This window comes from Mesoplasma seiffertii ATCC 49495 (genome assembly GCF_000518725.1).
In the GTDB taxonomy this organism is placed as follows: domain Bacteria; phylum Bacillota_I; class Bacilli_A; order Mycoplasmatales; family Mycoplasmataceae; genus Tullyiplasma; species Tullyiplasma seiffertii.
On sequence record NZ_KI912486.1, the window covers coordinates 175,929 to 287,278 of the forward strand.

Consider the following 111,350-nt stretch of genomic DNA (forward strand, 5'->3'; position numbering starts at 1 on the left):
GTAGCAGGACGCATCAAACTTTATCGTGAAGCTGGTAAAAAAGCCGCTTTCGTAAATATTGATGATCAGGATAGTTCAATTCAACTTTATGTAAGAATGGATGAAATTGGGGAAGAAGCGTTTAATGATTTTCGTGAGTTAGACTTAGGAGATATTATTGGAGTTAAGGGAATTATGATGAAAACTGATCATGGTGAATTAACTCTTAGAGTTAAAGAATACACATTACTTTCTAAAGCGTTAAGACCATTACCAGATAAACATTCAGGAATTCAAGATATTGAAGAAAAATATCGTCGTCGTTATGTTGATTTAATCACTAATCATGAAGTTCGCCAGACATTCCAAAAACGTTCTAAAATTATCCGCACAATGCAAAACTTTTTAGATTCAAAGGGTTACATTGAAGTAGAAACTCCAATTTTACACTCTGTAAAAGGGGGAGCAGCAGCGAAACCATTTATTACTCACTATAATGCTTTGGATACAGATGTTTATCTACGTATTGCAACTGAACTACATTTAAAACGTTTAATTGTTGGAGGGTTTGAAGGAGTTTATGAAATTGGTCGTATCTTTAGAAACGAAGGAATGAGTACTCGCCATAATCCCGAATTTACAAGTATTGAACTGTATGTAGCTTATGAAGATATGAATTTCTTAATGGGTTTAACAGAAGAAATTTTCAAAATTTGTAATCAAGCTATTGGTAATCCAGATGTAATTACTTATGGTGGGCATAAAATTGATTTGTCAAAACCATTTAAAAGATTACATATGGTAGATGGAATTAAAGATATTACCGGAGTTAATTTTTGAGACCAAATGACAGTTGAACAGGCGTTAACTTTAGCAAAAGAACATAATGTTCATGTCGAAAAACATCAAGAAACTGTTGGACATATTATTAACTTATTCTATGAAGAATTTGTTGAAGCAACAATAATTGAACCAACGTTTGTTTATGGACATCCAAAAGAGATTTCACCACTATCAAAAACAAATCTTGAAGATCCACGTTTTACAGATCGCTTTGAGTTATTTATTATTGGAAGAGAGTATGCTAATGCGTTTTCAGAATTAAATGACCCAATTGATCAATATGAAAGATTTAAAGCTCAAATTGAAGAAGAAGCAGCAGGAAACGATGAAGCAAATGATATGGATCTTGATTTCATTGAAGCATTAGAACATGCAATGCCGCCAACTGCGGGAATTGGAATTGGAATTGATCGTTTAGTAATGTTACTAACAAATTCTGAGTCAATTAAAGATGTGTTATTATTCCCTCAAATGAAGCCAAAAGAATAATTGCAGAACTGCGAATTTTCGCAGTTTTTTTATTAGTTGATAATAAAATAGTTTATCATTGGTAACGGTTTTAAAATGATTAAGATTAAGTTATAATTTATTATGCGAGTTAATTACACGGATTAACTCCTTGGCTTAACGGCCCACAAGACCATAAGGAGAATTTAATTATGATTAGAAAATATGAAATTATGTATATTCTTGATCAAGACGTTAAAGACGCTAAAGAATTATCAGACAAATTGAATGGTATTTTAGCTGAAGGTGGAAAAATTGTTGAAAGTAAAGATTTAGGTTTAATGAACTTTGCTTACGAAATTAACCACAAGAAAAAAGGATTCTATACAGTAGTTATTGTTGAAGCAACAACAGCTGCAGTTGCTGAATTTGAACGTGTTGCGGGAATTGACAAAAACGTTGTAAGAACATTAGTATTAAATACTGAAAACTTACAAAACTATGAACAAACAACAGAATTATCAAAAACAGATATGACAAAATTTGAAGAAGAACGTCGTGAAAGAAGAAACTTCAAAAAACCATTTAACAAAAACTTTAATAGAGATGAAGCACCAAAAGCTGAAGCTCCAAAAGCTGAAGAAGTTAAATAGTATTAATTGTAAGAAAGAGAAGGGGACAACCATATGAACCAAGTTAGTTTAATTGGTAGATTAGCCAGAGATCCTGAACTAAGAGAAGCTGGAAATGGATCTAAATTTGTAGGTTTCACATTAGCAGTTTCTGAATTTAGTCGTGATAAAGAGTTTACAAACTTTATCCCATGTGTAGCATGAGATAAAGCTGCTGAAAATATGGCTAAATTTTTAAAAAAAGGTAGCTTAATTGCAGTTACAGGAAGAATTTCAGTGAGATCAAACAATACAAACGGTAAATACGAAACTATCGTTAATGTAAACGCTGACCGTGTACAATTCCTTGAATCTAAAGGTAGCAGCAATTCATCAACTACTTCAAGCCAATCACCTCAACCTGATTCAAACTTTGATTTAGATCAAAATAATGGTTATGGTCAACAAGATCAACAACCAGTTGGGAACCTTTCTAATGAAGATGAAATCATTTTAAGTGATGATGATTCTATATTATGAGATTAATAACAGAAGGAGTAAAATTTTATGCAAAAAAAATTCGTTAAAAAAAGAAAAAAAGTTAATTTCTTTGCTAAGAATAATATTAAATACATCGATTATAAAGATGTTGAAATGTTAAAAAAATTTATCTCAGGAAATGGCCAAATCTTACCAAGAAGAGTTACTGGTACATCTCCAAGAGACCAAAGAGTTTTAGCTTTAGCTATTAAAAGAGCACGTCAAATGGCTTTATTACCATACGTTGTTGAATAATAGTAAATGTATTTAAAACCACTTTTAGTGGTTTTTTTATTTTCCCCAGCAATCGCCTTAATAAGTCAATGTTTTTATAATAAAATAAGAATAAGAAATGGAGCTGATTATATGAAAGTTATATTTTTAAAAGATGTTAAAGGTCAAGGAAAAAAAGATGAGGTTAAAGAAGTTTCTGATGGATATGCAAGAAACTACTTACTACCAAATGGGCTTGTTAAATTAGCTACTGAAAATAGTATTAAAACATTAAAAACAAAACTTCAAACTGCTAATGAAGAACAAGAACTAGCAAAAGCGCAAACAATGCTAATCAAAAAAGCAATTGAAGAAGTAACACTTAAATTTAAGTTACAAGTTATTGATGATAAAGCATTTGGTTCAATTTCAAATCAAGATATTGCTGAGCAATTGGCAAAAGTTTATCACATTACTGTAGATAAAAGAAAGTTTATTAACTTTAAAAATTTAAACCAAATTGGGTTACATTATGTTCGTATTAAATTAGAATTTGGAATTGAAGCCAAATTGAAAGTAGAAATTAAGGAAGCGTAAAATGGAAAGTCAAACACAGCAACAATTTGAGGTATTGGATCAAGCAGAAAAAATTGTGCTTGCAATTGCAATTCATTCTCCTAATGCATTACCTGATATTTTGGTGCGTTTAGTAAGCGATGATTTTTACAGAAGTGCTCATAAGTTAATTTTTAATGCAATTATTGAGTTAAACCAAAACTCAAAGGAACTATCAACGACAACTGTCGCAATGCACTTGGAAAGTAAAAAACAATTAGAAAAAGCTGGTGGAGCTGAGCAAATTTCTGAAATTGGAAATTATTTTTATACTGATGAAGGTGTAGAAGATTATATTGATATTGTTTTTAAAGCAAGTATGTCAAGAAAATTCGATTCGACACTTATGAAAATTCAGGAGCTACGTAAAAGCAACTCTAGTCTAGAAGAAGTTTTAAATCAAGCTCAAAGAGAATTATTAGAAATAGATTTGGAAGCTAAAAAAACTGAAATTGCTTCAATTGGACTTGCTGCCAAAGAAGTTATTAAAAAGATTAAAGATTTAGAACAACGTGAAGAAACTTTAACTGGGGTTACAACTGGATTTGCTAAATTGGATAAAATGACATCAGGATTGCAAGCCTCAGATTTAATTATTTTAGCGGCTCGTCCTTCAGTTGGGAAAACAGCTTTTTCATTAAATTTAGCTTACAATGCTGCCAATCAAGGGCGCAAGGGAGTGGCAATTTTTTCAATCGAAATGCCAAAAGAACAATTAACTCAAAGAATTTTAGCAACGATGACGCAAATTGATTCTACAAAATTGCGTACAGGAAAAAACTTGCAAAAAGATGACTGATTAAAAATAACAAGAGCAGATGATCGTTTGCAATCAACAAATATTTTTATTGATGACACACCAGGAATTACAATTCAACAAATTCAATCAAAATTACATAAATTAAAGCGTGATCATGAAGTTGAATTATGTATTATCGATTACTTGCAATTGATTACAACACCAGGAGCTAGTGGTAATGATCGCCAAAACGAGATTTCTAATATTTCACGACAATTGAAACGCATTGCTCGTGATACAGGAATTCCAATTGTTTGTTTATCACAGTTATCACGTGGAGTTGAAAAACGTGAGGATAAACGACCATTAATGTCAGACTTACGTGATTCAGGAGCAATCGAACAAGATGCCGATATTATTATGTTTTTATTCCGTGATGATTATCAAAATCACAATCGTACTCCAGAGCAAATTGAAGATCCAATTTCAGAAGTGGAGCTAATTATTGCTAAACATAGAAATGGTTCAACTGGAACAGTAGAATTATATTTTGATAAAGCGCATGGTAAATTTACCGATAGAAACTAAGGGTCTTTTAAAACTCTTTTTTATTGTTATAATATATATAATTGTGCTTTAAAGGCAAAATATCTAGAAAGAGGATACTATATGAAAAAAATATTGGGACTTTTAATGTCAGCAACAATTGTTTCAGCAGGTACAGCGTCTGTTATTGCGTGTTCAACACCCGTTAAAAATATTCCTACATATTTTGCGAACTCTGAAAACATGTTGAATGAAGCTGACTTTGTTAAATGAGATAAAGAAAATAATAAGTATATAAACGATGCAGAGGCGTTTAAGGAATGAAAAGAAAAGAAAGCCGTTGATCAAAAAGAAGCGATTAATATCGGGTTAAATGGAAGAACTGGAGTTTTTAACCGTTTACGTTCAGACATTTCGAATGTTTTGACTTATAGTGGTCGTGAAACAACCCAAGACCAATTCTTATCACACAAAAAGATTTTTGAAGGAAGCGATGAAGGAACTAGCGTTGACGGAATTTATAATGAAATTTTAGGAACACCCGAAGAATATTATGGTAAATTTCAAAATACTGAAATCTCATCTTTATTAGGTCTATATCAATTACAAAAATTTGTAGATGATGGAAAAGTTGATGAAGAAATTGCAAAAAAAGCATCTGGTGGTAAACTGGAAGTTGTTGAAGATAATTTGGAATTCTTCAAATCAGTTGCAAGTGAGGGTGAATATAGTTCAAAAAATGGGTCTTTTACAAAAATTGAGTATAGTTTTGAAACAGCTAATGCTGATAACAAAATTGCTTATTTGGAAAATGCTGAAACAATTGAAAGCGATAAGTTGGCAGTTGGTGAATATTTATCTCCCGAAACAAATGTTTATGAACTAACAGAGGAATCAGCAAATAAGGCTAAAGGGCAAACTGGAAATGCAGCTTATGATCCTTTTGGTCAAAAAACGATTTCACAAGATACAGTTGTAGCAGCTGACATTTTCAAGGATGCAGAGTTTACTAAAAAAGAAAAAACTGATGAGTTTAGAAAAGAATACTTAACAGTTACTCCCGATAAACTTGATGATTTGAAGTTTGAGTATGTGGCTACTAAAGATAAAGATAAAGAGGATAAATTTTCTTTAACAGTTAATAATAAATTATCTTATGTTACTGCACCAACAACAATTGATGTTAAATATGTTTATAATACTGACGTTGAATTAAAAACAGGTGAAGAAAAAGGTCAAACTTACACACTTGAAGCAAAAGTTGAGGGAATTAGAGCAGTCTACCGCCCATCAGTTGCTGGAGTTAAAGTTGAAAAAGATGGAAAAGCAAAAACTCAATTTGGTTGAGTATTGGTAGGATATCAATTTAATGGTGATAAAGATTCACAAGTAACAGAGAACGGTCAAGGGCTTGAAACTGCTAATAAAAAAACAGGGACAATCAATTTCCATAACAAGTTTAAAGACTTTAAATTAACTAATTTACAAGTTTCTAAAGAGGATAAACTTAAATAAATTTTAGGATTTGACAATATAGCTTAATGCTATATTTTTTATATCTTAAAGTTTAGTATATAAATTGGGTTAAAAAACCAATATAATTAATATTAACTAAGATTTTTAAACAATATGTTATTCTTATGATAAAAGGAGTGAATTTATGAGAGCAGTTAGTGACTACTTATTACAGGGCCATAATTTAGCAATTCTTGCGACATGATTCACATTTACCATTGCAGCAGTTTATGCTGGGGGACAAGGATTTATTTATAAGTATAAAAAACGTCGTAATATTCCTTATACTGGGATGAAATTTAATACTAGAAATATAACTTATATTTCAATGATGGTCGCTGTTTCAGTAGCAATTACTGTTGTTATTTCTTTAACTTTACCAATTACTGTATTTCCACCAATAAGGGTCGCTTTCGAAGGAATCATGATTAAGATTACTGGAATGATTTTTGGACCAATAGTAGGTATTATTGTTGGACTTGCAACCGAAACTTTGACGATGATGTTTGTGCCGTCATATATTCACGTGGCTTATTTTTTAGTGGCAATTGGATTTGGGTTTTGATCAGGTTTATGTTCTTATGCATTTAAATGAGTAGGGAAACGTCGTATTTTTTCAATTTCATTAATTACAGGAGTGATTGTATTATTCACAGGAATTATGTGATTTATTTTTAAAAATGTTACTTTAGAAAACATTAGTTTTTTAGGTATTGAAGTTAACCCGTCATTTTACCCATACTTATTTTTAATTATGATGAGTTTGACGTTAATCGTTGTTTATATTTTATGCGCGGTACTTTATTTAACTAAAAAAACTTATTGGTTAGATACAGTTTTACCAGTTGTTTTAATTTGTGTTGTAACAGAATTAATTTGTACAATTATTATTTCAGCTTGAGGAGATTCAGGATTTTTTGCTGCAGGTGGTTCTAATGCTTATATTTCCATGGTAGTTTTACGTGTTCTTCAAGTGCCATTCAAGATAATCTTTAATACTGCTGTCTTGACTACTGTATATACAGTTTTAAGACCATTAATTAAAAATACTAAATAGGAGGGCTCAATGAAAATTTATGATTCTCTAACTAGTGAAAAAAACCTTTTACCAACATCAAAAATTAATATTTATTCTTGTGGACCAACTGTTTATAACTACATTCATATTGGAAACGCACGCCCAGCAATTTTAGTTGATGTTCTAACTCGATATTTGAAAAGCCGAAACGTTGAAGTTAATTACTTGCAAAATATAACTGACGTTGATGACAAAATTATTAAAAAAGCTATTGAAGAAAATTTGACTGAAAAAGAAGTTTCAGAATTCTTTACTAAAGCCTATATTGACGATTTAAAGTCTATGAATGTTGCAATGCCAACTAAGTTAATCCCAATTAGTGAGAAATTGTCAAATATGTTAGCCTTCATTGAAAAACTTGTTGAAAATGATGATGCTTATGTAGTTGATGGTGATGTTTATTTTAATATTAAAAAATGAACTCAAACTTATGGAAAATTGTCAGGACGTAAAATTGAAGAGTTAATTTCTGGAGAGCGAGTTGAGATTGATTCTAAAAAACGCGATCCATTAGATTTTGTACTTTGAAAAAAAACTAATGTCGGAATTAAATGAGAATCAAAATTTGGTGAGGGGCGTCCTGGATGACATACTGAATGTGCAGTCTTGATTGACGAGTATTTTAATCATCAAACAGTTGATATTCATGCGGGGGGTGTTGATCTAAAATTTCCTCATCATGAAAATGAACGAATTCAATATATTGCTCACAATGGTCGAGAAATTGCTAATAGTTGAATGCACAATGGTCATTTAACACTAGAAGATGAAAAAATGTCAAAATCATTGGGAAACACAATCTTGGTTAAAGATTTTGTTTTGAATAATGGTCCAGATTTATTACGCTGAATTTTTCTGACTTCTCAATATCGTCAACCGTTAAATATTGGTCAGGACATTATTGAACAAGGTAAAAAGTTTTTTGAAAAAGTTGAGAATTTGCGTAAAAAAGTTTTGAGTATTTTGCTATTAAGTCAGCAAGACTTTGCTAGTGAAATTGATAAATCAATTATTGAGGAGTTTAATGACCAAATGGACAATGATTTAAACACAGCTTTGGTTTTAACAATTATTGACCGAGTTATTAAAGAAATTAATAAGGAACTTAATAACCCTGATCAAACTGAATGAATTAGTAAGTTTAACAGTCTTAAGAAAATTTTTAGTATTTTGGGGTTTACTGATTTATTAAATATTGAGTATACTGGCGAAGAACAAGAAATTTTTAAAGCTTGAAAATTAGCTCTTGCAGATAAAGATTTTGAGGTAGCTGACAAATTGCGTGAAGAACTAGTAAGAAAGAAATTGGTGTAATGATGGAACAATTGAATTTAATATATGGTAGACATGCAATTGAAGAGTTTGTTCAAAAACACCCTAAAATGATTCGTAAAATTTGAGTAAAAGATTTTAAATATTTAGAAAAATTTACAAGTCTTGATCAATTTGGAATTAAGGTGATTAAAACTACTGATGAACAGTTAGATAAAATGTTCTATGAATCAGTTAATCATCAAGGAATTGTTGCAGAAGTTAAAGAATACAATTATGTACCATTTGCTGAAGCACTAGACTCATTAAAAGAAAAAGCAACGGCAATAGTTTTGATGTTAGATCAAATTCATGATTCACACAATTTTGGAGCGATTTTAAGGTCAGCAAGTTTATTGGGAGTAGATCAAGTTGTTATGCTTGACCGTAAGCAAGTATCAGTTAATTCAACAGTTGTAAAAACATCAGCAGGAACAGTTTATGATTTAAACATTTCTAAGGTAAGTAATTTAAGTAATGCAATTAAAGAATTACAACAACAAGGGTTTTGAGTTTATTCAACAAATCTTAATAAAGATTCAGTTGATGTTCGCAAAGTCGATTTCGCTCAAAAGTCTGTATTGATTATTGGAAATGAGCAAAAAGGCGTTTCGGAGCTAGTTACTAAAAATAGCGATATGAATATTTTCATTCCGTCAACAAAGACAATTGATTCATTTAATGCTTCAGTGGCTGCTGCAATTGTTTTGTTCGAAGTTGCCAATAAAATTGGAAAATTAGATTAAGTAGGGTTATAAGTTGCTTAAAAAACTGCTTTCTATATAATATAAATGATGAGGGGGATAACAATATGGGTTCAAATAGTCGAAAAATTATATTGGTATGTGAAGATTGTTTGAGTAGAAATTATTCTCTTACAAAAAGTACTCTAACTCAAAAAGAAAGATTACAAATTAAAAAATTCTGTACAACATGTAATGCACACACACTGCACAAGGAAACAAGATAGTATGGCAAAACACGATAAACAATTAAAAAAAGAGTTAAAAGCTCAAGCAAAGTTAGCTAAAATGGCGAATAAGCAATCATTAACAGGCAATGAAGACCAACTAAATAGTGGTAAACAGTCAACCAAAAAAGTGGCTACAAAAATATCTAAAGAAACAAAAGCAAAAATAAAAGTTAAACCGGAAAAAGAAAAAGTTGATATTAAATTGGCATTTAAAGAGTTTCCAATTAAAATGGCAAAAGAAGTCAATAAAATTAAATGATCAGGTCGAGAAAATTTAACAAGAAAGTTTATTATCGTTATTTTATTTATGTTATTTTTCGCAGTCTTATTTTTCTTTGTTGATTGAGGACTACAACAATTATTTGTATTAATTAAAGTTATATAAGGAGAACAAAAATGTCAAACATTGATTTAAAACAGTTAGAAGATGAAATCTTAAGCGCAAAGGGACAATGATTCGTTGTCAATTCACAAACTGGTCATGAAGATAAAGTTTTAGCTGATTTACAACAAAAAATTAAATCATCAAACTTAGAAAATGAAGTTTTTGATGTAAGAATTTCAAAAGGATCAACAACAACTAAAACTGGGAGAAAAGCAGTTAAAAACCGTTTTCCAGGATATATTTTTATTAATATGATTATGTCTGAAAAAGCTTGATTCATCGTTAGAAATACTCCTGGGGTGACTGGATTTATTGGTTCTTCTGGAAGAGGAGCGAAACCATTTCCATTGGCAACTGAAGAAGTATTAAGAATGTTAATGCCTGAAGAAGAAGTTGTAGAGTTAGATATTGACACTACTGATACAAAAGTTGAAGCAAAAACTGAAAAAGTAAAAGGCGAAGCAGTAGCTAAAAAAGAATTAAAAACTGCTAACTTTGAAGTTGGAGAATTAGTAGCTATCAAAGAAGGTATTCATGCTGGTGAAGAAGGACTTGTCAAAGAAATGGATTATTCAAAAGGGGTAGCGTTAGTTTCAATTGAAATGTTTGGACGTTACACAACTTTAGAAATGATGTTTGAAAACCTAGAACCAGTTAAGGAATATTAATAAATAATCAAAAAGTGCAATGTGCACTTTTTCTTTTTTTGTATTATAATTATTAAAGGCCGATTTTTATTGTGGGAGAAGAACTATGAAGTTAGTATTCACATGAACCACAGCGAGTAAAAACCAGTCAACTAAATAAATATTAGGAGGACAAACCCGTGGCTAAAAAAATCACACGTATCGCAAAATTAGAATTCATGGCTATGCAAGCTAAACCAGGAGCTGAATTAGCATCTCTAGGAATTAACATGCCTGAATTCACAAAACAATTCAACGACGCAACTAAAGAACGCGCTGGAGATATTGTTCCTGTTGTTATTACAGCTTATGATGATAAATCATTTGACTTTGTTTTAAAAACAACACCTGCTGCAGCGATGTTAAAAAAAGCAGCAAAAATTGAAAAAGGTGCTCATAACACTGGAAAAGAAGTTGTAGCAACAATCTCAGCAGACGAAATTAGAAAAATTGCTGAATACAAAATGGTTGACTTAAATGCAAATACTATTGAAGCAGCTATGAAAATTATTGCTGGAACAGCAAAAAATATGGGAATCAAAATTGAAGGTATGGAGGAAACTAAATAATGGCTAAAGTTACAAAAAGATTTAAAGAAGCTGCAGCTAAAGTTGAAAAACAAACAGTTTACTCAGTAAAAGATGCTTTACAATTAGCAAAAGATACAGCAACAACTAAATTTGATTCAACTGTTGAAATCGCTTTCAACTTAAACATTGATCCAAGAAAAGCTGATCAACAAATTCGTAGTGCAGTAGTATTACCATCAGGAACAGGGAAAACTCAAAAAGTTTTAGTATTAACAAATACTAAAGTTAAAGAAGCTCAAGATGCTGGTGCTGACTTTGTTGGTGGAGAAGATTTAATTGCAAAAATTCAAAAAGAAAACTGATTTGACTTTGACGTAATTATTGCTACACCAGAAATGATGGCTAAATTAGGAGCAATCGGGAAAGTTTTAGGACCAAAAGGATTAATGCCTAACCCTAAAACTGGAACTGTTACAATGGACGTTGCTAAAGCAATTGATGATGTTAAAAAAGGGAAAATTGAATTCCGTGCTGATAAAGAAGGAAATGTTCATGCTATTCTTGGAAAAGCATCATTCTCAGTTGAAGCATTAGAAGAAAACTTTAAAACAATCGTTTCAGAAATTAAAAAAGCAAAACCTCAAACAGTTAAAGGAGAATACGTACTTAACGTAACAATCTCAACAACAATGGGGCCTGGAATTAAAGTTAACATTAACTAATTAACAATTTAATTACTAATTTAAAAGACCTTTGGGTCTTTTTTTGTTTGCCAATTTTGAATACAAAAAGTTTCTTTGGTTTCTAATTTATAAATCTTTGTTTGCTACCAATAAGCAATCTAATAAGTAAAAATTATAAATGGTTAAAACATAGTTATATTTAGGAGGCTTATATGAAAGTAGCAAAAGTTTGTTTATATAGCTTAATATCATCAATTTATATGTTTGGAACGATATTCTGTCTAGGATTTTTAGGAGTGAATTATATTTTTGATAGTTTTTCTTGAGGTTCATTTATAATGTTATTTATTTTAGGAGGTTGTGTTATTGGTTTAATTGGTAGTTTTGCCTTTACGACAAAATATCTTAAATATCTTCAATTTTTATTTTATATACTGCTACCGTTAACAATTCCATACTTAATCATTTCTCTTAATGATAAAACCAAGCATTTTGAAGTTACAGAACAGCAAGCTCAAAAAATTACTTTTGTAATATGACTTTTAAACTTAATAACAAATTGAACGTTGATTTCAATAATGGCATTTTTTATGTTCTTTTTGAGTATTGCTAGTCATTACTATGAAATTAGAGTTTACTTTTGATTTTGAATAGTCAACCAAGAGGCGGCAAAGGCTTTAATATGAATTTTACATTGTTGCTATATTGTTGGAACAGCTATGTCATGTATTGCTTTAGTTAAGGCAGTTAAAAAAAGCAAAATTTCACGCTGTTTAAACATTATTAATGCGTTTATCCCTCAACCATTAAGTGCATTTTTATTGTTTTATAATTTAGTATTAAAAACTAACAAGATTCAAAAAAGCACTAACAATTCGACCGAAACTGTTAAATAACAATTAAGGAAATTTCATTGATAAGTATAGATGCGTGATCGTAAATTAAACAAGTTAATAAAATGCTAGTTATATAAAATAAATAACTTTTTTAGTTTTTAAGTTCTCTTTATTTTTAAAATATTTAATTGCAAATAAGGGTGAGAGAAAATTATAGTATAAATGTAAGTTAATCTGCTAGCTACTACCAATCAGCCATAAAAGATTATTAGAACTACTTAAGCACATTAAAAAAATAGCTCACTAATTGCGATGTCAGTTGACTTTATTTTTAGAAAGGAACAAAAATGAAAATAGCAAAACTATGTTTATTTGCAGTTATATCTTCTTTATATATGTTATCAAGCGTGTTTTACATAGGTGCGTTTCTTATTGACTTAAGGTACAACTCATGAAACGCGAATTCATATGGAGCACTTGCCATGGAAGTCATATCAATTCTTGGTTTATTAGGAAGTTTCGCATTTGCCAATCAAAAGTATCAGTTCTTTAAAATATTCTTTTATATATTGTTTCCACTGACAATTCCTTATTATATTCTTGAAACTATGGAAAAAAAGAAAAATTACCCAGTTACTCGTGAACAAATTAATTTAACAATTTGAGTAATGGGGATTATAAATTTGGCTATTCACATACTTTGGTTTTTTGGTTTCATTGTTACAATATTCATTTTTAAATTGCTAAGAGAAAATGCAAAAACAAATGTAGATCTAACATTTTTAATATTAATTCAAATCACATATTCTATCGTCTTTTGTTTAAGCTTTACACTATCAGTTATCTTATTTACAAAGATCATGTATAAGAACAGAATACCAAAAGGTGTATTGATTGCTTATTCATTAATACCAGTTCCGCTGAACTCATTTTTACTATTCTTTGATATAGCAGTTAAAAATGAAAATGCACGTGAACTAAAAAAGAAGCATTAATAGTCATTGAAGCATTAAACTAATTGTGGTATTATTTTATTGCTATTAGTACCGAAGAAAGTAACTGGGTTCGCCCTTAATTTGTTACCGAGGAAAAATGTTTTTACTTTAAAAAAACTTTTTTGTTTTCCTCGGTTGAAAAATCGAGGTTTTTTATTAGGTTAACAAAATAGAACAAGGAGGAATGTCAATGTCAAATACAAGACCCGCACATGCTAAAAAAGCAGAAATAGTTGAAGAAATTATTTCAAAAATGCAAAATGCGCAAGGAGTTGCTGTTGCTGAATACAAACACTTAACTGTTGCTCAAATGACTGAATTTAGACGTGAAGCTTTAAAACAAAATATTGAAGTTAAAGTTTACAAAGATTCATTAGTTACAAGAGCAGCTGAAAAAGCTGGATTTGAAGACTTAAGTGAATTCTTAACTCAACAAAACGTATTCATCTTTTCAAATGATGACGCAATTGCTGCAGCAAAATTAGTTTCAAACTTTGCTAAAACAAACAAAGATATGAAATTAAAAGCTGGTATCTATGAAGGAAAAGTTATGGATACAGCTGCAATTAACGAAATTGCATCTTTACCTTCAAAAGAAGAACTATACTCAATGTTTGCTTCTGGATTGATCTATCCATTACGTCAATTCATGTTATTAACAAAAGCAATCGCTGAAACAAAAACAAACTAATCAATCAAAAAACACAAAGTGTATTAGTGGCGCAAACACAAACATAAAAAAAGAAAGATAAAAGGAGACATATATTATGGCTATTACAAAAGAACAAATTATTGAAGCATTAGAAGAAATGAAGTTAGCTGAATTAAACGATTTAGTTAGAGCAATCGAAGAACACTTCGGAGTAGTTGCAGCAGCAGCAGTTGCAGCACCTGCAGCAGGAGCAGCAGACGCTACACCTTCAGAAGTTTCAGTATTATTAACATCAGCAGGATCACAAAAAGTTCAAGTTATTAAAGTTGTTAAAGAATTAACAGGTTTAGGATTAATGGATGCTAAAAAATTAGTTGATGGAGAAATGCCAGTAACTGTTAAAGCAAACGTTAAAATTGAAGACGCTGAAGCAATGAAAGCTCAATTAATTGAAGCTGGAGCATCAGTAGATTTGAAATAATTTTAAAATACTTAAAAATAATTAACAGACATAAGTCTGTTTTTTGTTTTTTATATCATTTAAATAGTTGCCCAAAAAAGTAAATTTTAAAATTTACTGTGGAAAACTTATTTTAATAGTGTTAAAATCTAATAAATTGAGTGTAGTTTAGTTAGTTAAGAGCTTCTACTATTCTCTTAGTCTTATTTTAATAAAGATGAAGGGGAAGGTTTTGTGATAGGTTTAGATTATTTTTTAGACGACAAATCACTAAACAAGATACTAAAAGATTTAGATAACGGGATATATTACTCATCCATACCAAAGACATATAAAGAAAAGATTCGATTCAATTTGAGTGAACAAATTGAAGGTGATCGTTACCTTTATAATTATTTGAATGCTTACAACATTAAAAAGATGGATTCGGCAAGTAGCGAAATGAGAGTATATGACTTATCTAGTCTTTTAATTCTTGATGGTGGTTTTGAAAATTATACTCCTAAAGAAGTTAGGAAAACGGTAGTTGAAATGATATCTGGTCGACGACCAGTGAGCAAAGACGAAAAATTAATTTGAAACGTTGTAGAAGCATACAACTTGATTCAACAAGATAAGTTTGAAATTAATGATGATAACTATGAACTTTTTATTCACGTAATTTTTAGAAATATTGGACTAGATTTAGATAATAAGCGCAATTATTATCGTAACTCTTTGAAGGACAAAACATTTTTGAAACAGACGGTCAAGATTGAAAAAATTGACGAAGAATTGCAAGCTTTATTTGATTATATATATGCACTGCGTAAAACACCATTAGCAGGATTTACTCAAGCTTATTTGATTATTATTTCAGTGATGATGATTAGTCCTTATAAGAAACACAATTTGATCATTGCTGTATTGTTGTCGCAATGATATATGCATCAAGCAAATGGACAGTTGCAATTGATCTTTCCAGGATATGCAATTGGGAATAAAATTTCAGAATTAATAAAAACAATTGATGAAAGTTTTAGTAATCGTATGAATATTTCAGAACCATTAAAATTATTAAAAAAATTTGCTAAACGCGAAATTAATGTGACTTATCGTTTACATATGTTGAATAAATGAATTGCTGAAGAACCAATTAAACGCCAAAAATTGGTTAGTGATAATGAAACATTGATGGTATTATTAACAATTTTAAGTATTCGTGATAAAGAAGTTAGTTTTAGTCGAATTAAACAAGATTTGATGATTGGAACTTATGAGGTCCTCAATAAAGAGCAACTTCAAAAAAGCCTTACTAAGTTGGAGAACAATCAACTATTAGTTAAAAAAGGAACAGCATCTGCTAAATATTTATTGAATGACGATGATTTGTATAAAATTAAGCGTCTATTAAAAGATTAGCAATTGATTTAGGCATAAAAAATAATTATAATTATTATTATGCGCTTTATAGTAGAACTCGAAAGGAAATATAAAATGACATATAAAATTAAAACAGTAAACCGTGGTGTTGAAAGACGTGATTATACTAAGGTTTCAGGAGATTTACCATTACCAAACTTGATTGAAATTCAAACAGATACATTCAAGTGATTTAAAGAAAAAGGAATTCAAGAAGTATTTGAAGAGTTCTTTCCAATTCTGTCTACAGATGAGACAGCTATTTTGACTTTAGAAAATTGAGAATTTAGAGAACCGAGAATTACAATTGCAAGAGCAAAAGAGGAATCAAAAATCTTTGAAGCTCCAATTTATGCTAATTTAAAGTTATCAGTAAATACAAAAGAAGAAATTTCTAAAGAATTCGATGAAATTATTGAAAAAGATGTTAAAAAAGTTGTAACAAACTGATTAAAAGACAAAGTTGAAAGTAAGTCAGTGACTTTTAAAAAAGATGCTGGAGATTCTTTCTTCTTTGAAGTAAAAATTAAAAATTCTGATAAACCAGACATGGTTCAAATTGATATTGTTGAAAACAAAGAAGATATGATTTTGGCAAACGTTTCAATTTATAAATCAGGAGAAGTTTTCCTAGGAGAATTCCCATTGATGACAGATTCAGGAACATTTATTATTAATGGTTCACAAAAAGTAATCGTTTCTCAATTAGTAAGATCACCAGGGTCATACTTTAAAAAAGAATTAAACCGTAAAAACGGGGAAACAATTTATTATGCAGATATTATTCCTTCACGTGGAACATGATTAGAATTTGAAACAGAAACTAAAAAATCTGTTGATAATAAAGCAACAAGCGCATTTTATGTAAAAATCGATAAATCAAGAAAAACTACTGCAACATCTTTATTGACTACTTTAGGTCTTAAAAAAGATGCTGTGTTAGATATTTTTGACAACGAAGAATTAATTGCAAGTACATACGAACAAGATAACTTAACAGGTGATTGAGACACTGATTGAGATAATCAAGTTCAAGAAATTTATAAAAAAATTCGTCAAGGTGAAACAGCAACTGCTGAGGGAGCTTCTAAGTTCATTTACGGAATGCTATTTGAAAAACGTAAATACGATTTAACAAAAGCTGGAAGATTCAAATTACAACAAAAATTAGCAATTAAAAACAGACTTTTAGGTCGTGTTTTAGCTGAAGATATTGTTGATACAAAAGGAAACGTTTTAGTAGCAATGGGAACAGAAGTTACTAAAGCAAACTTTAGAACTGTAGCTGATGCTTTAGATGCTGGAGCAATGATTTCAAAAATTGATTATGCTCCTGGGATTGCTGGATCAAGAGAAATTCAAAAAGTTAAAGTTTTTAAAGATAATGATACAAGACAAGAAACTGTGACTTTAGTAGGAATTACTAAAAAAGCAAGTGATGAATTTATTAACGTTCCTGATATTTTGGCAACAATTTCATATGCAATTACATTAAAAGACAACATTGGGGAAGTTGATGATATTGACCACTTAGGAAACCGTCGTGTTCGTACAGTTGGGGAATTATTACAAAACCAATTCAGAATGGGTATGAGCCGTATTGAAAAAAATGTTAAAGAAAAATTGGCAACTTCTGATTTATACAAAATTAGAACATCAACAATTATTAATAAAAAACCTTTAACTGCGATTATTGGAGAGTTCTTCAACTTATCACAACTATCACAATTTATGGATCAAATTAACCCATTATCAGAATTAACAAATAAACGTAGATTAACAGCATTAGGTCCCGGAGGTCTTTCAAGAGATAGAGCCGGACTTGAAGTTCGTGACGTTCACCCCTCACATTATGGAAGAATTTGTCCGATTGAAACACCAGAAGGACCAAATATTGGTTTAATTAACAACTTATCAACATATGCAAAAGTTAATGAGTATGGATTTATTACAACTCCTTACCGTAAAGTTGTGGATGGGGTAATCCAAAACAATATTGTAGAATACTTAACAGCAGATGAAGAAAGAAACTTTATTATTGCTCAATCAAATGTTCAACAAGATGAAACAGGAAAAATTTTAGATGAAGTTGTAGTTTCACGTTATAAAGGTGATGACTACATGGCAAGATTAGAAGAATTAGATTACATTGACGTTTCACCAAAACAAATCGTTTCAGTGGCAACAAGTGCGATTCCATTCTTGGAAAACGATGATGCCAACCGTGCCTTGATGGGAGCAAACATGCAACGTCAAGCAGTACCGTTAATTAATCCTGAATCACCAATTGTTGGAACAGGGATTGAATTTGAAGCTGCTCGTGACTCAGGTTCTGCTGTAGTAGCAACTGAATCAGGAATTGTTAAGTATGTTGATTCAAAAATTATTACTGTTGAAGCAAAAACTGGAATTAAAACATACACACTTTCAGATTGAGAAAGATCAAACAATGGGTCTGCTTTAGTACATTTCCCAATTGTTAAAGCCGGAGATAAAGTTAAAAAAGGTGAAATTATTGCCGATGGACCATCAATGGAAAAAGGAGAACTAGCAATTGGGCAAAACGTTGTGGTTGCGTTCTCAACTTATAATGGATACAACTTCGAGGATGCGATTATCATGTCTGAAAGAGTTGTTATGGAAGATCGTTTTACTTCAGTTCACGTGGATGAATACACAATTGAAGTGCGTAATACAAAACAAGGTGAAGAAGAAGTAACTAGAGAAATTCCAAATATCTCAGAACAAGCTAAAAAATTCTTAGACTTAGATGGAATTGTTGCTATTGGAACTGAAGTAAAAGTAGGAGATATCCTAGTTGGAAAAGTTACACCAAAAGGACAAGCACAATTATCACCAGAAGATAAATTGTTACATGCTATCTTTGGAGAAAAATCTCGTAATGTTAAAGATAACTCATTAAAAGTACCAAATGGTGGAGAAGGAATTGTTCAAGCAATTAAACGTTTCAAAGCAAAATCACCGTTAAACCCAGATGGAATTGAATTACCAGCAGATGTAATGGAAGTTATTAAAGTTTACATCGTGCAAAAACGTAAAATTCAAGAAGGGGATAAAATGTCTGGACGACACGGAAATAAAGGAATTATTTCACGTATCTTACCAATTGAAGACATGCCTCACTTAGAAGATGGAACACCAGTTGATATTATGTTGAACCCACAAGGGGTACCTTCACGTATGAACATTGGACAAATCTTGGAAATTCACTTGGGAATGGCTGCTAAAAAATTAGGAGCAAAAATTGCAACTCCAGTATTTGAAGGATTAAACGAAACTGAACTAGATGAAATTATGGCAGAAGCTGGAATGGATAACTACGGAAAAGTTAAATTAATCGATGGTCAAACTGGTGAAGCAATTGATAAACCAATTGCTGTTGGGGTTATGTACATGTTGAAACTATCACACATGGTAGATGATAAATTACATGCTCGTAACGTAGGACCATACTCATTAATTACTCAACAACCATTGGGAGGAAAAGCCCAAAATGGGGGACAACGTTTCGGAGAAATGGAAGTTTGAGCGTTAGAAGCTTATGGAGCTGCACATACATTGAGAGAAATCTTAACAATTAAATCAGATGACATTAAAGGTCGTACAAAAACTTATGAATCAATCGTTAGATCAAAACATATTCCTGAACCAGGAATTCCTGAATCATTTAACGTTCTTACAAAAGAAATTATGGGATTAGGATTTGATATGTACATGATCGATGACAAAGGAAATAAATTGGCAATCAACGCTTATGATGATGCTGAGGACTTTGATGTTGAAGGATACGATGATGAAATCAGTTATGTATCAGCTGAAAAATTAACATTAGATAACGATATCTTAATTGAAAACTTAGATAGCTTTGAAGAAGTTGACGAAGAAGAAATTAACCAAGATTTCGTATCAGAAGAAGAATAAGGATGGGATTAGAAAATGGAATTTAACAAAAAAAATAAATCAATTAAAATTGAATTAGCAAGTCCAGAAACTATCCGTTCATGATCACACGGGGAAGTTAAAAAACCTGAAACAATTAACTACAAAACATTAAAAGCAGAACGTGAAGGTCTATTTGATGAAAAAATCTTTGGACCAACAAAAAACTTTGAATGTGCTTGTGGTAAATACAAAAAAGCTAACCCAATGAATAAGGGAAAAATTTGTGAAAAATGTGGTGTTGAACTAACTGAATCAATTGTTAGACGTGAAAGAATGGGGCATATTGAGTTAGAAGAACCAGTTACTCATATCTGAATGCTAAAGGTTGCGCCATCAAGAATTGCGGCGTTACTAGACTTAAAAACTAAAGAATTAGAAGAAGTTGTTTACTTCGTTTCACATATTGTTTTAGAAGCTGGAAATTCAAAATACTTCAAAGTTAAAGAAGTTTTGGATTTAGGTAATACTAAAGCTACAAAAACTCGTGAAAAATTAGGACTAGCTTTACAAGAAGTTATGGAAATTATTAACGATGAATCATTAAGAGATCACCGTAAAGTAGTTCGTTTACTTGAAGAGTTAGCAAACCCAAACATTCCTTTCTCAATTGATGAAGCAACTGCATTAATCGCTAAATATACAGAAGCTAAATTTGGAATTGGAGCAGAAGCTGTTGAGTACTTATTAAAAGCAATCGATATGCCAACAGAAATTGCAATTTTAAAACAAGAACTTAAAGATAAAAAAGTTCCTGCTGATCAAACAAGAATTATGAAACGTTTAGAAGTTTTAGAAGCTTTAAAACGTTCAAATCAAAAACCTGAATGAATGGTATTACATACAATTCCTGTTATTCCACCAGATATCCGTCCAATTATTCAATTAGATGGAGGACGTTTCACAACATCTGAAATTAACGACTTATACCGTCGTATTATCATTAGAAATGAACGTTTAAGAAAAGTTAAAGAAATGGGAGCACCATCAATTATTGTTAACAACGAAAAACGTATGTTACAAGAAGCTGTTGATGCGTTAATGGATAATGAACGTAAACCTCGTCCAATTCAAGGAAAAGATAAACGACCATTAAAATCATTGACTTCTGTTCTTAAAGGGAAACAAGGGCGTTTCCGTCAAAACTTATTAGGTAAACGTGTTGATTACTCAGGGCGTTCAGTTATTGCGATTGGTCCAGATTTAAAAATGTACCAAGCAGGATTACCAAGAGAAATGGCAATTATTCTGTTTAAACCATTTGTAATTCAATGATTACAAGAACATGATTTTGCAGAAAACGTAAAAGTTGCTGAAAAAATGATTCAGCAAAACGATCCAAAAGTTTGAGAAGCTCTAGAAAAAGTTATCAAAGATCGTCCAGTTTTATTAAACCGTGCGCCAACACTTCACCGTTTAGGGATTCAAGCATTTGAACCCAAATTGGTTAAGGGAAAAGCAATTCGTTTACACCCATTAGTTACTACAGCGTTTAACGCCGATTTCGATGGGGACCAAATGGCAGTCCACGTTCCAATTACTAAAGAAGCAATTGGAGAAGCACGTGCATTAATGTTAGGTTCAAACGCAATTCTAGGACCAAAAGACGGAAAAGCGATTGTTACTCCAGGACAAGATATTATTCTTGGAAACTATTATGTAACAACTGAAGAAAAAGACGCAAAAGGTCAAGGAATGATGTTTGCAACAATTGGAGAAGCAATTAGAGCATATGAAACAGAAAGTATCAGTTTAAATGCGTTAGTGGGAATTGCGGTTTCAGCATTACCAGTTGAAAAATTCACTGATGCACAACGTCAAGGATATTTATTAACTACAGTTGGTAAAATTTTATTTAATAAAATCTTTAACAATGAATTCCCATGAATTAACTCACCAAAAATTAATTCAGCTAAAGAAGCAGTTAACGACTTTATTTTTGACTTCAACATCGATATTAATGAAGTAATCGCTAAAACTGAAATTCAACAACCAATTAAGAAAAAAGAATTATCATTAATTATTGAAAAATACTTTAATGAATATGGATCAAGAAAAACTGCAGAAATGCTAGATAACATGAAAGATTTAGGATTCTTATTCTCAACAAAATCTGGAACTACAATTTCAGCTGGAGACGTTGTTGCCTTTACTCACAAGTATGATGAGTTTGAAGCAGCAGATAAAAAAGTTGCTCAAATTACTGATTTCTACCAAATGGGAATGTTGACTGCAAATGAGAAAAAACGTCGTGTAATCGAAGTTTGATCTGCAGTTAAAGATAACATTCAAAAAGAATTAGAAAAAGTTTTACGTCAAGATGTTAAAAACCCAGTTTTCGTAATGGCGGATTCTGGAGCTCGTGGTAACGTATCGAACTTTACTCAACTTGTAGGGATGCGTGGATTGATGAACGATACTAAAGGGGATATTAAAGAAATTCCAATTAAGTCATCATTCCGTGAAGGTCTAACAGTTTCTGAGTACTTCGTTTCAACTCACGGGGCTCGTAAAGGGATGGCTGATATTGCCTTAAAAACTGCCGATTCAGGATACTTAACTCGTCGTTTAGTTGACGTTTCACAAGAAATTGTTGTTAATAACGAAGATTGTGAACCAAACAAAGGATACCCAGTATCAGCGATTGTTGATACAAAACACGATAACATTATTGTTCCGTTAAAAGATCGTTTAAATGGTCGTTTCAGCTTTGCTGATATTGAGGACGAAAAAGGAAACGTTATCGTTCCGGCAAATACATTAATTACTGCGGACTTAGCAAATGCTGTAACAGCTGCGGGAATTAAAACAGTTTTAATTCGTTCAGTATTAACTTGTGATAATAAAAAAGGTGTTTGTCAAAGATGTTACGGACGTAACTTGGCAACTGGTCAATTAGTTAAAATTGGAGAACCAGTTGGAGTTGTTGCAGCTCAATCAATTGGGGAACCAGGAACACAACTTACAATGCGTAACTTCCATACCGGAGGGGTTGCGGGGAATGCCGATATTACTCAAGGATTACCACGTATTAAAGAGTTACTTGACGTTACAACACCAAAAGGTTCAGTCGCAATTATTTCTGAAATCGCTGGAGTTGTTACTCAAGTTGAAGATAATGAAGGAATTTACACAATTACTGTAAGCGGAGCTAACGAAGATGTTAGAAAATACCGCACTCATTTCAATGCTGTTTTAAGAGTTGAAGAAGGATCTACTGTAAGAAGTGGTCAAAAATTAACTGAAGGAGCAATTGATTTACATCAATTACTAGAATTCTCTGGAATTGAAGATGTTCAAAATTATATTTTAAAAGAAGTTCAAAAAGTTTATCGTTTACAAGGAATTGAAATTTCAGATAAATATATCGAAATCATTGTTAAACAAATGTTGAACAAAGTTAAAGTTATGGATTGTGGAGACTCTGAACTATTGCCTGGAGAAATTATTACTATCCAAGCATATAGAGAAGCAATTGCCAATGCAATTATGAATGGAAAACAACCTCCATTAGCAAAAGCACAAATTTTTGGTATCAAAAAAGCACCATTAGAATCAGAATCATGATTATCATCTGCATCATTCCAAGATACAGCTCGTGTATTAACAAAAGCAATTATTCATGGAAAAGAAGATAAACTTGAAGGTCTGAAAGAAAACATTATGCTAGGTAACCTAATTCCTGCGGGAACTGGATTAACTGGAGCTGATGAAGTTATGGCTATTGGTGAAAACTACCATAAGAATGAATATTAGTAGAAAATAGACATTAGTCTATTTTTTTATTGCAATAAAATCAACAATTTTATATAATTCCTTTAATGTGTAAAACACAGAGAGAAAGGAAAATATGCAAAACTGACATATTCATTTTTTAGCAGAAATTGTTGGCAGTGGTTTATTAACGCTACTTGGTGGAGCGATAATGTGTAATATTTTTTTAAAAGGAACTAATGGTTATAAAGAACGCGGATTAGCGCTAACTATTAGTTTAGGTTGAGCAGCTGCAGTAGTTGTAGCTGTGACAGTAGCATTATTGATCAGCGCGGGAGTTAATGGGGGAGCTCATATTAACTTTGCGATCACTTTAATGTACATTGTAGGAGGCTGAAAAACTTACGTCGGATCTTATGGTTTAATTCCGGTATACTTTTTTGGTCAAATAATTGGATTTGTTATAGGCCAAATGTTGGTTTATGCGCTTTACTGAGTAAATATGAAAATGACTATCGAAGAAGGATTAGGAGTTAATCTTTTAGTAGTTCATTGTTCAATTCCACGAGTAAAGCAAAAACGTGTAACTATGGTAAATGAATATTTATCGATGGCAATATTTTTAGTGGGATTCGCCTTTATGGTTGGTACTTTAGGTAATCAGCTAATTATTGCTAAGGGAACTTCATTTGTATTCTTATTTATTTTAGTAACAGCAATTTGCTTAGCATTTAGTGGAACAACAGCTGGAGGAATCAATCCTACTAAGGATTTAACTTTAAGAGTTCTATATCAGTTAATGCCGTTCAAAAACAAAGTTAAGGCTCAATGAGAGTTTGCATGAATTCCGGTGGTCTTTCCATTATTAGCAGGAACGACTCTTGGAATAATCATTCGTTTTTTTGGTAATTAGTTTTTCAAGAACATAAAAGTTTCAAAAGCACCCAAAAAGGGTGTTTTTTTATTAAAAAATAATAAAAAATAGCAAAAATTAAGTAATTGGGATATGGTTTGCTAAACTTATAATATGAATAAAAAAGTTACCTTTAACGTCAATTTTAAAAAATCTACAAGTATGAAAACTTTTCTTGCGATCGTTGTTTGCTTGTCAATCGTGCTATTTATTATTAGCAGTTTTTTTGATATTCAAATTATGGAATTTTTTGTTGATTGATTCAAATTTACAACTTTAAAGATTATTTCAATAGTAAGTTATAAAATAGGGAATTTTATCATTGCAGGGCTATTAGCACCAACATTTATTGCTATTATAGGATTAGTGATTTTGGATAAATATCAACAACATAAAATCATTAGTAAGCTTCATAAAAGTCGGAAAAGTTTAATAATTGCTGGATTTATTGGATATTTAATAGTTTTTTCAACAATTATTTTAACAATTGCAGTTATTCAAATCATTGATTATTATCGAGCAATGAGCCTTTCTAATACCAGCTCAACAGTAGATGTAAAATTTTTAGCTTCCACTTTAGTAACAGGAATTATTGATATTGCTTTAATTTTAATAATTGTGATAATAAATTGTTTAATTTTAGGATTGTTTTTAGCTCCTCGAATTTCAAATAATCAAATTATTCAAAGTCGATATATTAAGCCAATTGTTGTCATAATAGTTTACATTTTCCTTACATATTTAGTAGTAATGATTTTAAAGCATGCATTTGGAAGACCATTTTACATGAATGTTGGATGAACTAAAGAAAATGCCATCGCTCAAGGATTAAACCCTGATTTATCAATTGAAAGCTACTACGAAAAACAAGGTTGAGAGTTTAACTCCAAGGGAGTTGAAAATTTTAGTAATGCCGAATATTATGAATGATGACAGCCAAACAATGTACTTAAGAATTGAATTAATTGATTTACTTGACCAGAAAAAGTTTGAATTGATTATGGAGATCATTACTGAGATATGGATTTTCCATCAGGACATATTTTTTCTTATACTGCACTTTTTTCAAGTACTTATATTTTATATTTTTCAAATAGTTATCAACGCACTAAAAAATTTAGTGCTGCTCAAAAAAGCTATTTTGTAATTATGGGACTCCTAGTTTGCATTTGTGCTATTGGATTAATGGTTCAGATGTTTCACTGACCCACAGACATCTGATTTTCACTTGCAGTTTCACCAATAGCATTTTGAGGTTCAATTTCTTTGTATAATTGAAAGAGTTTAAAAACAAAAAAACGAATCATTAAGTAAAATGATTCGTTTTTTATTTTTTATAGTAGTCCTTGTAGTCCATGTTCTAAAGAAAAAACATTTTCATATCCATGTTGCTGAAAATTACGGGCAGTTAGTCCTGAGCGATTTCCATAGTTGCAAACGATAATTAGCTTAACATCATTTTCAGGAAAATAAGTTTCACGATTAGTAATGATTTTGGGATAAGGAATATTTAATGAAGGCTCATATTTTCCATAAGACTTCAATTCGTAAGGGTCTCTAACATCAATTACTTGTCAACCGCGTTCAATTAACTGATAAAATTTGTTGTTATCTATGTGGTAATTCATAAATTCTCCTTAATTGTTTTTATTCTATTTATAATTAGTATAGCAAAATACAAAAAAACGCCAGATATATTTCTGAATTGAAAAACATTTTGTGTTTATAATATAAATTATAAGAAAGACAATTTAGGAGTACCATGAACTCAGTTTTAGATAGCCTTTTTAGTATTTTAACATCGCAAAAAAATACAGTATCAAAGGCAATTGCAGAAGAATTAATTAAATCATATGAATTAAAAAAAATTCCCAATATCAAGGATTTGGCAAATTCCTGCTTTGTGGCACAATCAAGCATTACAAAATTTGCAAAAAATTTTGGATATTCTGGATACAGAGAATTACAAACAAAGTTAAAGATGGAAATTCATGATCGAAAAGATATTTGTATAAGTAGCATGACTAATGCTGATGATTATTTTCAAAAATTAGAGCAGCTTATTGTTGATACCATTTTAGCGTTTAGTGTGTACAAAAAACATATTCAAGATGCTGCTGAAAAAGTTTTAAAAGCAGAAAAAATTTTTATTTTCAGCAGTTATGTGTTATTTAATGAAGCACAAAATTTGTATGATGCTCTGCTATTAAATTCAAAAAATGTTACTTACTCTCAAACAATGTTGCACAACTTAAAAATATATAAACAAATTTCGGAAAAAGATTATGTATTTTTTTTAGTAGCAGGACAAGATACAAAAACTTTAGAATTTATTTATAACAGCTTAAATATTAATCAAATTAGTCATTGTGTAATATTATCGCATTCCAAATCTTTTAAGTTTGTTAATACTAAAAATAAGATAGTTATGGATAGTCCATTTTTGCCTCATGGTCCTGAAGTAAGAAAAATATTACTAAACTACATTATTTATCAGTTTGCAATGCAACTGAAATAAACAAAATCATCAAAAGTGAAGTTCTTCACTTTTTTGTTTTTTACCTTTTTTACCCTTTTAAATAAAGTTAATTTAAAAGTAGAAAGGGAAAAGAAAATGAAAAAAGTTATTATATATGCGCCAGTTGATGGTTTACTTTCAAAAATTGAAGATCTCAATGATGGCGTATTTTCAGAAAAAATGCTTGGTGATGGTTGTGCTATTGAGCCCAGTTCGAACACTTTTTATTCACCAGTAAGTTCTGGAGAAATTATACAAATCTTTGATACTAAGCATGCTTATTTTTTTAAGGCAGAGTATGACACGACAATTCTCATGCATATAGGATTAGACACTGTCAGTTTGGAGGGAAAACCCTTTAAAGTCAAAGTGTCAGAAAATAGCAAAGTTGATTTAAAAACAGCAATTGTAGAAGCTAATTTTGAAATGATTGATTCTTATAAATTATCCAAAGCTACACCGATAGTATTAGATACAAATTTGAATTCAAATTGAAAATTTAATTTACTAAAAACTGGAAAAGTTAAACAGGGTGAACCAATTGGGGAGTATTACTTTGATACGTCTAAAGACACTTCAGAAAATGTTAAACTTTCCGATGAAGATAGAATTAATCAACTTATAAACACAAAAGATAGATGACAAATGTTAGCAGAAAAAATTTATGCTCTAGTTGGTACTAATTCAAACTATAGCAAGGTTTTCAATTGTATGACAAGACTTCGCTTTGAGATCAAAAACAAAGACTTAGTCGACGAAGCAACAATTAAGAAGATTCCTATCGTTAAAGGAGTAATCTGAGCAGGTAATCAATGTCAAATAATAATTGGGGGAGAAGTATATAAAGTTAAAGAAGCGATTGATAAGTATGTAGAAAACTTATCATCGAACAACGTAAATATTCAACTGCGAAAAGCCCCAGTTAGAAAAAGAATAATGGTAGCTATTTCTTCGATTATTCTTCCAAGCTTACCAATATTAATGGCCGCAGGATTACTTATGGGAATTAAATCTGTTTTAGTTCTTAGTGGAGTTGTTATTGATATGGGAATTGGAGCAGGTGGAGAAATCAACATGAATGTTGATACATTTAGTGTTTTTGTAAATGTAGCTGCTGAAACAGGACTTAAACTTTTAGGAATTTTTATTGGATACAACACTATGAAGTGATTGGGCGGATCAGTGGGTATGCAACTACTTGTATCGTTGGCAATTTCAGGAGCTACTTTAGGCCAAGGAATATTACCTGATTTAGTTATATTTAATATTAATGGTTTTGTAATTAAAGCAGGAATGTACACATCTTCAATTATACCTCATATTGTAAGTGCCTTCTTGCTATTCTATGCTGATCGCTGAGTTAAAACTTGAATGCCAACAACAGTTGATATTTTGTTTAGACCGCTTGTTACGTTTGTACTAGTTTACATGAGTGTTTTCTTTATATTTGGACCGATACTATTTATTATTGAGCAAGGGATAGCAATAGTTATGAACTCGGCAACTAAAATTCCTTTCGGAGTTGGAGTAATGATATTTTGTATTGCATGGCAACCATTGGTTTTAACTGGAATGCATGTGCCCGTGATTATGCCTGTAGCAATAAACGTAGCTCAAGGAATTCCAACAACTTTGTTGGTTCATAATGTCGCAGTCTTTGCACAATTAGGAGCAGTCCTTGGAGTCGCTTTAAGAACCAAAAATTTAAAGCTTAGAATTGCCTCAATCGCCACAATTCCTGGAGCAATTGTTGGTGTTACAGAACCAATCCTTTATGGAATCAATCTTCCCAAATGAAAACCATTTTTAGCAGGACTATTAGCATCTGGGATATTTGGTTTATTAAGTGGAATGTTAGCAGTAGAATCAAGAATTCCTGGAGGACTAGGGATATTTGGATTTACCGGAGCAATGGGAGAACCTGTTTTAGATGGATTAATTATTTCAACAAACAATATATTTACAGGAACACCAAATTCTTTAGTATTGAACACTGTTCTATGATTTGCTATAAATTTAGGAGCTATTCCATGTGGTTTAATAATTTCTTATTTCATGTATGAAGAAAGAAAAAGTGAAGTTAAACAATTCAAAAATGCTAACAAAATATTAGTGAAAGCTTATAGCGTCGTTTCAAAAGTAAGCAGACAGGAAGCTTTAAAAAATTTAGGAGCGGATATTAAAGAAATTAACGAATCCTTAAACGAAGATCATTTGAAAAAAATTAAAGCAATTGAAGATGAACTTATTAAAATTACTGTTGAAGAAGTTAAATTAGAAAAACTTATTTCTAAATCTGAAGCAAAAAAAGCTCAAATCATCAAAAAACTTAAAAAACTTAATTCGGAAAAATTGAATAAAAAACAGCAAATTGCTGATTTAATAGAAACTTTTGATTTGATAGATAGCAATACTAAAATATCCGATTTGGAAAAAACGGTTGTTTTAATGAATGAGCGAAATAGTCAAAATATGCTATGGTTAGAAAAAACTCAAAATAACATTCTAAACAAGGTAAATATAAAATTAGACGAGATAGCTAAAAAAACCCAAAATGAAGAGTTTAAAAACTTATTTTCATTATACTGAAACGGAATTCATTCGTTGGATATCAATTATTCATTAACAGAAGCAAAAGAAAACTCATTTAATATGAAAAAACTAAGAAAGAGTGGAAAATAATATGAAAAAAATACCAAAGGATTTTTTGTGAGGGGCATCAACGAGTGCCTACCAAGTTGAAGGAGCATGAAATATTGATGGAAAAGGGCCATCAGTACAAGATGCGAAAGCTGGTGGGTTTATTGCTGATCTTAATGTTAAAGGAATCACTGATTTTAAAGTTGCTGCTGATCATTATCATCATTATAAAGAAGATGTTGCTTTAATGGCCGAAATGGGCTTTAAATCTTATAGATTTTCAATTAACTGAACTAGAATTTTTCCAAACGGAAATGAGCAAGAGCCTAATCAAGAAGGAGTCATTTTTTACAATAACTTAATCAATGAATTACTGAAATATAATATAGAACCTCTAGTAACAATTCACCACTTTGATTTACCTCAAGGGCTAGAAGATTTGGGTGGTTGAAATAACAAAGAGCTAATTTTAAAAGCATACGTCAAGTACTGTGAAGTGTTATTCAAAGAATTTGGAGATCGCGTAAAATATTGACAAACAATTAATGAACAAAATATGATGATTCTGTTTGGCCACATTTTAGCCAAACAAAAGACCGGAATTGATGAAGGAACAAAGTCATATCAAATTTTTCATAATATGAATGTTGCACAAGCTCTTGCAATTCGAGCACTTAGAAAAATATCTCCAAATGGGAAAATTGGCCCTGCTCCAAATATTGCTTATGTTTATCCTAAAACATCAAAACCCGAAGACATTTTAGCAGCAGATACAGCAAACCTAATTAGAAATTGAATTTATATCGATGTTTTGGCAAAAGGAAAATATGATCAAATATTACTAAATTACTGACAAGATAATGGTTATGATATTGAAATTACTGAAGCTGAAATGGAACTGTTTAAGTCTGTTAAAATTGATTTTATTGCTTTTAACTATTACAGTACAATGACAGCGCAAGCACCAACAAAAGAAAAAGATTACAAAGTTGGTGACCAGCAAATGGGATTTAATATTGAAAACATGTTTCAATCAGCAACTAATGAATACTTAGAAAAAACGGAGTATGGATGGGAAATTGATCCTGTAGGATTTAGAATGACTTGTCGAGCATTAAAAGACCGCTATGACTTGCCAATTATTATCACGGAAAATGGCTTAGGCGCAAAAGACACCTTAACAAGTGACGGTAAAGTTCACGATCAATATCGAATTGAGTATTTACGCAAGCATATTGAACAAATTCCAAGTATTATTAATGATGGAGTAGACCTTTTTGGATATAATCCTTGAAGTGCAATTGATTTAGTGTCTACACACCAAGGAATTTCAAAACGTTATGGATTTATTTATGTAAATCGCGATGAAGATGATTTAAAAGATTTAAAAAGATATCGTAAAGACTCTTTTTACTGATACAAAAAAGTCATTAGCAGTAATGGTGAAGATATAAAGTAACCCAGGATTTGAAAGCCTAGATAGGACTCATATGTTAAAAATAAATGATGATCAGATAAAAGTAATTATTAGTGATTTTGATGGAACTTTAAGAGATGGAACTAATGTCAAAATTCAACCAAAAGATGCCAAAGCAATTAAAGATGCAATTGACAGTGGAGTTTATTTTGTAATAAATACAGGAAATTTACCATTTGAAATGAAATCTTCAGTTGAAAGTATTTGTCCAATTTCGAAACTAAACAAGTATATCATTGCCTCAAATGGTAATGCAATTCATAATTATCTAGAAGGGGAGTTTGAAGTTCAAGCCTATTTTGATAATCAAACAACTAATAAAATTATTGATAAAATAAAAGATTTAGATTTAGTTTATGATATTACTTCATATGACTTGCAAAAAATTTATTATTCAGATTCAGGTTATTGTCAGTTCATGATTGATTTGGGTTTAAGTGAAAATGCCCATTTAAATCGTTTACCCCTAACTGATAAAGTTTTAAAAAGTATTGATAAGTGTCCCAAAATTACTTTAAAAGATGTTAAACCTGAAGATAAAGAATATATCGTTAATTTAATTACTAACGAATTTCCAGATTTAAAGATTTATGCTACTTGATTTAGTGCTGACGGAGTTGACTTTACAATTGAAGGACCAAATAAGTATCAAGGAATTGTGGCGCTTTTAAAAATTTTAAATGAGCATGAAGGTGAAAACATTGAATTAAATAATGTTATATATTTTGGTGATCAACATAATGACTATGAAGTTTTTAAAAATTTAAAATATGCGATTGCTATGGGTAATGCTATTGACGAAATTAAAGCGTTAGCATATGACATTACTTTAAGTGCTGAAGAACAAGGAGTAGGAGCATATCTGACAAAAATTACAGTTGCATAGAATAAATTATCAATGATCTAAAAAGCAAGAGGAATCTTGCTTTTTTAATTTAAAAAAATTAAAAGTTGTTTACTACGACAAGAAACGACTTTAGATTTCTAATAAATATCTAAGAAATATATATTTAGAGAGTAAAATATATTTTAGAAAGGTTAGGTAAATTATGACTCAAAAAATTTATATTACAAACGACCACACGGCTGTGGAAATGAAGCAAGCAATTGTTAAACATTTACAATCATTAAATTACGAGGTTATTGATTTGGGAAACAATGATGGAACTTCATGTAGTTATGCTAATAATGGGATTGAACTAGGTGAAGCTGTTGCAAAGAATCAAGGATCTAAAGGGATTGCTCTTTGTGGAACTGGAGTTGGAATTAGCATTGCAGCTAATAAAGTTTCAGGAATTAGAGCAGGATTAGTTTATGAAACTCAAACGGCAGAATTAATTCGTCAACACAACGATTGCAACGTTTTAGCAACTGGAGCAAGATTAATTGCAGTTGATAAGGCAATTAAATTAGTAGATGTCTTTTTAAATACTGAATTTGAAGGTGGTAGACACGCAGAAAGGATAGGAACAATTGATGAATACTGTTAATAATAAAATTAAAGAAATGTTAAACAAAGAATTAAATCGTCAACAAAATCACATTGAATTAATTGCTTCAGAAAATTATGTTTCTCAAGCAGTGCTAATTTGTAATGGATCAATTGCAACAAATAAATATGCTGAAGGATATCCAGGTAAAAGATACTATGGAGGTTGTGAGTTTATTGACGAGATTGAGCAAATGGGAATTGATTTGGCTAAAAAAATTTTCAACGCAGATCATGCAAATATTCAGCCTCATTCAGGATCACAAGCAAATGAAGCTGCCTATCGTGCATTGTTAAATTATGGAGACAAAATTGTTTCTATGAGTTTAGATGCTGGAGGGCACTTAACTCATGGATACCCAATTAATTTTTCAGGAAGTGCATATGACTTTGCGTTTTATGGAGTTAATAAAGAAACTGAACAAATTGACTTTGAAGAAGTTGAAAGAGTCGTATTAGCGCATCAACCAAAATTAATTGTTGCTGGTGCTAGTGCATATTCACGAACAATTGATTTTAAAAAGTTTAAAGAAATTGCTGATAAAGTTGGAGCACTATTAATGGTTGATATGGCGCATATTGCTGGACTAGTTGCTGCAGGGGTTCACCCAAATCCAATGGAATACGCCGATATTGTGACAACAACAACTCATAAAACTTTAAGAGGAGCTCGTGGGGGACTAATTTTATGTAAAGCTGAATTTGCTAAAAAGGTTGACTCAGCAGTATTTCCGGGAACTCAAGGAGGACCGCTAGAAAATTTAATTGCTGGTAAAGTTCAAGCATTAGTTGAAGCCGATACTCCAGAATTTAAAATCTATGCGCAACAAGTTGTTGCTAATGCAAGAGCATTTGCAGTTTCACTAGAAAAACATGGTATGCGAGTAATTGCTGGAGGAACTGATAATCACTTAATTAATTTAGAAGTTAAAAAAGCTTTTGGAGTAACTGGTCGTCAAGCAGAAAAGATTCTTGAAAAAATTGGAATTGTAACTAATAAAAACATGATTCCTTTTGATGAAGAAAAACCATTCCATACTTCAGGAATTCGAGTAGGAACACCAGCAATGACAACTCGTGGGTTTAAAGAAGCCGAATTTACCTTACTAGGAGAAATTATTGCTAGTGCATTAAAAGATCAGTCAGAAAGTAATTTAAATAAACTATCTCAAGAAGTATCAAATCTTTGTGATAAATTTCCAATTTATCCTGACCTTAAATACTAATAATTTTTTAGCAACCATTTTGGTTGCTTTTTCTAAGAAATTTTTATAACATTATTTTTAAAAAGAAAAGAGGAACCACTATGCCATTTACAGAACTAAAACACCCACTTATTATCGATAAACTTACTCGTATGCGTAAACACGATACATCATCAAAAGATTTTAGAGAAAACTTAAATGAAATTGCTCAATTAATGGTTTATGAAATTTGTAGAGATATTCCGTTAACAAAAATTGAAATTGAAACTCCAATTCAAAAAACTGAAGGTTATACAATTGAACAACCAATTGTATTAGTACCAATACTTAGAGCGGGAATTGGAATGCTAGATGGAATTCAAAAATTAATTCCAACAGCTAGAATTGCTCATGTTGGTTTATATCGTGATGAAGAAACATTAGAAATTCATCAGTATTTTGCTAAAACTACTAAAGATATTGAAAACAGTTATACATTAATTGTTGATCCAATGCTTGCAACTGGTGGAAGTGCAATTAAAGCAATTGATATTGTTAAACAATGAGGGGCTAAAAATATTAAATTTGTTTGTCTAGTAGCTGTTCCAGAAGGATTAAAAAAATTGGCTGAAGTACATCCTGAAGTAGAAGTCTATGCGGCATGTTTAGATGAGAAACTAAATGAAAAAGGATACATTGTTCCTGGTTTAGGAGATGCCGGAGATCGTATTTTCGGAACTAAATAAAAATAGAATAAAATACCGATAGGTATTTTTTTTATTGGAAAAAAATTATTGCCCGTAAAAAGGTTCATACTAAATTAAAAAGAGGAGTAAAATATTTACAATGGATAAATATATCGAAAGAGGTATAAATGCATAAAAAAGTAAATGATAGAAAAAAATGACAAGAAATTATAAAAATCTTGGGTTTTTTTGCAATTATAAGTTTGATATCGTTAATTGTTATTGCAATCTTGGTTGGTACAAAAACAATTAGCTGAAATTGACTTACAGGATTTATTCTTGGTGAAATTACAGCAGTAATTGCAATTATATTAGTGTTTTTTTCAGTTAACTTGTTGATAAAAACAGAGAATCATTATTTATATTATTTTATGTATTTATTACGTCTTGGCGTATATGTTGCTCCATTTCTATTAGCATTTTTAATTCCAGCAACACCGTTCTTTTATGGTGGAGTTTTAATTGGAATTCTTCCAGTTGTAGCTTTGTCTTATTTGACTGGAATGTTGATTAAACAAAAAGTCGTTGTCGCTGAAAGCGAAAGTTTAAGTTGTTAAAATTTATTATTTTCGGCTAATGGAAAACAAAGAAGGGGGAAAGTAATGCTATTTACTTCGCTTATAGAAGAAATTGAAGGCAATCTTTGAGCATTATCTAACCAACTAACATCAATCATTTTAACAACGATCGTTATTTGCGCGATATCAATTACGTACAACGTGAAAATTCGGGCACATAAAGAAGGCGAACAGTTAAGTGGTTTTTTAGTTTTAGTAGATATGTTTGTAAGTTCTGTAGAACATTTAGTTGTTTCAATAATGGGTCGAAAATATCGTATTTTGACTCCTTATGCAATGTTTATTATTTTGTATATTTGTGTAGGTTCACTATTTGCTTTATTAGGTATAGAGTCACAAACAACTTCTTACACAGTTACATTATCAATGGGATTTGTAACGTTTGTAATGATTTATTATTTTGGCTTTAAATATCAAAAAGCAGCTTACTTAAAACGTTATTTTAATCCAATTGAAATTTTTACACAATTTACACCATTGCTTTCAATTTCGTTCCGTTTATTTGGAAACTTACTAGGTGGATCAATTATTATGGGGTTAATTTATGCTCTATTTATTGGGATGCAAGCTAGCTGAGGGGGTACATCAACAATCGATGGTCATACTTGACCAAACTGAGATTTTTGAAACCCAATGTATCAACCCGATACATGAAAACAGCAATATATTTATTTCTGATCAGGATTAAATATATTCACAACTGTAGTTACACCATTTTTACATATGTATTTTGATTTATTTGATGCGGTCATTCAATCAATTGTATTTATAATGTTGACATTGTCATATTGATCAGAGGCTATGGGTGATTTAACTGGAGATGATTTGACTACAACAACAAGAGCTCGAAAAAGCTCAAAACTTATTGAATTAAAAGAAAGAAACACTGTGCAAACAGTTTAAAAGGGAGATTATTATGTTATTTACAAACTTAATGGTAAACGTTTATGCAAACTTATTTAGTTCGCTTGCAGCGGTTATACCAACATTAATGGCTGACAACACTATTGGAGAAGGATTAAAATATCTAGGAGCAGGTGTTTCATCAATTGGATTTATGGGAGCTGGAATTGGTCAAGGACAAGTTGGTCAAGGAGCTTGTATGGCAATTGGAAGAAATCCAGAAATGGCTTCAAAAATTACTTCAACAATGATTATTGCAGCAGGGATTGCTGAATCAGGAGCTATTTATGCTTTAGTTATTGCAATTCTATTAATTTTTGTGGCTTAGTTGAAAGTTAAAAAAAGATAGAAAGAAAGGTAACATATGGTTTTAAATTTATTAGCCGAAACCCCTTCAACACCTGGAGTTCCAGAGATTGTTGGAATGTTGTTTCCAAATTTACCAAACTTTATTGCTCATGCTTTGGCAACTATTGTAATTGTTATTATTCTTTCTAAGTTGGTTTATAAACCATTTAGAAAAACAATTAATAATCGTCGAGCAAAAATTAATGAATTATTAGATGATGCAGTTGAAAAACAATTAATTGCTAATAAAGATGTTAAAAAAGCCGAAGCACTGTTAAACCAAGCAAAATCAGAATCATTGCTAATTGTTAAAAATGCTAGAGTTGATGCTGAAGTTCAAAAAATGCAAATTTTACAAAATGCTGCAATGGAAGCAAGCAATATTCAAAATCATGCTAAAAGTTCAATTGAAAGAGAAAAAATTAAGGCTCAAGAAGATATTAAACAAACAATTATTGAAGTAGCTTTTGATGCGGCTTCAAAGATTTTAGAATCTGAAATTGATAAAAGTAAAAATCAAAAAATTATTGATTCTTTTATTCAAAATCTAGATAAGGATTAAGATGAATCTAAAAGAAAACGTTGTTAAAAATTGAGCTACAGCCTTGACAAATATCGCTGTTGAACAAAATAAAATTGATGATTTTATTGAGCAAAGTAATGTTCTAATTGAAGCATTAAAAGGTAAAGAAGATTTTGTAAAAATATTAACAGTTAAAAGTCATCATGACGAAATTGCAAAAGTGAAAATTATTGATGAAACTTTTAGCTCTTTTGAAATTGATGAAAACATTCTTAATGCGATGAAAATTCTTGTCGAAATGAAAGCTTTTTCAAGTACAAGAACGATTCTTAAACACTTGCGTAAAAATCTTACAGCTCTACATGATATTACTTATGGAGTTATTTGATCAGTTGAGGAAATTTCTGAGCAACAAATTATAGAGATCGAAAATAAAGTTTCTAAAAAAATCGGCAAACATGTAAAGTTAATTAACAAAATAGACAAAAAACTAATTGGAGGACTTCAAGTAATCGTAAACAATCAAATTTTTGATGGTAGTGTTAAAGGTCAACTTGATGCAATGCGTTATGAAGTTCTTAAAAGAAAGTAAGAGGTAAAAAATGGCTTTAAATATTAAAGAAATCTCTGAAGTAATTGAAAAACAAATTAAAAACTACGGAAAAGAAATTATTGAATCTGAACAAGGTTCAATTGCTACTGTAGGAGATGGTGTTGCTTTAATTTACGGATTAGATAAAGCTATGATGGGTGAACTTCTAATTTTCCCAAATAACATTTTCGGAATGGTTTTAAACCTTGAAGAAGGTGCAGTTGGTGCAGTTATTCTAGGAGATACTACATTAATTAAAGAGGGAGACTTAGTTAAACGTTCAGGTAGAGTTGTTGAAACACCAGTTGGTGATGCAATGATTGGTCGTGTTGTTGATGCCTTAGGACAACCAATCGATGATGGCGGAGCAATTATTACTAATAAGACAAGTCCCGTTGAGAAAATTGCAACTGGAGTAATGGCACGTAAGTCAGTTTCTGAACCTTTAGAAACAGGAATTTTAGCAATTGATGCAGCAATTCCAATTGGAAAAGGGCAACGTGAATTAATTATTGGGGACCGTCAAACTGGAAAAACAGCAATTGCGATTGATACAATTATTAATCAAAAGGGTAAAAATGTTAAATGTATTTATGTTTCAATCGGACAAAAAGATTCGACAATTGCTCAAGTAGTTGAGAAACTTAAAAAGCATGGGGCAATGGAATATACAACAGTGGTTAACGCTGGTGCTTCTGATCAAGCTCCATTGCAATATTTGGCACCATACACTGGAGTCACAATTGCTGAAGAGTGAATGGCTAATGGTGAAGATGTTTTAATTGTTTATGATGATTTATCAAAACATGCCGTTGCTTATCGTGAAATGTCATTGCTATTAAGACGTCCACCAGGGCGTGAAGCTTATCCAGGAGATGTGTTTTACTTACACTCACGTTTATTAGAACGTGCAGCTAGAGTTAATGAAAAATTTGGTGGGGGTTCAATTACTGCTTTACCAATTATTGAAACTCAAGCGGGAGATATTTCAGCTTATATTCCAACTAATGTAATTTCAATTACTGATGGGCAAATTTTCTTATCAGGGGATTTATTCAAAGCAGGAATTAGACCAGCTGTTAATATTGGTCCATCAGTTTCTCGTGTTGGTTCATCAGCTCAAATTAAGGCGATTAAACAAGTTGGGGGAACTCTTAAATTAGAGTTGGCTCTTTACTATGAATTAGAAGCTTTTTCAAAATTTGGATCAGATTTAGATGAGGCAACAAAAGCTACTTTAGAACATGGATGAAGAATTATTCAAATTTTAATTCAACGTCAATATTCTCCGTTAGAACAAGTTGATGAAGCAATTTTATTATTGGCAATTAAAACTCATGTGATTAAATGGTTGCCAGTTAACTTAATGAGTGAATTGAAAAATGAAATTTTGACTCACTTTAAACAAGATACTAACGCTAAGAAATTGCGTGCTAAACTTGAAAAAAACAAAGAGTTCGACGATGAATTAACAGCACAAATTAATACTGAACTTGAAAAAATTGTTTTAAAATTAACTAAAAATATTCAAGACTACAAACCAGAAATGTACGGTACTAAAAGCGAATTTAGTAAATTAGGTAAGTAATTAATGGCAAACTTAAGTGCATTAAAAGCAGAAATTATAGCTATTAATAACATTGGTAAAATTACTAATGCTATGAAACTAGTAGCTAGTGCTAAATTACGTCGTATTGGTAAAAGAGTAGTCGAAACTCAAGAATATGTCTCAGAAGTTTATACAGTATTTAATGACATTATTAAACAAAGTAATGAATCAGTTTTTTTAAAAAAATCTGATGAAGAATTGAAAAAAACTTTATGAGTAGTAATTAATTCAAATTTAGGATTATGTGGTGGATATAACCAAAATGTTAATAAAATTGTTGTCAACAGTTTAAAGGAAAATGATGAAGTTTATGCGATTGGAACTAAGGCAGTTGCATTTTATAAAAATCGTAAGATTAAAATTAGAGATCAAAGAATTGATGTAGATATTACATTTACCAACCAACAAGCTCGTGAAATGGGAAATGACATTATGTCATGATACACAAGCGGAGAATTCGATGAAATTAAAATAGTTTACACAAAATTTATAAATAATGTTACATTTGAGCCAACAGCATTAAGATTATTTCCAATTATTAAAAGTGACGATTCAAAATCAAATTACAAGGGCCAAGTTTTATTTGAACCAAGTGCTGAAGTAATTTTAGAAACAACAGTCAACATGTTTTTAAACACTGTTTTATTTGGAACAATTGTTGAATCACAAGTTTCAGAGCAAGCATCAAGACGTTTGGCAATGGAAAATGCAACAAATAACGGAGAAGAGTTATCAAACGAATTGAATATCAAATATAATCGTCGTCGCCAAAGTGCTATTACACAAGAAATTTCTGAAATTGTGTCTGGTGCTAATGCGCAACTAAAATAACATATGGAGGAAAATAATATGGCTAAAAAAACAATTGCCAACACAACAACAATTGGTAAAATTGTTCAAATTTTGGGACCAGTCGTTGACGTTAAGTTTAATGAAGAAAATATGCCAATGATTTATGATGCATTGATAGTTGAAAATCATGGTAAAAAAATTGTTTTAGAAGTTGAACAACACATTGGTGATGAAATTGTCAGAACTATTGCAATGGATGCAACTGATGGATTGACACGTGGTTTAGATGTAATTAATACTGGAGGTCCAATTCAAGCCCCAGTTGGTGAAGCAGTTTTGGGAAGAATGTTTAATGTTACCGGAAATGCAATTGATGAAAAACCAGAATTTACTGGTAAAACAATGCCAATTCACCGTAATGCACCAGCATATGATGAACTAGTTACAACTGCTGAAATTTTAGAAACAGGAATTAAGGTTGTCGACTTAATGGTTCCATTTGCTAAAGGTGGAAAAATTGGATTATTTGGGGGAGCCGGAGTAGGTAAAACTGTTTTAATTCAAGAATTGATTAACAATATTGCAAAAGCTCATAACGGGGTTTCAGTGTTTGCCGGAGTAGGTGAACGTACTCGTGAAGGAAATGATCTTTATCATGAATTTATTGAAGCAGGCGTTTTGGATAAAACTTCATTAGTTTTTGGACAAATGAATGAACCACCAGGGGCACGTATGCGAGTTGCTTTAACAGGGTTAACAATGGCTGAATATTTTAGAGATGAAAAAAGCATGGATGTTTTGCTATTTATTGATAATATCTTTAGGTTTACACAAGCCGGTTCTGAAGTTTCAGCGTTGTTGGGGCGTATGCCATCAGCTGTGGGATATCAACCAACATTATCAACTGAAATGGGTTCTTTACAAGAACGAATTACTTCAACTAAAAAAGGTTCAATTACTTCAGTTCAAGCAGTTTATGTTCCAGCTGATGACTTAACTGATCCAGCACCAGCAACAACATTCACCCACTTAGATGCTCGAATTGTTCTAGATCGTTCAATCGCAAGTTTAGGAATTTATCCAGCAGTTGACCCATTGGCTTCATCTTCACGTATGTTAGATCCTGAAGTTGTTGGAGAAGAACATTACCAAGTAGCTTTAGGAGTTCAAGGAATCTTACAGAAATATCAAGAATTACAATCAATTATTGCGATTTTAGGAATGGATGAGTTGTCAGAAGACGATAAGTTAGTAGTTTCAAGAGCTCGTAAAATTCGTAAATTTTTATCACAGTCATTTTTTGTAGGAGAGAAATTTACAGGTCGTCCAGGAGTTTATGTTAAAGTCAGTGACACTGTTAAATCATTTAAAGCAATTTTAGATGGAGAAGTTGACGAAATTCCAGAAGTACTATTTATGTATGCTGGAACAATTGAAGATGTTATTGAAAAACATAAAAAATAGTTAAGGAGAATAATTTATGGGAATTAAACTAAAAGTTGTTACTCCAAGTGGAACTTTTATTAACGATAAAGAAGTTGATATTGTTAATGTTCAAACTATTGATGGTGATATGGGAATTTTAGTAAATATTGTTCCACTAGTATCAGCTTTAAAAATTGGAACAATGTCGTTTAGAATTAAAGATAAAGTTACCTATGTTCATGTTCATCGTGGGCTAGTAGTTGTTGATGGTAAACAATGTAAAATTATTACTGAACGATTATATCTAATCGATGAAAAGGGTAAAAAACTAGAAACACCAGACAAGCTATTTTAATAATAAAAAAACTTAAGCCGTGAAAATCCACAGCTTAAGTTTTTTTTTTTTTTTAGTATCCTTGGTTGTGGTCCTCACCTTTAACAATGGCAACCCCACCAGATGTTCCTAAGCGGTTAGCACCAGCATCAATCATTGCCATAGCATCTTGATGGTTACGAACTCCACCAGCAGCTTTAACAAGAGCTTTACCATTAACAGTTTTAAACATCAAAGCAACGTCTTCAACAGTTGCACCACTGCTATTAAATCCTGTTGAAGTTTTAACATAGTCTAACCCAGCTTCAACAGCTAACTCACAAGCTTTAACAATTTCAGTTTTTGAAAGCAAACAATTTTCCATAATACATTTAACAATTTTATTTTTAGCAGCTTGTTTAACTGCTTGCATATCAGCCAAAACAGTTTGATAATCTTGATCTTTTAAAGCACCAATATTAACAACCATGTCAATTTCATCGCTTCCATCAGCAATTGCCTGAGTTGTTTCAAAAACCTTTGTTGCAGTTGAACAAGCACCCAAAGGAAATCCAATGACAGTAGTTACGCCAACATTTGTACCTTTAAGTTGAGTTTTGGCAAATTTAGTTCAAAATGAATTTACACAAACTGTTGCAAAGTCATGTTCTTTTGCTTCATCACATAATTTGACTATCTGAGCTTTAGTAGCTTCAGGTTTAAGTAAAGTATGATCAATATATTTATTTAATTTCATGGTTTCTCCTTAAATATTCATTTTTTCTTTTAATTCGGCATACATAGCTTTTGTTTTGTTGCGAGCGTCAGCTTCATCGTTACCAACAGTTACAAAGTAAATTTTCAGTTTTGGTTCGGTACCACTAGGGCGAACTGCTAATCAAGATCCATCTTCAAAATAGTACTTGATAAGGTCTTGGCCGGGCATGTTGTAAAGACCATTAATATAATCTTCGACGTTGACTACTTTTAAACCATTTAGTTGTTCAAAACCATTAGTTCTTAATGTTTTCATTAATGGATCAATTTTTGAATCTTTTTCTTCAGGTTTAAAGTTTAAATTTACTGTTTCAGTGTAGTAGTAGCCATATTTATCAAACAAGTCATTTAAATGGTCAATTAAGCTTTGATTTTGTCGCTCGTAGTATCAACAAGCCTCAGCAATCATAATTGATGCCTGAATACCGTCTTTGTCTCTTGTAGAAGGATCTAAGACATAACCATAGCTCTCTTCATAAGCAAAGACAAAGTTTAAACCGTTATCGACTTCTTTTGCCATCTCATTACCCATTCATTTGAAACCAGTCAATGTTTTAACAATTGTTGCCCCATAAGTTTCATGAGCAATTCGGTCACCTAAATCTGAGGTTACAAAACTTGAGTATAATGCCGGATTTTTGGGCATTTGGTTAGTACGAACTAAATTTTTAAGTTTTCAATCAATTAAAATTGGTCCAGTTTGGTTTCCGTCTAAACGATAGAACTCTTCATTATGTTTCACAGCAATTCCAATTCGGTCAGCATCAGGATCATTTAAAATGATTAAATCAGCATCATGTTCGTAGCCATATTGTAGAGGAATCTTTCAAGCTGGATCAAACTCGGGATTTGGGTTAACAACATGTTCGAATGTTGGATCTTCATAAGCATGTTCAGCTACCTCAATAACTTGATAACCAGATTCTTTTAAGATTACAGGAGTAAATTCAGTTCCTGTTCCATTAACCGCTGAAAAAACAATTTTCAGATTATGTTTTTCAGCCTGATGATTTTTATAAAACTCTAAATTACGAATCATCTCAAAGTACTGATCAATGATCCTTTGATCAACTGTTTTTAGTAAAGCCAAGTTGGGAGTATATTTTCAATCAATAATATTAGTTATTTTATCCATTTCACCAGCAATCACGTCAGTATCTTCAGGCATTAATTGGCACCCAAATTGGTCATAAATTTTATATCCATTATATTCAGCAGGATTATGAGAAGCAGTAATCACAACTCCCCCAATGCAGTTTAAAGCTTTAGTAGCATATGAAACAACTGGAGTTGGTTTCATTTTATTGTCTTTAAAAAGATACGCTGTAATTCCAAAACTGGTTAATATCTTAGCAACTTCTTCAGCAAAAATTGCAGAATTGTGACGATTGTCATGACCAATAACAACACCATCGTTTAAACGATCAGGATATTTATTAATTAACAGATTGGCATAACTAATTGTGACTTTACGAATAGTATATAAATTAAAACGTCCAGGTCCAGCCCCAAGAACACCGCGAATTCCGGCAGTTCCAAATTCAAGTTCTAAATTAAACGCAGCAAATAGTTCTTCTTCAGATGCATTTTGAAGCATTTTTTTTAATTCTGGGTCTAAATTTTCATTTTCCATTCAGTCTTTATAAATAGGGTTATTTTTGTAATAAATCATAATTATTACCTCCTTATATTTATTTTAATCTAAATAACAAATATTTAATAAATAATTGATGCTATGAAATCAAACGATTTTAGGAATAAAATATAAATAAGGGGCATAGGAGGCAAAATGAGATTCACAGATTTAATTGAGAAGAAAAAAAACCAACAGCAACTAACGGAAGCTGAAATTAAATGATTGATTGAAAATTACTTAACCGAAAATGTAGCCGATTATCAAATGGCAAGTATGTTAATGGCAATTTGATTTAATGGAATGACCGATGAAGAAACGGCAATATTGACAAAAACTTATGTTGAATCAGGGATTACTTATGATGTATCTGATATTGTTGGATTCAAAGCAGATAAACATTCAACTGGTGGAGTTGGGGACAAAACGACATTAGTGTTTGCTCCGCTAGTCGCTAGTTATGGAATTAAAGTATGTAAATTAAGTGGTCGAGGTTTGGGACAAACTGGAGGAACAATTGATAAGTTAGAGTCTTTTCCCGGATGAAAATCAGAGATTAGTGACCAAGAGTTTAAAGAAGTTATTAATAAAGTGGGAATGTCACTAATGAGTCAAAGCCAAGGATTAGTTCCGGCAGATAAAAAAATTTATGCATTAAGAGATGTTACGGGAACAGTTGATTCGATTCCGTTAATTGCTGCGTCAATTATGAGTAAAAAGCTAGTAATTGAAAATGATAGTTTAATTCTTGACGTTAAAATGGGTAACGGGGCTTTTATGAAAACTTTAGCAGAAGCTGAAAAATTGGCTCAAGCGATGATTGGAATTGCTAAACAATATAATCGCCAAATTGCAATTATGATTACTGATATGAATAAACCTTTGGGAAAAGCAATTGGAAATGCCTTAGAAGTCAAAGAAGCCTGAGATTCTTTAAATGGGCAAGGACCAGAAGATTTTAACGAATTAGTGGCCACTGCTGTGGCAATAACTTTGGTACAAGCAAAGTTATTTAAAAATTTTGATCAAGCATATCAAAGTGTTTGTCAAAAAATGCAATCGGGAGAAACGGCACATATTTTTAAGGAGTTCGTAGAAGCCCAACATGGGGATTTTAGTGTTATTGAAAACTATGAGAAGCATTTTAGTGTTAATAATACTTTAGAAATTAAAGCAATGGATTCTGGATATGTAAGTTATACTAATGCTAATGAATTAGGTTTATTATCAATGCGTTTGGGAGCAGGACGTGCTACAAAAGAGGATTCAATTGATTTTGCAGCAGGAATTTATTTAAATGCTGATAGTGGAAGTTTTGTTAACAAAGGCGACGTAATTATGACTTTGTACACAAATAAAGATATTGATCCATGTTGAATCGACATGGCGTATCAAACATTTGTTTTATCTAAAAAACAAACAAAAACTCCGGTTATTTTAAAAATAATTAAATAAAAACCTAAAAGTTTACAAACTTTTAGGTTTTTTTTCAAAATATTAAGTTTTATTTAGTTTCAAATAATTTGTCTAATACCATTTTATACATTTCTAATGTTGCTTGTTCTCTTTCAAGAGCAGTCATTACTTTTGAAGAATCGTTTAAGCTATCAGAAACTGTTAAAACGACATGAGCTTGACGGTTAAATTTATTTCCTAAATATAAAAGTGCATAACTTTCCATGTCAACAACATCTAAGTCGGTTCTTCCTAAGTCGTTATCATTATAAAATAAATCTCCACAATGAGTTAATACTGGGCGACCAACTCCTAAAGTAAATTTAGGTTCAACTTCTTGTCATCCATTTTTTTCAGGTTCAAAAATACTATTTTGGCTTACAGCTTTATAAGTTTCAACAACAGTTCCAATTTCAATGTCGTCATTATATGTTCCAGTTGTTCCAACACGAACAATTTTTTCAACATTGTGATCGACAAATAATTCTGTAGCATAAATTGCAATTGATGGTTGACCCATTCCTGAAGTTGCAAATGAAACTTCATGACCGTTATAAGTTCCTGTGTATACAGAAGCTCCGCGAACGTCAGATACTAAAACTGGATTAGTTAAAAGCTTTTCAGCAGCTCACTTAGTTCTTTTGGGATCTCCGGCAATTAATACAGTTTTAGCAATTTTTGCTTGTTTATCTATGTGCATTGTATAAAACCTCTTTTCTACACTCTTATTTTAACTTATTATTTAAAAAATACTAAGATTATAAGTAAAACCCCAATGTGTAGTATTTTAAGTTATTTAAGGTAAAATTATTGAGTAAACTTTTTGAAGTTTACTTAAAAAATCAGTAATGATATTTAAAAATTAATGAAAGTTTAACTATAAAGTATAAAAGTAAAGCAGTAAAAAGTAATAATATTTTGAAATACTAAATATATCTATTAAGTTGATAATTCAACGATTTTTATTATCGATTAGAAAAGGAAATAACTATGAGCAAAGTACTAGCAATATCTGGAACAACCAACCAAACAAATTCACGTTCAATTGAAATGATGAATCAGTTTTTAAAAACATACAAACAAAATAATCCCAATGATGAAATTATTCATTTGGACTTAGACAAAGAACCAATGGCAGCGATGTCGTTAACTTCATATAACCTTGGAGAATTTTATAATCATGAAAACTCAGGTAAATATATTGAACAGTTGAAAACAATTGATAAAGTAATTATTGCAACACCAATGCATAACTTCAGAGCAAGTGGGGAGCTTATTAATTATATTGATCATATAGCAGTACCAAATTTAACATTTACATATCAAAATCCACTTCCAAATGGAAATCCTCGTGGATTGTTAGATCATTTAAAAATTCAAATTTTAGCAACTAGAGGAGGAGAAGTAGTTCCTAACTCATGAGCAGATCATACAGTTTGATTAAAAGGGGTTTGAGAGTTTATGGGAGCAAGTGTAGTTGAGCCAATTTTTATTGGGGGATTGGATCTACCAAAAAACTATCAACTTTCAGCTCAAAAAATTATTGAAGAACACTTACCAGTAATTCAAAGTGCAGCTAAAAAATTTTAACAAAAATTTTAATGGGGAAACCCATTTTTTATTTGATTGAGATATTATTGTTAGAAAGGAGATTTAAAATGAAACTAAAAATTGATAAAGCGACTTTTGTCAACTGAAGATTTTTTCTATGTATGGGAATGTTTATTCTTCTTAGTGTAATTATTTTTCAAGACTTTATTAAAACTTTAATTAATATTGAGTCAATAACTTATAAGGCTGAAGACGGAACAGATATTAAAACTTGAGGCTATCTTCGTGATGGGGTTATGTATTATGATCGTGCCGGATTTATTTTCTATTACTTTGGGTTTTTCACAATTCAAACTAACATCATGATTGCCGTATGATTTTTCGTAATGGCGTTCTTTAACACTAAAGTAGGAAAAATTAAGTTAATTTCATCAACTTGTTCAGTGGCAATCGCAACATATATTGCAGTAACAATGTTGATTTACAACTTGATGTTACTACCAGTTCATGTTCCCAAAGATGGATATGACTGATTTAGACAACTATCATTACACTTGATTGCACCTTTAGTAATGATTTGTTACACATTATTTGAATTAAAAACAGATGGTGTAATTTCGGTCAAAGAATTTGCAAAAAAATACTTATGAAAACTTTACATTTATCCAATTGCTTACTTAATTGTTAATTTAATTAGGGGAGAAGTTCGTAGAGCTGGTGGATGACCAAGATTTACTTCATATCCGTATTTCTTTTTAGAAATTCATGAAAAAGAAGCAATTAAAGGCGTTCCAATTCCTGGAGCTGTATGATTGTTAATTGCGGCAGTTTTAATTATTGTTATTATTGCTGGATTATCATTAGGATTTACTAAAATCTTGAATAACCGTCATTTAAAAGCAACAACTAATGTTATTGTTGAAACAAACTAAAAAAAAGACATCTAAGCAGATGTCTTTTTATTTCCACAAATTTTATTCATCGTAGCGTCAGCACATTTTTGTTCTGAGCGATCATAACCATTAGCTTTAATATTTTCAATGTTTTTAACAACATTACCTGTGAAAGCTCACATTTTTTGTTCTTTTAAAAATTTTAAATAAGCATATCAATTAATGCGCAATTTACGGAAATCAATTCTTCCCAACTGAACATTATTTTGAATGGTTGCGATCTTTTTATTTAATAAAACTTGTTCTTTTGAACTAACTAATTTACTACAAATTCCTGGAGGAATCTGATCGATATTGGCATAAATATTTTCAACAGTGCCAAATTTTTCTAATAAATCAGTTGCTTGTTTATAGTGCAAACATTTAATTCCTTTGATGTTGTCTGAAGAGTCACCCATCATTGCTTTAATATCAGGAACTTGTTTTGGAGAACACCCAAACTTTTCGTAAACTTCAGAAAGTTCTACAAAAGTTGGTTTTTCTTTTTTGCTGACGTTAGTAATAATTTTTACGTCGTCACTTACTAATTGAAAGGTATCTTTATCATTAGACAAAATGTGAACGTTATATCCTAACTTACAAGCAATTTTTGAAATAGTTCCCATAACATCATCACCTTCATAACGAGGTTTTTCATATCAGGGAATATTTGCTGACGTTAAGAATTGTCTAATAATTTGCATTTGAGGAATTAATTCCTCAGGCGTTTCTTTTCGTTTTGCTTTGTATTCAGGGTATAAGTCTCTTCTTCAACATCCTTGACCAACATCAAAGGTAACAATAATTGTATGATAAATATTCATATCAATTAGCTCATTAATTTTTGCTACAAAAGTGTAAATGGCGTTAATCATAACTCCATCACGATTTACAGCAACTGTTTTTCTTTTTAATGATCCATAGTAACCCTTGTGTAATAAATGATAACCGTCAATAATAAGTATTGTCTGTTTTTCATTTTTAGTATTCATTGTTATTTCAATTCCTTACTAATAAATAATACCATATTCAAAATAAGGTTTTTAATGCTTTTCAAGATATATTTCTTCTTGATAGTAATTTGTAATTGGGACTTGCAAAGATTTGAAAATATCGGGAGTTGAACAAGTTAAAGTGTAAGTTGGGTCGGGGTTATATTGACGTAAATCGATATTTAAATTGTGTTGACGCAAAAAAGCGTCAATTTTTTTAGTATTAGCAATCGCAAAACTAAAGCTAAGACGATAAGTTTTTTCAAGAGTTATCAAATCTAGAGTATTTAACAATTCACTAGCACTTGTTGTATAAGCACGAGTTAACGGACCAGCTCCAAGTTTAATACCTCCAAAATGGCGGATTACTAAAACCACAATATTTGTCAATTGCATTTTTTCGATGACATTAAAAATTGGTTTTCCAGCAGTTCCTGTGGGTTCACCATCGTCATTAAAACCACCTTGTTGTTGAGTTACCCCAATTTTGTAGGCGTAACAATTGTGACGAGCATCAGGATCAGAGTATTTTTCAAGAAAATCTGCCAGTTCAGTTTTCGAATTAATTTGGGTTGCGATTGTAATAAACTTTGACTTTTTAATCTCAAATGAGTTTTGGAAAAGATTTTTAGAAATTGTTTTCAAGGCGAACTCCTTTTCTTTTTAAAATTACTTATAAAATTAGTATAATTATATTATGTATTTTAACAAGGAGGGTAATTAGATGGCTTCAGATAAAAAGTTAATAAAGTATTATGGAAAAATAGCTGATGAAATTATTAAATTAGAACCAAAATATGCGCAATTAAAAGACGAAGATTTTAAAGCTATGACTGCCGAATTTAAACAAAGATTAGCCGATGGAGAAGATTTAGATGATATCTTAGTTGAAGCTTATGCTGTTGCTCGTGAAGCAGCGTTTAGAGTTTTAGGATTGAAAGCATATCGTGTTCAATTAATAGGGGCAATTATCTTGAACGTTGGAGATATTGCTGAAATGAGAACCGGAGAAGGAAAAACCCTAACAGGGTTATTTCCAGCATATTTAAATTCATTAACTGGTAAGGGTGTTCACATTGTTACAGTTAATGAGTACTTATCACGACGAGATTCTGAAATTAACGGAAAAGTTTATGATCTTTTGGGTGTATCTGTGGGACTGAACTCTTCAGAGATTCACAAAGGGGCAAAACGTGAAGCATATTCAAAAGATATTACCTATACAACAAACTCAGAATTAGGGTTTGATTATTTGAAAGATAATATGGTAATGGATTACGCACAAAAAGTTCAACGTGGATTAAACTATGCAATTATTGATGAGGCCGATTCAATTTTGATCGATGAATCAAGAACACCATTAATTATTTCTGGGGGTACTTCATCAAGAGTTAACCTATATAAACATGCTGATGCTTTTGCAAGAACTTTAAAAAGTCCCGAAGATGTTGATATTGACTTGGAATCTAAGCAAGTTTATTTAAACGAATCAGGAATGAAAAAAGCTAAAGAATATTTCACTTTGGAAAACTTATTTGCTTTGGAAAACACTGAGATATTCCACTTAATTATGAATGCATTAAAAGCTCACTTCACTTTTAAAGAAGGAGTCGAATATACTATTCGCGATAATGAAATCGTTTTAATTGATCAGTTTACTGGTCGAATTATGGATGGACGTGCTTATTCAGATGGTTTACAACAAGCCCTTCAAGCTAAAGAAGGTGTGGAAATTGAAGAAGAAACTATCACAATGGCGACAATTACTTACCAAAACTTTTATCGTCTATATTCTAAAATTGCTGGAATGACAGGAACAGCTAAAACTGAAGAAGAAGAATTTATTAAAATTTACAATACTCGAGTTGTTGTTACTCCAACTAATAAACCAATTATTCGTAGAGATGAACCAGATTATACTTTCGGAACAAAAAATGCTGCGCTTAAAAAGTTAATTGCCGATGCTAAAGAAATTCACGAAAAAGGTAATCCAATTTTGATTGGAACAACATCAGTTGAATCATCAGAACAAATTGCTCGTTATTTAGAAAAAGCTAAACTAAAATTTGAGATGATTAATGCCAAAAATCACCACCGTGAAGCTGATATTATTGCAATGGCTGGTCAAAAAGGAGCAATCACATTAGCAACTAACATGGCTGGGCGTGGAACTGATATTAAACTAACTGAAGAAGTTAAACAACTTGGAGGACTAGTTGTTTTTGGGGTTGAACGAAATGAAGCTCGTCGTATTGATAATCAGCTTCGTGGTCGTGCTGGTCGTCAAGGAGACCCAGGGATGTCACGTTACTATATTTCAATGGATGATGAATTGATGATTCGATTTTCATCACCAAAAATGCGTGCTAACTTTGCAAAACTTGGAGATGAACATATTAAATCAAGATTCTTTACAAGAGCCGTTACTAATGCGCAGAAGAAACTTGAAGGAATGAACTTCGATCAACGTAAAAACGTTTTAGATTATGACAATATTTTAGCCCAACAACGTGAAGCGATGTATGCACAAAGAGATGATATTTTACAAGCTGAAAGCTTAAAAGTGGTTCTAAAAAAATTCCAGATTACTGTAGCCTATGATTTAATTGAAAAATTTAATATTTTAGTTCATGGGGAAAGAACAATTGATGCTAAAAAATTATTTAAAGCGTTAGATGGAAAACTAGTTGCACATAATAAGTTTAAAGAGACTGATTTCTTTAACAAAGAAAAAATGGATTTAGCTGAAGAAATCGCTCAAGCAATGATGGAGTTTTATTCAATTCGAATTGCTGATGTTCCTGAAAACGTGATTGTTGATATGGAACGACGTACGATTTTAGAATCATTTGATCGTTATTGAACAAAACATATTGATTTATCATCAAAACTAAAATCAGGAATTTATTTACAACAGTATGCTCAAAATAACCCGTTAGCGGAATATGTTGAACAAGCAACAACATTATTTAATAAAATGAAGATTAATATTGCTTCAGAAGTAGTTAATAAATTATCTAATGTAGTGTTGAAAGCTGTAGATGCTGAAGAAACAACACCACAACCAATTGAAATTACCGATAATGATATTGAAGCAATATTTGCAGAAACTGGGTTAGATAAAACAATGGTTAATAACGAAGCAATTAACAAACGTTTTGATGAGTTAGAAGCAGAAAATGAAGGAAATATTCAAGTTTTACGAAAATTAAAAATACAAAGAGATATAATGTTAGGGTTAGTTATTGAAATTGAAAAACGATTTGGCAATAATCAACCACAACAGATTGAAATTGAAATGGAAGCAATTGAAGCAATGCTTAAAATTTTTGGTATTACTAATCCTGAAGACATGAAGGTCGAAATTATCGAAGAAAAGTATCAGCAATTATTAAAAGAAGCTGAAACTGAAGAAGAACACCAACTTCAATTAAAAATGGCTAAAGAAATTCTAAGTGATTTCATATTAAAAAATGAATTATTCAAAATTAAAAAACCCAAAGCGGTTGACGAAAATGATGATGGATTAACTAAAGTAACAAAAACAAGAATGGGTTAAGCAAAAACTAGATGATCTCTAGTTTTTTTGCTCTATAAAAGGAGAGCTAGGAGAGAATAAGTAAATGGAATTTAAAAAAGATAACCGATTTAAATTAGTATCAAAATACCAACCTGCAGGAGATCAACCAAAGGCGATTGCTCAACTATTGGAAGGAATCGCTAAAGGAAAAAAAGATCAAGTATTATTGGGAGCAACTGGGACAGGTAAAACATTTACAATGGCCAATATTATTGCTAACCAAAATCGTCAGACTTTAGTTCTTGCACATAACAAAACTTTGGCAATGCAAATTTACTATGAGCTGAAGGAATTCTTTCCCGAAAATCGAGTAGAATACTTTGTTTCAAACTTTGACTTTTTCCAACCAGAAGCTTATTTACCATCTAAGGATTTATATATTGACAAAGATGCTCGTCAAAATATCGAACTTGATATGATGCGTTTAAGTGCAATGAATGCTTTAATGACAAGAAATGACACAATTGTCGTAGCATCAGTCGCTTCAATTTATGCGGCTCAAGACCCTGGTGTTTATAGTAAGTCATTTTTTGAATTAAATGTCGGTCAAAAGTTATCAAAAAAAGAGCTTTTAATGTTTTTTGTTAAAACTGGTTATACTAGAAATGATATTGAAAACGCTCCAGGGACATTTAGTGTTAAAGGAGATGTTATTAAGATTGTTCCTGGGTGAACTGCAAATATTATGTTTCGAATTTCAATGTTTGGTGAAGAGATTGAAATGATTGATGTTTTAGATACTTTAACAGGTAGTTATATTGATCGCACGAGAACAATCACAGTTTTCCCTGCTCAAGCATATGTAACCCCAGAAGATAAACTAAAACAAGCATGTGAAAATATTCGTCAAGAAATGGTTCAACGAGTTAACGAATTTACTGAACAAGGACTATTACTAGAAGCTCAAAGACTTGAACAACGAACTAAATATGATTTAGAATCGTTAGAGGAATTTGGATTTTGTAGTGGAATTGAAAACTATTCAGCGCAATTGGATTTCAGAGAAAAGGGTCAAACTCCGTATACCTTACTAAATTACTTCCAAAATGACTTTTTAACAATTATTGATGAGTCACATATGATGATTCCTCAAGTTAGAGGAATGTATAATACTGATCGTTCAAGAAAAGAAACTTTAGTAAAATATGGTTTTAGATTACCATCAGCGTTAGATAATCGTCCGTTAAATTTTGAAGAGTTTACTAGTCTTTTAAATACAACGATTTATACATCAGCAACTCCAGGAGAATATGAAACATTGTTAACAAACGGTGAAGTTGTTGAACAAATTATTCGTCCAACAGGACTGTTAGACCCAATTATTGAAGTTAAACCATCTCAAGGACAAATTGAAGATATTATTGAACAAATTACGCTTCGTAAACAACGTAACGAGCGAGTTTTCATTACAACATTGACAATTAGAATGAGTGAAGATTTGACGTCATACTTACAAGAACGAGGAATTAAAGTCGCATACTTACACTCTGAATTAAAAACTTTAGAACGTAGTGAAATTTTAAATGATTTACGTAAGGGAGTTTATGATGCTGTGGTTGGAGTTAACTTACTTCGTGAAGGTTTGGACTTACCAGAAGTAAGTTTAGTATGTATTTTAGATGCAGACAAACAAGGGTTTTTAAGAAATACTCGTTCATTGATTCAAACCACTGGACGTGCAGCCCGTAATGCTAATGGGCTGGTCATTTTCTATGCTGATACCATTAGTAAAGCAATGCAAGAAACAATGGATGAAACATCTCGAAGACGTGAAATTCAACATCAATATAACTTGAAACATAACATAACACCAAAAACAATTATTAAGTCAATTGGTGAAACAATGTTGACTGAAAAAGCGCGTCAGAATATTAATGAACTGAATAAAGTAAAAGGAACAAAAAACAAAAAACTGGCAATTCAAAAAGTAATTGACGGTTTAAGAAAAGAAATGTTGCAAGCAGCAAAAGATTTAGATTTTGAAACTGCTGCGACACTTCGAGATACAATTATTGAATTAGAAGGGCAAAAGAATTCATAGGTAATAAAAAATGGCTTTAGATAAAATTATAGTAAAAGGAGCTCGAGAAAATAACTTAAAAAATGTTGATCTTGAGATCCCTAAAGAAAAATTAATTGTTTTTACAGGTTTGTCAGGTTCAGGAAAATCATCATTAGCGTTTTCAACAATTTATGCTGAAGGACGCCGCCGATATATTGAATCATTATCAGCTTATGCACGTCAATTTTTAGGGGGAAATGAAAAACCCGATGTTGATTCAATTGAAGGACTTAGTCCAGCAATTTCAATTGATCAAAAAACAACATCACATAACCCACGTTCAACTGTAGGAACAGTTACCGAAATTTATGATTACTTGCGTTTATTATACGCAAGAGTTGGAACACCATTTTGTATTAATGGGCATGGAGTTATTAATGCAAGTTCGATTAAGGAAATTGTTTTAAATGTAGCCAAAGACACTGATAAAGGTGAACAAGTCTATGTGTTAGCACCAGTTGTCAGAGACAAAAAAGGATCTCATAAAGATTTACTAGAGAAACTTCGTGCTGAAGGATTTATTCGTGTTAAAGTTGACGGACAAGTTCGCATGTTAGACGAAGAATTTGAGTTAGAAAAAAATACTCGTCACAATATTGATATTGTTGTTGACCGTTTGATCTATCAGGCAAATGATGAAATTAACTCAAGAATTTATTCAGCAATTGAAGTAAGTTTAAAATACTCAGATGGGTTAATTAAAATATTCTACCCAGAAACTGAAGGTAAAGAAGAAAAACTTTATTCAACATCATATTCATGTAGTGTTTGTGGATTTACAATTCCCGAAATGGAACCAAGATTATTTTCATTTAATGCCCCATTAGGTGCTTGTGAAGAGTGTTCAGGACTAGGAGTTAGTTTAGAAGCAGACCCACATTTATTGGCTCCCGATAAAGAAAAAAGCATTAATCAGGGAGGAATCACTTATTTTAAAAATTTAGTTGGTTCAGATAACTTGGAATGACAAAAATTCCGTACTTTATGTGACTACTACTATATTGATTTAGATTTACCAATTAAAGATTTGAGTAAACAACAAATGAATTACATTATGTGAGGATCAGATGAAGAAATTGAAACTAAGTTACTTAGTTCAAATGGTCGTCGCTATGAATCATATGAATATATTGAAGGAGTTGCGTCATTAATTCAACGTCGCTATTTTGAAACTAAATCAGAGGATTTACGTAAGTGATACGCTAAATTCATGAGTTCAAAAAAATGTAAAGAATGTAATGGAGCACGTTTAAATAAAACAGCCTTGTCAATTAAAATTAATGGTGTTTCAATTTTTGAATTTACTGAAAAGTCAATTCAAGAAGAACTTGATTTACTATTAAATATTTCGTTATCAGAAAACCAAGCAAAAATTGCTAATTTAGTATTAAAAGAAATTGTTTCAAGAACTAGCTTTTTATATGAAGTTGGATTAGGATACTTAAATCTATCACGTTCAGCAACAACACTTTCAGGGGGAGAAGCTCAACGAATTCGTTTAGCAAAACAAATCGGATCACAATTAACAGGAATTTTATATGTTCTTGATGAACCATCAATTGGACTGCACCAACGTGATAATGATAAATTGATTGCAACTTTAAAACACTTACGTGATTTAGGAAACACTTTAATTGTAGTTGAACACGATGAAGATACAATGAAAGCGTCTGATTGAATCGTTGATGTTGGACCAAGAGCTGGAGAACACGGGGGAGAAATCGTTTTCAGTGGAACTTATGAAGAAATTTTAAAGTCTGATAGTTTAACAGGAAAATATTTATCAGGAGCTGAAAAAATTGCCGTTCCCACAAAGCGTCGTGGAGGTAATGGCAAAAAACTAGAAATTCATGGAGCAACTGAAAACAACTTAAAAAATGTTAGCGTATCAGTGCCACTAAATAAATTTGTGACAATTACAGGAGTTTCTGGTTCAGGAAAATCTACTTTATTAGAAGATATTATTTATAAAGGAATTATGCAAAAGCTTTCAAAAGAAGCAGTTGTAGCGGGAGAATTTAAAGAAATTAAAGGAATTGAAAATGTTGATAAAGTTATCTACATTTCTCAAGAACCAATTGGAAGAACTCCACGTTCAAACCCAGCAACATATACAACTGTGTTTGATGACATTCGTGATTTATTTACTAATCTTCCTGAAGCAAAAGTTCGAGGATACAAAAAAGGACGTTTTTCATTTAACGTTCCTGGGGGACGTTGTGAAAATTGTCAAGGTGATGGAATTATTACAATTTCAATGCAATTTATGCCAAGTGTTGAAGTTAAATGTGAAATTTGTGAAGGACAACGTTATAATGATGAAACTTTACAAGTTAAATTTAAAAACAAAAATATTTCTGATGTGTTAAATATGACAGTTGAAGAAGCAACAAAATTCTTTGAAAATATTCCTCAAATTAAAACAAAGTTAGACACAATTGTCGAAGTTGGATTAGGATATATTCGTTTAGGACAAAGTGCCACTACATTATCAGGTGGAGAATCACAAAGAATTAAGCTATCAACATATCTATTAAAAAAAGCTACTGGAAAAACAATTTTCTTATTAGATGAACCAACAACTGGGTTACATAATGATGATGTAAAACGTTTAATTGCTGTATTAGATCGTTTGGTTGATTTAGGAAATACAGTTATTGCAATTGAACATAATTTGGACTTTATTAAGGTTTCTGATTACATTATTGACTTAGGACCTGAAGGTGGAAGCGGTGGAGGAATGATCGTCGCTACAGGAACTCCAGAACAAGTAGCCACTAATGAAATTTCTTATACTGCTAAATATTTAAGAGAGTATTTAAAATAATGATTTCAGTCGATAAAGACTTTATTCCGATTAAACCGAGATTTGCAAACGAATATAATTTAATTAAAGTTTTAGCAAAATTGGGAAATCCTCAAAAACGTTTACCTACAATTAATGTTGTTGGAACAAATGGAAAAGGTTCAACTTCTTATTATTTATCTAAAGGATTGTTAACAAAATATCAAAAAGTTGGTCTATTTATTGGACCGGCATTTTTGTGACAAAATGAACGAATTCAAATTAATAATGAATATATTAGTGATCAAAATTTAGAAAAATATTTAAATCAAATTTCTGCAGACATCGAAGAGTATAGTTTGACATTTTTTGAAATTTGAACTTTAATAGCAATTTTATATTTTGCTGATCAAAACGTTGACATTGTAGTTATGGAAGCGGGCATTGGTGGGAAAAATGACTGTACTAATTTAATGACTAATCAAATTTTGACAGTTTTAACATCAGTATCTTTTGATCATATGGAGCTTTTGGGAACTTCAATTGAAGCAATATTAGAACAAAAAATTAATATTGCTAAGCCGGGTACAAAACTAGTAGTTAGTGATGATAATAAAAAGTATCAGTCTGTAATTGAGAAGATAATTGCTGATAAAAATGTAGAAATCATTTATGCCGATTTGTTGCCTGATAAAGTTCTTTATCAACAAGGTAACAAGGGTTTAGCACAAAAAACATTAGAAATAATTGGAATTACAAAGTGTAATATCAGTGAGTTAAATCCACCATTAGGGCGCTTCACAAAAATTGTGCGAAAAAATCAAACAATCATTTTAGATGGAGCTCATAATGTTGATGGAATTAACCAATTAATTAAAACAGTAAAGGCAGAAAAAGAACCTTATATTGTATTGTATGCATCAATTGCATCTAAGGATTATCAAGCGAATCTTAGTCAATTAACAAGTAATTTTGAAAATGTTTATCTTACTAGTTTTGATCATTTTAAGGCTTGAAATTTATCAGAAATTGATTATCCGAATAAGATCATATCTTGAAAAGAATTTTTAGAAACCCATCAAGATGATAATATTTTAGTATGTGGAAGCTTATATTTTATACCGCAAGTTTATGAATACTTAAATAAGTAAAAGGGTTAGGAGGGTAAAACGATGTTAATGCTATATACGACAATTGGAGCAGCAATTGGAATTATTCTGCTATTTGCAATTAGCTTTGCAATGGAAAAGTTTAGCTGACGTCGTTTTACCGTCAAAAATATTGCGATATTAGGGGTTTTAGTAGCTTTAAGTGTAACTTTAACTAATGTTATTGGCTATACAGTGATTTTTGGGATGAAAATAATGTTAGGAAATTTTGTAGTCTTCTTAACAGGAATGGTATTTGGACCGTTAGCAGGAGTTGTTACTGGTTTGGCTTCTGATACTGTGGGAGCCTTTATTCACTTGGGTGGAGTTTTTCATTTAGGTTTTATGTTCATTAAGATTTTAATAGGCTTTGTAGGGTCATTAGTATTTGCTTTTAAAAGCAATCGTTATTGAGTTGTTAAAATGGTTGTAGCTTATGTTTTATTCATTTTAGTACACTTATTTTTCTTAACTCCATTATTTACATGAGCTTTATATGGAACCTCTTTTGCTCAAGTAAACTTTATTAAAAAGGCAATTTTGGCACCATTTCAAATGGTTGTTTATCCATTTTTGACTTATAGCTGCTTTAATGTACTATGAGTTTTATTGCGAAAAGATGTCGGAACATCTCGAGCAGTTTGAGTCGGGCGGCACGGAACTTTGAATTTGGTTGTTAAACCTAGAAAAACTGAATATCAAAAATTGATTGAATCTAAGGCTGTCAAACCACGAAAAAGGGTCTTTAATCGTCAAAAAAGCATAAAAAAAGATGCCTAAGGCATCTTTTTTAGCATTATGTTTATCTAATTTCAATTTAACTTAATAATATCAATTTGGCATTATTTAAGGATTTAAAACGAAAATGATAATAACTATTTAGCTCTTTTGATTGATAATTTAACTTGTTTTTTATCGTTGTTGATTTCTAAGATCATTGCATCAACTTCTTCACCTGATGTTACGAATTCTTTTGCGTCTCTTACGAATTGATCAGCGATTTCACTAATGTGGATTAGCCCTTTGTATTGTTCACCGTTGATATCAACAGTACAAAATGCTCCAAAATCAACGATATCAGTGATAGTTGCTTTTACGATTGTATTTTCCATTTTAAAGTCCCCCTTAGAAAATAGTATATGTTATAAACTTCAAATATCAATATCAAACCATAATTATAGTAAAATATGTTTATAAAAACATTTGGAGGTTTTGCGTGAAAAAATTAACAATTAAGACATTAGTTGATCATTTTGGGCTAGAAGTCATTTCTGGAAAAGATCATTTAGATACTGAAATTGGGGTTTATGGTTTAAATCGTGCAGGTTTAGAGTTAACCGGTTTTTTTAGTCCAATTGATGATAAAAAGCACAAAAGAGCCGTAATGATGTCATCAAAGGAAAATATTTATATGGACCAATTTGATGAAGCAACAAAACGTCTTAAGTATGGTGCAGTTATCAAATCAGGGGCACCAGTTATTTTAATTACCAAAAAATTTGTTGATGAAACGCTAATTTCTGTAGCAAAAGAGCTGGATTTTCCATTATTAAGAACAGATTATCCTTCAACAAGTGAATTAACTCAAAAAATTCTTGATTTGTATGATGAGTATTTTGCTCCAACTGAAGAAGTACATGCTTCGTTAATTAATATTTTTGGAAAAGGAGTTTTAATTACAGGGGAATCAGGAATTGGAAAATCAGAGATTTCTTTGGAATTAATTAAAAATAACCACTTATTTGTAGGAGATGATCGCATTATTTTAACAAATAAAGGAAGTCGTATTTACGGAAAATCACATCCAATTTTACGTAACCTGGTTGAAGTTCGTGGAATTGGGATTATTGATGTCTCAAAAACTAATGGTTATAAAATCATTATGCAAGAAACAACTTTGGATATGATTATCGAATTATTTAAGTTTGGAGCCGATGGAGTTGATGCTTCTGAACGTTTAGGACGTGAAACAACTAATAAAAAAGTTTTAGGTGTTGATGTGCCCTATTTAAAAATTCCCGTTTCTTCAGGACGAAATATTGCCAATATTATTGAATCCGCTGTTGCTCAACTAAAAATTAATCAAAGTGATGTTGCTGAAGACATCATTTCATTAATGAACAAACGTATTTCTGAGATTAACGAGGATAACTAACAATGAGCTTAATGACAAATATTGGAGGTTGAAGTCTTGCAGATTGGCTTGATAAATTTGGTGATCCAGCCAACGAGCGACTTTTTTTTGGAGTAATTCCTGCATATCCTGTTTTTATGTTTAGTGGAATTTTACTTACAATAATTGCTTCGATAATTCATTTTAAAATGAAGGGAATTCCTTTACGTGAATTTGAATGAGCAGTTGTTTTAGTTGTGCCATTAGGAGTTATTGGAGCATCAATTTTTGGTAAAGCCTTTATTCCAGGAATGCCATGATGACGAATCTTTTTCTTTTGAGAACCAGGAATGTCACTTTTTGGAGCGTTATTTTTAGGAATTACAGCTGGTTTTGTACTTCTATATAAACGTTCAAAATTAACAATGATTTCTGTTTGAGTATATGCTGATTGTATTATTCCAAATATTTTACTGGGTCAATCACTTGGAAGATGGGGAAATCTTTTTAACCATGAAATTATGGGAACAGTTGTTGATTATGAAGATTTAAGTTGATTACCAGACTTTATTCGCAACAAGCTTTTCTATTTTCCAAATTTAAGCGAGTTTAAAGATAGTCTCGGTCAAGGATTGCCCTCAAACTGATTTGACAATTCTGAAATTTGAGGAAGTTATAGTAATGGAGAAGTTTCGTTAGCGACCTTTTTAAATGAAACAAAATTAGAATTCCGTCAACCATTATTTTTGTATGAAGCAATGGCAAATTTTGGTTTATGAGTTATTATTACGTTCTTTATTGCTAATTTAAGTCGATTTTTTAATAAACCAAAACCATGAGATCTAGAGCCAACTGCCTATCCAGGATGATTTAATAAACACTATAAATCAATTGTAGAAGACCAATTAACTACAAAATCTACGCTTGTTCCTATAAAATATAAGCAAGTTCGATTGACAGGCGAAAATGGTGAAATCATCGAACTTAAGTTATCATTTTGAAAAGCTTGAAATAAAGCTTATTATTGATATGAACCAGATTCTTTAGTTGTAGCAGAATTTGAAAACAAAGCTCAAGAGCGCTCAACTCGCCGTTATCAAGGTGAACAACGAATTCTACAACTTAAATCACAATATAAAATTAAAGCTAAGCAAACTAAAAACAGTGTAAAAAAAGCTGAATATAAAGAAAGTTATATTTTAAAACGTAATGAAATTTACGCGCAAATTGGTAAATGAAGCCGAAGATTCAATATTAATCCGGATGCTAGGGCATTAGAAAAACTTAATAATCCACATAATTTCTTTATTATTCGTTCAGGAGTTATTAGTGGATCGTATATTTTTGGATATTTATTGATCAGAATTATTCTTGAGACCTATCGTAAGCCCCAAGAATATTTCATTCAAAATATGCCAGGGTTAAACTTTACAGTTTTAGCATTTTTATTGTTGGTTGGGATCGCAGTTATCGTAATAGCACAGTTTATTGCACCATACAAATGAAGAGAGGTAGGATGATTATATGAAAAATCATACTAATAATGAGAAAGAAATCATTGATGTTTTAATTATTGGAGGAGGACCAGCAGGGATGACTGCGGCAGTTTATACTTCAAGAGCAGGTTTAAACACTGTTATTGTTGAAAAGGAAGCCCCGGGTGGTAAGATGATCAAAACAGAAATGATTGAGAACTTTCCTGGATATGAAGCAATTATGGGTCCAGATTTATCAATGAAAATGTACGCTCATGCAACTAGTTTTGGAACAAAATTTGAATTTAATGAAGTTGTTCATGTTAAAAAACTCCAAGAAGGGTTATTTGAAATTCATTTATTGAATGAGGAAATATTATTTGCTAAAACAGTTATTTTAGCAACCGGAACAAAGGAAAATGAATTAGGAGTTCCTGGAGAACAACGTTTGTACGGTAAAGGGGTAAGTTATTGTGCAGTTTGTGATGGAGCATTTCATAAAGGCAATGATGTCGCTGTTGTTGGCGGAGGTTATTCAGCTGTTCAAGAGGGAATGTACTTAAAAAAATTTGTTAATAATTTATATGTAATTGTTCGTAAAGATCATTTTAGAACTGATATGGTGGCAGTCGAGAAGTTGCGTGCCATGCCAAATGTTAAGTTTTTAATGGAATCTGTTGTTGAAGAAATTATTGGAGACACTAAAGTTGAGGCAATTAAAGTTAAAGATTTAAAAACTGGAACAGTTCAAGAATTAAAAGTTAGCGCGATTTTTCCATACATCGGAGCTACTCCAATTACTCAGTTTGTATCAGATTTAGATATTACTGATGAAAATGGTTATGTATTGGCAAATCCAAAAATGCGTACAAGCATTGAAGGATTGTATGTGGCTGGGGACGTTCGTGATGTTCCTTTACGTCAAATTGCAATTGCAGTTGGTGATGGGGCAATGGCTGGTCAAATGGCTGTGGAATATTTACAAAACTTACGATAATCAAGTTATAATAAAAAAAGAACATGGGGTGATACTATGGTTGATTGAATACAAGGCAATAACTGAAATGTTGATGAGACTAAGCACCTATGAGGTTGGGTTAAACCAGACTACGGGTTTATTCACGTTTACGCCCTAGCAATGACACTAGGAATTTTAGTATCAGTAATTTTTTGTCTTTGAAAGTTTTCTCGTCGTGGGTTAAACACGATGGAATTATCAATTGCAGTGATTGTTTTAGTTCCAATTGCTTTAATGGGAGCTAGTTATTTTGGTAAATTGAATGCTGAAGGATATGGACAACATGCCGGAGGTGCTCACGGAATTCAATTGCTTTACTTTTGAGAAGCAGGAATGGCAATTCATGGAGGAATTTATACTTCGACATTTGTTGGCCTAATTATGTTTGCCTTTTTGGGTAAAAAAACCAAGGTTTCTTTATTTACATATATGGATGCAATTTTGCCAAATATTCTTTGAGGTCAAGTAATTGGAAGATGAGGAAATTTCTTTAATCATGAAGTTATGGGGCGTCCACTATACAAAGTAGGGGAAGGTTCGCTACATTTACCTCAATGAATTTTAAATAATACACAAGCTGTTTACAGAGGAAGTGCTGATAATCCTTTTGGATGAATTCCAGGGCAAACTTATCAAATGAACCCAATTTTCTTATGAGAATCATTAGCATTATTAGGGGTTTGAATATTATTTGTTTTGGTATTGCCCTTTGTTGTTAAAATGTTGGGAAATAAACCTTGAAAAGTAAATCCTGATAAATATGCTTTTGATCTTAAATTTAGTTTCAAAAAATTCTTTATGCCATGAGTAAAAAGTGACCAAAAGTCTCACAAGCAAGTTTGAGATGATGCGTTTGTTTTTAATACAAGTGACAGTAATAAAGAAGCCTATTTAGCACAAATATCAAAAATTCAAGACGGTCCGGGAAATAGATTTAAAAAACGCTGACAATCTGGAAAAGCCCTAGTCGAAGCTAACAACCCACATCATTACAAAGTTATTAAAGCTGGGTTTGAAGGGTTTGCATTCTTCTTTGGTTGAAATTTAGTACGTTTTTGTTTGGAAATGGAACGACCTGATGATCATTTATTTATTATGTATAACAAGCCACTTTCGTTGACAGTTATTGGTTTAACTGCTTTGGCAGGATTAATTGGAATGATTCTAACACAATACGGAATCCCACAATTATTTAGAAAGCCAGGGTATTTATACGAAAAAGATTATTTTGGAATTGTTACACCAACAAAAGCTGTTTCTAATGCTTTGCCACCAACTAAGGTTAAACCTGCAAAACAAAGTAAGCAAACTGCTAAAGAACAAAAAGCTCTTGAAAAGTTAAAGCGTTTAGAAAAATAATAAAAACAGAGAACAGGAGTGTGAGAGTATGTCGTTTGCTTTAGAAGTCAAAGAAGAAATAATCTCGCACACTTTCTCAACTCAACAGCGAAAAGCATTACTTAATGGTTTTATAAGAAACAATGCTGAAATGATCTTTTCTAATGGAAAAGAAAAGTTAAAATTAGTAACAATTAGTAATCGAATTGCTCGAAGTTTATTAAGTTTTTGCAAAGAATTTTTTGATGGACAAATTGAAATTTCTGTTATTCAATCGCAAATTTTAAAAAAACAAAAGACTTTTCAAATAACTTTAATCGATAATTTAAATAATTTTTTAAAAGAAATTGGCATTTATGATGAAAATTTTCAAAAACAAGATTTTAGTTTTAAAAATTTTAAAAAAGAAAGCTCGTTGTTAAGAGCTTATATTGCTGGTGTTTTTATAGCTACTGGTTCAGTTAATTCTCCAGAAACGACTAATTATCATTTAGAAGTACAATTTAAAGACAAAGCAGCAGCAATAAATTTTGTGACAATTACTGATTTATTTAACTTTGAATTTAAAATTTTAGAGCGAAAAAATAATCGGTATATCTGTTATATTAAAAAATCACTGATGGTTTCTGACTTTATCAAGCTAATTGATGCTTCCAAAGCAGTCATGGCATTTGAAAATCAACGAATATCACGAGATGTTTATAATAATATTAATCGGATGAATAATATTGATATTTCTAATCAAACTAAGGCACTAGCAGCTGGTCAAAAGCAAATTGAACAAATAAATCACATTAAAAATCGTAAAATGTTCCATTTGCTATCAAAAAAAGCACAAATTTTAGCAAAATTGAGATTAGAAAACCCCGAAGCGCCTTTTAGTGAGTTAGAATATATTATGAATAGCCAAGGAACCCCAATTACAAAATCTGGGGTAAGCAACTTGTTTAAATCAATTAAAAAAATTAGTGAAGAGGTGTAGTTGAAATGACAATAGAGAAAAAAGATGACATTATTGACATATTAAGCAGAAATATGAAAAAATTGAGAACTAAAGCAAAAATTACTCAGGAAGAATTAAGTTTTAGATCAGGGTTACACAGAAACTATATTTCTGATTCTGAAAGAGGGCGCAGAAATGTGTCTTTAAAAGTAATTGAAAAAATAGCTGAGGGACTTGGAGTCGAAGTTAAAGATTTGTTTAAAAAATAATATTTCAAAAATGGGGTTCCCCATTTTTATTTTGTTCAAAGTTTAGTATGATATATATAATGAAAGTAGAAGGGCAAGAAAAATCATGTTAAATACAGTTATTAATTTATTCGCTTCAAGTACGGGAAGCAAAATCATATTAGGTTTAGAAATTGTTGCGATGATTGTTGCAGTAGTTATGGTAATCGTTGGTCTTTTACAAAATAAAAAATCACAAACAGGATTAAGCGCAATTAATGGGGGAAATGAAGAATTGTTTTCTAACTCAAAAGAACGTGGAATGGACAAGACCTTATCTATTTGAATGTTATCTTTAGGAATTGTGTTCTTCATAGTAGCTTTAGTTATTTGTATCTTAACAAACACTATTCTTTAATAGTGTTTTTTATATATTGGTCAAGGAGAGAAAATGGAAAAAAGAATTATAGAAGTATTGCAACAAAACAATGACAAGATGTCATTTGATTTGTTGGCAAATAAAATAAGAGCCACAGATCATATGGCTTTTTTAGAGATTTTAAAAATGATGAGTGAAGAAAACGCAATAGCAATTTCCCCAGCAAATAATATATATTTATTGAATGACCGTCGCTACTTACATGGAATTTTAAAATTAAATGCCAAAGGGTTTGGTTTTGTATCAAATTTAAACGATTCTGAACATGAGGATTATTTTGTTCCCCCAGTAAGTTTGAACGGAACTTTTACAAATGATGAAGTAGTTTATACAATTAAAACTGAACTTGATGGTCGTTTACGCGCTGAAGTTGTCGAATTAGTTAAACGTGAAAAAACTTCAATTATGGGTGAAATTACAAAGTCTCGTGATGGAAGATTTTTAGACTTTATTCCAATGGATAAATCATTTTCCAATTTTCGGGTAATTATGGTTAATAAAGCTGACTTTGACTTAAAAGATAATTTAATTGTTAAAGCTAAAATTTTAGAACTAAAAGATCGTAAGTTATTCGTGCGTCTTAAAAAAGTTATTGGAGATGCTACTAAAGCAGCAGATAGAATCATTTCAATTGCTGAAGAACTAGACATTCGTACTGAGTTTCCTAAACGAGTATTAACCAATGCTGAAGAAGTTAATATTCCATTAAGTCAACAACCAGAATTGATTAAAAAACGTATGAAACACTCACTTTTAGACAAAATGGTTGTGACAATTGATGGGGTTGACTCAAAAGATTTAGATGACGCAATTCATGTAGAAAAAATGTCAAATGGTCATTTTAAATTAATTGTAGCCATTGCTGATGTTTCACATTATGTACAACCCAAATCAGCGTTAGACAATGAGGCCTTGTTAAGAGGAAACTCAACTTATCTAGCAAATAAAGTAATCCCAATGCTGCCAAGAATTTTATCAGATGATTTATGTTCATTAAATCCAAATACTGAAAAATTAGCATTAGCTTGTGAAATGGAATTTGATCAAACTGGAAAAATGCTTTCAAAAAAAGTTTATGAAACTATTATGATTTCTAAAGTCAGACTAAATTATAATGAGGTTAACGAGTACTTTGCTAACCAAGTATGAAATCATTGTGAAGAATCACGTTTAATGATGGATGCAGCTTTTGAATTATATAAATTAATTGATGCTGTCAAAATTAAGCGAGGAACAATCAATTTTGGTGTTCGTGAAGCTAAAGTTGTTATGGATAAAGATTCAAATGTTGTTGAAATTAAGGCTCGTGAAACTGGAGAATCAGAACAACTAATCGAACAGTTCATGGTTAGTGCAAATGAAGCAGTTGCCGAAATTGTTTTTGATCGTGAATTGCCATTTGTTTATCGTAATCACGGAAAGCCCGAAGAACAAGATTTAATTACTTGATATACATCATTGAAGTCTTTTGGAATTGATCCAAAATTGACACCAAAAGAAATGCTTGATCCAATTAATATTAATAAAACATTATTACAAATTGATAATCAAACTAGTGACCCAATTGAAAAAGAGCTTTTGAATTTATCATTATTACGTTACATGGATAAAGCTAAATATAGCTTGGAAAATATTGGACACTTTGGGTTATCAAGTAAATGCTATACTCACTTTACATCACCAATTCGTCGATACAGTGATTTAATGGTCCACCGTTACTTGAAGCAATATATTTTAAATAATGACACTCGTGATTTTATGTTAGAAAAAAATATTGCTTTTATTGATAGAGCATGTGCAATAATTAATGATACTGAAGTTACTTCAGTAGAATGTGAACGTGAAGTTATTAAGGCATGTATGGTTGAATATATGGCTGATAAAGTTGGTAATATCTATGAAGGAACAATTGCAGTAGCTTTAAAATTTGGAATTTTTGTTCAATTAGAAAACATGGTTGAAGGATTAGTTCATATTTCAAACCTTGAAGAAGGAATTGTTTATGATGAAACTAACCAAGTTTTAATTAAGAAAGATAATACTTTTTATCGTATGGGACAAAAAGTTAAAGTTAAAGTTATTGGAGCAGATATCAAAAAACGTACAATTGATTTTCAAGTAGTAAAATAATCTAAAGGAGGATCTTATGGGTGAACATGTAATTGTTAATAATAAAAAAGCCTATTTTAACTATGAGATTCTCGAAAAATGAGAAGCTGGACTAGTTTTAAATGGGCCAGAAATTAAATCAATCCGCAATAAAGAAGTTTCAATTGCTGAGGCATTTATTTTAATTCGTAAAGAAGAAGCTTTTATTATTAATATGAATATTAATAAGTATGAATATGCTAATAATATTAAGGGAATTGAACCGACACGTAATCGTAAGTTATTGTTACATAAAAAAGAAATTAAGAAGATGTTGGAACGAATCAAATTAGAAAATTTAACAGTTGTTCCATTACGAGTTTATTTAAAAGGCAATTATGCGAAAATTGAGCTGGGACTTGGTCGTGGGAAAAAGAACTATGACAAGCGTGAAACAATTAAAAAACGTGATGTTGAAAGACGAGAACTTGCCAAAAACAAGTACTAAGAGGTAACTATGAATCTAGCACAAACAAATACAACAACAATGCCGATTTGATTTTGAATAATTGTTTTTCTTTTAACAGCTCTTGGAATTGCTTTAGGTATTTGAAGTTTTATGAGTGGTTTTAAAAGTATTAGTAAGCCTAAAAGTAATCACCAAATTGATGAAATTTTATTAACAAAAAAATATTCTTGAACTGAAGTAGAACAATTGCCTGAATCAACAGGACTTTACATAATGTTTATTGGTCAAAAGTATAATGATAAAGAATTTTTTATCCCTATTTTTATTGAAAAGGCGACAAATATCAAAGCTGAAGTTTTAACTTTAAAAAAGTTAATCATTGAAGGCAAAGAAAAGACACTTGGAGCCGAAATAACTAGTTATTTAATGCAAAAACAATTAACAGCAGCCGATATTAATTTTTACTTTATTGATGTCCCAAAAGAGTCTTTAGATGAAGGTTTGCAGAAGTATTTGGAAGCAACAAATGCAGCTAAAAGAGGATTTAAAAAATAAATAAGCAACCAAAATCTTAGTTTTGGTTTTTTTTGGTTTTTTTGGAGAATTTTCCGAGGTCTTTATTATATAATTACTAATGTTAGGGGGGATTAAATGTTACTAGCAGAATTAGTTTCAAACCAAAAGGTAATTGTAGGAGCTTCACTTGCAGTTATCGGTGCAATCATTGCTGCGGTTTTCTTATGACTTTATTTTTGACAAAGAAAAAAAGCTGAACGTCGTGGTGATTTTTATAAATACAAACAAGAATCAAAAACTATATGAGATTTTATGAAGAAAAACTTTGTCTTTTATGTTTTTTTATTCGGGCTTGTAATGTTTGTTACTGGTTTTGTGACAGCAATATTTTAATTAACTAACCAAATTATAAAAATTTGAAAGGGGATCTTATGGGGACACAAACCGTAAGTACAGGTAAAGCACACAATGGTTTTATTGCAGGACTATCTAAGTTCAAAAGCGGAATCATGCCAACTTTATCTAAATTAAGTAAAGCGTTTTTACTACCAATCGCGTTACTACCAATCGCCGGAGTATTTCTAGGAGTTGGGGCAGCTGTTGCTAATGCAGCAGACCCACAATCATTTCTATGATACTTTGGGACAGTTATGAATAAAATGGGGGATGTTGCTTTTGGTAACTTGCCTGTTCTATTCTGTATTTCAGTTGCTTTAGCATATACTAAAGACGCTGGGGTTGCTGCATTAACAGCTGTAGTAGGATTTTTAGTAATGAATGCATTACAAGGAGCATTATTACATCCAACAATGGTTTCTGCATCTGAAGAATTAGTTAAACAATATAAAGCTTTGTTTAATGGATTTTGAGAAGGAAAAGAAGTTGTAGTTGGAATGGAAGTACCAAATCTTGATGCTGCTGGAAAAGTCTTGTATTCATTATTATGACATGACAATATTCCAAATGGTCTAATTACATCAAACTTAGGTGTTCAATCTTTAAACACTGGAGTTTTTGCAGGAATTTTTGTTGGAGCAATTTCAGCAAAATGTTACAACAGTTTCCACAAAACTCAATTGCCATCAGCAATTAGTTTCTTTAGTGGAACAAAATTAGTACCAATTATTACATTTTTCGCTGTTATTCCTTTAGGTTTCATATTCGTGTTCTTCTGACCATGAATTGGACAAGGATTAGCATACTTTGGAACAAAATCAGGAGATATTCCAGTTAAAGGAATTGATTCATTAGTTTTTGAAATGATTGAACGTTCATTAGTACCATTTGGACTACACCACGTGTTCTATTCACCATTATGATGAACAAGTGCGGGGGGGTCTATTGCTGATGTAGTTACTCGTGCAAATAACGAATGAATTGTTAACGGTAATCCAGCTGGATTAATTAACGGATTATCAATGATTGATTGACAAGATAAAGCTTCAGCATTTGCTGGACACTCAATAACATGAGAAGAATTCTTTAAAGCTGTAACAAATGATAAAAAATTATTTGGAGCAATGGGTGATCAAACAATGATGGCCGCTTTAATTGGAAGCATTAATAATGAAGTTGGAATTAACTTTACATCATTTGAGTTATTAGGATTAAACCTAGGACGTTTCCAATCTGGTAAGTTTGGATTTATGTTATTAGGATTACCAATGGCTGCATTGGCAATGTGATTTAATGTACCAAAAGAAAATCGTCGAAACGTTATGGGAATTTACTTCTCAGCTGCGTTCACTTGTTTCTTAACAGGAATTACAGAACCAATTGAATATACTTTCTTATTCTTAGCACCATGATTATTCTATGGAGTGCATATGCCATTGGCAGCGCTTTCATTCATGTTTGCTGGAATGTTACAAACTCACGTATCAATGACTGTTTCAGGAGGATTTATCGATTACATCGTATTCGGAATTATTCCATTCTTTAACGGGGCAATGTCAGCAGTATCAGCATTTGGTGTTCTAGGAGTTGCCGCCTTAATGGGACCTGTATACTTCTTAGCATTCTACTTCGCAGTAAAATACGGAAAAGTAATGGTTCCAGGACGTGATACATCAGGACCAGCAGAATTATTTACAAAAGATGATTATAAAGCATCAAAAGGTCAAAACCGTGATGGATCAAAAATTGCTGATGTTGAAGCTTCAACAGGAACAAGTAAATGAACTACTTCTTCAAATCCAACAGAAATCGCTAGATATGAAAAAGCAGCTAAAATTATTGATTTCTTAGGTGGAGAAGCAAACATCACTGACGTTGATTCATGTGCTTCACGTTTAAGATTGACAGTTATTGATTCAAGTCTTGTAGATAAAGATGGAATTATGTCTTTAGGTGGATCAACTGGAGCTTTAGTTAGAGGAACAAACGTACAAGTAGTTTATGGTGGAGAACAAGAAGCCATTAAACCACGTATGAAAGAAATCCTTGATATTCAAAGATCTCAGCCAAAAGCTACTGTTGAAGTTAAAACTGAAACTACAAAAGTTGAGGTTTCTCAACCAGAAGTTAAAGAAACTACTGTAATTGAAACAAAAAAAGTAGCAGCTTCTAAGCCAGCGGTTAAAAAGCCAGCAGCTAAAAAAGTGGCAACTGCAAAACCAGTTGCGACTAAATCAGCAGCGGTTAAAAAGCCAGCAGCTAAAAAAGTTGAACCTAAGAAAACAACTGTTTCTAAGTCAACAACTGCAAAGCCAGCAGCTAAAAAGCCAGCAGCTAAAAAAGTTGAAACTACAAAATAGTTAAAAATAATTATTAGAATCCTAGGGGTATTAAAACCCTTGGGATTTTTTTAAATAAAAAAACTTAGCAAATTACGCTAAGTTGGTTGATTTCTTTAATGGTGGAGATGGCGGGAATCGAACCCGCGTCCAAAATACTTCACCATGCAACGTCTACAGTTTAGTCATGTTTTCTAACTCGACAGTGTTACTAAAACTAACAAAAGTTAAGCACGTCGTTCGTAATTAATTTCAAAGTTATTTATTACGATGATAACTTCTATCAAACTTGGGTAATACATATAACATATAAAGCTTGAAATATAGTTATATGTTGAATGCTTTCAGTTCTAAGACTTATTAAGCAGCAAAGTTTGCTGCTCCAGCAAATTCATTATTGAACATAAATGCTGGCATTTCAAAATTTTCTTCGTTTTTGTTTGCATTTTATCAAACCTAGAAGTAGTATGGTCTACCAGACCACTGCAGTTGCATGGCGGCATATCCTGTCGAAACCGGGACATCCCCATATAAAAATTATATCTCTAAAACCCAAATAAACTTTAAGGATTTGCTAAAATAATATACAAGTGAGGAAAAAAAAGAATGAAACAAATTTATAATGCCGGAAGTATGTTTAACGAAGCCCAAGTAAATCAACGTAAGTTAGAAGGGAAAAACTTGCGACAAGCCTTTCCTAATTTTACTATTTCAAACCCAATTGATTTTGATACAAATTTAGGTAATTGTCCAACACCTTTAGAAATTTGAGATGCTGATTACAAGTGTGTACGAGATTCACAATATATCATCTTTGAATTAGATAGTCTTGATCACGGAATGATTATGGAATTTGCCTTAGCAATAGAGCAAGCAAAAACTACTCAATTGGATAAAGTTTTAATTCCTGTGATTTCAGATTTTCGCTATCACCAAAAGTCATCAACAAAACAATTAAACGAATTTTCAATTAATCATTTTGTTTTTGGAGCTATTTTTGATACTCAGTTAAATCAAGAAAACCGTATTTGATTAGCTAAATCTCATAATCAAGCAATTGAAATGATTCAAAATAATGAGGATTTTATCAGTACTAATGACAACCAATACTTAAATAAAAATAAAGCGTTAGATTGTAAATTTATTTATGCTGATGGTTCAATGTACTTCTAAAATTGCAAAACTTTAGTACTCAAGATAAAAATTAAATTCACTAAAACTTATAAAATAACTAAGGTTTTATTTGCTTGTTAACAGGTTAGAAGTTGATTAGCCCACAAGTGTTCTAATTCTATTTTTACTTTGTAAGTATTTACTTTTAAAATTGAAGATGTAAAATATAAGTAATCGCAAGAGGAAGACTACGCATTCACTGGAATGAAGAGATTTAGTAGATCCGTCTACAATCTAACTCGGAAAAGACACCAAGGTGTCTTTTTTTGTTCTAAAATAATTTCGTGGAAAGGTGTCAGCATTAAAATAATAAATGAAATTAATAAAGAACAAGAAATAAAAGAAGGTCAAAAGTTTGTGATTATTTTTCCAGTTTAAATTAAATAGTTTTTTCTTATTTTTTTCTGTTTAATAAGCTTTTGTTTTATTTAGATTATCGTTATTCACTAAGTAACTTTGGTATACTTTTTGATAAAATAATATTATATGTAAAATAGGTAAATAGGAGAATTAAATGTTAAATATTTCGGAACTCGAAAAACTCTTAATTGAGGCTAGTGAATCAAAAAACATTAAGCAAGTAAGAGAAATTTCTAAACAGTGTCAATATGTTGATTTTGCTGAGGCCTTAGAACAAACTGATGAAAAAGTAGTTTTAAGAATTTTTCGTATGCTTGAAGTAGAACAGGCAGCTGAAATTTTTACTTATCTTTCTTCAGAACATCAAGAATTTATTATTAACTCATTTACGTCAGCTGAAGTTCAAGAGATTGTTGATGAATTGTATACTGACGATATTATTGATGTTATTGATGATATGCCAGCTCAAGTAGTTAAAAAAGTTTTAAAAGCTGCAACAAAAGAACAACGTAAAGAAATCAATAGTATTTTAAAGTATGAAGAAGAAACTGCTGGAGGAATAATGTCAGTTAACTTCACAGAGTTAAAAGCTGATGATACAGTTGAAAAAGCAATTAAAATTATTCGTCGTCGTCATGAAGACTTTGATGAAATTGATGATTTATATGTTACAGATAGTAATGGAAAACTTGTTGGGCACATTGAAATTAAGGACTTAATTTTAAATCAACCAACTCAAAAAATGGAAGAAATTATGAACTCGAAAATAGTTTCAGTGCCTAGTGAACTTGATCAAGAAGAAGTAGGAATCATTTTTAAACGTTATGATCTTAATACATTACCAGTTGTTGATAAACAACAACATTTAATTGGAATTATTACAGTTGATGATGTTATTGATGTTTTAGTTGAAGAAGCGACTGAGGATTTACAAAAGTTTGCTGGAATTAATGATGCTGAGTCAGATTATTTTGAAACTGGAATTTTTAAAATGTTTAAATCTCGTTCAATTTGATTAATAGCAATGTTAATTTTGGGAACAATTACTCAAATCTTATTAGTAGTATTTTTCAATATTTATAGTAGTCAAGATGGCACACAAAGTAGTAGTGATCAATTGTTATTGTTATTAGTACCAATGTTGTTAATTGTGGCAGGGATTGCGGGAAGTAGTGGTAATCAATCAGCATTAATGATGGTTCGGTCATTGTCATTACGTCAAATTCATAAAAAAGAAGTTAAAGAGATTATTTTAAAAGAGTTTACGGTCTCAATTTTAATCACAATGCCGTTAGTAGTAATAAATATTGTTCGACTGATTTTAATATATTTAGTGCAATATAATGGTCATTTAGCAGATTCAAATATTTGAATTGCCATTGGAACAAGTTCTTTGGGGTTAATTTTAAGTTTAGTATTTGCCAATATTTTAGGATGTATGTTACCGTTATTAGCAAAAACATTCAAATTAGATCCAACTTTAGCGTCATCACCATTAGTAACAACTTTAGTAGATATTGCAGCTGTAGGAATCTTTTTAGGTGTTGGAACTGCGTTTTTATAAAATAAGGGAGAAATATGAGATTACGAAATAAACCATGAACTGATGAATTTTTAGTTACCAATCAAAAATATTTGATAAGTTGAAATAGACCAGCAAAAATTGTTTTTAATAAAGAGTTTAAGAATGATGCACCCGTTTATTTAGAAATTGGTTGTGGTAAAGGAAATTTTATTACTCAACACGCGTTATTAAATCCATCAATTAATTTTATTGGTATGGAAAAAGAAAAAACTGTTGTAGGAGTAGCACTTAAAAAAACTTTAGCAACGTTTGAAAATAAACCATTAAATAACTTAAAATATTTCAATGATTTTGCTGAAGATTTAAGTGACATGTTTGAAGATAATTCAATTGATCAAATCTTTTTGAATTTCTCAGATCCTTGACCTAAGTCACGTCATGCAAAGAAACGATTAACTTATGTAAAGTTTCTAGATATTTATTCAAAAATATTAAAGCCTAATGGTGAACTACACTTTAAAACTGATAATGATGGTTTGTTTGCATCAACACTAGAAAATTTAGAGTTGACAGATAAATGAGAAATCATCAGCCAAACAACTGATTTGTACAATGATGAGGAATTGCTAAAAAATAATATTCCAACAGAATATGAAACTAAATTTCATAATTTAGGTAAAAATATCAATAAACTTATTATAAGAAATGTTAAATAGGAGGATTCCTATTTTTTTATTTTTGGGTCTTTAAGCAATAAAAAATTGCTTTAGTGATAAGATAAAAGAGTAGAGTATTTAAAAAATTACTTTACATTGACATATTAATATCATTCTTGAATGAGGAGGAAAATATATTATGACAAAAGACTTAAATTGTACATGTGGTGACAACAAAACTACAAAATCTAATTGCGCTGAAAGTAAAACTGAATGTGCTAGTTGTGATTGCAAGTGTGCTAATTCATGTGATACATGCGCAAATTGTAACTGTACTTGTCAAAAAAGCTGTCAAGCATAATATAAAATACAAAAGGGTTTTAAACCCTTTTTGTTTTTTTCAAACAATTAATTAAAATGGAAATTCTTTTTTTGAAATTAGAATAATAATTAGTATGAAGACAGAAAAATGTGTTATTTTTAGCGTTTTCCCCATTTCAACATTAGAAATTTAAAAAGAAAAAACGGAATTTTTTATTATAAGAAAAATTTTCCCCTTTTTAATTAAGAAAACTATATACTAAAAATAACTTAATATGAGAAAACTTACATAGGGTAGCAAATGGGCTACTGACTCCACCCCTTGCCAAAGAAGGGACTGTAAGTATGAACTTATAAGTTTTCTGTCTAACAACAGAAAACTTTTTTGCGAAAAACCCTTTGTTTTCTTTGAAAGGATGAAAGGGAAATATATGAAAAAACTTATGCTATCTTTATACACAGCTTCGGCGATTGCTGTGACGTCTACTAGTGTGATTTCGTGTATACCAGCAAGTTATGCAAAAGGACCTGTTGGACAAAGAGTCTTATTAGTAACAGATGGTGGAAATGTAAGCGATAAATCCTTCAATGAAGGATCATATAATGCAATCAAAAAATATGCTAGAGAATTAGACGAATGAAATGATATTCAAGACATTTCATACGATGGTACTGGTAATTATGTTGAAGCATCAGAACATACAGCTTCAGGTTTAATCAGTGGTTACAAAATGGCTACTTTTAAACAAGCAGACGCAATGGTATTGTCAGGATTCATTCATGTCGGAACAATTGAAGTAGCTTCAAAATTAATGGAAGATAAAAGTATTATTTTAGCTGATGGAATAGCAGATTATTCTGATGGTAAAAATCAAAATGTTATTAGTATTAGTTTTAATTCGGAATTAGCTGGATTTGCCGCTGGGTATGATGCTGCAGTTTGAGCTAATCAAAACTTAGATAAAGTTGACCCTCATAAAAAGGGAAAAATTGCGATTGGAACATTTGCTGGAATGTCATCAAAATATTCTGTTGATAATTACATGTGAGGATTAATTTTGGGAATGGATGTCTTTAACTTAGTACATCAAAAACAAATTGAATCTGGAAAATATAAAGAAGTTGTTTTGGCAAATAACTATGATTCAAAACAAGATAAGTATTTGTCAATTTCAGAAACTAATGTTCAAGGAACAACAGATGCTCGTTGATTTTCACAATCATTTGCATTAGGAGGGGCTACTTCATCGGGAATTTTAGACCGTTTGATAACTCAAAATAAGGCAGATGTTATTTTCCCAGTAGCTGGACCACAAATTTCTGATGTGTTAAGTTTTTCAGGGGCTGCTTATAATCCTTATATAATCGGAGTTGATGTTGACCAAGTTGAATCATTTCCAAGTTATGAGGGTCGTTTTATAACAAGTGCTGTTAAAAACTTAGAACAAGCTATTACTGATGAATTAAGACGATCAAAATCACTAAAAACTGTTGTTGATAAAAATAATAAAGTATGAGAAGCAAACAAAAACGATATCGATTCAGAGCAAGAATCACCAATTGATGATGGAAACATTGCAAAATCACGTTCTAACTGATCTGTTGATACTTTTGGTGGTAAAAACTTGTCTAAACATACTTATGTTAAATATCAAGAAAAACAAGATTCAAGAATATCTAATGTAAATGAAGGCGAAGATATTACTGATGTCGCTGAACTTATTAAACAAGCATTTGCTAATACTGGTGAAAATGTTAGTGATTATATGCAAGGAAAAACAATTCATGAGGCAGCTTTAAAAATCAAAGAATTATATGACAAAGATAATAGTTGATTACAAACTGCTGATCAAGAAGGATTTGAATAATAACAATAATAATGGAGGAAAAAATGGCAAACGAGTATGCAATTCAAATGAAAAACATTACCAAAGTGTTTTTTGAAACATTAGTTGCGAATGATAACATTGACTTTAATGTCAAAAAAGGTGAAATTCATGCTCTTGTAGGAGAAAATGGAGCCGGTAAATCAACACTAATGAGTATCTTATTTGGTTTATACCAACCAACCAGTGGTGAAATAGTGATTAACGGGAAAGTTGAAAACATCACTAATCCAATTAAAGCAAATCGTTTAGGAATTGGAATGGTTCACCAACATTTTAAATTGGTCGAAGTTAATGCTGTATGAGAAAATATTGCTTTAGGTGTCGAAGATACGACCTATAATATATTTTTAAATAAAACGAAAATCAAAGCTAAAATAACAAAAATTATGAAAGAATATGAGTTATTTGTTGATCTTGATGCGAAGATTCATAATATTTCTGTAGGAATGCAACAACGTGTAGAAATTTTAAAAATTTTATATCGTAGTGCTGATATTTTAGTTTTCGATGAGCCAACAGCAGTCCTAACTCCACAACAAATTGATAGTTTATTAGATATTCTATTAAAGTTAAAAGCTGCTGGAAAAACAATTGTTTTCATTTCTCATAAACTAGAAGAAATCAAAAAAATTGCTGATACCGCAACAGTTATTCGTGGTGGTAAAAAAGTTGCTGAAATTGATGTTAAACAATCTCAAGGAACCGAAATTGCTGAAGCAATGGTAGGTAGAAAACTTGTTGAAGTTAAAAACACTTATTCAAAACCAAAATCAGATGCACCTATTTTAAATGTAATTAATTTAACAGTTAAGTCATCAAATAACCCGAAAATTAATGCTTTAGAAAATTTTAATGTTCAAGTTAAACCTGGAGAAATTGTGGCAATTGCTGGAGTTGAAGGAAATGGACAAAAAGAATTAGTTGAAGTTGTTACGGGATTGAGCAAGGCTGCAGCTGGTGGAGTTGTTTACAAAGATTTAAATATTTTAAAATATTCAATCGCTAAACGTTATGAATTGGGTATGAGTCATATCCCTGAAGATCGTCATAAATATGGAATGTTATTAGATTTTACTGTTCAAGATAATATTGTTATTCAGCAAATTGATAAAAAACCATTTTCAAAATTTGGATTATTAAACACTATTGAGATTAAAAAGTACGCTCAAAAAATTATTAAGGATTTTGATGTTCGTGGAGCTCGTGGTGGAGTTTCAGTTGCTAGAGGATTATCTGGAGGAAATCAACAAAAAGCTGTAGTTGGACGTGAATTAAGAAGACAACATGATTTATTAGTTGTTGTTCAACCAACTCGTGGTTTGGATATTGGAGCAATTGAGTATATTCATGCCGAAATTTTAAAAGAAAAAGAAGCAGGGTCAGCAATTTTACTAGTCTCATATGAACTAAGTGAAGTTATGGCGTTAGCCGATAGAATTGTCGTTATTAACGATGGACGTTTAGTCGGAGAAGTTCCTGGTAAAGGAGCTCGAAGAGAGCACATCGGAGCATTAATGGCAGGAAAGAAAGAAGAGGTAATTAGCAATGAATTTTAGACAGCTTACTTGATCAACGAAGAAAAAAGCTAATGAGTTCTTAATTTCTAATGAATTTAAACAAAAAGGAAAGTCAATTAAGGGTTCATTGTTATCTATTTTAGCTGGACTAATGGTTGCAGCAATTATTGTGATGGTGCAAAATGTAAATCCCTTTGAGTATTTTTATCAATTATTCAAGGTAGCCTTTAATGGTCTTTACATTGAACAAACTATGAACTGATTTGCAGTTTATATGGTTGCAGGAATTGGAATTGCTGTTGGATTTAAATCTGGAGTATTTAATATTGGAATGGCTGGACAAATGTTAGCCGCAAGTTCAATTTCAACAATTGTATTTTGAAGTGTTGTAGGAACAAACGTTGCTGCTACTCCAATTATGGTATTTGTAACTTTCATAGTTTGTTTAGTAGTTGCGTCGTTCTTAGCGGCAATTGCGGGAGCTTTAAAAGCCTACTTTAATATTCATGAAGTGGTTTCAACAATTATGTTAAACTGAATTGTTTGATACTTATTTAAATTTGTTTTCTCAATTTTTAAACAATATGCTGATGATTCAGTACCATCAACAAGTAAAATGATGCCAACTGATATTTTTACAATTAATGGAAATAATATTTTAATCCCTTTATTAATTGCGGGAGGATGTATTGTAATTGTGGCAGTTTTATTTGCTAAAACAACTTTTGGATTTAAGTTAAAAGCAGTTGGAAGTTCTCAAAGTGCTTCTAAATATGCTGGAATAAATGTTAAAAAGAAAATTATTCAAGCAATGACAATTTCAGGAGCATTTGCAGGGGTAGCAGCATTTATTAATATGTATACTATTTCTCCAAATACTTCATTTACTGTTGATAATTTACCAACAATTGGTTATGACGCAATTGCTGTAGCACTTGTTGCCTTTAATAATCCATTTGGAATTATCTTTGTTGGGGGATTATGAGGAGTAATTCAATCAGCTGGGCCATTAACATCTGGACTATTTGGAATGCCAACTCAAATTAGTGGATTAGTATTCGGAATTATTATTTACTTTGCAGCGATTTCAATTATCTTTATGAATTTTGCTCCTGTGTTATGAACTCGAATGAGATATTACATTATGAAATCAAAGACACGCAAAATTACCTTGAATGGGTACAATGCTCAACAGGCTAAATATCGTTATTGAATTGCTTTTCCAAAAAAATCTCCAGAGTATCTAAAAAATATTCAAGGAATGAATCAAGAAGAAATTAAAATATATACTCAAGATTTTAAAGAAACATGTCGCATGGAAATTCATCGAATTGAAAATCAAATCAGCATGTTCAAAAAGAATGTTGTTGAAAAAGAAATTAATTCAGGATTGACAGGACTTAAATATCGTAAACATACAGAGTTTAATAAAATTAATTCAGATAGTTTAGAAAAATACATTGATATTAAATTAGAGTATTTATCATTTAAAGATATCTTAATGGGTCAAGCAAAAAACTATGTTGCATATGAAAAGACGCAATTTAAAAATGTTAAGAAAATTAGAGATCAGCAAATTGCTGCTGCCAAGGTTTGAAAACAGGGAGCAATTGGAGAACTAAATCTTGAATACGCTTACGTTAACGGAAAAGTTCAAATTAAAGGTGATCAAGCGAAAGAACTAAATCAAATTAAGGATAAAATTGTATCTTTAAAAACAGATTTAAAATTACAAATTGATTTGATCAAACTTAAAGATACCTTGACAGAAAGTGAAAAATCAAATCAAATAATTGATGCAAAATCACTTACTGAAGTGCAAATTAAAAATTTAAAGGCAAGCAAACAAGAAGTCAAAAATAAGGCTAAAGAAGAAATTGCTCACTTAAAACGTCAGCATTTAGAAAAAGTTGCTATTTTAAAACAAGAGCAAACTCAATTGTTAGCTATTGAAAAAGAATTTGAACAAAAAGTAGCACATGCAAAAGCACACTTTGAAAAAGAAACTAAAATCTTACATCAAGCAGTTATTGAACACCAAGCTAAGTTTGACTTAGTAAAATCAGGTTTGGACTTAAAAGCTGCAACAGATTTAGTTGATGAATTAAATCAAACAGTTAAAAATAAGTTACAAGAACTAAAAACTGCTAAAGTAACCGAACTTAGTGAATTAGGAAAAGTTGAAGCAGAATTTGATAACTTGTTACAACTAGTTGAGCAAAAATATGTAGATTTAACTAAAATTTTAGGTGACAAAATTTTTGCAGATTACGATAATAATAAGTTTGTAATGAAAAAAGTTAAAACTGCTTTAAAAGTACAAAAACTTAAACTAGATGTAGCCATTGAAAAAGTTATGAAGGTTGATGCAATTTTAGTTGCTGCCAATAAAAATATCAATGACAATATTTTAAGAGAGACAAAAACACAATTATTAAATTATAAAGCAGAATATAAAACAAAATTAGCTGAGCTAAAAGAAAATATTACTTCTCAATCACAAACTGAAATTGCTAAGTTAGAAAAAGACTTGGAAGCAAAAATTGCTGAATTCCAAAACAAGGCTGAAGCAAAAGAAGATGTTGAAAGAATTAAAACTTCTTATAAAGCAAAAGTTAAAAAGATTAAAGATGATCAAATCAAGGGTCAAGAAGTATTTGATAGTTACTTGAAAATAGAAAATGATTATAGTCAAAAAGTTGAAAACTATATTAAAAAAGTTTCAGCTAAGTTTATGACAAACATTAAGGAGGTTCAATAATGAGTGGATTTGCACAGTATACGTTAGCATTATGTGCCATTTTATTATTAGCTTCATTAGCAGGTCTTGTTTGTGAAAAAGCGGGAGTTGTTAATATTGGAATTGAAGGAATGATGACAATTGGAGCTTTGATTGTAGCAATGATTGGTTCATCAATTAACAAAGACTCATCACATGTTCACAATGGATCACAAATTTGAGTTGTTTTAGTTGCAGGACTTCTAACTGGAATCTTTGCAATGTTACATGCTTTTCCGTCAATAACTTTAAGGTCAAATCAAATTATTTCGGGAACAGCGATTAATATTTTGGCACTAGGGTTAGGAATGTTTTTTGCAACATCAAGAATTTTTGGAGACCAAGGTTCAGTTATTTCAACATTCTATAATCCAATTTATATTGGATCAATAATTCCAATTTGATTAGTATTTGCAGTGTTAATTGCAATTGGATTGACAGTTTTCTTCAAACTTTCAAAACAAGGAATGCGTTATGCAATGGTTGGAGAAAATCCTAATGCTGTTGATGCAGCCGGAATTAGTGTTAACAAATACCGTTACATTGCCGTATTCTGTTCTGGAGTTTTAGCTGGTTTAGCTGGTGGAGTTATGATAACAACAGTTGTTATGGGTGGAAACTTCGGTGGAACAACAATGGGAATGGGATTCTTAGCAATGGCAATTATGATTTTTGGTCAATGAAAAATTCACTGAATATCATTAGGAGTTATTATCTTTGCTTTCTTATTTACATTAGGTTCAAGATTAGGAACTTTATCATTTATCCCAGAAGGAAGCTGATTGATTACAGGGTCAACAATTTTTAAAGTGTTACCGTTTGTAATAACAATAGCCACAATGGTAATTTTCTCAAAATCATCAAGGGCACCAGCAGCAAATGGAATACCATTTGATAAATCTAAACGATAAATCTGCTGTTCATATAATAAAAGTCTAAAACCTTGTGTTTTAGACTTTTTTTGTTTTAAAATTATATGTAGAAATACGAGGGATAATATGAAAATACTCGCAATTGAGTCTAGCTGTGACGAATTTTCGTTAGCAATAATTGATAATGGAATAATTTTAACAAATGTGATTTCATCACAAATTAATCACCATAAAGAATTTGGAGGAGTTGTTCCCGAGTTAGCAGCCAGATTACATTTAGAAAATATGCATTGAGTGATTGAGCAAGCAATTGAAGAAAGTCAAATTAATATTGAAGAGATTGATTATGTTGTTTATACTGCAAAACCAGGTTTAATTGGTTCGTTAATAGTTGGAAAAGTGGTTGCTGAAACAATTGCTTTATATTTAAATAAACCGATTATTGGTCTTGATCATATTGAAGGGCATATCTTTGGAGCGGCAATTGAACACGAATTTATTTATCCAGTTTTAGCAATGGTTGTAAGTGGAGGACATACTCAAATTGAAGTTGTTCATTCACCATCTGAATTTGAAATTATTGGTGCAACAAACGATGACGCAATTGGAGAATGTTATGATAAGGTAGCCCGTGTTTTGGGGTTAGATTATCCGGGAGGTCCAGTAATCGATAAACTGGCACAACAAGGTAATCCAGAAGCTTATAAATTACCAATTCCCAAAGATGATTTAAGTTATGACTTTTCATACTCAGGACTAAAAACTGCAGCCGTAAATTTAGTTCATAATCTTCAACAAAAAAATCAACCAATTGATTTGAAAGATTTTGCTGCCAGTTTTCAGATAGCTGCTGTTAGTGCCGTTAGTCATAAATTAGAACGAGCAATTCAAAACTATAATCCGCAAACCTTAACTGTTGCTGGAGGAGTTAGCGCCAATAGCCAAATTCGAAAAATTATTTTAGAACTAGGACAGAAGTATCAGATCAGCAATACCTTTGTACCGAAATCAGAATATTGTACTGATAACGCAGCGATGATGGCAAAATTAGCCTATGAAAAATTAAAATAAAACTCTGATTAAAACATCAGAGTTTTATTTTGGAAATTTCCTAAATTCATTGGAAAAATTTACCAAATCTTATATAAAATGATAAAATTAATATTACAAGAATAAAAGAATGGAGAAAAAATAAAAATGAGATCGTTTCTGGCTAAATTATCAACTATTGATGATAAGAACTTAACAACAAGAGAATTACAAATTGTTGACTATATAAAAAATAATTTACAAACAATTGTGGCAAATAATATGAAAATTGAACAACTTGCTCAAGAAGTGGGAACTGGGTATAGTGCTATTTATGGATTGCTTAATAAGCTAAACATTAAAGGATATCGTGATTTTTCAATTTCATTAGCAAATGATGCTGATTCTGCAGAAATTGAAATTGCTAAAGATGATGAGAATGTTGTAAATGGATATGTTAATTTAATTAAACAAAACTATTCATTAATTGAAAAACGTACTTTATTTGAAACTCTACAATTAATTCAAAATGCTCCAAGAGTATTTGTGTCATATTGAGAAAGTGTTTTAAAAGGACCAGCAATGGATTTAGAAAACTTTTTATTTGATCAAGAATTAAAAGTAACTTTATTGGACTCTGATTGAGATACAATCAATAAACGAGTAGAGTCAGTTAAAAATGGTGACTTATTTATTTTCTTTACAAAGTATGGAACTTCAAAACACTTAGAAAAAATTATTTTTAAAATTAATCAAAGTGGGGGAAAAGTTATCTTTATTTCTGGAAGAATGCCGTCAGTGGCAATTTCAAGAACTGTTGATTCAATTCATACTTTAATAGTGGATGGAGTAGAAATGGAAGATACTCATGTGTTTATTTCAAAGTCAGTTCCATTTCATTACTTTAATGACTTATTAATTTACCATTTTTTAAATACGAAAGACAATAAATAACCTTAGAAATAAGGTTATTTGTTTTATAATAAAGATAAATGTGTATTAGAAAGAGGGAAACTTAATGGGAAATAAATTATTTAGTCGAGTTAATCGAATTGCGAGTCGAGTTTATGCTGATTTAGAGAATATTTTGTTTTCAGGTTTTAAAAAGCGTAGCAATGTTTATTTATATCCAGAAATTAAAAAAATGAACAAAATTATGCGCAAATTTTATAAACGCCCCCAATTACAAATTGATGCATCTTCAAATTTACTACCAGTTAAATTTGAAACTAATGATGGGGTAATTTTAACGGGAGTTCAATATATTACGGATCCTAATTCAAAAAAATGAATTATTGCTAATCATTGATTTGGTGGCCATAAATATTGAGGTCTTTATTGAGCAAGACCGTTTATTGAATTAGGTTACAATATTTTAGCCTACGATTTTCGTAATCATGGTGATAGCCAAAAAGAACAATATACAACAATGGGAATTTTAGAACGTGAAGATTTGTTAGCAGCAATGAAGTGACTTTATGATAATCATGAATATGATGTCTTAGGTTTAACTGGTGCTAGTATGGGAGCTTTTACGATCAATTATACTAGTGTAAAAGATCCCGAACTAATGAAAAAATATAAAGTTAAGTTTGCTATTAGCGAAATTCCTTATGGTTCTATTAGAACTTTATTAGCACATACAAGAAGTTCTTGGTTGAGTAAATTTATTCGTAAAAAAAGTACTAAAAAAGTTATTGATAAAATTTTGGCATCCCAAATTAAAGATACAAAATTAGATTGAGAAGATTTAAATGTTTTTCATTACTATGAAAATAAAGATGTTATGCCTGCGTTTCCAATTTTTTATTCTCATGGGAAAAACGATTTGATAACTCCACCATATGACAGTCTGCGAATGTATATGGACCGAAAACCAAATTCACCAGATGATGAAATTTTGATTTATGATTATTCACAACATTGTTTTTCACTAATGACACACTTTCATCAAACAACATATCATTGATTAAAGTTTGAACATAAAATAGTTAAAGATGATGATGCAACTGCTAAAGCAATGAAGTATTTTGGAATTGATCAAGACATGTTGGATAATAATTTTTATGAGACTAAAGAGCTGTCAACATACTGGTCAGAAAAACCAGAAACAAGAGTGTTAATTAAAAATAGGGGTAAAAATGAATAACTTAGCAAATATTAAATTAATTGTAACTGACTTAGATGGAACAGTATTAGAACATGGCCAATTGGCAAATGATATTGATCAAGAAGTTTTACTAAAAGCAGCAAAACAAAATATTGCAGTAACTATTGCAACTGGACAATCATGACATAGTGCTAAACCACGTGCTGATTTTTTTGACATTAAAGATCACTTGGATTTAGTAATCGTTGCCAATGGAGCAATGATTTCAAAAGCTAGCAAATATGAACCGTTGTATCATTCAGCGATTGATGCGGTCATTGTTAAAAAAGTGTTTGAAAAAATGACTACAATGGATATATGTGTGTTGGCATTTTACTTAAAGAATCAGCATGTCTATTGAAATGGAGTTCCGTTAAGAGCTGAATCATTAATTGAACGTAACTGAATTGATAAGTTTATCGTTGAAGATTTATCAAATCAAGACAATTTTGAATATAAGGATGTTATTCAAATGATGATTTTTGTACCTGAAGAACAGGAAAATGAATTTAATTCTTGATTAAAAACTGAGGGACTTTATAATTATATTAATTCAATGAAAAGTAATATTGAAAGCATGCCAATTTATGAATTTATTAATGTTGAAGCCAGCAAAGGTAATGCTATTAAAAAACTAGCAAAAATGATTAATGTTGATATTAATGAAATTGTCATTTTTGGTGACAACATGAATGATATTTCAATGTTTACAGAAATCCCTAATTCTGTAGCAATGGGGAATGCTGTTGAACCAATTAAAGAAATTGCAAAATATATAACTGACACTAATAAAAATGCTGGAGTAGGAAAATTTATCACGCAACATATTTTAAAAAAGGAGAAATAAAATGGAATTAGCACAAATTTTTAAGAATCAAGAAACTTTAGATCAAAAGGAAATTGTTTTTATAGGTCGTGTAAGATCAAATCGTCAAGGAAAAGCAGTTTCATTTATGGTCTTGAATGATGGAACATCAATCAATGATTTACAAGTAGTTTATAAAACAACTACTGACGGGTTTGAAGAAGGACTAAAATCTCGTGTTAGTTCGATTGTTGAAGTAACTGGAACAATTGTCTTAACTCCAGGAAAGCCCCAACCGTTTGAAATGCAAGCAACAAAAATTGAATTGCTTGATCAAGCAGTAGAAGACTACCCGTTACAAAAAAAAGAACATTCACCAGAATTTTTACGTGACATTGCTCACTTAAGAGCAAGAACTAAAACATTTAACGCAATTTTCAGAATTCGTTCAACAGCGGCATTTGCGCTACATAAATTTTTCCAAGAGCAAGATTTTATCTATGTGCAAACTCCAATCATTACAAGTAATGATGCTGAAGGGGCAGGAGAACAATTTGTAGTTACTGTTAATGAAAATAAAGATTATGCAAATGATTTTTTTGGTAAAAAAGCAGCATTGACAGTATCAGGTCAATTGAATGCCGAAGCCTTTGCTCAAGCCTTTAAAAATACTTATACATTTGGTCCAACATTTAGAGCCGAAAATTCACATACTAATCGCCATGCTTCAGAATTCTGAATGTTAGAACCAGAAGTTGCATTTAACGATTTAGCAAAAAATATTACCCTAATTGAAGATATGCTTAAATCAACAATTGCTTATGTAATGGAAAAAAACATGGATGAATTAAAATTTTTAGAAACTAACTTAGAACCAGGATTAATTGGAAAAATATCAAAAATTGTTAATGCTGAATTTAAAACAATGAAATATGAAGAAGTGTTAACTGTTCTTCAAAAAGCTATTGATGACGGTCACAAGTTTGAAGACAACAATATTTATTTTGGACTAGATTTAGGAACAGAGCACGAACGTTATATTTGTGAGGTTGTTAATAACTGTCCAACTTTTGTAACAGATTACCCCAAAGAAATTAAAGCATTTTATATGAAACAAAATCCAGATGGAAAAACAGTTGCAGCAGTTGATTTACTAGTTCCGGGAATTGGAGAATTAGTTGGTGGAAGTCAAAGAGAAGATAACACTGATAAAATCAAAGCTCGTTGTGAAGAAATTGGAATTAATCCTGAAGACTTAGAATGATACGTAAGTCTTCGTGACTATGGATACTACAAGTCAGCTGGGTTTGGTTTGGGATTTGAAAGATTATTAATGTATATTACCGGGGCGGCAAATATTCGTGATGTAATTCCCTTTCCACGAACACCCAAAAACCTATTATTTTAAAAATGCCGGTTGGCATTTTTTTAGACCTTTATAAAAACAAGTTATTTTGGTGTAAAATAATAATGATATAGAAAAATTGGAGGAGTTATCATGTTATTATCATTTGTTATTTGTGCTCAAGGAAAAGAAAACAAATTATTTAAAACTATCAATTCTTTAAAGCGACAAACAATTGATGATTATGAGTTAATTATTGTTAATGATGATCCTTCAATTGAGAAAGAATCTATTGAATTTTTAAAAGATCAATTTAGAGAAAATGAAAAAATTACAGTAGCATTTAATAATAAAGGTCAAGGTTCAGCAACTAACTGAAATACAGGTTTACAATTGGCTTCAGGAGAATATGTTTCTTTCATTAAAGAAGGAGATATTTTAGAACCAAATTTTATTGAAGAAATTAAAAAAATTACTCAAGGTAAAAAACCTAAAATTGATATTTTAGAGTACCGTTTGAACTTTACTGGACTTTTTGAGTCTACAACAACAACAGCATTACAAATGGACAAAGTCTATGAGTTACCAAAATCAACAGAAGTTTTTGCACATTTCAATCAAATGATTTATGGCAAAATTTTCCGTTTAAAATATTTAAAAGACTTTAGAATTAACTTTAGAAGAAGTGTACGATTTGATACGTTATTTTTATATAAAGCTTTAGGGCAAGCAAGAACATTTTATTTCAGTTCAAAAGTCTTGTGTAATCACCGTTCAACAGTTTTAAAATATTCAGCGTTTGACTTAGTCAATCAATGACCACATATTTTAAACTATTACCGTCGTATTGGAGCTTACAAAGAATTGAAAGATGAATTAAACTATGCATATTACTACCAAATGACTTACGACTTTTTAAACTTAGTTAAAGAATTTGGGAATAAGCAACTTTATAAAAAGGCATTAAAATATGCTGATACCAAAATGGAAAATAAGATTAAATCATTTATGAAAACAAACTCTGTCTTTTTAGAAGACCGTAATCCAGAATTTACCAAACGTATCAAAGAATTTGAAGGATTTGTTTCTTCAGAATTAAGAAAAATTGGAAAATAGAGGCAACCATATGAACTCTGATAATTTACAACAAGATCTCGTTAAATTAGAAGTAGAAGATAAAGGCCAAGAAATTTCTTTAGACAATGAAAATGCTTTTCGTCTAGCAAGCATCTATAAGGTGTTGTTTGCTAGACTTTTTGATTTATTTTTAGCGTCGTTACCAGGATTTACTTTAACCTTTATCTTTAAAATTGAACCGGGTCAATGAGGATTAGCATTAGGAATGCTTGTAATATCATTAGCAATCATGACAATTTATTTTGTTGTGTTGCCGTACTTTTTTAAAGGCAATACTTTAGGTAAATATTTATTTAAAATTCGATTGGTTAACTATGAACACAAAGTTTTATTCAAAGCATTAGTTGCTCGTGAAGCTTTTTTCTTATTGGTTCCTTGAATGGTAATGTTAATTGCACAAATTACCGCAATTTTAATTATGGGTCCTTATAAAGATGATGAACCAATTAGTAGTAGTTTATTTAATTTGGCAAAGATAATTGTTAATTTAAGCTATTTATTTTATACATTATGGTTGTTATTTTTATGCCTTGAAATTAAATTACAAGCTCAACAACGTTCATTTGTTGATATTAAATTTAACTTATACGTTGTAGAAACTAAACCTAAAGCAATTAAAGTTAATCAACAAAATCAAGCAAACTTGAAACGAAGCGATTCTCATATTGCTTTAGCAGATCAACCAGGAAATTTTGATACAACAGTTATTAAAGAAATTGCCATTGATGAACTGAGCGAATTTGAACAATCAATTAGCGTTGATAAGCAAAATCTTTTAGAAAATTTAAAATTGGAAACTGAAAAGAAAAAACAGATTGAGTCAAGAAAGGAAACAACAGATGAGTAGGCTATTAGATGGGTTAAATTTAAAACAATTAGAAGCGGTCGTAACTACAAAACAACCATTAAGAATTATTGCTGGTGCTGGTTCAGGAAAAACTAAAGTAATTACAACCAAAATTGCATATTTAATCGAAGAAGAGCACATTGCTCCTTGAAAAATTTTGGCAGTTACATTTACAAATAAGGCCGCTCGTGAGATGAAAGAACGAGTAGAACTCTTAACTGGTAACTTGCAAGCAAAACCGTTTATTTCGACATTCCATGCTTGATGTTCACGTGTTTTACGTGAAGAGTTTGCATTAGTTGGATTACAAAAAGGTTTTTTAATCATTGATCAAAATGATCAAAAGCAAATGCTTAAAAAAATTATTAAAGAATTAGACTTATTTGATGAAGCATTAGTTCGTGATCTTAATAAGCAAGCAGTTAATCAAATATCTAATTGAAAAAATAACTTTGTGTCACCCAAAGAAGTAATGGAAGAAAGTTATTCATTTTTAGAAAAAAATTTGGCAACAGTTTATAGAATTTATGAACAAAGACTGTTAGAAAATAACTCAGTTGATTTTAATGATTTACAAATTAAAGTTCATCAGTTGTTTAACCAAAATCCTGAAACGGTTAATAAATGAAGAGACCGTTATGATTATGTAATGGTTGATGAGTTTCAAGACACAAATGATGTACAATTTGATTTAATTAAATTCTTAACTCGTGGTAAGACTAATTTGACAGTTGTGGGAGATCCCGACCAAACAATTTATTCTTGACGAGGAGCGAGAGTTAATATTATTTTAAATTTTGAAAAAACTTACAAAGATGCTAAAAGTGTTGTGTTAGATGAGAACTATCGTTCAACTCAACAAATTTTAGATATTGCAAATGATTTTATTGACAATAATAAAAATCGTGAAAAGAAAAATATTTTTACAAATAATAGTAGGGGCGAAAAAGTTCAAGTCAAAGAATGTGCTTCAATGTATACTGAGGCAAAATTTATTGCAACTGAAATTAAGAATCTTGTTAAAGATGGGTATAAATATGGCGATATTTATGTACTTTATCGAATGAATGCTTGATCTCGCGAAATTGAAAAAGTTCTTGATAATTCAAAAATTCCGTTTCAACTAATTGGGGGAATTAAATTCCGTGATCGTAAAGTAATTAAAGATGCAATATCAATGTTAAAAATGGTAGTTGTTAAAGACAATTTGTCAGCTGAACGTGTGTTAGGGTTTACTCCTAGAATTGGAGCGACAACTATCCAGAAAATTTTAGAACTTAGTGCGGCTCAACAAATTAATATTTTTGATTTGATTACTCATGAAGATGAAACACTAATAACTTCTGCTACCAAAAATTTAAAAGAGCTACGAGCAACTTTAATTGAGGGGCGACAAATCTATGAAAAAAATGTTTCCTTAGCAGGGTTGATGAAATATTTATTAGCAGCATCAGGGTATGAAAAACGTTTGGAGTTATTAGAAGATGAAGATGGCTTGCAAAATATCAAGGCGCTTTATGACCAGTTAAGTCATTTTGATGAAAGTTTTGACCCAGTTGAATACAATGAAGACGACAGGTTTATTGCCTTTTTACAAGAAGAATCATTAGCTAGTGAAGAAGATGATGAAACTCATCCAAACAAAGTAACTTTACTAACAATTCATTCGGCCAAAGGATTAGAAAACAAGGTAGTATTTGTAGCTGGTCTAAATCGCGATGTTTTTCCAGGAAAACGCTCAATGTTTTCAAGCGAAGAGTTAGAAGAAGAACGCCGAGCTTTATATGTTGCTTTAACTCGAGCACAAGAAAAATTGTATATTTCTTATATTCGCGGAGAGTGATCATATATTTCTCAAGGAGAATTATCACCTTCAAAATTTATTGCTGAATTAAATAAAGATCTTTATGAATTCGAAAGTGGGCTTTTTGCACATGCTAATGGCACAATTACAGCAAATAAAGTTGTTAAAACTGAAAAAGATGTTTGATCGGAAAAATTTGATGAACAGCATGAAAATGATTATGCACAAGGAGATCTTGTTGAGCACGTGATTTTTGGAGAAGGAATTGTAGTTAAAATTATCGGAACTCAATTACAAGTTGCCTTTAATAATGCTATGTATGGAGTCATGGTTATTCCAATGGGAAATAAAGCACTTTCAAAGAAATAGAAATAAAGTTTATTTAATTGCTTTAAAGAAGGAATAAATATATAATGTAATTATTGTAAATTAGGAGGAAATAATATGGCACAATTTACAGCTATCATTACTGATAAGGTTGGTTTACACGCTAGACCAGCTTCAGTATTAGCAAAGGAAGCTTCAAAGTTTGAATCTGAAATTAAAATTATTGCTGGTGATAAATCAGGTAATTTAAAATCAATTATGAACGTTATGGCAATGGCAATTAAAAATGGCGTTGAGGTAACTATTGAGGCAGAAGGAACTGATGCAGATGCTGCAATTGCTGGGATTAAACAAGCAATGATTGATTCAGCATTAATTGGTTAATAACGGTAGTATTGACATATTAACTAACAATCTATTTTGTAGATTGTTTTTATTTTTTTATAAATGATAAAATATTAGAAGTAAGTAACAAATATATTGAGAGGAAATTTATAATGTTTGAAAATATGTATCATGATCGTTTGAATCAATATTTAAGAAATGTTGATTTAAAAATCATTGAAGAGCTTGAAAAAATTGCCAGTGGGGAAAAAATCAATACATCTAATTTGCATAAATTAGAAATTGCTAAAGAAAATATTTTAGAACGAATTGCAGAAACTAAATCTAGTGATGTTTCACAAGACCAAAAAAATGCTGACCTTGAAGCACAATTAGGGATTTCTTTTGAAGAAATTACTTTAGTTGAAGGAACAAGCAAAAAAGTTGCAATTCCGCAAAATAAGATTTCAGAAAGTGGAATATCTAACGAAATTTACAATTTAAGTCAAGCAATTAATGCTGTGAAGAATGAAATTAAAACTTCTTTGGAGTTTGAGAAAAAAACAAAGGAAGCAGTTGCAATTTTACGTGTATTGGAAAACCAAACACTAATTGATGAAATGAAAAATTTTATTAATAACAAGCACTATAATGCAATGTTTTCTGTTTATATGATTTGCGATAAATTTTACAAATCTTACAAAGTTATGAAATCAGAAGAATCTACAAAAACTGCAAGTAATATTAAGCACACTATGAACTTAATTTTATCAGAGTTAGAAACTAAGGGTTATCAAACTGAACAAGCCTATGATGGACCAATGGCCATTTACACTCCAACATTAACAATTAAAGATCGTGCTTTAATTGTAAATGAGCAAACTAAGGGATTTGTTGTTCGTTCAAAACCAACGCAAGAAGTTCAAGTATTGGCAAGTGCTAATAATAAATTTATTATTATGACATCAAAAACTTTTGCCGATTTTAAAAGCGAAAATTGAAGTAAGTAAAACTAAAGGATGCTAATGCATTCTTTATTGTTTTTAGAAAGGAAAATATGGAAACAACAAATTCAAATACAAAAGTAAGCTTTTGAAATAAATTGCAGGTGCCAGAAACCAATGTTGATCGAGAATATGGATTTTTATTTAAGGTCTATAATCCCAAGACTGACGGTATTATTTTTATTAGCACCATTTTGTTAATTCCATTTCTTTCTTTACTAATTTTTCGTTTTGCTTTTGGAATGAACCCTGCGGTTCAGGATGCTAGCAGTTGGTTGCCAATGGCTAACCAAGCAGTTGCCATTATATCAGCTTTGGTTGGAGGTTATATTTTGTATAACCGCAACTCTAAGTTATTTGTTAAGTCAGGATTATTGATATTTTATTCCTTCTTAATAATTCCCTTTATTACAGCAATGATTGGAATGATGATAATCTCAGTTATTCCTGTGTTCATTACAGTTAATGAAGAAGGAGTTAGTCAACTAAATAATTGAGGAACTCTACTTGGCACATGATTTCAAGTAATTGGTCAATTAATAGTTGTTTGAATGGCATTTAAATATACAACGGATTTAAAAAGTCGAGTTTTTGAAACTTTTAAGAAAAACTGAAAATTGTTATTAGTTACAGTTACAGTCGGAATTTTAATAATGGTAGGAATTTGTCTTTTTGGATACCAAGAAATTGCCAATCAAATTGGACTGGAGCAATCAGAGAATCAAAACTCAATTACTGATCCTTTAAAAGATTCAAGTGCAACTTTCAGAGGTTTTTATATTTTTACTTTAATTGTGTTTACAGTTTTAGCAGCCCCAATTGTAGAAGAACTTGCTTGTCGCCATGCAATTTTTGCAGGAGTAGGCAATCGAGCAATTGCAATGTTGGTTAGTGCATGTTATTTTGGAATTATGCATGTATCAAGCGGAGATATAGAAAACTTGCTAAATTATTTAATTGCCGGAATTATATTGGCAGCAACTTTTAGTGTAGCGAGAGGAAACGTTACTTATAGCTGACTAATTCATATGGGATATAACTTTATTGTATTAATGCTAATAGTGGCAAAATAGGAGAAAACATGACAAAATTCACAGTCAATAAAAACGACAATCAACAAACGTTATTTAAATTTGTTAAAAAGAGTTATTCGACAACACCGTTATCAGTTATTTATAAATGATTTCGTAAGGGAGATGTCAAAGTTAATGGAAAGCGTATCAAAGATCAAAAATACCTAATTCAGGAAAATGACATTATTGAAGTATATGATACAAATAAGCCAGCAGTTCGTGATGATTTCAAATATGTTGAATGACAAGGAATGATGGTTGCATATGAAGATGAGAACATCATTATTATCAATAAGGAAGCAAACGTTGAAATGCACTCACCAGTTAATGTTTCTTTAGATGATATGGTTAAGTCATATTTATACGATCATGAAGAATATGATCCAGAACAAGAAAATTCATTTGTTGTGTCTCACGTGCATCGTTTAGATAAATTAACTTCAGGATTAGTTATGTATGCCAAAAATAAAGTGGCCTTAGATATTCTCTTAACTGCAGTCCAACATAAAAATGACATTGAAAAATACTATATTGCTAAAGTATCAAATAAATTCAAAAAAGGTTTTACTGCTAAGGGATGAATTTGATATGATCACGAACAACAAATTTCAATTTTTTCTGAAGAAGAAAAACCAGGATACAAATATTGTGAAACTAAATTTGAAGTTGTTTTAGAACAAGAAGAATTTAATGTGATTCAAGCACAATTATTAACTGGAAGAAAACACCAAATTAGAGCAACTTTAGCTTATTATGGTTATCCAATTGTTAATGATTTTAGATATAAAGGAATTAAAGTTAATAACGAACGCATGATCTATTTATCAGCGTCAAAATTAGTCTTTAAAAAATTACCAGAGCCTTTAGCATATTTAAATGATGAAATTATTGAATTAAACTTATTTTTAGAAGAATAAATTATTTAAAATAAAGGTTAGATAAGGAGGGATAAAATGCGTACATATGCCAAAAATGGAGTTTTTAGTGCTCTTGTAGGTGTTTTAATTTCCCTTACAAATACTGTGATTCAATTTCTAATGATTTATTGAATCTTAAATGCCTACGGAACCGAGTTCAACGGGTTTATTAAAATTACTACGGCTTTAGCAGTTTTAGGAGGAACCGCAGAGGGAGCAATGGGAGTTTCAACAGTAATCTTGCTAATGAAACCAATTGCTAACCGCGATTACATTGCAGCGAATGAAATTTATTCAACTGCTAAACAAAAGTATCACAATAACGTTACTCGAGGAATTGTAATTATTGGGTTAATTTCAATTCTATATCCATTGGAAGTAGTTATTTTTCCATCAATCGTTAATGGTCAAAAAATTCCTCCATTTTCAGAATGAGGAATTCAAGCAGGAACTAACGCTGATGGAACCGTAAATCTTATAAAATTTTGACACATGTCTTTAATCATTTTAATCTTTGGTTTTAAACAAGTCGTCACTATGGGATTTTTTGGAGTTTATGAAAATATTTTACAAGCTGATCAAAAAAACGGAGTTCGTCGGATTATTATTTTGTTTGCCGATGTTGTTGTCTATGGGAGCTTGTTTGCGTTATTAAACGTTTCAATTACTAAAACTGAAAATATCTCACCATTAATACCGTTTTTATTTTTATTGGCATATCCATTTATAAGAGGATGGCTAATTAAAATTTATATTAAGCGATATTACAAGTGGCTTAAATTTTACGGAGACTTTAACAACTTTAAATTAAAACGCCGAGCAGCCAAATTATTTTGAGCGAATTTAGGCCAAAATATTATTATTAATGCTGATATTGTAATTTTATTAGTTGTATTAGGAACATCCGGACTTAGAATTACTTCGATGTTGTCATTATATATGGTCATCGGAGTTAACTTACGTTTGGTAATGACAAACTTAATCACTTCTTTTAGAGAATATTTCTTGGCAATTACAATTAAAGAAGGACGATTATCATGAGATGCATACTCTAAGTATGAGTTGTATACTTTTGTTATTGCAGCCTTAACGTTTATTTTGATGAGTTCTTTATCGCCTTACTTAGTTACTGGATTATATGGAGATTTAGTGTTAAAAGATATTAACTTGGCAACTGACCAAGTTAAAGCAGTTGCTGATGAAACATTAGCAAATCAATTATCGGCATTCCGCTTTATTTTTACAACACCGTGGTTCTCATTGCTTTATGCGGGAACGGTCGCTGCAACATTGCTATATCAAGGGCAAATGACACTGATTCAAGCAAAGGGAGTTAATGCTGAGGTTTCAAAAGCTTCAAACATTATTGCGGTTGTCTATATAGCAATTGTCACGCTATCAACAGGGTTAGTCTCAATTGCTAGCGGGCATATTAGTGCTCAATCGATAAACATTGTGCTGATTTTGTTCTACTCAATGAAGACCTTATTTTTAGTTATCGGTTATTTATATTTATGGTTATTTACTTTCAGAAGAGTTACTTATAATTCAGCCTTACGAAATGTTATTCCTAACTTTATTGCCTTAATTATTCCGATCTTTGTTTCAATTTTGGTAATTATTTTCTTACAATGAAAAACAGTTCCATTGGGAGTAGTTGAAGTTGGTAACAATCACTATGAACTTTCAACAAAAGTAACATTGCCAATTATTGCCTCAGTTGCTGTTATTGCCGCAATTGTTGGATTTGTCACAACAATGATTGTTCCGTTAATTATTCGTCCGAAAGTGGCAATTAGTATTGTGCTAAACTTGCCAATTATTAAACAAATTGCCGAAAAACAAAAAGAGCAATCAAAAGTCAAATTACTAGCTAATGAAAACATTAATATCTCAGCAATTGAAGATCAAAAAGAAATCATTCTTCGTGCGATTAATGGATTTAATGTTAAAGAAAAAGAGTTAGATGAAGAAGACTTCATGAAAAAATATAAATTTAAAGAAAAACCTAAAGTTTATAAAATTAAAGGTTCAAAACTTAAATAAAACACTTAGTGTTTTATTTTTTATTCCAAAGATATTTATAAAAAAGATATAATTATTAAAGTACAAAAGGAGGCATTTATGGATATTAATGAGGCTAAACTAAAACTTACGGCTTTAAAATCAAAAATCAATCAATGAGCAAAAGAATACTATATTCATGATATGCCAACTGTCGATGATACCGAATATGATTTAGCAATGAATCAATTAAAAGAACTTGAAAAGCAATATCCCGAGTTAATCACTGTCGATTCACCAACACAAAAAGTGGGGGGAACAGTTTCAGAAAAATTTGAAAAGTATGTCCATAAAAAACCAATGCTTTCATTAGCAGATATTTTTAGTTGAGAAGAATTTGAAAAATTTAATAATCAAGTTGCTAAGGAAACAGGAACAACTGACAATGAGTATTATGCTGAACTAAAAATTGATGGGTTATCGATTTCTTTAAATTATGATCAGGGAGTTTTACAAAATGCTGTGACGCGTGGAGATGGTAGAGTTGGAGAAAATGTGACAACTAACGTTAAAACAATTAAGTCAATTCCACTGTCAATTTCTGATCAGGGACCAATTGAAATTCGTGGAGAAATTTTCTTATCTAAAAAAGAGTTTGAAAAAATAAATAATGAAAGAGCTCTTAATGGTGAACAACTATTTGCTAATCCCCGAAATGCAGCAGCAGGGACGTTGCGTCAGTTAGATTCAAGTATTGTCGCTAAACGAAACCTTGATGCCTTTCTATACTACTATTTAAATGATGAAGATCGTCAAACAAATACGCAAGCTAAGGCATTAGCAAAAATTGCTAGTCTAGGAATTAAAACCAACAAAGAAGGTCGTTTATGTAAAACACTAGCAGAAGTTAAAGCTTATATTGATGAATATACAATTAAACGTGCTGAGCTTGATTATGAAATTGATGGGATTGTGTTTAAAATTAATAACTTTAATTTACATGAACAAATTGGATATACGGCAAAAACTCCAAAGTGAGCAGTAGCATATAAATTTCCAGCAGAAGTTAAAGAAACACAGTTGCTTGACATTTTCCCCTCAGTCGGAAGAACAGGAAAAATAACTTATAATGCGAAATTAGCTCCAGTTCAAATTGCGGGAACAACTGTTTCAGCAGCAACATTAAATAATGCTGAACAAATTAAGGCAAAGGCCTTAAAAGTTGGAGCAACTGTTAAAATTAAAAAAGCTGGAGATATTATTCCGGAAGTTTTAAGTGTGGTTGAAACAGATAGTTATCACAAACTAGAAGCTTGAGAACCAGCTGAAATTTGCCCAGCTTGCAAAAATCGTTTAGAAAAGTCATTAGGAGAAGTTGATCAGTTTTGTGTTAACTTTTCTTGTCCAGCCCAAATTGTGCGTTCGTTAGAACATTATGCTTCTCGAGCAGCTGCAGATATTGTTGGGTTAGGTGGCCGAACAATTGAAAAATTATATGAAGAAAAAATTATTACTAATATTGTTGATATTTATAAAATCACCGAATATGAAGAAAAAATTGTCAATTTTGAGAAATTTGGTCGTAAAAGTTATCAAAACTTGGTCGAATCAATTATTCGTTCAAAAACAAATTCTTTAGATAAAACTTTGTTTGGATTGGGAATTCGTCATGTCGGATCAAAAACAGCAAAAATATTAGCAGAACGATTTTTAACAATTGATAACTTAGCAACTGCTGATTATGAAGAATTGAGCGCGATTGATTCAATTGGAGAAGTTTTAGCTCAATCAATTGTTGATTGATTTAATATTGAGGCAAATCAACAAATTATTAAAGAATTAAAAGCAATGGGAGTTAACTTGTCTTACAATGGACCACAGGTTAACTTTGAATCACCAATTGTTAAAAAAACATTTGTAATTACAGGAACACTATCACAACCACGAGATTACTTTAAAAATCTTGTTGAGCAAAATGGTGGTAAAGTTGTAGGGAGTGTTTCTAAAAAAACTGATTATTTGTTAGCAGGAGACGCGGCTGGGTCAAAATTGGAAAAAGCCCAAGAATTGGAAGTTGAAGTTATAAACGAAGAAATGTTTTATAACTTATTAAAAGGAGAATAAAATGGATAAACAAATTAAGTACGAAACAGTATTAGAATTAGCTGAAGATATTATGTTGGAATTATCAGAGGCTGAAATTCAAGTAATTTTGGCAACTGACAAATCACTTAAAACTAAGTTTGAAAAAGTTACAAGTATTAATACTGACAATGTTGAACCATTATTTTATCCGTTTGACAAAAATCATGATTTTTTAAGAGAAGATGATCAACCTTATAATGTTGAACAAACAGCAGTTTTAGCTAATGCTCCATCAACTGATGGTGAATATATTACGATTGTGAAGGTGGTTAAATAATGATAAATTATAAAAAAATGACAATTAGTCAAATCCATGAAGCTTTAAAAAATAAAACTTTCTCAGTAACAGAATTAACTTCACAAGTTATAGAAAATTTAGAACAAGATTGAGAATCAAATGCAGTGGTTACATTAGCAAAAGCGGAAGCCTTAAAAAATGCTCAGAACCTAGATCAAAATTTTGATGACACTAATTTGTTATGTGGAATTCCTTATTTGGCAAAAGATAATTTTTCAACAAAAGGAATTAGAACAACATCATCATCAAAAATTCTTGAACAATATTACCCAGTTTTTGATGCAACAGTTATTAAGAAAATGCATCAAGCAAATACAGTGATGGTTGGGAAAACAGCCCTTGATGAATTAGGAATGGGAGGAACAGGATTACATTCTGCTTATGGAAAAGTATTTAATCCTCGTTATTCTAAACGTTTAGTCGGAGGATCTTCATCAGGATCTGCTTATGCAGTTGCTAAAGGTTACGTTCCTTTTGCAACTGGAACAGATACGGGAGATTCAATTCGTAAACCAGCGTCTTATAATGCAATTGTGGGATTTAAACCAACATATGGAGCAATTTCTCGTTACGGAATTTTACCATATGCTCCAAGTCTAGATACTGCAGGATTTTTTACTCGTAATGTTGATGATATGGCAATATTAGCTGAAGCAAGTTTTGGTTATGACCAAAAAGATTTCACATCAATTGATGTTAATAACCAAGATATAGTTAAAAACCTAAATAATTTATCAAAAACCACTAAGTTTGGATATATTAAGGAAGTTCACCAAGCATTAAATGAAACAATGCAAAAAGAGTATTTGGAGTTTTATAAAAAATTAGAACAACAAGGATATGAGGTTCAAGAAATAAGTTTCCGTGAAGATTTATTAGAAGCCTTGGCACCAGTTTACATGATGATTTCGTTTAGTGAAGCAGTTTCAACAAATGCTAACTTAGATGGTATCAATTTTGGGACTCGTGAGCCAGGTGCTGATTACACAGAAATCATGACCCAAACCCGTGCCAAAAATTTCGGAGAAATTGTTAAACGTAGATTCATTATTGGAGCTTTAAATTTACGTCGTCAAAATCAAGTTGAATATTTATTAAAAGCTAAACAGGTTCGTCGTTTAATCGTTGAAGAAATTTTAAAATTCTTCACAAAAGCAGATATTATGATTTTACCGCCAGCTCCAGGACCGGCACCGTTAATTGAAGCTGCCCAAGAATTTGATGAGCACAATAGTCAAACTAAAGAATATTTAGAAGACATTTTAATTATTGCCAATTTTGCAGGGTTACCATCAATTACAATTCCATTTATTGAAATAGATAAAATGCCAGTTGGAATTAATTTAACTGCGCAAGTGGCTGAAGATTTAAAAGTTTTACAAGCAGCTAAACTATGTGAAACACTTATTGGTAGAAAAAATGAGGTGGTTGAGTAATGATTAACTTTGAAATTATTATTGGAATTGAAAATCACGTTGAGTTAAAAACTCAAACAAAAATGTTTTCTGCAGCTCAAGTTAGCTATGGAGCGAAACCCAATTCAATGGTTAATGAAGTTTGTTTAGGTTATCCCGGAGCAATGCCAACTTTAAATAAACAAGGAGTTAAGTTAGCAGTTTTAGCGGTTAATGCTTTAAATATGGAGTTAGACACTTTACTAAAGTTTGATCGTAAAAACTACTTTTATCCTGATTTAGCAAAAGGTTTCCAAATCACCCAACAATTTAATCCAATTGGGAAAAATGGTGCTTTAGAAATTACTTTACCAGATCAAACAACTAAAATTATTGACATTGAAAGATTGCATATGGAAGAAGATACTGCTAAGCAAATTCACAAAGACAATCTAACTTATATTGATTACAACCGTAGTGGAATTGGGTTAATTGAAATTGTTACTCGTCCAGTAATGCGTAGTGCTGATGAAGCAGTAGCATATGTTGAAAAACTTCGAGAAGTTTTGTTATTTTTAGGAGTATCAGATGTCAAAATGAATGAGGGTTCTTTAAGAACTGATTTAAATATTTCCTTGCGCCCATTTGGTGCTACAACATATTCAAATAAAGTTGAAGTTAAAAATCTAAACTCAATTTCAAATATGCGTAAAGCAATTGAATTTGAAGTTAAGCGTCAAACAAAAATTTTATTGAATAACCAAATCGTTGAACAAGAAACTCGTCGTTTTGATGATACAACTCAAGAAACTATCAGCATGCGTTCTAAATCTGATGCCTTAGATTACAAATATTTCCGTGAACCAAATATTGCTCCAATTCAGTTAGATAAAAATTGAGTAGCAGAAATTATTGCTAACTCACCAGAATTAGCTGATCAAAAACGAGTTAAGTATGTAAACGAATATGGATTAACTAGCGAAGATGCTAATATCATTTTAACTAGTTTGGAAATGACGATGTTTTTTGAGACAACTATAAAATTGACGTCAGCGGCTAATAAAGTTGCTAACTTTTTAATAAGTGATATTCAATCGGAATTAAATAAAACCAATCAAACAATTGATGAAATTGCGTTAACACCAAATAATTTAGCAGAGATGATTAACTTAGTTGAAGAAGGAATTATTTCTTCTAAACATACAAAAACAATCCTGCCCCTAATTTTGGTTGAGGCAAATGAAACGCCTAAACAAATTGTTGAACGTTTGAATTTAAAATTAATTTCTGATCAAAAAATCATTGAAGAAATGTTAAAACCAATTATTGCTGCCAATGATGAGCTAATTGCGCAATATAATGAACGCCCTGAGCGAGTAACTAAAACAATTATGGGTCAACTAATGAAAATATCTCAAGGAAATGTAAATCCTGATGTTGCAATGAAAATCATAATTGGGTTAGTAAAACATAAGTAAAAAACACTGTTGTATTTTGAGAGTTAAAAAATAAAATAAAGTTGAGCTTTTAGATAAGGCCACTAAGGTATTTATCCTTAGTCTAAAAGAACTTGTAGCAAGTTAGTTTACTCATTCTTTTACTAACAATAATAACTAAGTTATTAAACTAAGTTATTAGCTACAGTTGCCAATGTTATTTTTCTATAGTTATTTTCATAGCTAATACTTGGTTAGTTTTGTTCTTTCTTGTTTAAAATGAACTATTGTCCCACACAATAATTTTCAGACTATTTACTAACTAATCAGTATATTTTTACTTACTGTAAAGTTCATGCTTAGGACTTAATAAATTATTCATATAAAGACTGTTATGGAGTATTTTTAAAATTTTTTACTGTAGTTTTAAAAGTACGAGGTAAAACAACGCTCATTTATTTATTACCAAATCCATTTAAATATTTTAATAAAAAAATTCCCAAGTAAATTGGGAATTTTTTTTGCCTGTTTTATTTAAAAATTTCTTCATCCTTAATTTCAAGATTTGGACTGTCGTTTATTTTAGTTTTAGTACGACGTGGCTTTGCTGTTGAATTGGCAATAGTCTCTGTGACATCTTCTTCAAACATTAAATTGTCGAATAAGTTTTCATCAATATGAGGATTTTCATTGTCAACTAATTCGTCAAAGTCAAATAATGTTGGAATTACATCAGCTTCATCTTCTTTATTAGCTTGAAGTTTTTCAGCCAATCCGTTGATTACGGTGATCTTTGCAAAGACAACAACATCATCGTGTTCTTTTAGTTCAGTATAGTCATCAGGTAATAAAGTTTTTCCTTTGCGACGAATCTGAATAATATTAAAGTCTTTTGTTGAAGATAATCCAGCATCTTGTAAAGTTTTCCCAATAACATCAGGGTTAGCAACTGTTAATGTTGTCGAAATAAATTCATCATCAATTGAGTGTAAGTCAATATCAATATCAATATCAAAAACTGCCCGAGTCCCAATCATTTTTCCAGCTAAGCGATCAGGAATAATAATTTGGTTTTCGCTTAAGCCCAAGGCTAATAAAATTCGCTTGTGTTTTTCATCACGGGCTTTTGCAATAATGTTATGACATTCTAAGTCAATTAAATTTAACACGGTCATAATTGACGCTTCAATATTTGAACCCAATCCAACAATAACACCATCATAAGAATTAACCCCTGCTTTGGCCAATCCCATTTTATTTGTAGAGTCTAAAACAATTGCATCCACAGAATCGAATTCTGCTAAATATAAATCTAAGCGATCTTGATCGATATCAAACATTGTGATTGATTGACGTTTATCAACTAGTGTTGTCAAAACTGCCAAACTAAAATTTGATGCTCCAATAATCGCGAAACTTTTCTTTTTTGCCATAAAATATAAACCTCTTTTGCCTTTTAATTATACATAATATAGTGTAAATTATAGTCCAATAACTAAGTATAAGATATAATATAAGGTAGATTTTATGAAATGAAGGTGAGTTTAATGGATAAAACCCCAAATAATAGTTTTAGAACAAACTCATCAGAGGCAGATTCTAAAACATCTCCAACCGACCAACAAAAGCGTGGAGACTATAACTCTGAAAAGCGTCAAAAGTTTAATCGCAATTTATTTAAAAAACTTAAGGTGTGATGACCGTTGTCAAAAATCAGTGGACGAATTTTTTTAATTTACACATTAATTGTTTTACTAGGTGGATTTTTATTAACTATCCCAGGGGTGTTAACAATTTATGAAGATGAATCAAAAAACGTGTTTCACTGAGATTTTTTAACAGGAATTTTTACAGCATCATCAGCGTTTAGTGATACTGGAATTAATATTGTTGACCCGTCGCATGATTATACTTTTTGAGGGCAACTATTAATTTTACTAATGATCGAAATTGGAGGAATTGGAGTTTTAACTATTAAAATTGTGTTATTTTTAGCGATAAATAAGAAAATTTCTTTAAATGATACGGTAACGGCTCAAACCGAACGGGGGTCATCAGTAACTTCGTCAACAATTGAAATGATTCGTGATGGCTTCATTTGATTAACAATTGTGCAATTTATTGCCGCAATCTTTTTATTCTTTGTGTTCTTTTTCACTGAACCAGGAATTGTGACTAATAACTCCCAAAACTCAGTTAACGGACCAAATAATGCAAGTTTGAATGTAGTTTCACCATTTCATAATTTTGGGAAAAGTTTATGATTTGCCATCTTCCATTCAACATCAGCAATAAACAATGCAGGATTTGATATTATTTCAGAAGCTTCATTGCAACCTTACAATGTTGAAAATCACCGCGCTTATTTATTACAAATGATTTTCTTATTGGAATGAGTTATTGGAGGATTAGGATATCCAACTTTCCATGATATTAAACGTAAAATTCGTGCCCGTCGTTCAGGTCAAACTGTGCGTTTTAGCTTATTTACGAAATTAAACTTCTGAGTTTATATCACCTTATTTATTGTCGGACCGTTATCAGTTTTAGGAGCTGAGTTAGCTAACTATGACAAATCATTGTTATTTCACAATTACTCATTTGATGTTGATCCAACTACTGGGCAACCAAGTAATATTGCAATTATTAATGCCAAACCAGTTGGGGTCGCGTTAATGGATATTTTCTTTAATACAACTTCAGCCCGTAATGCTGGGTTTTCAACAATTAATACTAATGATTTTAATGCCGGGTCAAAAACAATTTTATCGGTAATGATGTTTATTGGTTCAGCTCCAAGTTCAACTGCTGGAGGAATCCGGACAACAACATTTGCAATTATTATTTTAGCCAACTGGGCGATTATTAAAAACCGTAGTCATACTTCGGCATTTAAGAAAACTATTCCTGATAAAACGGTAAAACGAGCTTTTGCAGTATTTTTCATTTCAGTTGCCTTAATTGTGTTAACTTTAATTATTATTTATTGTGATTCGGCAGGAGTGCTTTCTTCTTCAACTGCTCCTGAGTTAAATGGAAATAATTCAATTATTGAAATTATGACTTTGATAACTAGTGCCTTTGGAACGGTAGGATTAAATCCGTTCACTCAATATCAAATGATGAATTTTGGGGCATTAACAAAAATTATCATTATTATTGCAATGTTTTTAGGACAATTAGGAATTTCAAATACGCTGTTAGTATTTATTAAACCTTCAAGAAAACGTCCGTACCAATATCTTGAAGAAGATGTAACGATAGGATAGGTGAATTAATGAAAATACTTGATGGAAAAGCGGTAGCATTAAAGCGCCGTCAACAATTAACCGCTAAAATTACAAAAATTGTTGAACAAGGACACCGACGACCAACGTTGGCGGTTATTCTTGTTGGTAATGATGAAGCATCGCAAGTTTATGTAAAGCACAAAACTCAAATTGCTCAAGCAGTTGGAATTGAACCATTAACAATTCATTTAGATGAAAATGTTAGTCATGAACAATTATATGGAACAATTGATCAACTCAACCTTGATCAAACAATTGATGGAATTTTATTACAACTACCCCTACCAACGCGTTTTCGTGAAGAAGATTACTTACAAGCAATTATTCCTAGCAAGGATGTTGATGGTTTTCATTACGTTCATCAGGGGAAAATGTTACAAGGATACGATTCAATTTATCCATGTACCCCATTAGGAGTAATTAACTTATTAAATGAATATCAAATTCCAATTCAAGGACAAAATGTCGTGATGGTGGGAACTTCAAACATCGTTGGAAAACCATTAGCAGTAATGTTGCTAAACTTAGGAGCGACAGTCACAATGTGTAATCAAAACACTCAAGATATTAAAATGTATACCCAAACTGCCGATATTTTAATTTCAGCTACAGGGAAACAATTTATTATTACTAAAGAAATGGTAAAACCTCAAGCAACCGTAATTGACATTGGAATTATGCGAGATTTAAAAACTAATAAATTGGTGGGAGATGTCGATTATGACAATGTTGCCCCAATTACTAGCAATATTACTCCAGTTCCTGGTGGAGTTGGCCCAATGACAGTTATTACCTTAATGGAAAATACCTTTAAGCTTTATCAAGACCATTTACAATCTTAAAAAACTTTTGAACTATGCTTCAAAAGTTTTTTTGAAAAAAATAGTTCTACAAAAAGATTAAAGGTGTATTATCTAAGTAAATAAAATAGGAGAATACAATATGGCTTTAACAAAAAAAGAACAACGTCAAATTGCAAAACACGATCAACGTAAGTGACAATTCAACGGAACATTTAAAACAGGGATTGTGCTAATTTTAATTTTTTCAGGAATTGGCTTGATGGGATCAGCATTAATGTTTTTTATGGGACTAGTGGGAATCGTTATTCAAAATTCATTAACAAGTGGACAATCATCATCAATTAATTTATCAATGGCTAGTGGAATCATCTTAGCGTTTTTTGGAGCATACATTTTTACTTTGACAGCAGTGTCATTAACAATGGCATCATTTACACTATCAAATCAAACAACAAGTACGAAAATGATTTTAGCAATTGTCGCAATTGGATCAGGTGTTTGTATGATTGGGGGAATTGTAATGTTATTAACTCCCCAAACTGATGAAAAAGAAGTTGAAGCGATTGAATTAAATAATGAAGTAAGAGTCTTAGAAGAAGTTGTTGAGCAATCTTTAAATAAAGAACAAGTGTTTAATCGTGATGAACGTGAACAACGAGTTTATGAAGCTAAGTATGCTAAAGCAGTGGAATTCTTAGAACAAATTGAAAATAAAGAAATTGAAGAAGAAAAGTTAGTTGATAAGTTTTCAAATGATTTTAAAGTAATCTTCTTACAAGCTAAACGCGATATGATTCTTGACGGACGTATTCAAGATAAGACTTACAATGAAGAATTGGCAAAACAATTAACTCATGAACAAAATGAAGACCTAATTGTTATTAACAAAGAAATTTCTGATAATGTCTTAGATAAAATTGATGATTCAGAATGAACACAAGAAGCAAATGACGAAAAAACTGATAAACCAGTCGAACTTTTTGAAGAAAATAACTAAACCCTTAAATCACAAACACTGTTTGTGATTTTTATTTGGAATATTGGGCTAATCTAGGTTATAATATAAAAGCGATGAGCCGATGTCGTTGACATCAAAAAAAGCGGGCGAACAGTTAAATGTCGCTTTTTTATTTGAAAAAATTAAAATCAGCAAACTTTCACAAAATTTCGTAAAAAAATAAAAAAAGATATAGACATTTATTTTTTCTCATGATAATATTTTTATTGTCTTGGTAAAAGAAAAAAATTGAAGATTCGCAACAAATATTACTTGGCTTTTTAGCTCAGTTGGTAGAGCAACCGGCTGTTAACCGGTTTGTCACAGGTTCAAGTCCTGTAAAAGCCGCCATTTATTATTTGGCCTGTTGGTGAAGCGGTAAACACACACGGTTTTCATCCGTGGATACACGGGTTCGAACCCCGTACAGGCTACCATTTATTATTTATTATTATTTTTATATTGGGATGCTAGCTCAGTTGGGAGAGCTCCTGCCTTACAAGCAGGCGGTCAGCGGTTCGAGCCCGTTGCATCCCACCATTTTATTTTTTTAATGCTGACTTAGCTCAGTTGGTAGAGCAACTGACTTGTAATCAGTAGGTCGAGGGTTCAACTCCTTTAGTCAGCACCATTAAAGAAACATAAAAACGACACGCAAGTGTCTTTTTTTATTTTTAAAGTATAATTTAATCAACAACAAAGGAGACCTATGAAAAAACTTTTAGCAATACTTGGAGCAATGACTTTAACAGCAACAACAGCAACAACTGTTGTGAGTTGTGGAACTCAACTAGATCAATATCAAGGTAATTGAAGTCGCAGTAGTAGTTTATATGGCTGAGACTATGATGCGGAATTAAGCTTTGATGATTTAGTTAGTTATTTGCGCTATACTGCTAAACTAGGAACTGATGTTGATCAAGAAGATCCCAATAATCAAATTATTGGAATTGAACGTAATTTAATAACGGAAGCAAAACTTAATAATATTATGACATTGTATAAATTGTTAGCCTTTAATTTGGATGGTTTAATTAATTCATTAAAACCTGAAGAAGGTACACCAGGAGTTACTAATAGTCGAGCAACTTTGACAATTGATTTAGATCAAGAAAATGGTCAAGCAAATAAACAACTAATGCAACAACTATTTTTAGGGTTAAAAAATAAAAATAATTTTGCCAATAAATTAAATCAAGCGTTTAGTGAAACATTAGGAACTGAAACCGAACCTTGAAAGTCTTGAGAAAAGTTTGAAGACTTTCAAAACGAACCAGGGATGTCGTTAATTTTACAAGCTAATGGAACTTTAGATAGTAAGAATGAATTGGTCACTGATGGTATTAGTAGTTCACTGGTGAAAATCAAACAGTTAAACGAGTACTTAAATGATTCTCAAACAAAGTCAAAAACAACTGAACAAATTGCTAATGACATTTGAGACATTTTTAAGAACTTTGATAAGTTTGTAAACTTGGGATGAACAATTAATAAAAAAGTTGCCAAACCTGGAACTGAAGAAGGAAAAGAACCTGAGTATGAGTATCCGGGACTAATGGTTTCTTTCAATATTGGAATTCAGTCATGACGAAGATAAGGTTTTGCTTATCTTTTTTTATTTTTAATTGAATAATTTTTAATCAAGTGATATTATTTAAAAGTCCAAAGATGACAATTAAATATTTGACTCGTTAGCTCAGCCGGTAGAGCAACTGGCTTTTAACCAGTGGGTCCGGGGTTCGAATCCCCGACGAGTCACCATTCTTTGCGGGATTGGCGGAATTGGCAGACGCACTAGACTTAGGATCTAGCGTCTTCGACGTAAGGGTTCGAGTCCCTTATCCCGCACCATTCTAGATAAACACCTAAAAATACTTTTCGAAGTATTTTTTATTTGAAAAGTCAAAAGCGGTAAGAGTTTATCATTGTCTGAAAAATATTTTAAAAATGCCAAAATAGGTCTTTACTTGCAATTGAAAATAGCATAAGATATATTTAAGACTTTTGTGAAGATATCTTGCAGAAATTTAATGAAATAATTTAATAAAAATATTTAAAAAAACTATTCCATTTTATTTTTTACTATGCTATTATCTAAAAGTCGCCGAAAGGCAACACAATGATCTTTGAAAACTAAATAGAACAACAATTGTACAAATCTTGATCAATATCAATTTAATTTGAGTAGACAATATTATATATACAATAAAAAAGAAACAGTCAGAATCAATTCACATTTTTTCAAATGAGAGTTTGATCCTGGCTCAGGATAAACGCTGGCGGCATGCCTAATACATGCAAGTCGAACGGGGGTGCTTGCACCCCAGTGGCGAACGGGTGAGTAACACGTATCTAATCTACCTTATAGCGGGGGATAGCCTTTGGAAACGAAGGGTAATACCGCATGAGAATTTCATTATCGCATGAGAAGAAATTGAAAGCACCGTTTGGTGCACTATAAGATGAGGATGCGGCGTATTAGCTAGTAGGCGGGGTAAAGGCCCACCTAGGCGATGATACGTAGCCGAACTGAGAGGTTGATCGGCCACATTGGGACTGAGATACGGCCCAGACTCCTACGGGAGGCAGCAGTAGGGAATTTTTCACAATGGACGAAAGTCTGATGAAGCAATGCCGCGTGAGTGATGACGGTCTTCGGATTGTAAAGCTCTGTTGTAAGGGAAGAACACTTAGGAGAGGAAATGCTCTTAAGCTGACGGTACCTTACCAGAAAGCCACGGCTAACTATGTGCCAGCAGCCGCGGTAATACATAGGTGGCAAGCGTTATCCGGATTTATTGGGCGTATAGGGTGCGTAGGCGGATTTGCAAGTTTGAGGTTAAAGCCCGGGGCTCAACCCCGGTTCGCCTTGAAAACTGCAGTTCTAGAATACAAGAGAGGTAAGCGGAATTCCATGTGTAGCGGTGAAATGCGTAGATATATGGAAGAACACCTGTGGCGAAAGCGGCTTACTGGCTTGTTATTGACGCTGAGGCACGAAAGCGTGGGGAGCAAATAGGATTAGATACCCTAGTAGTCCACGCCGTAAACGTTGAGTACTAAGTGTCGGGGGTTATACCTCGGTGCTGCAG

At 31.2% G+C, this 111,350-nt stretch carries 97 protein-coding genes, 6 tRNA genes, 1 rRNA gene, 1 other RNA gene and 1 other annotated feature (1 of these 106 only partly in view); of the genes, 96 read left to right on the forward strand and 9 right to left on the reverse strand.

Annotation, left to right across the window (positions count from 1 at the left end):
- The 24 genes from lysS to L872_RS0103965 form a co-directional block, all read left to right on the forward strand.
- On the forward strand, positions 1 to 1,311 hold the 3' portion of the coding sequence (gene lysS / locus L872_RS0103850) for a lysine--tRNA ligase (RefSeq protein ID WP_036268998.1). It extends 195 nt beyond the left edge of the window; 1,311 of the gene's 1,506 nt are visible here — the last part of the coding sequence; its start codon lies off the left edge, out of view; the stop codon is at positions 1,309 to 1,311.
- Between the two features lie 170 nt (positions 1,312 to 1,481).
- Positions 1,482 to 1,922 carry a 30S ribosomal protein S6 gene (rpsF, locus tag L872_RS0103855; protein WP_027063520.1) on the forward strand — a complete coding sequence of 147 codons (441 nt, stop codon included), beginning with the start codon at positions 1,482 to 1,484 and terminating at the stop codon, positions 1,920 to 1,922.
- A 33-nt stretch (positions 1,923 to 1,955) separates the two neighbouring features.
- Positions 1,956 to 2,426 (forward strand): single-stranded DNA-binding protein, encoded by a 471-nt coding sequence (locus L872_RS0103860; protein ID WP_027063521.1) that lies wholly within the window; start codon positions 1,956 to 1,958, stop codon positions 2,424 to 2,426.
- Between the two features lie 21 nt (positions 2,427 to 2,447).
- Positions 2,448 to 2,675: a 30S ribosomal protein S18 gene (rpsR, locus tag L872_RS0103865; protein ID WP_027063522.1), complete on the forward strand. Its 228-nt coding sequence runs from the start codon at positions 2,448 to 2,450 to the stop codon at positions 2,673 to 2,675.
- 111 nt (positions 2,676 to 2,786) lie between these two features.
- Positions 2,787 to 3,230 (forward strand): 50S ribosomal protein L9, encoded by a 444-nt coding sequence (rplI, locus tag L872_RS0103870; RefSeq protein WP_027063523.1) that lies wholly within the window; start codon positions 2,787 to 2,789, stop codon positions 3,228 to 3,230.
- A gap of 1 nt (position 3,231) precedes the next feature.
- On the forward strand, positions 3,232 to 4,575 hold the full coding sequence (gene dnaB, locus L872_RS0103875; protein WP_027063524.1) for a replicative DNA helicase: 1,344 nt from the start codon (positions 3,232 to 3,234) through the stop codon (positions 4,573 to 4,575).
- An 81-nt stretch (positions 4,576 to 4,656) separates the two neighbouring features.
- On the forward strand, positions 4,657 to 6,048 hold the full coding sequence (locus L872_RS0103880) for a hypothetical protein (RefSeq protein ID WP_027063525.1): 1,392 nt from the start codon (positions 4,657 to 4,659) through the stop codon (positions 6,046 to 6,048).
- Between the two features lie 145 nt (positions 6,049 to 6,193).
- Positions 6,194 to 7,105: an ECF transporter S component gene (locus L872_RS0103885; protein WP_027063526.1), complete on the forward strand. Its 912-nt coding sequence runs from the start codon at positions 6,194 to 6,196 to the stop codon at positions 7,103 to 7,105.
- A 9-nt stretch (positions 7,106 to 7,114) separates the two neighbouring features.
- Positions 7,115 to 8,440 carry a cysteine--tRNA ligase gene (gene cysS, locus L872_RS0103890; RefSeq protein ID WP_027063527.1) on the forward strand — a complete coding sequence of 442 codons (1,326 nt, stop codon included), beginning with the start codon at positions 7,115 to 7,117 and terminating at the stop codon, positions 8,438 to 8,440.
- Complete coding sequence (gene rlmB, locus L872_RS0103895; RefSeq protein WP_245576617.1) at positions 8,440 to 9,183, forward strand: 23S rRNA (guanosine(2251)-2'-O)-methyltransferase RlmB; 744 nt, start codon at positions 8,440 to 8,442, stop codon at positions 9,181 to 9,183. Before cysS ends, rlmB begins: the two co-directional genes overlap by 1 nt.
- A gap of 65 nt (positions 9,184 to 9,248) precedes the next feature.
- The gene (gene rpmG / locus L872_RS0103900; protein ID WP_027063529.1) at positions 9,249 to 9,407 is read left to right on the forward strand and encodes a 50S ribosomal protein L33; all 159 of its coding nucleotides are present in this window, start codon (positions 9,249 to 9,251) and stop codon (positions 9,405 to 9,407) included.
- A 1-nt stretch (position 9,408) separates the two neighbouring features.
- Positions 9,409 to 9,795 (forward strand): preprotein translocase subunit SecE, encoded by a 387-nt coding sequence (secE, locus tag L872_RS0103905; RefSeq protein ID WP_245576618.1) that lies wholly within the window; start codon positions 9,409 to 9,411, stop codon positions 9,793 to 9,795.
- A gap of 11 nt (positions 9,796 to 9,806) precedes the next feature.
- Positions 9,807 to 10,463 carry a transcription termination/antitermination protein NusG gene (nusG, locus tag L872_RS0103910; RefSeq protein WP_027063531.1) on the forward strand — a complete coding sequence of 219 codons (657 nt, stop codon included), beginning with the start codon at positions 9,807 to 9,809 and terminating at the stop codon, positions 10,461 to 10,463.
- A 158-nt stretch (positions 10,464 to 10,621) separates the two neighbouring features.
- The gene (gene rplK / locus L872_RS0103915; RefSeq protein WP_027063532.1) at positions 10,622 to 11,050 is read left to right on the forward strand and encodes a 50S ribosomal protein L11; all 429 of its coding nucleotides are present in this window, start codon (positions 10,622 to 10,624) and stop codon (positions 11,048 to 11,050) included.
- A complete protein-coding gene (rplA, locus tag L872_RS0103920; RefSeq protein ID WP_027063533.1) occupies positions 11,050 to 11,733 on the forward strand; it encodes a 50S ribosomal protein L1 in 684 nt (227 codons plus the stop codon). Before rplK ends, rplA begins: the two co-directional genes overlap by 1 nt.
- Before the next feature lie 173 nt (positions 11,734 to 11,906).
- The gene (locus tag L872_RS0103925) at positions 11,907 to 12,590 is read left to right on the forward strand and encodes a hypothetical protein (protein WP_027063534.1); all 684 of its coding nucleotides are present in this window, start codon (positions 11,907 to 11,909) and stop codon (positions 12,588 to 12,590) included.
- A 287-nt stretch (positions 12,591 to 12,877) separates the two neighbouring features.
- Positions 12,878 to 13,525: a hypothetical protein gene (locus L872_RS0103930; RefSeq protein ID WP_027063535.1), complete on the forward strand. Its 648-nt coding sequence runs from the start codon at positions 12,878 to 12,880 to the stop codon at positions 13,523 to 13,525.
- Between the two features lie 33 nt (positions 13,526 to 13,558).
- Positions 13,559 to 13,689 (forward strand) — a sequence feature (ribosomal protein L10 leader region).
- Positions 13,690 to 13,715: 26 nt separating this feature from the next.
- Positions 13,716 to 14,216 (forward strand): 50S ribosomal protein L10, encoded by a 501-nt coding sequence (rplJ, locus tag L872_RS0103935; protein ID WP_027063536.1) that lies wholly within the window; start codon positions 13,716 to 13,718, stop codon positions 14,214 to 14,216.
- A gap of 76 nt (positions 14,217 to 14,292) precedes the next feature.
- A complete protein-coding gene (gene rplL, locus L872_RS0103940; RefSeq protein WP_027063537.1) occupies positions 14,293 to 14,658 on the forward strand; it encodes a 50S ribosomal protein L7/L12 in 366 nt (121 codons plus the stop codon).
- Positions 14,659 to 14,991: 333 nt separating this feature from the next.
- Positions 14,992 to 16,038 (forward strand): hypothetical protein, encoded by a 1,047-nt coding sequence (locus L872_RS0103945; protein WP_156923112.1) that lies wholly within the window; start codon positions 14,992 to 14,994, stop codon positions 16,036 to 16,038.
- Positions 16,039 to 16,113: 75 nt separating this feature from the next.
- On the forward strand, positions 16,114 to 19,980 hold the full coding sequence (rpoB, locus tag L872_RS0103950) for a DNA-directed RNA polymerase subunit beta (RefSeq protein ID WP_027063539.1): 3,867 nt from the start codon (positions 16,114 to 16,116) through the stop codon (positions 19,978 to 19,980).
- 15 nt (positions 19,981 to 19,995) lie between these two features.
- A complete protein-coding gene (rpoC, locus tag L872_RS0103955; protein WP_027063540.1) occupies positions 19,996 to 23,754 on the forward strand; it encodes a DNA-directed RNA polymerase subunit beta' in 3,759 nt (1,252 codons plus the stop codon).
- A gap of 94 nt (positions 23,755 to 23,848) precedes the next feature.
- On the forward strand, positions 23,849 to 24,625 hold the full coding sequence (locus L872_RS0103960) for an MIP/aquaporin family protein (RefSeq protein WP_027063541.1): 777 nt from the start codon (positions 23,849 to 23,851) through the stop codon (positions 24,623 to 24,625).
- Between the two features lie 114 nt (positions 24,626 to 24,739).
- Positions 24,740 to 25,939 carry a phosphatase PAP2 family protein gene (locus tag L872_RS0103965; protein WP_027063542.1) on the forward strand — a complete coding sequence of 400 codons (1,200 nt, stop codon included), beginning with the start codon at positions 24,740 to 24,742 and terminating at the stop codon, positions 25,937 to 25,939.
- Positions 25,940 to 25,959: 20 nt separating this feature from the next.
- Here the strand turns inward: L872_RS0103965 and L872_RS0103970 are convergent, their stop codons facing one another.
- Complete coding sequence (locus L872_RS0103970; protein WP_027063543.1) at positions 25,960 to 26,253, reverse strand: rhodanese-like domain-containing protein; 294 nt, start codon at positions 26,251 to 26,253, stop codon at positions 25,960 to 25,962.
- Positions 26,254 to 26,387: 134 nt separating this feature from the next.
- Between L872_RS0103970 and L872_RS0103975 the strand changes: the two genes are divergently transcribed.
- From L872_RS0103975 to L872_RS0104050, 16 genes are all read left to right on the forward strand, one after another.
- Complete coding sequence (locus L872_RS0103975; protein WP_027063544.1) at positions 26,388 to 27,143, forward strand: MurR/RpiR family transcriptional regulator; 756 nt, start codon at positions 26,388 to 26,390, stop codon at positions 27,141 to 27,143.
- 96 nt (positions 27,144 to 27,239) lie between these two features.
- Entirely contained in the window at positions 27,240 to 29,825 is a 2,586-nt protein-coding gene (locus L872_RS0103980) for a PTS glucose transporter subunit IIABC (protein WP_027063545.1), read from the forward strand.
- Between the two features lies 1 nt (position 29,826).
- On the forward strand, positions 29,827 to 31,242 hold the full coding sequence (locus L872_RS0103985; RefSeq protein WP_036269001.1) for a glycoside hydrolase family 1 protein: 1,416 nt from the start codon (positions 29,827 to 29,829) through the stop codon (positions 31,240 to 31,242).
- Positions 31,243 to 31,273: 31 nt separating this feature from the next.
- Complete coding sequence (locus tag L872_RS0103990) at positions 31,274 to 32,146, forward strand: HAD-IIB family hydrolase (protein ID WP_027063547.1); 873 nt, start codon at positions 31,274 to 31,276, stop codon at positions 32,144 to 32,146.
- A 163-nt stretch (positions 32,147 to 32,309) separates the two neighbouring features.
- Positions 32,310 to 32,750, forward strand: a complete 441-nt coding sequence (locus L872_RS0103995) for an RpiB/LacA/LacB family sugar-phosphate isomerase (protein ID WP_027063548.1) — start codon at positions 32,310 to 32,312, stop codon at positions 32,748 to 32,750.
- Positions 32,737 to 33,975, forward strand: coding sequence for a serine hydroxymethyltransferase (locus tag L872_RS0104000; protein WP_027063549.1), 1,239 nt, complete (start codon positions 32,737 to 32,739; stop codon positions 33,973 to 33,975). The genes L872_RS0103995 and L872_RS0104000 overlap by 14 nt, the downstream gene beginning before the upstream one ends.
- Positions 33,976 to 34,055: 80 nt before the next feature.
- Positions 34,056 to 34,679 carry a uracil phosphoribosyltransferase gene (gene upp / locus L872_RS0104005; RefSeq protein WP_027063550.1) on the forward strand — a complete coding sequence of 208 codons (624 nt, stop codon included), beginning with the start codon at positions 34,056 to 34,058 and terminating at the stop codon, positions 34,677 to 34,679.
- A gap of 128 nt (positions 34,680 to 34,807) precedes the next feature.
- Positions 34,808 to 35,236: an MG406 family protein gene (locus tag L872_RS04800; RefSeq protein WP_051418470.1), complete on the forward strand. Its 429-nt coding sequence runs from the start codon at positions 34,808 to 34,810 to the stop codon at positions 35,234 to 35,236.
- Between the two features lie 45 nt (positions 35,237 to 35,281).
- Positions 35,282 to 36,160: a F0F1 ATP synthase subunit A gene (locus L872_RS04805; RefSeq protein WP_036269004.1), complete on the forward strand. Its 879-nt coding sequence runs from the start codon at positions 35,282 to 35,284 to the stop codon at positions 36,158 to 36,160.
- Positions 36,161 to 36,248: 88 nt separating this feature from the next.
- Positions 36,249 to 36,488, forward strand: coding sequence for an ATP synthase F0 subunit C (gene atpE, locus L872_RS0104020; protein WP_423793470.1), 240 nt, complete (start codon positions 36,249 to 36,251; stop codon positions 36,486 to 36,488).
- A gap of 36 nt (positions 36,489 to 36,524) precedes the next feature.
- Positions 36,525 to 37,070, forward strand: coding sequence for a F0F1 ATP synthase subunit B (gene atpF, locus L872_RS0104025; RefSeq protein WP_027063552.1), 546 nt, complete (start codon positions 36,525 to 36,527; stop codon positions 37,068 to 37,070).
- 1 nt (position 37,071) lies between these two features.
- Positions 37,072 to 37,623 carry a F0F1 ATP synthase subunit delta gene (locus L872_RS0104030; RefSeq protein ID WP_027063553.1) on the forward strand — a complete coding sequence of 184 codons (552 nt, stop codon included), beginning with the start codon at positions 37,072 to 37,074 and terminating at the stop codon, positions 37,621 to 37,623.
- A 10-nt stretch (positions 37,624 to 37,633) separates the two neighbouring features.
- Complete coding sequence (gene atpA / locus L872_RS0104035) at positions 37,634 to 39,211, forward strand: F0F1 ATP synthase subunit alpha (protein WP_027063554.1); 1,578 nt, start codon at positions 37,634 to 37,636, stop codon at positions 39,209 to 39,211.
- 3 nt (positions 39,212 to 39,214) lie between these two features.
- On the forward strand, positions 39,215 to 40,063 hold the full coding sequence (gene atpG / locus L872_RS0104040) for an ATP synthase F1 subunit gamma (RefSeq protein ID WP_027063555.1): 849 nt from the start codon (positions 39,215 to 39,217) through the stop codon (positions 40,061 to 40,063).
- A gap of 18 nt (positions 40,064 to 40,081) precedes the next feature.
- A complete protein-coding gene (atpD, locus tag L872_RS0104045; RefSeq protein ID WP_156923113.1) occupies positions 40,082 to 41,488 on the forward strand; it encodes a F0F1 ATP synthase subunit beta in 1,407 nt (468 codons plus the stop codon).
- 16 nt (positions 41,489 to 41,504) lie between these two features.
- Positions 41,505 to 41,804, forward strand: a complete 300-nt coding sequence (locus tag L872_RS0104050) for a FoF1 ATP synthase subunit delta/epsilon (RefSeq protein WP_027063557.1) — start codon at positions 41,505 to 41,507, stop codon at positions 41,802 to 41,804.
- Between the two features lie 52 nt (positions 41,805 to 41,856).
- On the opposite strand, the gene deoC is transcribed toward L872_RS0104050, so the two are convergent.
- The gene (deoC, locus tag L872_RS0104055; RefSeq protein WP_027063558.1) at positions 41,857 to 42,519 is read right to left on the reverse strand and encodes a deoxyribose-phosphate aldolase; all 663 of its coding nucleotides are present in this window, start codon (positions 42,517 to 42,519) and stop codon (positions 41,857 to 41,859) included.
- A 9-nt stretch (positions 42,520 to 42,528) separates the two neighbouring features.
- The gene (locus L872_RS0104060; RefSeq protein WP_027063559.1) at positions 42,529 to 44,211 is read right to left on the reverse strand and encodes a phospho-sugar mutase; all 1,683 of its coding nucleotides are present in this window, start codon (positions 44,209 to 44,211) and stop codon (positions 42,529 to 42,531) included.
- 117 nt (positions 44,212 to 44,328) lie between these two features.
- On the opposite strand from L872_RS0104060, the gene L872_RS0104065 reads away from it, so the two are divergent.
- Positions 44,329 to 45,627: a thymidine phosphorylase gene (locus L872_RS0104065; RefSeq protein ID WP_027063560.1), complete on the forward strand. Its 1,299-nt coding sequence runs from the start codon at positions 44,329 to 44,331 to the stop codon at positions 45,625 to 45,627.
- 49 nt (positions 45,628 to 45,676) lie between these two features.
- Here the strand turns inward: L872_RS0104065 and L872_RS0104070 are convergent, their stop codons facing one another.
- Positions 45,677 to 46,327 (reverse strand): phosphorylase family protein, encoded by a 651-nt coding sequence (locus tag L872_RS0104070; protein ID WP_027063561.1) that lies wholly within the window; start codon positions 46,325 to 46,327, stop codon positions 45,677 to 45,679.
- 290 nt (positions 46,328 to 46,617) lie between these two features.
- Here L872_RS0104070 and L872_RS0104075 point away from each other — a divergent pair, with 290 nt between their 5' ends.
- Positions 46,618 to 47,217 (forward strand): FMN-dependent NADH-azoreductase, encoded by a 600-nt coding sequence (locus L872_RS0104075; protein ID WP_027063562.1) that lies wholly within the window; start codon positions 46,618 to 46,620, stop codon positions 47,215 to 47,217.
- A 68-nt stretch (positions 47,218 to 47,285) separates the two neighbouring features.
- Positions 47,286 to 48,110, forward strand: coding sequence for a Pr6Pr family membrane protein (locus L872_RS0104080; RefSeq protein ID WP_027063563.1), 825 nt, complete (start codon positions 47,286 to 47,288; stop codon positions 48,108 to 48,110).
- A gap of 11 nt (positions 48,111 to 48,121) precedes the next feature.
- Here L872_RS0104080 and L872_RS04810 read toward each other — a convergent pair whose 3' ends face one another.
- Entirely contained in the window at positions 48,122 to 49,102 is a 981-nt protein-coding gene (locus L872_RS04810; protein ID WP_084340198.1) for a 5'-3' exonuclease, read from the reverse strand.
- 51 nt (positions 49,103 to 49,153) lie between these two features.
- Positions 49,154 to 49,747 (reverse strand): IMPACT family protein, encoded by a 594-nt coding sequence (locus L872_RS04815; RefSeq protein ID WP_051418471.1) that lies wholly within the window; start codon positions 49,745 to 49,747, stop codon positions 49,154 to 49,156.
- Between the two features lie 79 nt (positions 49,748 to 49,826).
- Here L872_RS04815 and secA point away from each other — a divergent pair, with 79 nt between their 5' ends.
- From secA to L872_RS04820, 5 genes are all read left to right on the forward strand, one after another.
- Positions 49,827 to 52,661 (forward strand): preprotein translocase subunit SecA, encoded by a 2,835-nt coding sequence (secA, locus tag L872_RS0104095; RefSeq protein WP_027063564.1) that lies wholly within the window; start codon positions 49,827 to 49,829, stop codon positions 52,659 to 52,661.
- 64 nt (positions 52,662 to 52,725) lie between these two features.
- A complete protein-coding gene (uvrB, locus tag L872_RS0104100) occupies positions 52,726 to 54,723 on the forward strand; it encodes an excinuclease ABC subunit UvrB (RefSeq protein ID WP_027063565.1) in 1,998 nt (665 codons plus the stop codon).
- 10 nt (positions 54,724 to 54,733) lie between these two features.
- Complete coding sequence (uvrA, locus tag L872_RS0104105) at positions 54,734 to 57,571, forward strand: excinuclease ABC subunit UvrA (protein WP_027063566.1); 2,838 nt, start codon at positions 54,734 to 54,736, stop codon at positions 57,569 to 57,571.
- Complete coding sequence (locus tag L872_RS0104110) at positions 57,571 to 58,680, forward strand: bifunctional folylpolyglutamate synthase/dihydrofolate synthase (RefSeq protein WP_027063567.1); 1,110 nt, start codon at positions 57,571 to 57,573, stop codon at positions 58,678 to 58,680. Before uvrA ends, L872_RS0104110 begins: the two co-directional genes overlap by 1 nt.
- 21 nt (positions 58,681 to 58,701) lie before the next feature.
- Positions 58,702 to 59,457 (forward strand): folate family ECF transporter S component, encoded by a 756-nt coding sequence (locus tag L872_RS04820; protein WP_051418472.1) that lies wholly within the window; start codon positions 58,702 to 58,704, stop codon positions 59,455 to 59,457.
- 95 nt (positions 59,458 to 59,552) lie between these two features.
- Here L872_RS04820 and L872_RS04825 read toward each other — a convergent pair whose 3' ends face one another.
- Positions 59,553 to 59,789, reverse strand: a complete 237-nt coding sequence (locus L872_RS04825; RefSeq protein ID WP_051418473.1) for a S1 RNA-binding domain-containing protein — start codon at positions 59,787 to 59,789, stop codon at positions 59,553 to 59,555.
- A gap of 104 nt (positions 59,790 to 59,893) precedes the next feature.
- Here L872_RS04825 and hprK point away from each other — a divergent pair, with 104 nt between their 5' ends.
- The 12 genes from hprK (at position 59,894) to L872_RS0104180 (ending at position 72,059) form a co-directional block, all read left to right on the forward strand.
- Positions 59,894 to 60,832 (forward strand): HPr(Ser) kinase/phosphatase, encoded by a 939-nt coding sequence (gene hprK / locus L872_RS0104125; RefSeq protein WP_027063568.1) that lies wholly within the window; start codon positions 59,894 to 59,896, stop codon positions 60,830 to 60,832.
- Positions 60,833 to 60,834: 2 nt separating this feature from the next.
- Positions 60,835 to 62,331: a prolipoprotein diacylglyceryl transferase gene (locus tag L872_RS0104130; protein WP_211227367.1), complete on the forward strand. Its 1,497-nt coding sequence runs from the start codon at positions 60,835 to 60,837 to the stop codon at positions 62,329 to 62,331.
- Positions 62,315 to 63,262, forward strand: coding sequence for a thioredoxin-disulfide reductase (gene trxB, locus L872_RS0104135; protein WP_027063570.1), 948 nt, complete (start codon positions 62,315 to 62,317; stop codon positions 63,260 to 63,262). The genes L872_RS0104130 and trxB overlap by 17 nt, the downstream gene beginning before the upstream one ends.
- Positions 63,263 to 63,298: 36 nt before the next feature.
- Positions 63,299 to 64,642: a prolipoprotein diacylglyceryl transferase family protein gene (locus L872_RS04830; RefSeq protein WP_051418474.1), complete on the forward strand. Its 1,344-nt coding sequence runs from the start codon at positions 63,299 to 63,301 to the stop codon at positions 64,640 to 64,642.
- A gap of 28 nt (positions 64,643 to 64,670) precedes the next feature.
- Positions 64,671 to 65,603 carry a DNA-binding protein WhiA gene (whiA, locus tag L872_RS0104145; RefSeq protein WP_027063571.1) on the forward strand — a complete coding sequence of 311 codons (933 nt, stop codon included), beginning with the start codon at positions 64,671 to 64,673 and terminating at the stop codon, positions 65,601 to 65,603.
- A 5-nt stretch (positions 65,604 to 65,608) separates the two neighbouring features.
- Entirely contained in the window at positions 65,609 to 65,833 is a 225-nt protein-coding gene (locus L872_RS0104150) for a helix-turn-helix domain-containing protein (protein WP_036269015.1), read from the forward strand.
- An 85-nt stretch (positions 65,834 to 65,918) separates the two neighbouring features.
- Complete coding sequence (secG, locus tag L872_RS0104155; protein ID WP_036269018.1) at positions 65,919 to 66,209, forward strand: preprotein translocase subunit SecG; 291 nt, start codon at positions 65,919 to 65,921, stop codon at positions 66,207 to 66,209.
- A gap of 33 nt (positions 66,210 to 66,242) precedes the next feature.
- On the forward strand, positions 66,243 to 68,360 hold the full coding sequence (rnr, locus tag L872_RS0104160) for a ribonuclease R (RefSeq protein WP_027063574.1): 2,118 nt from the start codon (positions 66,243 to 66,245) through the stop codon (positions 68,358 to 68,360).
- 16 nt (positions 68,361 to 68,376) lie between these two features.
- Positions 68,377 to 68,826 (forward strand): SsrA-binding protein SmpB, encoded by a 450-nt coding sequence (gene smpB / locus L872_RS0104165; protein WP_027063575.1) that lies wholly within the window; start codon positions 68,377 to 68,379, stop codon positions 68,824 to 68,826.
- Between the two features lie 9 nt (positions 68,827 to 68,835).
- Complete coding sequence (locus L872_RS0104170) at positions 68,836 to 69,342, forward strand: hypothetical protein (protein ID WP_027063576.1); 507 nt, start codon at positions 68,836 to 68,838, stop codon at positions 69,340 to 69,342.
- A 96-nt stretch (positions 69,343 to 69,438) separates the two neighbouring features.
- Positions 69,439 to 69,696 carry a hypothetical protein gene (locus L872_RS0104175; protein ID WP_027063577.1) on the forward strand — a complete coding sequence of 86 codons (258 nt, stop codon included), beginning with the start codon at positions 69,439 to 69,441 and terminating at the stop codon, positions 69,694 to 69,696.
- Positions 69,697 to 69,734: 38 nt separating this feature from the next.
- Positions 69,735 to 72,059 (forward strand): PTS transporter subunit EIIC, encoded by a 2,325-nt coding sequence (locus L872_RS0104180; protein ID WP_156923114.1) that lies wholly within the window; start codon positions 69,735 to 69,737, stop codon positions 72,057 to 72,059.
- Positions 72,060 to 72,158: 99 nt separating this feature from the next.
- Here the strand turns inward: L872_RS0104180 and ssrA are convergent.
- Positions 72,159 to 72,566, reverse strand: a transfer-messenger RNA (tmRNA) gene (gene ssrA, locus L872_RS05025).
- A gap of 78 nt (positions 72,567 to 72,644) precedes the next feature.
- Here ssrA and L872_RS04835 point away from each other — a divergent pair.
- The 25 genes from L872_RS04835 to gatB all read left to right on the forward strand — a co-directional run bounded on the left by L872_RS04835 (position 72,645) and on the right by gatB (position 103,210).
- Positions 72,645 to 73,211, forward strand: coding sequence for a hypothetical protein (locus L872_RS04835; protein WP_051418475.1), 567 nt, complete (start codon positions 72,645 to 72,647; stop codon positions 73,209 to 73,211).
- Between the two features lie 514 nt (positions 73,212 to 73,725).
- Positions 73,726 to 75,135, forward strand: a complete 1,410-nt coding sequence (gene mgtE, locus L872_RS0104190) for a magnesium transporter (RefSeq protein WP_027063579.1) — start codon at positions 73,726 to 73,728, stop codon at positions 75,133 to 75,135.
- A 14-nt stretch (positions 75,136 to 75,149) separates the two neighbouring features.
- A complete protein-coding gene (trmB, locus tag L872_RS0104195; protein ID WP_027063580.1) occupies positions 75,150 to 75,812 on the forward strand; it encodes a tRNA (guanosine(46)-N7)-methyltransferase TrmB in 663 nt (220 codons plus the stop codon).
- Positions 75,813 to 75,951: 139 nt separating this feature from the next.
- Positions 75,952 to 76,113, forward strand: a complete 162-nt coding sequence (locus L872_RS0104200; protein WP_156923115.1) for a hypothetical protein — start codon at positions 75,952 to 75,954, stop codon at positions 76,111 to 76,113.
- A gap of 391 nt (positions 76,114 to 76,504) precedes the next feature.
- Positions 76,505 to 77,941: a BMP family ABC transporter substrate-binding protein gene (locus L872_RS0104205; protein ID WP_027063582.1), complete on the forward strand. Its 1,437-nt coding sequence runs from the start codon at positions 76,505 to 76,507 to the stop codon at positions 77,939 to 77,941.
- A gap of 11 nt (positions 77,942 to 77,952) precedes the next feature.
- Positions 77,953 to 79,518 (forward strand): ABC transporter ATP-binding protein, encoded by a 1,566-nt coding sequence (locus L872_RS0104210; protein WP_036269020.1) that lies wholly within the window; start codon positions 77,953 to 77,955, stop codon positions 79,516 to 79,518.
- Positions 79,508 to 82,240 (forward strand): ABC transporter permease subunit, encoded by a 2,733-nt coding sequence (locus L872_RS0104215; RefSeq protein WP_027063584.1) that lies wholly within the window; start codon positions 79,508 to 79,510, stop codon positions 82,238 to 82,240. Before L872_RS0104210 ends, L872_RS0104215 begins: the two co-directional genes overlap by 11 nt.
- Positions 82,240 to 83,169 carry an ABC transporter permease gene (locus L872_RS0104220; protein ID WP_036269022.1) on the forward strand — a complete coding sequence of 310 codons (930 nt, stop codon included), beginning with the start codon at positions 82,240 to 82,242 and terminating at the stop codon, positions 83,167 to 83,169. The genes L872_RS0104215 and L872_RS0104220 overlap by 1 nt, the downstream gene beginning before the upstream one ends.
- Positions 83,170 to 83,256: 87 nt before the next feature.
- Positions 83,257 to 84,201, forward strand: a complete 945-nt coding sequence (gene tsaD, locus L872_RS0104225) for a tRNA (adenosine(37)-N6)-threonylcarbamoyltransferase complex transferase subunit TsaD (RefSeq protein ID WP_027063586.1) — start codon at positions 83,257 to 83,259, stop codon at positions 84,199 to 84,201.
- A gap of 126 nt (positions 84,202 to 84,327) precedes the next feature.
- Complete coding sequence (locus tag L872_RS0104230; RefSeq protein WP_027063587.1) at positions 84,328 to 85,113, forward strand: MurR/RpiR family transcriptional regulator; 786 nt, start codon at positions 84,328 to 84,330, stop codon at positions 85,111 to 85,113.
- A 64-nt stretch (positions 85,114 to 85,177) separates the two neighbouring features.
- Positions 85,178 to 86,308, forward strand: a complete 1,131-nt coding sequence (locus L872_RS04840) for an alpha/beta hydrolase family protein (protein WP_051418477.1) — start codon at positions 85,178 to 85,180, stop codon at positions 86,306 to 86,308.
- Complete coding sequence (locus tag L872_RS0104240) at positions 86,301 to 87,155, forward strand: Cof-type HAD-IIB family hydrolase (RefSeq protein ID WP_036269025.1); 855 nt, start codon at positions 86,301 to 86,303, stop codon at positions 87,153 to 87,155. Before L872_RS04840 ends, L872_RS0104240 begins: the two co-directional genes overlap by 8 nt.
- 1 nt (position 87,156) lies before the next feature.
- On the forward strand, positions 87,157 to 88,521 hold the full coding sequence (gene asnS, locus L872_RS0104245; protein WP_027063589.1) for an asparagine--tRNA ligase: 1,365 nt from the start codon (positions 87,157 to 87,159) through the stop codon (positions 88,519 to 88,521).
- A gap of 90 nt (positions 88,522 to 88,611) precedes the next feature.
- Positions 88,612 to 89,574, forward strand: coding sequence for a glycosyltransferase (locus L872_RS0104250; RefSeq protein WP_027063590.1), 963 nt, complete (start codon positions 88,612 to 88,614; stop codon positions 89,572 to 89,574).
- A 10-nt stretch (positions 89,575 to 89,584) separates the two neighbouring features.
- Complete coding sequence (locus L872_RS0104255; RefSeq protein ID WP_027063591.1) at positions 89,585 to 90,442, forward strand: RDD family protein; 858 nt, start codon at positions 89,585 to 89,587, stop codon at positions 90,440 to 90,442.
- Entirely contained in the window at positions 90,435 to 92,615 is a 2,181-nt protein-coding gene (locus L872_RS0104260) for an ATP-dependent helicase (protein ID WP_027063592.1), read from the forward strand. The genes L872_RS0104255 and L872_RS0104260 overlap by 8 nt, the downstream gene beginning before the upstream one ends.
- A gap of 75 nt (positions 92,616 to 92,690) precedes the next feature.
- The gene (locus L872_RS0104265; protein ID WP_027063593.1) at positions 92,691 to 92,957 is read left to right on the forward strand and encodes an HPr family phosphocarrier protein; all 267 of its coding nucleotides are present in this window, start codon (positions 92,691 to 92,693) and stop codon (positions 92,955 to 92,957) included.
- 113 nt (positions 92,958 to 93,070) lie between these two features.
- Positions 93,071 to 93,907: a phosphoenolpyruvate-utilizing N-terminal domain-containing protein gene (locus L872_RS0104270; protein ID WP_027063594.1), complete on the forward strand. Its 837-nt coding sequence runs from the start codon at positions 93,071 to 93,073 to the stop codon at positions 93,905 to 93,907.
- A 47-nt stretch (positions 93,908 to 93,954) separates the two neighbouring features.
- Positions 93,955 to 94,974, forward strand: a complete 1,020-nt coding sequence (locus L872_RS0104275) for a CPBP family intramembrane glutamic endopeptidase (protein ID WP_027063595.1) — start codon at positions 93,955 to 93,957, stop codon at positions 94,972 to 94,974.
- Positions 94,975 to 94,982: 8 nt separating this feature from the next.
- Positions 94,983 to 95,891 carry an RluA family pseudouridine synthase gene (locus L872_RS0104280; protein WP_027063596.1) on the forward strand — a complete coding sequence of 303 codons (909 nt, stop codon included), beginning with the start codon at positions 94,983 to 94,985 and terminating at the stop codon, positions 95,889 to 95,891.
- Positions 95,892 to 95,927: 36 nt separating this feature from the next.
- On the forward strand, positions 95,928 to 97,937 hold the full coding sequence (locus L872_RS0104285) for a hypothetical protein (protein WP_027063597.1): 2,010 nt from the start codon (positions 95,928 to 95,930) through the stop codon (positions 97,935 to 97,937).
- 78 nt (positions 97,938 to 98,015) lie between these two features.
- Positions 98,016 to 100,019: an NAD-dependent DNA ligase LigA gene (gene ligA, locus L872_RS0104290; RefSeq protein ID WP_027063598.1), complete on the forward strand. Its 2,004-nt coding sequence runs from the start codon at positions 98,016 to 98,018 to the stop codon at positions 100,017 to 100,019.
- 1 nt (position 100,020) lies between these two features.
- Positions 100,021 to 100,317: a hypothetical protein gene (locus L872_RS0104295; RefSeq protein WP_051418478.1), complete on the forward strand. Its 297-nt coding sequence runs from the start codon at positions 100,021 to 100,023 to the stop codon at positions 100,315 to 100,317.
- The gene (gene gatA / locus L872_RS0104300) at positions 100,317 to 101,774 is read left to right on the forward strand and encodes an Asp-tRNA(Asn)/Glu-tRNA(Gln) amidotransferase subunit GatA (protein ID WP_027063600.1); all 1,458 of its coding nucleotides are present in this window, start codon (positions 100,317 to 100,319) and stop codon (positions 101,772 to 101,774) included. Before L872_RS0104295 ends, gatA begins: the two co-directional genes overlap by 1 nt.
- Positions 101,774 to 103,210 carry an Asp-tRNA(Asn)/Glu-tRNA(Gln) amidotransferase subunit GatB gene (gene gatB, locus L872_RS0104305; RefSeq protein ID WP_027063601.1) on the forward strand — a complete coding sequence of 479 codons (1,437 nt, stop codon included), beginning with the start codon at positions 101,774 to 101,776 and terminating at the stop codon, positions 103,208 to 103,210. The genes gatA and gatB overlap by 1 nt, the downstream gene beginning before the upstream one ends.
- A 488-nt stretch (positions 103,211 to 103,698) precedes the next feature.
- On the opposite strand, the gene L872_RS04845 is transcribed toward gatB, so the two are convergent.
- A complete protein-coding gene (locus L872_RS04845; RefSeq protein ID WP_084340199.1) occupies positions 103,699 to 104,601 on the reverse strand; it encodes a potassium channel family protein in 903 nt (300 codons plus the stop codon).
- 114 nt (positions 104,602 to 104,715) lie between these two features.
- Between L872_RS04845 and L872_RS0104315 the strand changes: the two genes are divergently transcribed.
- From L872_RS0104315 to L872_RS0104365, 11 genes are all read left to right on the forward strand, one after another.
- Positions 104,716 to 106,437 carry a TrkH family potassium uptake protein gene (locus L872_RS0104315; protein WP_027063602.1) on the forward strand — a complete coding sequence of 574 codons (1,722 nt, stop codon included), beginning with the start codon at positions 104,716 to 104,718 and terminating at the stop codon, positions 106,435 to 106,437.
- A gap of 8 nt (positions 106,438 to 106,445) precedes the next feature.
- Positions 106,446 to 107,300 (forward strand): bifunctional 5,10-methylenetetrahydrofolate dehydrogenase/5,10-methenyltetrahydrofolate cyclohydrolase, encoded by an 855-nt coding sequence (locus L872_RS0104320; protein WP_027063603.1) that lies wholly within the window; start codon positions 106,446 to 106,448, stop codon positions 107,298 to 107,300.
- 100 nt (positions 107,301 to 107,400) lie between these two features.
- Positions 107,401 to 108,258 (forward strand): MFS transporter, encoded by an 858-nt coding sequence (locus tag L872_RS0104325; RefSeq protein WP_027063604.1) that lies wholly within the window; start codon positions 107,401 to 107,403, stop codon positions 108,256 to 108,258.
- A gap of 275 nt (positions 108,259 to 108,533) precedes the next feature.
- Positions 108,534 to 108,609, forward strand: a tRNA-Asn gene (locus L872_RS0104330).
- 10 nt (positions 108,610 to 108,619) lie between these two features.
- Positions 108,620 to 108,695: transfer RNA gene (locus L872_RS0104335), tRNA-Glu, on the forward strand.
- Between the two features lie 27 nt (positions 108,696 to 108,722).
- A tRNA-Val gene (locus tag L872_RS0104340) sits at positions 108,723 to 108,798 on the forward strand.
- A 15-nt stretch (positions 108,799 to 108,813) separates the two neighbouring features.
- Positions 108,814 to 108,889: transfer RNA gene (locus tag L872_RS0104345), tRNA-Thr, on the forward strand.
- Positions 108,890 to 108,967: 78 nt separating this feature from the next.
- Entirely contained in the window at positions 108,968 to 109,855 is an 888-nt protein-coding gene (locus tag L872_RS0104350) for a lipoprotein (protein ID WP_027063605.1), read from the forward strand.
- Between the two features lie 88 nt (positions 109,856 to 109,943).
- A tRNA-Lys gene (locus tag L872_RS0104355) sits at positions 109,944 to 110,019 on the forward strand.
- Between the two features lie 6 nt (positions 110,020 to 110,025).
- A tRNA-Leu gene (locus L872_RS0104360) sits at positions 110,026 to 110,109 on the forward strand.
- Between the two features lie 390 nt (positions 110,110 to 110,499).
- A 16S ribosomal RNA gene (locus L872_RS0104365) occupies positions 110,500 to 111,350 on the forward strand; the annotation flags it as partial.